Source organism: Marinimicrobium locisalis (assembly GCF_039822625.1).
Taxonomy (GTDB): domain Bacteria; phylum Pseudomonadota; class Gammaproteobacteria; order Pseudomonadales; family Cellvibrionaceae; genus Marinimicrobium; species Marinimicrobium locisalis.
Map to the genome: position 1 here is coordinate 1 of NZ_JBDLLG010000012.1, position 115,343 is coordinate 115,343.

Here is a 115,343-nt window from a genome sequence, read left to right on the forward strand (position 1 = left end):
ACTGACCGAGCGTACCCGTAGCCGTATCGCCCGGCACCTGAAACAGGCACAACTGCCCGCGCATAAGCCACTGGAGGCGTTCGATTATCGCCACCAGACCACCATCACCAAGCGCCAAGTCAACGCCCTGTTGGACTTCGGCTTTATCGACGAGCGCCAGAACTTGGTGTTCATCGGCCCCCCTGGGGTGGGCAAAACCCACTTGGCCATCGGCATTGCCTTGAAGGCGATCAACGCCGGCTACAAGGTGCTGTTCCGCACCGCGCTGGCGCTGGTGGAAGAGTTGGAACTGGCGGAGATGAAGGGCGAGCTCAAGAAGCGACTGAGCCAGCTGGCCAAATACGACGTGCTGGTGATCGACGAGCTCGGTTACCTGCCCATGACCCGCCAGGCGCGGTACAACCTGTTCCAGCTGATCAACAGCCTGTACGAGTACCGCTCGATCATCCTGACCACCAACAAGGACTTTACCAACTGGGGCGAGTTCTTCCACGACGATGCCGTGGCGGTGCCGATCATCGATCGGGTAATCCACCACTCACACATCTTTATGCTGGGAGGAGAGAGCTATCGACTGAAGCAGAAAACGACCAACTAGACGACGTACGGTGGGTCAAAATTAATGGCCAAACGTGGGTCAAAATAGATGGCCATTGACAATGCCATACAGAAAACCTGTCATATGATTCCTATCACCAATACTGGACACCCGATTTAGCGAGCTTTTTTTGGTAGGGATCATTATGCCTTGGCGCGGTGTCCAGAAGTATTAGCCCACTTCATGCTCCTGCTTAGCGGAGACGGCAAAAATAGCCGCCAATTTATGAGGCGCTTAAGTTCCGACTAACCCACTGCTGTCCAAGAATGCCGTAGCGACCTTTAGCTCGAAAAAATCCACATGCCAACGGCCAAAGAATTAGGTGCCGTTAAAGCGTGAACCCTGTCACACCGAGGATTGAGTTGCTCTTAGCCCCGGGTCATTTAGTGAGGCCCCGGGCTTGTTCCGCCGCCTTCTTTTACGCGATGGCGCAGCCGGTAATGAGCCCTAAGCTGCGCACAGTAGTAACACCAATATTGATGCTGAACTACCGCCTGCGAGCAGCCCTCAGCCAAAGCTTCAACCACCTGCGCCTCTCGGTCCAACTGGTCCTGCAACTTATTTAACCCCTCCAGAATGTCAGTCTCCCTCACACCCAGCCGCTTGAACCATAAGTCAAACGCGGTAATCGGGTAATTGGGAACTTGGCGGTACTGGCATACCCATAACCTTAAATCCGACTCCAAGGACATAAAACCTCCCTATTAGATGATAAATCTCCTTAAAAACACTGCATAAGCCCTATTAGGGCTAATAGTGCCCCAAACAAAGAGCGCTCGTCAACCCCGGATGGTATTAATCGCCCAGCAAATAAACGAGGTAAGGTATGTTGGATAGAAAACAGCTGGGCGAGCGCCTGAGAATTGCCCGACAGCGCATGAACATGAGCCAGTTAGAGCTCTCTCTGGCTCTGGAGGAGCAGGATATCAAGCTCAACCAAACCGCCATTGGCAAGATGGAGCGCGGAGAGCGAAATATGTACGTCCACCAGCTTGTAGCCTTCGCCGAGGTGCTGGACGTATCAGTGGGGTGGCTATTGGAGGGTGGTGACATTAGCATCCCCTAGCGTCTCATCACAGAACCCCATAGTTCCAGCTTGTTATTAGGCACAGGAAGACCTGCTTAGTTTTAACCCAGCATAAGCGGGGAACAGGAACCGGTTTTTGCGAACACTCGGTTCAAGTTCGGTATATCCCCGCACGAGCGGGGGAACAGATCCTCGGGGCCCTGGAAGCTGCAGGCTTGTCCGGTTTATCCCCGCACGAGCGGGGAACAGGCCACTAATGGGGTGAAAGTCAGGGGGTCCGGCGGTTTATCCCCGCACGAGCGGGGAACAGGGCGCAAGCAAGACCCGGAAGAGCGGATGATTCGGTTTATCCCCGCACGAGCGGGGAACAGGCACTTCGGGGGTTGACGTCCGCAATGCTAGACGGTTTATCCCCGCACGAGCGGGGAACAGTGGGTGAAATAAAGGCCAAGCTGTCTGGTTACCGGTTTATCCCCGCACGAGCGGGGAACAGGAATTGGGTAATAGATAACAGCCTCTATATAACGGTTTATCCCCGCACGAGCGGGGAACAGCGAACCCGCGTTGGTATCAGATTGCCTGGTACCGGTTTATCCCCGCACGAGCGGGGAACAGAGCCTGCTCCAGAGCGTCCGCTCGTTCCTGCCCGGTTTATCCCCGCACGAGCGGGGAACAGTCGATTACATCCAACTGCAACGGGTGGACATGCGGTTTATCCCCGCACGAGCGGGGAACAGGTCTTCTGAGACTGGACCTGGAACTCGTTGTCCGGTTTATCCCCGCACGAGCGGGGAACAGCGGCACTTGCCCACCGTGACGGTCTGCGAGGTCGGTTTATCCCCGCACGAGCGGGGAACAGGGAAGTTAAACCAAATCCTGTAGGCCAATGCGCGGTTTATCCCCGCACGAGCGGGGAACAGATTACGACTACCAGCCGGTACTGGATGAGATTCGGTTTATCCCCGCACGAGCGGGGAACAGTCGTCACGGTGCCGAACCCGGTCATCTGCTGGCGGTTTATCCCCGCACGAGCGGGGAACAGCTGAAATGTTTTAACTAAATTTTCACTCATACCGGTTTATCCCCGCACGAGCGGGGAACAGGGCCAGATTAGGGCCGTACATGCCACTGGACGCGGTTTATCCCCGCACGAGCGGGGAACAGCTGACCTGATATTTGTTGAGGATTTTGGCGGCCGGTTTATCCCCGCACGAGCGGGGAACAGTTGCTGAATTAGGGGTAGTGCGCGGTCAGTGGCGGTTTATCCCCGCACGAGCGGGGAACAGTCAAAGGTTGTAAATTGGCTCTCCCGCGTAGACGGTTTATCCCCGCACGAGCGGGGAACAGCCGAGACTCTTGATCTTACCAACAGTCCAACGCGGTTTATCCCCGCACGAGCGGGGAACAGTTGAAGATGAAAAAGCCCGTCTTGCTGATTACCGGTTTATCCCCGCACGAGCGGGGAACAGTCCATATCGAGCCAGCAGTACTGCTCATAGAACGGTTTATCCCCGCACGAGCGGGGAACAGACCGACTTGTCATTGGTGGCCAGCTGGGCCAGCGGTTTATCCCCGCACGAGCGGGGAACAGTTGGAGCATGGTGATTGCCCCCGCAAGTCGTGCGGTTTATCCCCGCACGAGCGGGGAACAGCTCTTTTAGCCTCGCCTGTGCCGTCTCTGCGGCGGTTTATCCCCGCACGAGCGGGGAACAGGTTCGAGCAAAGCCTGGGACCGTGATTTCATCGCGGTTTATCCCCGCACGAGCGGGGAACAGATACCTCAGACGGCCGTAAACGCATCTCTGAGCGGTTTATCCCCGCACGAGCGGGGAACAGCTAGGATGGCCAATAGCCCGAACCACATAGGGCGGTTTATCCCCGCACGAGCGGGGAACAGAAAACCACTGACTGAATGCGCATAAACCTGCACGGTTTATCCCCGCACGAGCGGGGAACAGTCATCCTTCGTCTCGATCATGTCCAGGCCGCGCGGTTTATCCCCGCACGAGCGGGGAACAGGCCGCAGGGATGCCCACAAGCACGCCGCTGCTCGGTTTATCCCCGCACGAGCGGGGAACAGACTTAACGTATATAGCTGATTTTAAAGCTCTTTTTCAAGCATTATAAATCCACCACTTGTATGACAAACTTTCGGGTTGTTAAAAAACGCCCTCAACGGCTTGAATTTGAGGGATCAGGAAGGAATCGAACCAGCCGAAGTCCGTCTTCGTCGATAGGCATTCGACGGTTGGTTCCGTAGGTTTGGAAGTCGTACCCGGATTCAGTGTTTGTGGCCCACGCCATGACCACGTTGCCCTCCTCCGCCAGCGCATTAACTTGCTCCCAGATCATTTCTCTGACTTTCCGGGATACGTTCCCAATGTAAACACCCGCTCGGACTTCCAGCAGCCAGACCGCCAAGCGGCCTCGCAGCCTGGGCGGAACCGCTTCTGTCACAACGGTGAGCATTGCCATCAGCCGCTCCTGTGCCCGGCGTCACCAATGGATTCCGGCTCGGGAATGGCCGGGGGTTGGGATTCTTCCGGCATGGAAGGCGGCTGGATTTCTCCGGCGGAAAGAACTTCTTCAATTAGCGGTATCAGCCGTCGTAGCAGTTTGGATTGCCTGAACGCATCGCGGCACGCAATGCGAACCTCTCGATCTGGGTGGCTGGGGTTGCTGGCGGCCACGCTGAACGCGGCAGGCACTACGGTTTCAAACTTCACCAAATCAGCAATGTCATACACAAAGGACTTTGGTTTCCCCGTATGGAGGAAGCCAATCGCTGGCGCATAGCCAGCCGCCAATATCGCGGCTTCCGTCACGCCATACAAACAGGAAGTCGCCGCCGAAAGGCATTTGTTGACAACATCCGAAGAATCCCAGTTCTCCGGGTTGTACCGCCTGCCACGCCATTCAATGCCATACCGTTTGGCTAGCAATTTGTATTCCTCCCGTACTCGGGCGCCTTCTATCCCTCGAAGCTGGTCGACCGAGCGACGCTCGGGCGGGGCCTCCTTGAACCGCACTTCAAACATCTTGCGCACGACTTTCAACCGAAGGTTGTCGTCCAGCGCCAGTTTAGCCTGGTACAACAACCGGTCTGACCTAGCCCCTCCGGGCTGACCCACTGCGTACAGCCGAACGGCCGACTCCCCCACCCAGATCAATAAGGTGCCGGTGGTTGCCGCCAGTTTAACAGCGGCGTGGGAGATCCGTGTTCCCGGCTCCAGCAGGATCGCTGTGCAGCTTCCCACCGGTATATGCTTGCGCTCGCCATTGACTTCATCCACAACAACGAACGCTCCGTCCCTGACGTCAATTTGTCCTCGAGAGACAAAAATCATGGCCAGCCGCTCTTTGATGGGGATTGGCTTTAGTTTGATAAATGACATAGTGCCTCCCTAACGGCAAGGACGGATCATCATCAAACCACACCCCATCGCTTTGGCTCGACCAATTCCCTGCCCCAACTGCTGCAAAAAACGCTCGGGATGGGTCACCGTCAATACCCCTTGGTAGTTTACGGAGGTAAACCGGATGGGTGTTGAGCGGCCGTTCCGAGCCCCACGCTTATAAATCTGGTGCTGCTGGTGTTCTGTTACTTCGGGTCGAGTCACAAACTCCACACCCAGACGCTCTTGCCGCTGGGGCTCCAGCAACCAATCACTCGCAGCCTGTTGCTGGAGCTCAGCGACATCAATCCCCGGCGTTTCTCGGGCTTGATGTTTGGCATGCATCAGCACATCAACTCTCTGTCCCCGCTTTCCGGGGGTTTCAGATTTGAGCATGCGGGTAGGATTGGCCCGCAAGGTAAAGGCCAACTGATCCCCCGGTTTCAGTTTGGGATGAAACGGCTTAGCGCACACCTGTATGCCTTCCAAACTAGCTTCGGGCTCAGTGTGAGACAACAGATAATAGGTGGGGCCTTCCCTCCCCTGCTCATAGCGAAATAAAAAATCCCGCTCCTCTTGCTCTGGGAATAACTGCCACAAAAGCTGGTGCTGCGCGTAGGCATCACCACCATGAGCCCTTCGGGCCAGCTCGGAGAGCACGAACCCTCTGGACGGTAACGCTCTGGTCAGAAACATTATTCGATCCTCTGCTGCCGGGTGCTATGAACCAACCGTTTATCGAACTGCCAACGCAGGCGCGAGGCGGGCTGGTCCCAACGCTCATTGGTTTCTTCCGCAGGTAAGCCAATATCCAGCCCCTGATCCCAATCATATTGAACCGTCTCGGCGTAAAGCACAGCTTCAGCTCTGCCGCTGGGCGCGACGGGGAAGCGGTAGGTATCCAGCGCCTGTTTCACACTACCCACCTCGGATATAACGGGATGCACCGGAACCGATAAGGGGCAGGATTTACGTCCCAAGTACAGGGGGAAGACCGGTTCCAGCAAGGCGTCTCTGAGTGCCTCAAGCGTATGACTTGTTCCATCCCGCAACGAGAGCGCTACCAGCCAGTGCCCATCAACCCGGTAGTCGCGGATGGATAGGATGGTATTCGCATCTCGAGCGCCGTTTTCCAGCTCCGCCTTTCGGTGTGGCCAAATTGCTTTCTTGTCGGTGCTGGGTACCTGCGCCGTATGGTAATCGCGAAGCAATCGGCCGTTCGATTCAGACTTAATCGTCATGCCCACACTGTCATTTAAACGTGCAATTTCCTCTTCTTGTTCCCGCGTCAACCCCAAAGCAGCACTGAGCAGGCCCACCACCGCGGAACGCGAGGGAGCAGGCCGAGTGGGACGCACACCGCCCACGGCGGTACTCCCCCAACTGGCCATGGCTCCGTACAAACGAAAAACCAAGCACTGCATGGCGCCTCCTAGACTTTAGTGGCCATTTCAATAACAGAAGGTAGGCTTCCCTCGCCCTTGGCGGCATTGAAGCTCATACGTTGATCGGCACAAGGACCGTAGACTGTATCAAAGTGGTCAACTTGGGTTTCCAATGCCTCCACCGCCGAGCGCAGGTAGTCATCTCCCTTGATGGGCGACAAAAAGGCAGCCGACAAGCTCCGTGGCTGCTTGTTTCCCTTTTCCACCATCATATAAGAGGCGTACGCATGGGACCCGAAGCTATTCTGTTTGCCTTTGGGAGAGACGGTCGCAATCGCCTCAAGTAGTGCACCGACCGCTTTATCGACTAGCGATTCATCACCACCGAGCTTCTCCAGCAGCGAGGCCCTTTCGATACACACGTAGCTATAGAATACGGCGGAGGCAAACCCTGTTTCGCCAATGTGAGCCGCGCCGCGATCATCGTGATCCGCGTTTAGGTCGTCAACGGCGGTGAAGTAATCATCTTCCACGGTAACCCCGTGGACACTGATCGCGTGCGCGACCTGGCAGGCCGCTTCGACGTTAAAGTTGGAAGAGTCCGCCAGCATTCGCCCGAAAAGCGCGATATCCACGGCCGTGCTTTTCTTTAGTAATGACTTGAGCTCATCGTCGCTGGGTTTACGATTTTCTTCCGCCAAAGTGCTTGCCAGTTCGTCCACTGCCTGCCACTCACCGGGGCTGATAAAGACCAGCTGTTGGGTGGTTACCTTTCCCTTCTCCACTTTCCCGAACACTCCCGCGATGGCGAAAGCCCACTCTTCAGCCTTTTTCTCACTAACGCCCTTTGCCAGCAGGGAGTTTTGGACGTGCTCACCGATATCCTTGGTCCGGGTTCCGAGGTGACCACGCAATGCCTCCTGGAAAACATCGGAAGTCCGCCAATGACGTTTAAGCGACTGCGAACTCACTCGAAGCCGCTCGACACCGCCCATCATGGCGGTTTTGGGGCGCCCGAGATCGTCGCGGTTCAGGTTGGCCGGCGGATACGCTGTGAGAGTGTGAATCTGAATAAAACGAGACATATTAAGTTCCTTATTTGAGGTAAATTACGAAGCTTTGGGTGCGACGGCGTAGTACTCCATCGCCCACTTCAGCACCTGCCGCTTTGCCGGTTCAATAGACGGCTGGGAAGACCGATGCTGCCAATACCAATTTTCAACTTCGCGGGCCAGAGCCTGAACAGAGACGGTGCCGTCCACTTGCTGAACCACTCGGCGCAGCCGTCGGGCGAACTCCTCAATGTCCCTTGATTTGATGAGTTGCTGAAACCTTAGGGTCGAAACTCTTGGGCGTTCGCTGCCCTCCCCCGCTTTTCGCGCCATGTTGGTAGCCAAGGACTCCTTCGAATCCTTTCGGACAGACGCGAGCACCCAGGTTATGAGCGCCGCCACCTCCATTCGGGAGGCGGACTGCTTCTCCTCAGGCATCATTTGCCACAGCGCTTGAAACGGCTCAGACAACATGACTTCATCCAGGTTGTGACAGCGCTTCAATATGGCTTTGTGGGCCGTAGGCAATGGCGGCCATTTGCTGGCCTGGCAGAATTCACTGTTAGTTAGACGGTGCCACCATCGGGCGTACAGGCCCAAACTGCCTTCAGCCTGGTTATTGTCGGTGCTCATACGTTAGCTGCCCCCTTTTCATTGAGTCCATGTTTATTTAGGTATTCTTTGCGGAGCTTGGTCCACTGAAGTGAACGACGTGCCTTCAATTTACGACCGATGTGATCGGTCTGGCTGGCATCGCTCAATACCAACGCATCGAACAATGACAGGGATTGAGACTTCAAGGCATGTAGCCACGCTTGGCAGGGCTCCGTTTCGAGTTTCTGCTCGCCGGCTTCGAGGTTCGCCCTCAAGTGTTTAATCATCTCGTAAAAGGCAGGTTCGGTAGCCGACCAGAACTGTTCATCAATAAAACCCAAGTCCCCGCTGCTGTCTCCATCCCCCAGCCAAGCCGTCTTGCAAGCACGCCTCAATGCGCTTCGGTAATCATTAGCCACGCTGACTTGGCTGCCGACTTCCTGGACGAAGAGCGGGACCCGAGCCGGAGCCATTGTCAAAAACGGCATTCGGGCCTCATGCCAGGAGCGAGCCTTCATGTTGTCCATATCGAAACCAAATACCCAAACGCTCAAGTGGTCTTCTAGCTCCAACTCCTCTTCCAGTAGTTCCTGATTAACGCCCATCCGAGCGACAACCTTCGCGGGTAAGTAGCCGTTATCCCGGTCCTCGAACAAAAATTGATGCCACTGGCGGTAGCCGATGCCACCGGGCTGCCCCTTGCTGGAAAAGTGCTCCTGCTCGGGCTTCTTCGGGTCGAACCGGTAAGGCGTCAGGGGGTGAGCCCAGGTACCACTATAGTTAATACCGTAATTCTTGGTTCGATAGCTGGCCACCGTGGCCGGTGCCGGCTCATCGAGAAGGTCGCAATGCCCCTCGCCACCCATTTCCAAGCGAATTCTCCGAGGCATGGCCCAATATTGTTGTAGAGGGTGGACACCTTCATCACTCATATACACTTCCGTGCCTTTTTCCTTGCTGGTGCGGGTGGGCGCCAACCAAGGGAAAATACTCTCATCAAACCGTTCTGGCTTCGGGAGACCTGAATTCACAGGCACAACGTTGAGCCATAGACGCCGAAACAGGCTTAACGATGGATCGCTGGAGACGACTAGGGTGGTCAGTGGACCACCGCCCCTTAGCCCGGTCCTGTGTCCCTGCCCCCCGCTGGGGGCGTTAATTTGCAGAGTAAAGAGCGCCATGGCGGCCATGGCTGGAGAGAGCACGTTGACTTGCCCTCTTTTAATGAAATGATCGGTATTGAGCTTGAGCGTGTTGCCCCCAGGGGCGTCAATGAGCAAACTGGAGACGTCCACTTGCGTGTCACCCTCCAGCGGATCGTAATCCTGCATAAAGCAAGGCCCGTCCGAGAACAACTCGAAGGCATGCTCAATCCGCCCAAGGGCCTCCGCCAGGCTATCGGGAGACGGGGGGCTTTCGTAGTACTCCAGCCACTCGGTTTCATCTACCGGAGCAAAGGCAGTCTGTAAAATGCCGATAAGAAACTGCCATGCCGCCCCGTAGAAGTCCTGACGAGGCATGACCAGGTCCCGAAGGTCCTCCCGCCCCAGCTCTTTCAGTGGCAAGAGCGCCGATTCGCCTGAGGCGAGCCGAAACCTTAGCCACTCATCTGTGCAAAGATTTAAGTTCACTGTCCCTCCTCCATAATTTTATTTTCGTCGCTATTAGCAGACCGAAGCTCTGCCCAGCCCTCGGAATCGGTATAAGGTGTGGCCTCAATACCCGCTATAAGCGCATATTTGGCTCTGGGGTAGCGCTGCACAAAAGCCTCGCGCTCTTCTTCCGGCAGCGTCTGGAGGCTTGCCAGGCGCTTCTGGCCGGAAAGTTTCACGGTGCTCAGCTCCACTGCATGGCGGCTAGCGCTGATCAGCGGGTTGTAAGCCCCACCCTCTCGCCGCACCAACACCACCTCTCTGGACTCGTCTCCCAGTCGCGTGCCAATATCCACGTCGTCCTCGCCCCAGGCTTGGTTGCTCTCGGTGGTGTACCCTTCCTCCAGTTTCAGACGATTAAACTGTCCCTGACTGTTGCTTGCCCGTTCGAGGCCGCTGTATTCCTGCTCCGCCGCTTCCAGCGCTTCGGGAATGGCGACCTCGTCTCCATACACCGTCTCAATCATCCGTCGGGATTCCTCGGGCAGGCGTATTTCCCCCTTTTCACGCAGGTACGCCATGGTTCGCCAAATACGCCCTGGGCGTTGGTATACATACTGGGTATTGGGCGAGTGACGCTTCAGCCAATCAGCTTCCGGAGTCGGATTCCACTCGGGGGCATGCACCCACAACCGAGGCGACTCGCGACCGTCCGGCTGCCCGGGCCGGGGGTTTCCATTGCCGTCCCGAGCATGCCGATGAAGCCGGCCGGCCCGCTGGATCAGGTCGTCAATCAGGCAAAGGTCACTGATCATGATATCGGCGTCGGCGTCCAGGCTTTCCTGAAACACTTGGGTGGCAATCAACACTCTCCCCGCCCGCTCATTCTCGCCGGACTGTTTCCCAAAGTGCCCCATTACCCAGGCTTCTCTCTCCTTGCGGTGCTGCAAAACGAAACGGCTATGGAAGAGTTGGCATTGCTCTGGATTGGCTAATTTTTCCCTAAGTTGGCGATACGCCGATATCGCTTCATCGACGGAATTTCGAATCCAGACGGCGCTCTGCCCTCGGCTCACCGCCTCGACCAATAGGTCCACACAATCAGATTCCATGTGGATAAAGTTGACCGCCACCCGTTTTTCCGTGCCTTCTCGGCACGCCAAACGCTCTTCACCCATCCCTTCCGCGCCGCAAACTCGGGTGGCCAGAGGGAAATCGTCCAGAGCGGTGCACTGTAATGGGGTTGGAGACTGGCCGAGCGCCTTCTGCCAGGCGCTAACGAGCCGCCGTCGACGTGCCAGTGGCAAAGTGGCGGTTAGCATAATCAGACTGCCCCCTTGGCTGGCATGGAGTACCATTAGGTGCTCAAGCAGGGCCAGCATGTACTCATCCGCCGCATGAACTTCGTCCAGTATCAGCACCTTACCGTATAGCCCCAACACTCGAAGCGACTGATGCCGTTTGGGCAAAATCGCCAATAACGCCTGATCCACGGTGCCCACGCCCACAGGGGCGAGGAGGGCTTTCTTGCGGCTATCCGCCAACCATTGATTGCAATGCACGGAGGCCGTCGCTTCGCCCCCACCATAAGCCTTGTCCGAACGCCCTTCCCCCAGCGAGGCTTCCCGGAACCGATCATTCATATCCCGGGCACCATGCGCCAAGACGATGCTCGGGGCCGCCTCACCGGGCCTAGCCAGCATGCGCTGATAGTGGTTCGCCACTCGTTCAAACATGGCGTTGGAAGTCGCCATCGTAGGCAGTCCCAAGTACAGACCCCGCCCCGCACCGGCGGCCAATAGCCGGTGGGCCAAGGTTAACGCGGCTTCGGTTTTTCCCGCACCGGTCAAGTCCTCTAGAATAAATAGCTGAGGGGAAACATCTACGGGGACTCGTTCGGCATAGGCCTGCAACGGCGACGGCTCGAAGGGAAACAGGGATTTAAACCCACCAAAAGGCCGGACCGTTACCGACTCAAAAACCTCGGTTTTCGCAATGCCCCGCTCGGCCGCCGGCAGGGCTACCTGTCGCCAATATTCATCCAAAGGGATTACATCATCACGGTAGGTGAAAATTTCGCTGTCGGAGCCCACCCAATCACAATAGGTTCCCAGCCCCGCCAACAGCCAACTCACCTGCTTTAATCGTTCCTCGAAATCGGCATCACCCCAACAGTGTTGGGGCAGTTCGAAGTCAAGCAACGCCTGACAGTCACCGATCCACTGCTGCGCGGCCTCAACATCTTCCTCTGTTAAGCGCCGCGATTCGCCACGCGGCACCGTTGGGGCCTGCTCCACCGGCTTCCCGTGGTGCCCCCAAAATACTCCCAGGTAGAACCCGACACGCCGCTTTTCGCGCAGGTTGGCGACCTTTATTGGGGACGCCCTTTGGTTTTTTTTCCAGACATCATAGCCAAGCTGATCGTGACGGCCGTTTTTTCCGTCATAACTAACGCCATCGGGAAGGCTCACCCTGGCCAGCCCCATGGGCTCGAACAGGCTCTGAAAGGAAGCGGTCATCTTTCCAAGGTCGTGTAGCAACAACCCGAATACAAATAAACTCTGCACTTCGCCGGGCTCTAGCTCCAGAAAACCGGCCAGATCAGAGGCCAGCCGAGGGTCGGCTTTTAGGGCACACTTGCCTACGGCCGCCACATCCATAAGGTGGTAAGGAAGAAGGTGGCAAGAGGCTGCCATTCCCTCCGGGCTCTGGGCCTTGCCTATATACCGGTAGTAAGCCGGGTCCATAACGTTCTCCATGCCGCTGACTTTGCGCCAGCCTAGCGCATTGAAAGCTCCAGGCAATACTGGACAAATAACAGGTCAAGCCACTGGACGCACAACGCGGAATTAGCACTTCACCCTTCGAACAGCCACTCTTTTATGTCATCTCGGTTGACGAGTACCAGTTGCTGTGCTTCCGGTGTTCCATCCCAAATTTTGGTATTGACCTGCATTTCCTGTATCAGGTATTGCACCATGCAGGCACGTGTACGCCTATATAAATGACCATCTGTCATTTGATAGTCATGCTCCAACACTTCCCGCTTACGCTCGGGTAAGCGCGGGTCCGGAGAGAAAATCAGGGTTACCTCTGTATTCCAGCCAATGTCCTGCTCGGCGGTATGCTCACTTTGCCCCAAGAGCTCCGGGCTCCCCCGAAACCGGCTCAGGACGAAGTCCCGATACTCGCTGCTCTTTTCACACCAGGCTCGCAGGTGCCAACGCAGGCCGGTGTTGACGAAAGTGTGAGGCGCAATCACTCTCCCCTGTCGGTCCGGATTGGAAAGGGATACGTAGTCCACGTCCAGCCGGCGCCTCTTTCGAATAGCCTCTACAAGCCCCCGCATGACGGAGGGGAGGACTTGGCGAGCGGGCAACTGGAGGGATTCATAGGGCAAAATCAGGGGGGCAGGGATGTTGTAGCCGGACTGAATCCAGGAAAGGTATTCAGTTACATCATCGGTGATGTAGCATCGTTCGAAGTGGGAAGACGGCCTCCATGCCTTGCGGGAGGCGTCATAGGCCAGGTTTCCCTTTGTCAGCTCGTTGTAGGCATTGATATCGGAGCTGGCCTGCTGCCTGGAGACCCCAAATTGCTCGATAATTTGGCGGGTATTTACTTGCCCTTCCCACCAAGCAATCAGCTCTGTATAGCGGTAACGGTGTTCGGGCTGGGTTTTATCCATAACAAGTCCGACCGACATTTATAACGTTCTTTCATCCTTGCACAACTCCAGCCTCCGGGCAACCCGCCGCTCCGCTACCAGGGCAAGTCGCTCCCATCCCAGTGCAGAAAACGCCCGGTGTCTTCCGGGCCCAGCCCTTCTATCACACTCCAGAGCCGCTCGGAGGTCAGTGCCGGGGTAAAAAGCTTGTCTTCGGGTAGTGACCGGGTGAAGGGTTGGGACAGTGGCGTAGCGGTGGTGCCGGGATGCAGCGCCACCAAGCATAACTTGCGGTGCGAGCGGGCCAGCTCGATAGAGGCGGTTTTAATCAGCATATTCAGTGCGGCTTTGGAGGCCCGGTAGCCGTACCATCCCCCCAGGCGATTATCACTGATGCCCGCGATTTTCGCACTGAGGACCACGGCTTTGGTGGGCTCGGAACGTGGCATAATCGGGATCAGGTGTTTGAGAATTAACGCCGGCAGGATGCTGTTGATCGCAAAGTAGTGGGTCAATTGTTCGCTGTTCAATTCCGCCAGTTTTTTCTCGGGCATACTCCCTTCGCGATGAAGCACCCCCACGGCACAAAACACAAACGTCAGCGGCTCGTCTCGTTGTTGAATACGCTGGGTCAGTGCCTGCAACGCCGACTCGCTGTAGTCGCATTGCACAGGCTCTACGCCCTCGGGCAACGCCATACTTTCGTGACGGCTGACCGCCAGAACGTGGTAGGCCGTGTGCACGTGGGCAATCATGGCTTGGGCGATGGCGCTATTCGCGCCAAAAACGACGGCCAGGGGTTTCATGGGGGCTCCTCATTCGAGTCGGTTATTTAACCGATACGACGGGGAGCCCTTTTGGGATCAGGCTTGGGGGACGCGGAACTCGGACCAATCGTGGAATACGCGCTCGACTCCAAACGCCTCCAGTTGTTCGGGGTTGGCGTGTGGCCGGTAGGCCCAGACGGTGGCACCGGCCTTGGTGGCGGCGGTAAGCCCGGGCACGCTGTCTTCCACAACGAGGCAGCGGGTAATGTCCGCTCCGATGTTTTCGGCCGCGCGGCGGTAGATGGCCGGGTCGGGTTTGGCGACGGCGAGTTTTTCGGAGTCGAACCGGCGCGCTTCGGGGAAGTATTGGTCGAGGCCGGTGACGCTGAGTTTTAGCTGGAGTTCGAAGGTACGGGAGTTGGTGACGAGGGCGTAGGGGTGGGTAAGCGCCGTTAGCACGGTTTCGATGCCGGGCATGGTTTTGAGTTCGGTTTTCATGAGTTGTTCTGAGAACTGGCGGTTGTCGTCTTTGAATTGGTCGAGGTCGGGGATGGGTTTTCCGAGCCGTTGTTCGACCATTTTGATGCAGTCGGGGAAGCTGTGGCCGGTGAAGGTTTCGGCGACTTGTTGTTCGGTGTAGTTCATGCCAAGATTTTGGATGGAGCGATGGAGGGCGCGGGTGGCCAGGATTTCGGAGTCGACCAGCACTCCATCACAGTCAAACAATACAGCTTCAAACAAAATGGTTTCCTCGGTTTGCTTTCAATAAAAAATACACTTGGCCCCACCTAATTGCGTTACGACCGGTCCGTCATGAGGCATTCCTTTTCAAGACACGCCGTAAACCCATCCCTGGGGGCTCGACGCGCGGAGTCCCGCCGCTTACGGTCTTGAAAAGGAATGCCTCATGCCGGCCCTCTGCACATTGTAGCGAGTTTGTGCTGCCGTGCTTTGCGCGGTGTAGGGTGTAGGGTTCCCAGACCGTGGAGCGCGGGATTCGCGATTCGAGCCTACGTGGACGACCCACAGGGATGTGGGAAGTGTCCGTAAGCGCCGGGAGCGCGTAGGACCGGGTTCACGGCGTGTCTGGGAACCCTACACCCCACACCGTACCTCCGCACTCTGCCCCGCGTTTAGCGGTTCTGGCGAATTACAACCAATCCTTGTGTTTGAAGTACCAGTACGGCGCTATGCCGGACAAGACCATGATCAGCAGGGCCCAGACGTAGCCGAATTGCCAGTCGAGTTCGGGCATGATGTCGAAGTTCATCCCGTAGATGCTGGCCACCACCGTCGGGGGCAGGAAGACCACGGCGGCGATGGAGAAGGTTTTGATGATTTGGCTCTGTTCGATGTTGATGAAGCCCTGGGTGGAGTCCATCAGGAAGTTGATTTTGTCGAACAGGAAGGCGGTGTGGGACATTAGGGTGTCCACGTCGCGTTTGATTTCACGGGAGGTTTCCTGCAGCTCGAAGTGTTCGCGCAGGTGGCGTTGCAGGAAGGAGATGGAACGCTGGGTGTCCATTAGGCAGAGGCGAATTTTGCCGTTGCTGTCTTCCAGTTTTGCAAGTTTGTCGATGGCGTCTTCAAGTTCGGCGTCGTCGTCTTCGAGCACGAGGTGGCTGACGTCTTCGAGTTTGCGGTGGATGTCTTCGAGTACGTCGGCGAGGTTTTCGACTTTTTGCTCGAACATGGTGATCATCAGGTCCTGGGGCGAGGTGGCCTGGACTTGGCCGCGCCGGGCGCGCATGCGCAGCAGGCGGAAGTCGGCCAGGTCGCCGTCGCGCAGGGTGATCAGCCGTTTCTCTTGCAGGATGAAGGCGACGGTGACGGTGCTGTGCCGGCCTTCTCCCGGGGACAGGAACAGGGAGTGAACGTGCAGGCCGGCGGCGTCTTGGAAGTAGCGGGCGGAGAATTCGATCTCTTCCACGTCGTCGGACTCGGGCAGTTCGGCCCGCAGGAAGGTGTTGAGCAGTTCGCGTTCTTCTTCGGTCGGTTCGTGGGCGTCGATCCAGACCGCGTCGTTCAGCGCGGTTTTGAGGCTGCTGTCATCCACCGGCTGGTCGCGCAGGGTGGCGCCCCGGATATTGAACATTCTCAACATGGATCGTTCTCCTCACGGTTGCGGTATCGGTTTTTTCAACCATAGCACAGAGGTTTGACACCTGAGTGTGGGCATTATACAACAGGCGCTTACCGGATGAATCTGATAAGGTAAGCGTTTTGCACGTTTAAAAGACTGTACCCGATGAATTTTGATGACGTCTCCGCCAATATCCAATCCAAGATGCAGCGCCTGGAGCAGCAGCTGGCCAACCTGCGGGCCGCGCGCCAGCGCGTGGAGGGGGATAATGCCGCGGTGGCGGTCATCGACCGGGATATCGAGATTCTTATGGAGACGCGCGCGAAGTTGCTTCGCTCGCGGGATCTGGTGCAGCAGGTGCATCACATCGGGCAGCAGACTCAGCAGCAGCATCGGCGCGATCGCTTCTACCAGAAGCTGAGTCTGGCCCTCATCGCCTTCAGTGGTGTGGCACTGCTGGCGTTGTTGGGCGTCTACCTTTTTGTAATTTAGCCCTTACTCTTTAGGCGCGGCTTCTTCCAACAACGGCTTGAGCTCACCCTTTTCGTACATTTCCATAACGATGTCGCAACCACCGACCAGCTCGCCCTTGACCCACAGCTGGGGGAAGGTCGGCCAGTTGCCGTACTGGGGCAGACCAGAGCGGATTTCCGGGTTGGCCAGTACGTCCACGTAGGCAAAGCGCTGGCCACAGGCCATGACCGCTTGCGAGGTGCGCTGGGAGAAACCGCACTGGGGGGCGTTGGGGGAGCCCTTCATGTACAGAATGACGGGGTTTTCTTCAATTTGCTGCTTAATGGTTGTCTGTACTTCGTCCATAGGACTGACTGACCTCTTCATTACGGTGTGAATTGCATGTCATTACGACGTGGGTTTCAGGGCGAAATAAATCAACAATCGGCACGGCTGGAAAAACCCAGCATGCGAGTCAAGTATTGCCATTCTAACGCAGGGCGTTTCGGGAAACCAGCCAGCCTGGCCCCACAAACTCGATCAGCGCTAAGCCGAACGCTGTCACCCCTGAGCCAGCCGCCTTTTGGTCAAGCGGGTCGGCGCGTGGCTGAGAGGGTTCTCCGGCCAGGGGTGTTTGGGGTAGCGGCCACGCATTTCCTTGCGTACCCCCTGGTAGGCGCCCTGCCAGAAGGAGGCCAGGTCGGTGGTAATGGCCAAAGGGCTGCCGTTGGGTGAAGCCAAGTGCAAACGCAACGGCACCCGGCCCTCGGCCAGGGCGAATCGCTCGCAACCGAAGAATTCCTGTAGCTTGCCACTGACTTCTGCCATGCCTCGCTCCGGGTATTCGACCGGGACCTCCCGTCCGCTGGGCAGGGTGGCCTTGCAGGGCAGCAGCCGATCCAGCGCTTGAACGGCCTCAAAGCCAAGGTAGAATTGCAGACCTTCAAGCCAGGGCAAGGTGTCGGGCCGCACCCGCTCCGAGAGGTAGGGGCCCAACCACCCGCCCAGACGAGCCCGCAATGTCCCCTCGCCGAGCTCGGGCAACTCGAGTAACCCGGACTCTTTCGCCAAACGCGCCCGCCGCAGCAGCTGCGTGGCGGCATCGGGCCAGGGGTAAGCAGCCTCTCCTCTGGCTTGGATATCCGCCACCAGGGCCGAGACCAGGGATTCACCCGAGACGAGCTCTCGGTCTTCCGCCGTCACCGAGCCACCCATTCGCCACAGCGTCCGCCATTCCCAGCCGCGCTTGGAAAGGCTCAGCTCCGAGGAGGGCTGACTCAAGGCCCGCTGCTGCTCCGGCCCGAGCGTCAGGCTCCAGCCCAGGCCCGCGTGGCCCTTGCCGTGGGCAAGAACCTCGGGAAATACCGCCCATTCGCTCTCAAGCGGCCCTTCCGGGGCAATACTGATCTCGCTATTGAGCCGATAACGCCCCGAGGGCTGTCGATGCCCGATGCGATCACGGTAAACTTGAGCCAAAACCGCTGAAGGCAGTGGGCCGCCCACCGCCTTTGACACTCCCAGCGCTTTACACCACCGGTTCGCCTGCTTTTGCCAGAGCCGATTGCGAGCCAGCGCCTGAGCCGCTCGACCGCGCCAGTCATCCAGCTCGAGCGTCTCAAAATGCAAGGCCAGGGCCATTAGCAGAGCGTCCTCGGGCAAGGAGTCGGCCTCTGTGGCCGCTTGCAGCAGGGCAGCGATGCGCGGGTGAGTCCCCAGCACCGTCACCTGCCGGCCCCGCTCGGTGATCAGCCCCGTCTTATCCAGATGCCCCCAAACCTCCAGTTGCCTGCGAGCGGCGGCTAGCGCCATGGGGTTGGGGGGCTCCAGCCAGGGCAAATCCCCCGCGGGCGACCCCCAATGAGCCAGCCGCAATGCCAGAGGCACCATATCCGTGGAGCGGATTTCCGGTTGATCCGCAGGTGCCAGCACCTCGCTCTCAGCCCACAAACGAATACAGTCCCCCGCCTGCACCCGCCCGGCCCGACCGCGCCGCTGCTCGGCGCTGGCGGCACTGATGCGACGGGTCTGCAACCGGCTAACCCCCGTGCCCTGTTCATAAACCGACCGGCGCGCCTGCCCCGAGTCAATCACCAGGGTGACATCGGCGATGGTCAGTGAGGTTTCGGCAATATTGGTCGCCAGAATCACCCGGGGCCCCGTCGCCGGGTCCAACGCCCTCGCCTGTTCCGCGTCCGGCACCCGGCTGTGCAACCGGACCACCTGACACAGCTCCCCCGCCAAGCGTTGGGCACAGGCTTCAATCGCCCGCCAACCAGGCAGAAACACCAAAACCGTGCGGCTTTTCCAGTCCGACACCGAGGCAAGCGCACTCGCCACCTGCTCCTCCAACGGCTCAGTCCGCTGCCGCACCGCCTGTTTCGGCACCCGATAACTAACCGACACCGGAAAACACCGGCCGGGGGCAAACAGGCGCTGTTCAACCTGAGCTTGCAAGGCCGGGTCAGGCGTCGCAGACATCAGCACCAGCGTGAGATCTTCCCGAAGAATCGCCGCCTCCTGCAACAACGCCCAAGCGGTATCCTGATCCAGCGCCCGCTCGTGAACCTCATCCAGCATCACCGTGGCGACCCCTTCCAGCTCGGGGTCGGAGAGCAGACGCTGCAGGAAAACACCGGGCGTCATCACCACCAGCCGCGTTTGCCCGGAAACCGTCCGATCAAACGGCACCTGATACCCAACCGTCTCACCAACGCCCTCGCCCAGCAACTCCGCCAGCCGACGGGCCACCCCACGCGCCGCCAGAATACGCGGCTGAACCACCCACACCTGCCGCCCTGCGGGCGCCGCCTCCAGCGCCCATAGGGGCGCCAACGTCGATTTACCGGCGCCGGGCTCGGCTTCAAGCAATAGAGGGTCTTGACCCAACGAAGCCAGGAAATCCGCGCGGTAGTCGGAAAGAGGAAGGTGCGGGAGTTCAGGGAATTTCAATGGCTTTAACCTTTGCCAAAACATTTTTTAAATAATGGGCACGGAATCACGTATGTTTATTATGGTGGGTGGCGCGCTTCGCGCTTACCACACCCTACGTACCCCAAAACTTGAGGGTGGCACTGAGGTCTCGGAGGCGGTGAAGCCTTCCGGGACCGTGGAGCGCGGGATTCGCGATTCGAGCCCCCAGGGGCCGCTCCATGGCATCCATGCCATCGCGGCATTAGTGAATCCCTTCACGTCACGGGTTTACGGCGTGTCCCGGAAGGCTTCACCGCCTCCGAGACCGGACTCCGCTCAAGCCCGGAGCTCTCCGACCGCTACCACTGATAATCCACATTAAGCCCCACACTGATTTGACGTCCGGGCGCAGGCTCAAAAGAACGGCCATTGCCCTGATTCACAATCACCGCCCCCACATACTGCTCATCCGTCACATTCTCCAACTTCACCCAACCCGAAACCAACCAGCTCCCATAAGCGCGCTCAGAATCCACACTCCAATCCCAAGTCACCGCCGAAGGCGCCCAGGTCTCATTATCATCCGCCGTCGCCACCTCACCGCGATAGCGCGCCACCACAGCCAACCCCAAGCGAGAGTCCAACCACGGCTCCCACCGAAGCTGCCCATACAAATTCGAATCCGCAATACCCGGCAACTGATTACCCGACCACTCACCGGCCGAATAGGTCGCATCCAAATAACTCGCGCTGTAACGAGCCCACCAACCCGGCGCCAACGCCAGCGAACCAAACGCCTCCAGGCCCCAACGCTCCGTCGCCGCCGCATTGCGATAAGTGGTACGACCGCCCTCCGACTGATCCACCACCAACTCATCCGAACTGTCGATCTGAAACACCGTCAGCTCCATCAGCGGTGAACCGGAGGGTCCAAAGCGAACGCCAATGTCACGCTGATCGGTCTCGGCCGGGGAAAGTCCGGTATTCAGGCCCGTCCCCTCGTTGCGATAGGCCATCTCCGTCAGGGTCGGCGTCTCATAACCGCGCCCCACACTGGCAAACAACTGCCACTGATTCCCCAGATCATACGTCGCTCCCAGAGCGGTCGACACAAAATCATCCTCCCGACCGCCGCTGTCATCGGGGTTGGCGGGCTGGCCGTTTTGGGCCGGCACGATGAAATGGTCGTCCACCGCAAAGGTGAGGTCACTGTAACGGGCACCCCCCGTTACCTCCCAGCGGTCATTCGGCTGCCAGGTAAGAATGGCGAACAGATCCCGACTGTCTACCTCGCCCAATTCGTTCCGGCGCAAGTCGCCGGTGACCCCATTATTGTTTACATAGCCACGGCGTCGGTCCTCCATTTGCTCCAGGCTCATCCCCACCGTGGCCTCCAGCGGGGCGTTCGCCAACGTCAGGTCCCGCGTATAGCTGGCCCGTAGGCCGACGAAATCCCGGGTCAGGTCAATCACCGCCCCGGAGCTGGTGATGTCCTCACCGCCGAAGGGCAGCCACTGATTCACTTCCCGCTGCCCGCGCCAAAGGGCGGTTTCCCAACGGTTTTCGGTTTGAGTCTGACGCAACGTGAGGGAGGCCTGGCGGTGCCGAATCCTCTTACGCGAATCAAAAGTAAAGGCGCGCTCGTTCCCGGCGTCCGGGTCTTCCCGCCAGCGCTCGGGACTCAGGCCCAGCGGATCTTGCAATAGCGGGTCGTCACTGATGTCCACCCGAACAATGGCCTCTATGCCACTCTCGGCGAGATGATACAAACGCGCCCCGGCATTGCGGCGTTCCGCTTCCGCGTGGGGGCGTTCGCCATCGCTCTCAAACCGAGAGGCCTGAACCCGCGCGCCCCAATTCCCCTCGCGCCACTCGCCTGCCAGAGCCTGGCGCCGGCGGTCGCCCTCCCCGGCGAGTAGCTTGGCGCTCAAGCGGTTATCCTCTGGGGCAGCCGTCTTAAACAGAATGACACCACCGGCGCCATTGCCGTAGAGCGAAGCCAAAGGCCCGCGCAGCACCCGTAACCGGGTGACTTCATCCACTGGCACGCTGGAGAGCTGGCCCTGGCCGTCGGGCGTGGCCAGCGGAACGCCATCCAGTTGCAAGTCAATGCCGCGCACTCCAAAGGCGGAGCGCGCCCCAAACCCCCGGAGCGTCACGCGGGTATCCTGGGCATAGTTGGAGCGGCTGCCGGCCTGCACCCCCGGCAAGCCCTGCAGGAGCTCGCCGCTATCGATGCGTAGCCCCGGCTGCTGTTGGCCCATGCTCAGCCCCGTGCCGCCCGGCATTGGCTCGGCTTGTTCCTCACGCTCGCCCGTGACGACCAGCGTCTCCAGGCCGTCGGCCCAGACCGGAGTCGTTACCGTCGCTGCCATAGCGAACACAATAGAGGCCGGTAGCCATTGCAAAACCGTCATTCAATACCACCTTTGAGATAAGAAAATCGTTTTCCGCCGTCGGCGCGGCGAGGGGCACCCATGATACCGGCTCTGGCGCGCCCGTGCAGTCGCCCGCCCCCACCAGTACGGGCTGTAAGCGCCAATGGATGCCATTTGCCAAGCCTGAAAAATCGCTATAGTATTGCTTCTTTGCCATTCCATGGGCTCGCTACCCTCCACCTGTAGCCGGCTGGAATGGCTCCGGAATTCCTGATTGATCCCCGCCTCAACGCATTGGCAGCCTGTTACTACAACGGGCATTTGGCGGTTTTTTGATTTTACTAAAGTACAACTGTGGAGTGTAAATGGACACATTGATGAACACATACGGCGCACGCACTCTGACCCTGGTCCGGGGCGAGGGCAGCCGTGTGTGGGATGATCAAGGCAACAGCTATATCGATGCCATCAGCGGCATAGCGGTCTGCGGGTTGGGCCACTCCCACCCGGCCGTCACCCGCGCCCTGGGCGAGCAGGCCGGCACACTGTTGCATGTCTCCAACCTCTACAACATCCCCCAGCAACGCCGCCTGGCGGATTTGCTGTGCGAGCAGGCCGGCATGGAGCGGGTATTTTTCTCCAACTCCGGGGCCGAAGCCAACGAAGCGGCGATCAAACTGGCCCGCAAATACGGCGCGGCCAAGGGCGTGAGCAAGCCCGCCATTATTGTGATGGAAAACAGCTTCCACGGCCGCACCATGGCTACCCTGAGCGCGACCGGCAATAAAAAGGCGCAAGAGGGCTTTGCCCCGTTACTAGACGGCTTTGTTCGCGTGCCCTATAACGACCCCGAGGCGTTGCGAGCCGCGGCGGCGGAACACAAGAACATTGTCGCCGTTCTGGTCGAACCCATTCAGGGGGAAGGCGGCGTACGGGTGCCGGCCCCCGGCTACCTGAACCAGTTGCGGGAAATCTGCGATCAGAATGACTGGCTGTTGATGCTGGACGAGATTCAGACCGGCAACGGCCGCACCGGCCGCTACTTTGCCTTTCAGCACAATGGCATTCAGCCCGATGTGCTAACCACCGCCAAGGGCCTGGGCAACGGCGTCCCGATTGGGGCCTGCCTGGCCCGGGGCGAGGCCGGTGATATTTTCCAACCCGGCAGCCACGGCTCCACCTTCGGTGGCAACCCGCTGGCCTGCAGCGCCGGCATCGCCGTGGTGGAAACACTGCTGAACGAAGGCTGGATCGAGCGGGCGGCACAACTGGGCAACTGGCTGGCACGCGAATTCCAGAGCCGCTTGGAGGGCGAAGCCAAAGTGGTGAATATTCGTGGGAAGGGGCTAATGATCGGCATCGAGCTGGACCGCCCCTGCGCGGAGCTGATCGCTCAGGCCCGCGAGCGCGAGCTGCTGATCAACGTGACTGCGGGCAACACTATTCGGTTGCTGCCGCCGTTTATCCTCAGCGATGCGGAAGCCGAAGAACTGGTGACCGGCGTAGTAGAACTGATTCGCGCCTTTTAATTCATCGGCCGTGCGCGCGGCCCACTGTTGAAACAACGAGTTGCCATTATGGCCAAACCAAGACACTTTCTGACACTGATGGACCTGGACCCCACGGAACTGAATGCCGTGCTCAACCGTGCCATTGAACTGAAAACCATCCAGGCCAAAGGCGAGTCCGAAGAGCTGTTCAAAAACAAAGTGCTGGGGATGATTTTCGAGAAATCCTCCACACGTACCCGCGTCTCGTTCGAGGCGGGCATGGCGCAAATGGGCGGTCACGCGCTGTTTCTGTCGCCGCGCGATACTCAGCTGGGTCGGGGTGAGCCGATTGAAGACTCCGCCCGCGTGCTCTCGCGCATGGTGGATGTCGTCATGATCCGTACCTTCGAGCACGAAAACGTCGAACGTTTCGCGCAATACTCCAAGGTTCCCATTATCAACGCCCTCACGGATGACTTTCATCCTTGTCAGCTGCTGGCGGACATGCAAACCTTTCTGGAACATCGCGGCCCGATCGCCGGGCGTACCGTCGCCTGGGTGGGCGATGGCAACAACATGTGCCAGTCCTACATTAATGCCGCCCAGCAATGGGACTTCGAACTGCGCATTGCCTGCCCCGAAGGCTTTGAGCCGCGCCAGGACCTGCTGGAGGGCGCGCGCGACCGTGTGACCGTCGTGCGCACACCGCAGGAGGCCGTGAAGGATAGCGATCTGGTGGTAACCGATACCTGGGCCTCCATGGGCCAGGAAGATGAAAAGAACACCCGCGAGCGGGCCTTTGACGGCTACCAAGTCAACACCGAGCTGATGAGCCACGCCCACAGCGATGCTCTGGTCATGCACTGCCTGCCCGCCTACCGCGGCAAGGAAATCAGCGCCGAGCTTCTGGACGATCCCGACTCGGTTATTTGGGAAGAGGCGGAAAACCGCCTGCATGCCCAAAAAGCATTGGTGGAGTTTTTGTTAAACCACTCACGGTAGCCTATGACCGCACTGCTGGACGTCAAAGAAATTCGCTGCGGCTACGACGGAGAAGCCGTTGTCGACCAACTGTCATTTGCACTGAATGAAGGCGATATTTGTTGCCTGCTCGGCCCCAGCGGATGCGGCAAGACCACGGTACTGCGCGCGATCGCCGGGTTTCTACAACCCGGCGGGGGCGACATTCACCTCGACGGCCAACTGCTGGCCTCGGGCACCCAATCTCTACCGCCGGAGAAGCGGCGCGTAGGCATGGTCTTTCAAGACTATGCACTGTTCCCCCACCTGAACGTGCGCGAGAACCTGAGTTTCGGTCTCAAGGGGCGCAGCGCCCGGGAAAAGTCCCGCATCTGTGACGAACTGCTGCAGCTGGTCAAACTGGAAGACCTCGGTCACCGTTTTCCCCATGAGCTGTCCGGCGGTCAACAGCAGCGCATTGCCCTGGCCCGCGCTCTGGCACCAGAACCTAAACTGTTGCTGATGGACGAGCCCTTCTCCAGCCTGGATGTGGAGCTGCGCCGGGCATTGGCCCTGGAGGTACGGGCAATTCTGAAAGAGCGCGGCATCACCGCGATTATGGTCACCCATGACCAATCCGAGGCCTTTGCCATGGCCGACAAAATCGGCGTACTGAATGCGGGCGAGATGCAACAATGGGACACGCCGTTTAACCTTTATCATGAACCGGCCACCCGTTTTGTCGCCAATTTTATCGGCCAGGGGGTTTTCCTCGCGGGCCACCTGCTCAACCGCAATACGGTGCGCACCGAACTGGGTGACATCGAAGGCAACCGCTGCTACGAATGGCTGGAAAACACGCCAGTGGATATACTGTTGCGCCCGGATGATGTCATCCACGATGACAGCAGTGATAAAAAAGCCGAAGTCATCGCCAAGGTGTTCGCTGGCACCGCGACGCTTTATACCTTGCAGCTTCCCACGGGCAGCCGCATCCAGTCGGCTTTTCCCAGCCATCACGACTACGCCATCGGCGATCACGTGGGCATTCGCCTGGAGGCCGACCATTTGATCGTGTTCCGGCGCGAAGAACAGGCCGTGGGCGGCAAACATTACGGGTTGGAAGCCGCGTCGGTGGAGTCTCAGCAGTAACCGGCAGGGCCGTGGTGGTAGGTGGCGCTTCGCTCCGAAGCGTCGGACCGACCAACCCTACCCAATATTCGCTCAAAACCCTCCGCCCCCTTATCAACACTGGCACTTAATTAAACCAATCCGTTCGTCACAGTGACAAACGGCTCGTCACAAACCCTCTCCGCCCGTCACAGACCACTCGAATTCAGTCCAAGCGCTGTGCCAACCTGTGTTCCATAACATTCGCCCACGTCGCCGGGCGAGCATCACCTAAACCTGCAACGGAAAACGGGACTTTAACTGCTATGAACCGGCCACAAGGGAAACGCTCCTCTGTCAGAGCCTTAAAGATCGCGCTGATTTGTACTCCCCTGGTACTGATTGTACTGGGAGCCTTTGGCTGTTCCGCCGCCTTTACCCGGTATGACTACGACCATATGTTCGACCGCAAAGGCTGGAACCGGCCGGAGGAGGTCATCGCCGCCCTTAACGTGCAACCTGGAGACTCGGTTGTGGACTTAGGCGCCGGAGATGGTTACTTCAGTTATTACCTGGCGGATGCCGTGGGGGAAAGCGGTCACGTCTATGCCGTCGATACCAACGAGAAAGCCATGAAGCGCCTCCAGGCCGAGGCGGAGGAAAGAGGCTACGATAATATTACCGCCATCGTTGCGGAGAAACACGACCCGCGCTTGCCCGAGGATGAAATTGACCTGGTTCATCTGTGCAACTCCTACCACCACCTGACAGAGCGAACCCGCTACTTCCGCAACTTGGCCTCCCATCTGCGGCCCGACGCGCAAGTCGCGATTCTCGACACCCGCAAGGGCACACCCTTTTTCATCATTCCTCACGGGATCTACCCGGACCAAATCCGCCAGGAGATGGAAGCGGCCGGTTATCGCTATACGGCCAGCCATGACTTTCTGCCGTTCAATAGCTTCGAAGTGTATCGGTGGTCATCCGCGACGACCGCCTCCGAATAAGAGTAGGACGACACCATGAACAAGGGACAGCTCATCGGATTGATCACCGCCGTGTCCCTAATACTGGGAAATACCATAGGCAGCGGAATTTTCACCACCAGCGGTTTTCTGGTTCGGGATATCGGCCACCCGCCGCTGATTCTGTCGCTTTGGGCGCTGGGAGGTGCCATCGTGCTTTGTGGCTCACTCGCTTACACTCGTCTCCACCGGTTGTGGCCCGAGTCGGGAGGAGAGTTCGTCTACATCCATAAAGGTTGGGGGCGCGCCCCGGCTTTTCTATCCGGCTGGACATCACTCACCCTAGGTTTCGGCGCCGGCATCGCCGCCGCGGCCATGGGGGCAAGCCACTACGCATTAACCTTACTGACGGACCTTGTCCCGAACGACTCGGTGCTCAACCAAGCGTTCGCACCTAATTTATTGGCGGTGTTGTTGATAGTGGGGGTTACACTCCCCCACTCTTTTTCCATTCGAGCCAGCACCCGCTCCCATCTGTTGATTACCGCCGTCAAGGTCATATTAATCGGCGGGTTGTTTACCGCCGCATTTGCGGTACTCGGTGGCGCGGACAAGAGCACGGCCGTCCAAGCCAGCTTCCTCACCGCGCCACCGGAACGCCCAGTCGACTTCGCGGCGGTGGGGCTGGGACTGGTCTTTATTCTATACGCCTATTCCGGCTGGAATGCGGTCAATTACATTGCCGAGGAGGTCCGCACGCCGGCCCGCACCATACGAAATGCCATGTTGATCAGCGTCGTGCTGATTACATTTTTCTATCTGACCGCCAATACGCTGTATTTCGCCGCCCTACCCTACGAGCAGCTGGTGGCCGAACCGATATTGCCCGTTGCCAAGAAAGCGATGGACGCGACACTCGGAACGTCCTTCACAACGGTGTTCACCCTGGCCCTTTGTCTCGCGCTGCTCACCTCCGTTAGCGCCATGGTCTGGGTCGGTCCCCGAGTTTATTCCAAAATGGCAGAATCCGGCCTGCTGCCCACCGCATTGATCAGTCGCACCGCCGGCGGTTCACCGGCACGGGCCATCTACCTTCAATCCCTGTGGGCCATCGCCCTGTGCCTGACCGGCACCTTCGAGCAGTTGATCGTATATAGCGGTCTGGCGCTGATGGTGTTCAGCAGCCTTGCCGTAGCCGCCGCTTTGCGTTTTCACCCCGAGGGCGGAGATAAGGTCGGCTGGTGGGGCGCGGTTTTGTATCTGCTGCTGGTTCTGCCGGCGGTTGGACTGGCGACGGTTCACCAACCGAAAACCGCCTTGCTTTCCCTGCTTACGGTACTGGCGGGCTACCCCATCTACTGGATGATGGATTCCCGCTGCCCAAGGCTTTTGCGTTTACGCCGAATTGATTCCCCTACAGACAGGTGACCCATGCGCTCTTTTAAATCCGACGTCATTAGCCGTTTTGTCGTCCACCATCCGGTTAAATCTATTCTACTGGCCTTGCTGCTTAGCCTGACGGCGATCGCCGGGGTGCGGAACCTGGAGGCCGACTTCACTTACCGCGCCTTTTTCAGCGAAGGTAACCCGCTGCGAGAGGAGGTAGAAGCATTCGAGCGCCAGTTCAGCAACGACGATACCGCCGTGCTCATGGTTCGCAGCCCTTCCGGCATTTTTGACCCCGAGAGCGCCCGCTTGGTGGTGGAGCTGACCGAAGCCATGTGGGCGCTACCCGAGGTCGTGCGGGTGGATTCGGTGAGCAACTACCGGTGGGTACACGCCGCGAATGATGAAATCGTCGTCGAACCCTTGATACCGGAGCAGGGCCAGTTGAGCCAAAAAATGCTGGATCAGCGCCGAGAGGTGGCCCTGAATCACGAAATCATTCCAGACTACCTTCTAAGCCAAGACGGCACCACCACCATGATCGTGGCCACGGTGCGTAACGCCCAGGATACCGCCGTGGACCCCGAGCCAGTCATCTCCGGGGTCCGGGACTTGATTGAGCAACACCAGAGCGGGGATCACGAATTTCATATTACCGGGCGACTCGCGATAATGCAGGGCATGAAGGAAAGCTCCCAGGCTGACGTTCAAGCCCGCCTGCCTCTTATACTGGCGGCAATTCTCTTTATTATCTTTGTGCGCTTTCGCAGCTTGGGCGCCATGCTATCGGTGCTACCACTGCTGTTTCTTTCCGTTGCGGCGACCATGGGCCTGGCGGGTTGGCTGGGCATAAAGATCAGCAACATTACCGCTTTGGTTCCGCAGTTTATCATCGCCATTTGCGTGGCGGACTCCATTCACATTATCACCCGCTGCTTTGAGCTTCGGCGCCAGGGGAAGGAGCGTCGAGCGGCCGCGCAACTGGCGCTGCAGGAGAACTTCACACCTACCGTACTCACCACTCTGACCACCACCGCTGCCTTCTTCAGTTTTACGACCTCGGATATCCGGGCCATTTCCGACTTGGGCATTCTGGTCGGCATTGGCACCATCATCGCTTGGTTGGTTACCTACTTCGTCGTGGGTGCCATTCTCAGCTGGCTGCCCCAGAAAAAAACCAACTCGGCGGCGGCCGCGGCCGAACCGCTCGAGGGGCCCGGGGCGGAAGGCACAGCCCCGGTTCAAAGTTCAGAGTTGCCCCGGTGGGTTATGCGCTACACAGAGTGGCTTCGGGATAAAGCGTTGGCGATCACTGTCGGCTTTGTGATCCTGATCGGCGCCAGTGTTTTTATCGCCTCCTTGAACCAGATCAATGCCAACCCATTCCAGTACTTCGCCTCCGGCTTCTGGCTGCGTGAGGCGAACGACTTCGCGCAGGAGCACCTAAAGGGAGCTCAGGGTATTGAGGTAGTCGTGGAAACCGGCGAGCCGGACGGCATCAAGCGTCCAGAATTCCTAAAGCAAACCGAAGCCTTCCAGCAGTGGATTGATCGGGACATTCCCAATGTGGTCCGTACTTACTCCATCGTCGACATCGTTAAGCAGTCCAACCGATCACTACACAATGACGACCCCGCTGAGTACCGAATTCCCGATAGCCCACAGGCGATATCGGAGCTGATGTTTCTTTATTCTCTTAACTTGCCCCAGGGGCTGGATCTATCCGACCGCGTCAGCCTGAAAAACGATTCGCTGCGCATCACCGTTAAGTGGACCAACTACAACTCGAGCCAGGCCACCCGTTTGGCCAAGGAAATAGAACAAAAGGGTCAAGCCATGGGGCTGGATGTACACACCACGGGAAAAATGCTCTTGTTCCAACGAATGAACGGCTATGTGGCCAGCTCCTTTCTGGTAACCCTGGGCCTGACGATATTGGTGGTCAGCCTGATACTCATGGCGACATTCCGTTCGGTTCAACTGGGGTTGATTTCCCTGGCCACGAACATCTTTCCCTTGTGCCTTGGCATGGCCGTGCTTCAGCTATCGGGCCACTCCATCGATATCGGTGCGGTCGTGGTACTGAGCGTGTGCCTGGGCGTGGCGATTGACGATACGATTCACTTTATAAACCACACCCGAATGCGACAAAACCAGGGCTGGCCGATGCTCGACATTGTTCGGGACACTTTTTCTCACGTCGTGCCGGCGATAAGCCTGACCAGCGTCATTCTCGTTCTGGCCTTTGGCTCCTTTATCACGGCCAGCTTTGTCCCCAACGCCAACTTTGGCCTCATGGCCATTGCGATTCTCAGTACGGCCTGGCTGGCCAACGTCTCATTACTGCCGGCCATTATGTACTTGCTGGAAAATCGAAAAGAAAAGCGTGTGTCGGCGGTTGGCCCGAAGGTGCTACACCCCGAGCAGTGACGCATTGCGGTACCCAGGCGCCGGGCCAGGAATTGGCCCGGCAACCGATTTGAACTCACTCAAGCCAGACGGAATTGTTAGCCATGCACACTATCCATACAAATCGTTTGCACAATACGCTCTTCGGCCAGCCCATCACCCAAGAAGTTTCATCTTTTTGTCAGGTGATGGATCACTGGGCACACACGAAGCCCGACCACCTCTCTATCCAGTTCCTCCGTCGCGGGCGGGAACAGGAGGCACTGACTTTCGAACAGCTGCAACAGCGCTCGCTGGGTATTGCCGCCCACCTACACCAGACTCTCTCGCCCGGCAGCCGGGCCATTCTGATGTTCGAGCAGGAGCCGGACTACCTGTGCGCTTTTCTCGGCTGTCTTTATGCCGGAGTGGTGGCGGTGACCGCTTTCCCGCCCCATGACAGCCGGCGAAATGAGCGCCTCAGGACCATTGTGAGCGACTGCGAAGCCGAAGCCGTACTGGCCAACCAAAAGACCTTTAACAAGCTGGCGGCGGACGATGTGGTCCGGGAGCGCCGACTGACGTTGATTGACATAGAGGACGTGCCAAAACAAAGCAACACTTGGCAGGCGCCGAATATTGAACTCGATACCCTTGCCTTTCTGCAGTATACCTCCGGCTCCACCGGGAACCCCAAGGGCGTCATGGTCAACCACCGCAGCTTGTTGAGCAATTTGGAGCTAATGCGCCAGAACATGGGGCATCATGCCGACAGCGTATTTGTATCGTGGCTGCCGCTCTATCACGACATGGGATTGATATTGGTGGCTCTTTCCTCCATGTTCAACGGCAACCCACTTTATCTGATGGCACCGGAGGATTTTGTCCGCCGTCCTTCGGTCTGGCTGGAAACCTTAAGCCGCTACCGGGCCACCGTGACCGGCGCACCAGATTTCGCTTTTCGCTTGTGTTGCGACAAAATTCCCAAGCCGGAAGACCATTGGGACCTATCCTCCATGGAGGTTCTCCTCAGCGGCTCCGAGCCCATCCGCTTTTCCACCGTGGATCGCTTTTTCCGACAGTTTCAGTGTACGGGGCTACCGCGCCGGGCCATGCGGTCCGGTTACGGCTTGGCTGAATCCACCGTCTATGTGTCCGGCGGCCCCATGCTCGAACGTAGTGTGAAGCGCTTCGACCGGCAGGGATTGGAGGCGGGTGAAGCCCGTCCAGGCTCGGCCGAGGGCCAGCCGCTGGTCACCTGCGGCTCCCTCGCCGATCCATTTTCTCCGGACGTTCAGATAGTACACCCGGAAACCGGCACTGCCTTACCTGAAGGGCAAGTAGGCGAAGTCTGGATTGCCAGCGACTCCAATGGCTCGGGATATTGGGGCCGCCCCAAGGCCAGCGCGGAAACGTTCAACGCTCCGCTGCCAGGACGGGACAAGCCTTATATGCGTACAGGAGACCTGGGGTTCATCCTGGAGCGAGAGCTCTACGTGTGTGGCCGAATCAAGGATCTAATTATTATTCGGGGCCGAAACCTCTACCCCGCCGACGTATGCTCGGCGGCGGAGCAGGCGCATCCGGCGCTGCGCTCGCGGCCTATTTCCGCGTTCAGTTGCGAAGCGGAGGATGAGGAACGATTGGTCATAGTGGCCGCCCTCAATACGGATGCCGATCAGGCAGCCGAACTGTGGGAACGGGTGCGGGAAAGTGTGCTGGCACACTGCGGCGCTCCGGTCTCGGGCCTGTTTATCGTCAACAACCAGAACCTGTACCGCACCACCAGCGGAAAAATCCAGCACACCCGAATTAAAGCCGATTGTGAGCATGGCCGTCTTCCGACGAAGTTCGCCTTCATGGAGCCGGCCTTACGGTCCCATTTCAACCGAAGTGAAGAGTCCGCCCCTCTTGATGAAGGGCAAGCTCCGATACGACCAGTGGATATCCACGGCAACATTCGCGCCTGCCTGAAAACACTGGTGTCCACGGACAACCTGGCCGGTGACCGAAACCTGTTTCAGCTTGGCCTGGATTCGTTAAAAATCGAGCAGCTGCTTGCCGCCATCGAAAATAGCACCGGCATTTGTCTACGGTTGTCCGAGTTCGATGAGGTGCCCACGGTGGACCAACTGACCCGGGAAGTGGAAATCCGCTTTCACAGGCAACTCGGTATTGACCCCCAGAGTACCGATCAAATGGTGGAGCTGACTCTATGACAATCGTGGAAACCAATCCGATCCAGGAAGCCATGACCCTGTTGGAAACCATGCGCAAAGCTGGCGTCTCCATCCGAGTGGACGGAGACAATCTCAAAGTCATCGCCCGACGGAATCATTTGGCCGACCGAGAGGTTCAGGCGCTTCGCCGCTACAAGCCAACCATTATCGACCTGCTGAATCGAGGCCCTTCCGAGGCTTTGATTGCGCCTGACCCGGAACATCGCTTCGAGCCTTTTCCGCTTACCGATATTCAACGGGCGTACTGGGTCGGGCATCAAAACGCCTTCGAGCTCGGCGACGTCGCCATTCATTATTACTCGGAAGTTCAGTGTTCGCCCCTGGATACGGTGGCGTTTGAACGGGCGGTAAATGCGGTAATTCAGCGACACGACATGCTGCGAGCCGTAGTGGACGAGGAAGGCAACCAACGCATTTTGGAGCAGGTTCCCCCCTACCGTGTCACGGTCGAGGATTGGCGCGAGCTCACTGCCGCCGACCGGACCAGTCGGCTGGAAGCGCTGCGCGATCGGTGGTCGCACTCCCGGCGAGACAGCAGCCGCTGGCCGGGGCTGGACTTTGTGATTGCCCGTCTGAATGACTACGAAGACCGCCTTCTGGCCAGCATCGACCTACTTCACGTCGATGGCGGTAGCCTGCTGATTCTGTTCGATGACCTCTACCGCTATTACCGGAACCCGGACCATACTCCCGCACCACTGACACTGTCATATCGGGACTACACCCTGGCGGAGCTGCGTCTTCAGGAGACGCCCGAGTACCGTCAGGACTTGGAGTACTGGCGGGAACAGGTTGGTCATTTGCCACCGGCACCGGATTTGCCCAGGGCTCGAAAAGTGGCGAGCGCTACCCGTTTTCAGCGCCGCGTATTTACGCTCAACAGCACCCAGTCCCAAAGGCTATACCAGCGAGCCGCCGAACTATCGATTACCCCCACCGTTCTAGTAATGACGGCCTTCGCCGAAACGCTTCGTCCCTGGTGCGGCTCGGAGGACTTCACCCTTAACGTCACCCTCTTTAACCGACTGCCGGTGCATGAACAGGTGAACCAAATCATCGGTGATTTCACCTCCATGATCCTGGTTCCGGTGCGCCACCGGGAGAACGACACGCTCATGCACAGAGCGCGGCAGCTCCAGCAGGCACTTTGGCGTGGCATCGAGCATCGGCGGGTCAGCGGCGTCAAGGTGCTGGCCGAATACAATCGCCAATCCGACTCGGGCTCAGGCACTATGCCCATTGTCTTCACCAGTCTGCTCGACCTTGCCGGGCAGGGGCTGCCGTGCCAGCGTCTGGCCCCCTTTGGCGAGGAACTGTTCACGCTCACTCAAACGCCTCAGGTCTCTCTGGATCACCAAGTCATGCCCGATGGGGCGGGTGGGCTGCATTTCAGCTGGGATTATGCCGAGGATCACTTCGCCCCGGGGGTGATCGACGACCTGTTCGATACCTTTCAAACGCGGGTGGCACAACTGACGGAGTCGGAGGCGCTGTGGCAGCGAAGCTTGATACATACCCTCCCCGACTGGCAAGAACGGCTAATTCGGGAAAGCAACGAAACGACGCTTCCATTTGACGAGTCCCTAACACTTCGCGCGCTATTCGAGCGCAGTGCCCAGCGGTGGCCGGAAGAGGTGGCGGTCGTCGCGGGGAAGAGCCGGTTTCGCTATCGGGACCTGGATCAGCAGCGCCGGATTATCGCAGAAGAACTGAGAACCCGCGGTATCAAAAGTGGCGGGATTGTCGCGCTCATGATGACCAAGGGGTGGGAGCAAATCGTAGCCTGCTTGGCCTGCCACTCGGCCGGGTGCGCCTACCTTCCTATTGATCCGGAGCAACCGGATGAGCGAATCCGCTATCAATTAGAAAATAGCGGCGCTGCCGCCATGTTAACTCAACCGGGCTTGCACCAACGCGCCCAGGGGTTGATTGCCGGACCCTGTCTGGCCATCAGCAACGAATTGTTAAAGGGCGCTCCGCTTGACCTGTTGCCCGACTTGGACGGCAGCGATCTGTCGCATCTCATTTACACCTCCGGCTCCACCGGCAAGCCCAAGGGCGTCATGATCGAACACCGGCAGGTGGTCAACCGGATATTGGATATAAACACCCGGTTCGATATTGGCCCTCGAGACCGAGTTCTGGCCCTGACGGCATTGCATCACGATTTGTCGGTATACGACATTTTCGGAACCCTCGCCGCTGGTGGGACAATCGTCATTCCCGAGGCCGACCGGCGGCTGGATCCCGAGCACTGGTCGACACTGATTCAGCAGCACCAAATTACGCTGTGGAACTCCGTTCCCGCTTTTCTGGACATGTGGCTAGATTATGCCGAGCAAGCCACACCAGCGTTCACCGAGCTGGCGTTACGTTTCTTTATCCTCGCCGGCGACTGGATTCCCGTCAATCAGCCCGGACGGGTGCGCAAACTGCTGCCGGAAGCTCGGTTCATTGCGTCGGGCGGCCCCACGGAAACCACTATTTGGGACATTTATCACCCCGTCACCCCGCTTTCGCCGAAAACAGACAGCATCCCCTATGGCAAACCACTGGCCAACAGCCAGTACCATATCCTGGACCGACTCGGTCGGCCCTGCCCGGTGTGGGTGCGTGGAGAGATGTACATCAGCGGTGCCGGTGTCACTCGCGGCTACATCAATAATCCGAAGATGACCCGGGAACGGTACGTCACCCTGGCGGACGGCACCCGAGCCTTCCGTAGTGGCGATCTTGGGCGCTATCTGCCCGACGGACAGATCGAATTCCTGGGCCGGAATGATTTCCAAGTCAAAATTCAGGGCATGCGCATCGAGCTGCCTGAAATCGAAGCCGTCGCCGAACAACTGCCCGCCGTCAGTCGCGCCTTGGCCCTAGTGGCCAAAACACCCCAGGGACCGTCACTTAAGCTTTGGTTACAAGCCGCATTGGCCGAGGAGGATTCGCCTGATCAGGCAAAGCTTGAAGCCGAGCACCGGGACTTCGCAGAATCCGGCGCTGCCGTTACCGACGCGGCCGAACGCTTGCAAGCCAAACTCACCTACCCGGCACTGCGTGCGCCGCAAGAGCGGCAATTAATGCCCTTGCCCGACGACTGGCACTCGGCGCTCAAGCCGTACCGAAGTCACCGTCACTTTGCCCGGTCGCCAATCCCACAGCGTCAGTTTGAACAGTGGTTGGCTCTATTTCGCGCCCGCTGGGCCGAGGATGAAGTCAAGAGCCTGTACGGCTCTGCGGGAGGGCTGTTTCCAGTGCAACTGTACCTGCACTTGAAACGCGACCGGGTGGAAGGAATGGCTCCCGGCCTCTATCGTTATTACCCTTTGGAGCACGCCCTGGAGAAGCTGGATGACTCCCAACCGGCTGCGGCCGAACACTATGCCCATAACCAACGGTTGGCCGACGCTGCCGCCCTGTCCCTTTATTTTGTGCTTCACCGCCCCACTATCGAGCCTCTTTACGGCAACCTGAGTGAGTCCATGGCCTACCGGGAAGTGGGGATGATCGAGCAGTTACTACGGCTGGAATCGCCAAAGCTGGAGGTCGGGACCTGCCCCATCGGTGCCTTGAAACAGCAGGCCGATATCCGCCGGCACTGGGACCCGGAGCAAACGTTGCTCGCCTCGGACTTGGTGGGACTGTTGCCTGAAAAGACCGCCGAGGAGGATAACGCACCGTCGAACGCCGAGCCCACCTCCGAATCCGAGCTGGTGACTTCCGTCAGGCAGCGTCTCGAAGCCACGTTACCGGCGTATATGGTGCCCGCGGAAATCGGGGTGCTGGCCCGCTTTCCCCTAACGGCGAACGGTAAGGTGGACCGGCGCGCGCTGCTCGAACAAAGTGCGCACACCCAGACCCATCAGCCAACCTACCGCCCACCCGACAATGAGCTGGAGCGGATACTAGCGGAAATTCTACAAACCCTGCTCGACGTCGAACAGGTCAGCACACGGGCCCGATTCTTCGACCTGGGCGCCAATTCGGCCCTGTTGGTGCGGGCCTATCACGAATTCAAAAAACGCACGGGCCTCGAATTCAAACTGATTACTCTTTTTCAGCACCCAACCGTGGCCAGTGTTGTCGCCCAACTGCAGTCCGGTGACACCACGGGAACGGAGAACTCTCCCGAGGCCGCGGCGCCGAATCGCGCCCAGGCCGAAAGACGCAAGCGAATCCTGAAAACCGCAAGGAAAGGTGACCCACAATGAATACCGATCACGCCATTGCCATTATCGGTCTGTCCGCCCGCGTGCCCGGCGCCAATAACCTGCCCGAATTCTGGGAGCTGGTGCGCGACGGCCAGCAGACCTTTCGCCCCCTCACGACCGAGGAGCTGGAAGCGGAGGGTATAGCCCCTCACTTTTACCAACAGTCCGATTACATCAAAGCCACCAGTCGGCTCGAAGACATTGAACACTTTGACGCGGGCTTTTTTGATATCCCCGCCCGGGAAGCGTTGGTGCTGGATCCACAGCACCGGCTGTTCCTCGAAGGCTGTTGGGAGGCATTGGAACGGGCCGGCTATGCCCGCTCCAATGCCGAGCGTTCCGTGGGAGTATTCGCCGGCGCCAGCATGAACGCCTACTGGATGCGCAACTTGTCGGCCCGTCCCGAATACGCCACGTCCGCCGAAGGTTTTCAAGGCCTGCTCGGCAACGAAAAGGACTACCTCGCTTCCCGGGTTGCCTACAAGTTAAACCTGCACGGCCCGGCGGTCACGGTCCAGACCGCCTGTTCCACCTCCCTCGCCGCCATCCATATGGCCTGCCAGAATCTGCTGCTGGGGGAGTGCGACATGGCCCTGGCCGGCGGCGTGTCGGTCAAGGTGCCGCAGAACGCTGGTTACTTGTATCAGGAAGGCCTGCCTTTTTCCCCCGATGGCCGCTGCCGTACCTTTGATGCCGAGAGCCAAGGCACGGTCTTTGGCAGCGGCATGGGCGTGGTGCTCCTAAAGCCGCTGGACCAGGCCCTGGCCGACCACGATCCGATCGAGGCGGTGATTCTCGGTTCGGCGTATAACAACGACGGCAACCGGAAAGTGGGTTTTACCGCGCCCAGTGAAGCGGGCCAAATGCGAGCCCTTAAACGGGCGCTGACGTTCAGCGAAGTGGCGCCGGAATCAATCGGCTACGTGGAAACCCACGGCACCGGCACACCGCTGGGCGACCCGATTGAAATCGAAGCCATTCAGAACGCCTACGGCCGCTCGGGTGAGTGCCCTTGCGCCTTGGGGTCAGTTAAGGCGAACATCGGCCATCTGGAAACCGCCGCCGGGGTAGTCTCGATGATTAAAACGGTTCTGTCGCTACAGCACCGACAGATTCCTCCCATGGCCGGTTTCCAGCGTCTTAACCCCCACATTGATTTCGAAGACAGCCGCTTCTACGTCAACGATGACCTGCGAGACTGGCCGAAGGGCGAGGCTCCCCGACGCGCCGGCGTCAGCTCCTTTGGCATGGGCGGCACCAATGTTCATATGCTGCTTGAAGAAGCACCGGTGGTGTCCGCCGAGCCATCCAATCCTCTATCCAGTGCTCTATCCGGCGCTCCATCCAACAGGGGCGTAACCCATGGGCTGTTGCCGCTCTCGGCGAAAACCGGGAAGTCCCTTGAGGCCATGACCTCGCAGTTGGCCGACTGGCTGGAACAGAATCCGGAAACACCCCTGGGAGAAGTGGCCGCGACGCTGCAGGAATACCGTGAACCTTTCCCCCTGCGGCGAGTGGTGCTCGCGGATACGATTGAACAAGCCATAACGCGGCTGCGCCAACCTGAGCAGCAATTAACCCTGAAGGCCGACAGCGCCCGAGAGGCCGTCTTTCTCTTTCCCGGCGCAGGCACTCAGTACGCCAACATGGGGCGCGACCTGTACCGCGAAGAACCGGTGTTTCGCGAAGCCTTGGACCGTTGCGCCGAACGGTTCAAGCCCATTATTGATGAAGATATTCGAGACTATCTGGATGTCAGTGACGACCAACTGGACGAGGCCATGGAGGCTTTGCAGCAAGCCCAGCGTATGTTCCCGGCCATTTTCAGCGTGCAGTACGCCCTGGCACACCTGCTCATCGAGTGGGGAATTAAACCCGTGGGCCTGCTCGGTCACAGCCACGGCGAGTACGTCACCGCCTGCCTCAGTGGCGTCATGACTCTGGAGACGGCCACGACGCTGGTGGGCAAGCGGGCACTCCTGATTGCCGAGACGCTCCCCGGCACCATGCTCGCGGTCCCGCTGCCCAAAACCGAGGTGGAAGCGACGGCTCGGGAGTACGCTCTGTCCATAGCCGCCGAAAACGGAGCGTCCAACACGGTTCTATCCGGCACTCCAGAGGCTATCGCCCAGGCCAAGACCGAACTGGAAAGCCGACTCGGTCAGCCTCTGCGCTCCTTGCATGTGCAGTCCGCTCTGCATTCCCACCTGATGGAACCCATTCGCGAACGCTTTCTGGCGGAAGTGGCGCGGCACGAATTGTCGCCCCCGGACCGGCCCTGGATTTCCTCCATCACCGGCGAGCGCCTACCGCCCGAGCGGGTCACCGAGCCGGAGTACTGGGCGGAGCACCTGTGTCGAACGGTGAAGTTTCAAAAGGCTTGCGACACGCTGCTGCAGACGTTTCCGGAAGCGGTTTTTCTCGATATGGGCCCCAACCGGGTAGTGGGTGAATTGTTGCGGGACAACCATCGCGAACAGGGCGCACGGGTTATCGCGTTCGGACGCGGCGTGCGCCAGAAGCTGACCGATACCGATTGCCTGCGCGAGGGACTGGCCAAGCTCTGGCTCCAGGGCCTGACACCGGACTGGTCCCGAATACGCAATGGGGCGAAGTTGCGCCCACTACCCCTGCCCACTTACGCCTTTGACCGGCGACGCTATTGGGTAGACCCGCCTCGGGGTCACCAGGGCGCACCCAATTTGGAGCAGGCCCTCACCGCATTGCGGTCGGCACCGGAGCAGAACGAACCAGCGGACGAAAACACCGGAGGCCGCCCTTCCCTGATGGTGCCCTACCAGGCCCCAAGCACCGATACCGAACAACAACTGGTGGCCATTTGGAACGACTTTTTTGGTATCGATCGAATTGGCGTTCTGGACGAGTTTATCGAGCTGGGCGGCACCTCCCTGCTGGCCACGGAAGTCAACACCGCGATAAAAGCGGCCACCGGTGTGGAGCTACGCCTGTCGCGTTTCCTGGAGCTGGGACACATTCAGGCGCTGGCACGGTATGTGGAGGAACAAAGGCAACAGCGGGAAGAACAGCTTCAACGGGAAGCACTGGCCGAACTCGAGGCCCTTGAAAAGCTTTGATTATTACCAAAAATGAGGACGGATTCACCATGAGCGACATCCAAGCACAAATCGAACAACTCAGCCCAGAGAAGCGAAAGGCTTTCGAGGCCCTGATGACACGCAAACGGACGGAGCAAACCGGCGTGCGGGAAACGCCGACCCTGCCCGTCATCGAACCGGACCCCGAACACCGGTTCGAGCCCTTCCCGCTAACGGACATTCAGCAGGCTCAATGGTTTGGCCGAAGTGGTCTGTTCAGTATCACTGTGGCGGGCCACGGCTATGTAGAATTTGACTGCAAGGGCAAGGACTTGGAACGCCTGGAAAAGGCGTTCCAAGTCCTTATCGAGCGGCACGATCAAATGCGCATGGTTGTGCTCCCAAACCTCAAGCAACAGGTCTTGAAGGAAGTTCCCCCCTATCGCTTTATTCGCCATGATCTGCGCGGCGAACCCGAGGAAACGGTGCAGCGAACGCTGGCATGGGTCCGGGATGGCATGTCCCACGAAATCCTCCCCACGGACCAGTGGCCCATCTTCAAAGTTTCCGCCACCCAGTGGGATGAAGATAACCTGAGAATTCATTTCAGCTTCGACCTTTTGGTGGGGGATGCCTGGTGCTTCCGTGTACTTATTGATGAATGGGCCCGTTTATACGACGACCCCGAAGGCGGACGACAGGCGCCCACTGAATTGACCTACCGGGATTATGTCCTCGGGCTCCAGCAGATTGAGCAATCCTACTGGTTAGAGCGGGACCTGGCCTACTGGCGTGAACAGCTGGAGGATCTGCCACCGGGACCGGAGCTGCCCATGATGGCCTCCCCCGAAGACATTCGAGAGGTCCGCGCCGAGCACTATTCCATTCGACTGGATCGGGAAGCATGGGGTCGATTGCGACAGCTCCTCAAGCAGCAAAAGCTGACGCCTTCGGGCTTTTTCGCCTGCGCCTTCTCCGAGATACTGACTCTCTGGAACTCTCGGCCATGCCATACGTTGAATATGACCGTCTTCAACCGACTCCCCCTCCATCCGGAGGTGAACGACATTATGGTGGGAGAGTTCAATTCTTTTCAGCTGTTAAAAATCGACAACAGTGGTGAACAGAGTTTTGCCGCGCGGGCCTCCGCGCTCCAGAGCCTGATGTGGGAGCACTTGGAACACCGCTATATCAGTGGCGTTCGTCTGATGCGGGAATTGGCGCGCATGACCGGCGCGGCGGCCGGGGAAGCGCTGATGCCGGTGGTATTCACCAGCACGCTGTCCCACCAGGAAGACGACCTGCCCACCCGCTCCCCCGGCACCTGGGTTTACGAAGTTTCCCAGACGCCTCAAGTGTGGATGGAGCACCACCTTTGGGAAGAGGACAACGCCCTGGCATTGCACATCGACGTGGTGGAGGGGATGTTTCCCCCCGGATTGATCCAAACGCTGGTCGATACCTATGAACAGCTCATCCTCCGGTTGCTCAATGAACCGCAAGCGTGGGAGAGAACCAATGCCAGCTACCTGCTGCCGGATAGCGTGCAGTCACAATGGGACCACTACAACAACACCGAGGCCCCCGTACCGGAAGGGTTGCTTCACGAGCCCATCTTTGCCCGTGTAAAACGCCACCCGGAAAAAACGGCGATTGTCTCCGCCCGCGGCAATCTCAGCTATTCAGAACTGGAACAACTCAGCAACAAACTGGGCAACTGGCTACAACGGCGCGGGGTCGGGCCCAACGAGCTGGTGGCCGTGGTGGCCCACAAGGGCTGGGAACAGGTCGCCGGCGCCCTGGGCGTGCTCAAGTCCGGCGGCGCCTACCTGCCCGTGGACAAGGACCAGCCCGCCGAACGCCTGGCGGACATTCTCGCCACTGGCGGGGTGCGTTATGTCATTACCAGCGAGGACCTGCTCGATACCCTGAGCTGGCCGGAGTCGGTCGAACGGGTCACCTTTGAGAGCCCAAGCCTGAAGGCGGCGGCTCCCACACCGCCGACCAAGCGCCAGGCACCGGAAGACACCGCCTACGTCATTTTCACCTCCGGCTCCACCGGCAAACCCAAAGGCGTCACCATTGACCACCGGGGCGCGCTGAATACCGTGGTGGACATCAACCGCCGGTTTGAAGTCAACGAGCGGGATGTGTTCCTCGCCATCTCATCATTGAGCTTTGATCTCTCGGTGTACGACCTGTTCGGCGGACTGGCGGCGGGCGCCACTCTGGTGTTTCCGGACAGTCAGCAACCGGACCCGAAGCATTGGTTGGCTCTGTGCCAACAACACGGCGTCACCGTCTGGAACTCGGTGCCGGCGCTGCTGGAGATGCTGGTGGATTACGCCGAGGAGCGGGCAGAGGAAATCCCCGAAAGCCTGCGCCTGGCCATGGTCAGTGGCGACTGGGTGCCGCTGTCGCTGAAGCCCCGATTGGAGCTGGTGAACCCCGAGATGCACGTTATCAGCCTCGGCGGCGCCACCGAAGCCTCCATCTGGTCCATCTACCACCCCATTGAGGACATTCCGCCGCAGTGGAGAAGCATTCCCTACGGCAAGCCGCTGGCCAACCAAACCATGCACGTGCTCGACCACCGTCTGTCCCCCTGCCCCTGCTGGGTTCAGGGTGAAGTTTACATCGGTGGCCTGGGCGTGGCCCAGGGTTACTGGGGAGATGATGCCAAGACTGCCGCCGCCTTTATTACCCACCCGGAAACCGGCGAGCGCCTCTACCGAACGGGGGATATGGGGCGCTTGCTGCCCGAGGGCTATATCGAGTTCCTGGGTCGGCGCGACACCCAGGTCAAAATCCGTGGCTTCCGGGTGGAACTGGGAGAAATTGAAAGTCGGCTCGGTCAGCTGGACAACGTCAAACGCTGCGCCGTCATCGCCGCGGGCGAGAGCAACCGAGACCGACAACTGATCGCTTTTGTCGTGCCCGAAGAGTCGGTTCCGGAAACGTCGCACACGGTGTTCACCGATGCCCTCCGACAGGCGTTGGCCCAGACCCTGCCCGATTACATGGTGCCGGAACGGCTTCTGCTGCTGGAGCAGTTGCCGCTGTCGGCCAACGGCAAGGTGGATCGAAAAAAACTGCCAGCGGTAGGTTCCACCACTAGCGCCCAGGCCTTCGTGGCGCCCACCAGCGATACCGAAAAACGCCTGGCCGCTATCTGGTGCGAGTTGCTCAATGTCGAGCGTGTGGGCATTCACGATGACTTCTTCCAATTGGGGGGCAACTCCCTGATCGCGAGCAATCTACTGTACCGGATCAACGATGTCTTCGAGGTCGAGCTGCCTCTGGCGGACTTGTTTGACGCCACCATCATCGCCGCGCTGGCAACACTGGTGGAAGAACAGGTGATTGAGCAGGTCGCTTCGGTGACCGACGAAGACATTGAATTGATGGAAGACTTGTAAACGGAGCGTTTTTCATGACCGATAGCGGACTTGCGGAAAAGCGGGTGGGCCTGACGCCCGCCCAAAAGGCACTACTGGAAAAGCGTTTGAAGGGCAAACCGACCACGGCGGAACGCCCCACCCGGCCCCAGGAGCTGATTGTGGATATCAATCAACAACTCAGCCCCTACCCTTTGCGGGCTTTCCAGCGCCGGGGACTGCAGGCGGCCCAGAGCAGCGGGCAGCTTCCCTGGTTTTTCCTGGAAAGCGAAACCGCCGAGCTGGACGGCGACCGTTTCGCCGACTGTATGGCGACATTGATTGAACGCCACGGCGCGTTGCGCACAACACTGATCAGTGCGGAACGCTCATCGAGCACACAGGAACCCCTCGCTCGCGCCGGTTCGGCGTTCTGGCGACCGGTCTGTTGGGACCTCAGGGAGCACTCCAAGGCCGAGACCGAGCACGCCCTAGCCGAAATTCGTGCCACCTTTCGTCAACCCCAACAGGGTCTGGAACAACCCGCTCTGAGCATGGAGCTGGTCCGGCTGGGGGAGCAACGCTGGCGCCTGTTTTTTGGGGTCAACCTCCTACTTCTGGACCTGCTCAGTATTGAATTTCTGGCGCTGCAATGCCGCCAGCTTTATGAGGGGCGGCGAGCGCTCCATGACATGGCCTCCTACTCGTTTCGCGACTATGTCATGACCGAGTTGGCCTTTCAGAACGACAGTCCAGCGTTTTCCAAAGCGAGAGACTACTGGGCGCAGCGGCTGCCCCGTTTGCCCGCGCCGCTAAACGCCGGGGACTTCCCCGGCGGCGAAACCGCCAGTGGTTTGCTACCGGGCGATTACCATTACCAGTTGGAGCGGCTTCCCGCCTCCCGGTGGAAAGCGCTGAAACAATGGGCGGCCAATCAAAAACTGACCGGCTCCATGGTGGTGTATGCACTCTATCGCTTGAGCCTGGCGGCGTTTAGTCAGCGTCGGGACTTTTCCTTGGAAGTCAGGCTGTTCAATCGCATCGGGTTCGACCAACGGGTCAACGATGTGCCCGGCCAGTACAGCGTGGGGCTGCTCAACTGGATCGACGCCGACTCGACGAGCGATCTGCTCGAATACTGCCGCCGCACGGAAGCCCAAACCTGGCGCGATTTGGATCACGGTTACTTTGATGTGGCCAGCCACCGCCAACTGGAAGGCCCGGTGGACCCACCCACGGTCGTGTTCACCAGCACCATCTCCCGCTACGAAGAATTTGTCGAAGAGGGCGCGGTCCCGCCCATGAAATGGTTCGGCACTTCGGTCGAGACGCTTGCTTGTACGCCCCAGCAAACGCTGGAGCTACTCATTGTGGAAAATGCCGGTGAGTTGGAGCTGCACTGGTTCTGCAACCATACCGTGATACCGCCTCGGATCAGCACCGGCATTATCGAACAGGTGCAGTCCTCGTTGCTGAGGTTCGCGAGCGACCCGGCGCAAATTTCGCTCACCAAGCTGGATGAACTGGAAATGGAACCGGAGGACGTTAGATGAGCGCCGCTTCTTTAACGGATAGAACCGAACGTATTTTTCTAACGGGCGCCACGGGTTATCTTGGCATTCATCTGCTGGCCGCCTTGCTGAACCAAAGCAATGCCCAGGTCAGGTGCCTGGTGCGTGCCTCGAACAAAGCGCAGGCTCTAAGTCGTTTGTATGAGGGCCTCGCGGCCCAGGGCCTGAACCCGCAGGGGATAGAACAGCGCCTCGAAGTTTCGGTGGGCGACCTAGCCGCCCCGGCGTTAGGGCTGACGCCGGGGGAATACGCCCGGCTGGGTGAAGAAGTCGACCTGATCATTCACAACGGCGCCCAAGTCAATTACGTACTGAACTACGCCCAATTGCGGCCCGCCAATGTGGACAGTACCCAGGCCCTACTGCGGGTGGCACAGCGCAAAGGCATTCCCCTTGCATACATTTCCACCCTCAGGCTGTTTGACAGCCGCACCGACGGCGTTCCCATTCGCGAAACCGACGCCGTCGACGAGCAGGCCACCCGCTATTCGGGTTATTCCCGGAGCAAATGGATGTCGGAAAAGCTCATTCACAATGCCGCTCGCCGGGGCCAACCCTGCTGTATCCTTCGTCCCGGGTTGATCTGCGCGGGCCGGGAATACCCCAACGCCAATCCGCACGACGCTGTTTCGCGTCTGATCAAGGGATGTCTGGAACTGGGAGCCACGCCGGACTCGGCGCTGCAGGTTAACCTGACGCCGGTGGACTATGTGGTCAACGGCATAGTCGCACTGCTGCGTCAACCGCAACCCTCAGGGGTCACCTACCACCTGGTCAACGACACCGCGACGGGTTTTAATCGCATCGCGGAGCTGCTCCAGGACCGAGGTTACGACCTGACCGCCCTACCCTACCTGACCTGGCGCCAGAAACTGGAACAGTGTGCCGCCCGAGGCAACAACGCACTGCTGCCATTGATGGCTTACTTCACTGATGACCTTCCCGAACAAAGTCAGAGGCGAGTCTTTGACAGCCGACGCACCCAGCAATGTTTGGCCAGAATGGGCGTGAGCGCGGAGCCCCTGGACGCTACGCTGCTGCGACACACCATCGACAGCTTGATTCGCCAGGAATCTATTCCCGAGCCTTCGCTTTCGTCATCAGACGAGCCCCCTCTTCAATCACCTGGAAAGGATACCGAGTTGCACTATGGAAATCCCTAAGTTGAAAGACGCCAGAGCTACTATCCGGGCCTTTTGTGAAACCCGGTTGGCGGACGGCATTCCTTACCGTGAACAGCATCAGCAACTGGAGCCGGGGCTGCTGGAGGCTCTATTCGAGGCGGGCCTCATGGGGCTGGAAGTCGCCTCGCCCCATTATTCCAGGCCCGAAAGCGCACTGTTCCCGGAGCCCCTGCCTTTCCAACACTTGATGTTGCTGATTGAGGAGAGCTCCCGCGTCGACCCCAGTGTGAGTGTGGTTCTGCACGTTCACAACGTATTGTTCAACCGACTGCTCGAGCGGTTCGGTAACGAAGAACAAAAATCCCTCTGGCTGCCCCTGCTGGCCCAGAAGATAGTGGGGGCGTTTGCGGTTACCGAACCGGATGCCGGCAGCGACTTATCGGCCCTGACCCTGACCGCCACCCGATCCGGCGATGGATTTGTGCTCAACGGCCGCAAGCGCTGGATTACCAGCGCGCGGGAAGCGGGCCTGTTTGCGGTGTTTGCCAAAATACCGCAGAACAGCGGCGCGGATACCCTCGGCTGTTTTCTAGTACAACGGGAGACCGCCGGCCTGTCGATCGCCGACAACACACCCAAACTCAGCATGCGGGGCAGTTCGACGTGTGAGTTGAGCTTCGAAGAGGTGTTTCTCCCGGCTTCCGCCTTGCTGGGCAACGAGCGCAGTGGCGCCGACATCGCTCAGTACGCCCTGTGCATGGGCCGGGCCGGCATCGCTGCCCAGATGCTGGGCATAGCTCAGGGCGCGTTGACGCTAGCCGTTCGCTACGCCGAAGAGCGCCCCGCGTTCGGCGAGCGAATCGCTCAGTTCCAGGGCGTCAGTTTTCCGTTGGCCCAAGCGTCCACCGAGATCAGCCTGCTTCGGGTTTATGTGTATCAACTGGCGAAAAAGGTGGATGCCGGGCAGTCCATCCTGAAGCTCATGGACGAAGCCAACAAGGCCAAGTTGTTTGCCTCCCAAGTGGCTGAGCGAACCGCCTCTCAGGCCGTGGAAACCCTGGGGGGCAATGGCGTGGCCGAAGCCTACGATGTCGAACGTTTTTATCGCAATGCCAAGGTGGGCAAAATTTACGAAGGGACCGTCAACATTCTGCTTCGAAGCATTGCCGCCGGTCTGACTCGGGAGCACTTGTCATGAAAGAAACTATTGAAACCAGCCCCATTGTGAACAAACCGAACCATCCCATATGCCCCGTAGAGAGCGCGGGGGCACTGGATACCTGGTACCGCCGACGCTTGCAGAACCCCGGCAAAATACTGAAGCCGTACCTCAAGCCCGGCATGCGGGCGCTGGATCTCGGTTGCGGGCCCGGCTATTTCTCCTTTCCCATGGCAGAGTTGGTCGGTCCCGAGGGGAAAGTGGTCGCCGCCGATATCCAGCAAGGCATGTTGGACTTGGTGCAAGCCGGCACCCCTTCCGCTTCCCAGGCCCCCATTGAAACCCATCTCTGTTCCGAGACCGGCCTGAATCTTAAGGGCGAATTCAATTTCATTCTGGCCTTTTACATGCTGCACGAGACGCCCGATCTGGATGCGACCCTGAAAGAAATCATGGCCCTCACCGCCCCGGGGGGCACCGTACTGGTAGCCGAGCCCGCTTTCCTGGGTTTGACGTTTCGTCATTTCAAGAGTACCCGAGCCCGGTTTGAGCGTTCAGGCTTCGATGTCAGGCCGTTGCGAGGCCTGTGGTTCGCCAAGGCCTTCCTGGCTCATAGAACGGAGGAGAGGTAGACGCGATGAGTCACGCCAACAACCCCTGGCTGGTGTACCAGGACCCACCGGACCGTTACCCCGTCACGCTTTTCTGCTTTCCCTATGCCGGAGGCAACGGTCACCTATTTGCGCAATGGCAACAACACCTGCCCTCATGCCACTTAATCGGCATTGAGCTGCCGGGCCGAGGGCGTCGGTTTGCCGAGCCCTGCCTGCATCGGCTGGATCAAGTTGTCGAGCACTGTTTCGAAGCTATTAAACGCCACCTGGTAAAACCCTTCGCCTTTTACGGCCACAGCAATGGTGCCCTGCTCGCCTATGAGTTGGCCCACACCATCCATCGCCGACTGGGGCTGGTACCGGAGCCGATCATGATCGCGGCCAAGCGGGCGCCTCAACTCGGGCCCGAGCGCGCGCTGCACCAGCTACCGGACGCGGAATTCATAGAGGTGCTAAGAACCTACCAGGGTACCCCTCAGGCGCTGCTGGATAAGCAGGAGCTGATGGAGTTGTACCTGCCCATCCTTCGCGCGGACTTCGCTCTAAGCGAAACCTATCGCTACGCTCCCCGCCCGCCGTTACCGACCGACGCGCTGTTAATCGCGGGAGAGGATGATGCCATTGCTCCACCCGAAAGCGTCTTCGCTTGGCAGTCACTGTTCAGCGGACACGTCCACCGGGAGCGAGTGACCGGAAACCATTTTTTCTTGAACCAACATACAGAACAGCTGAGCCACCTAATCCGCCACCACATCCAAACAACCGAATACGCCTATCTGTGACCTATGGAGTTCCGCTATGAAAATGACATTCCCCAACCGGCTTCGCAACCGAGCCTGGCACCTGCTGTGGTTTGCGTTCATTGCCCTGCCACTCATCGCCGAACCGCTGGATGGTAAACAACTGATGGAGGAGCGAAAAGCCAGCAACGCGGGCTGGGGCTCGAGCGAAGTCGACATCAAGATGACCCTGGTGTCCCAATCCGGCGAAAGCACTGAACGCCGGCTGGTGACCCGAGCCCTGGAAGTGGTGGGGGAAGGGGACAAAAGCCTGACGATATTTCGGGAGCCCCGGGATGTCAGCGGCGTGGCTCTACTGAACCACTCCCACATATCCGGCGCGGACGACCAGTGGCTATACTTACCCAGCGTTCGCCGGGTAAAGCGTATATCTTCCAGCAACAAGTCCGGCGCGTTTATGGGCAGTGAATTCTCCTTTGAGGATATGGCCTCTTTCGAGGTGGAAAAATACGACTACACGGGAGCGGAACAACGCACCGAAGCGGGCGAGGACTATTTCGTTGTACGCTCCGTGCCGGCCTATGAGAACTCAGGCTACCAGCGTCTGGAAACCTGGCTTGATCCGGAGCACATGCAACCGGTGAAGGTGGTGTTCTACCGCCATGGCGAAACCCCTTATAAAACCCTTTCCATCAGCGACTTTCGTACTTACGACAACGACATCGTTCGAGGGCATCGGTACGACATGGAAAACCACCAGACAGGAAAGTCCACCAATCTTGTATTTTCTGACTTTGATTTCGACGTAAACTTGACCGACGCCGACTTCAGGACAAACGTACTGCGACGGATTCGTTAAGAGAATTACCCATGAAGAGAATACTGCATGGAATCGCGCTTCTAAGCGTGACTGCCCACGCCGATGTGCAATTCAGCGGCAACGTGACCGGCGAGTACCGTTACTTCCCCGAACGCGCGCTGTACGAAGGCCAGCTCAGCGACCAGTTCGCCCTCACCCTTGAGCCGGAATGGTACTGGCGCTTGGAGCAAGGCGGCGGAATCACCTTTCGTCCCTTTTATCACCTTGACAGTGGGGACGAGAAGCGAACCCACGGCGATATTCGGGAGTTGATGTGGCTGCACTATGGCCGGGATTGGGAACTGAAAGTGGGCATTGGCGAAGTGTTCTGGGGCGTGACCGAAAGCCAGCATTTGGTCGACGTCATCAACCAGACCGACGCCGTTCAGGCTCAGGATTTCGAGGAAAAACTGGGCCAACCCATGGTGCAATACTCCCGCCTGGGCAACTGGGGTACGTTCAGCGCTTTTGTACTGCCCTACTTTCGGGAGCGAACCTTCCCTGGAGTCGAGGGGCGACTTCGCCCCCCGCTTCCGGTCGATGCCGACCAGGCGCGCTATCAGTCAGACCGCGAGGAACAGCACGTAGACTACGCGCTGCGCTGGTCGGGCCATATCGGGTTTTGGGACATGGGGCTTTACTACTTCGATGGAACCGACCGGGACCCGACCTTGCTGCCGGCCGGCCCTCCGACCTCGCCCACCTCGCTCATTCCCTATTACACCCAAATGCGCCAAACCGGCCTGGACCTACAGGCCACCTGGGGAGGGGTGCTGTACAAGCTGGAAGCACTGTACCGCGATGGTGAGGAAGACCATCGGGCGATGACCGGCGGCGTCGAATACACTTCCGTCGGCGTCCTTGGCAAGGCCTGGGATCTTGGCCTGCTCCTTGAGTATCAGTACGACAGCCGGGGCCGAATACCGATGGTCGTGGGCCAAAATGATGCATTCGTGGGCGTACGCTGGGTGCGCAACGATCCAGCCGGCACCGAAATCCTACTTGGCACCACCCGGGATTTAGACGAAGGCGGGGAGTATGCGGGCCGACTGGAGGCATCCTCTCGACTGAACAATCACTTCAAGTGGCGAGTGGAAAGTTACTGGTTCGTGTCCGATTATGCGGGCAGCCCTCTGAATAGCATAAGAAATGATGACTTCATCCAGCTCAGTCTGGAATACCACTTCTGACTGTCCCCCCTCGCAAGCCACCAGCCTTAACCATCAATAGAGTGCCCAGAGAAGTAGGCTGGCACTCTGTTTGCTTATTTTTGAGATAACAACCGGGTTTTCCACGGCGTATATTCGCGCCAAACGCTTACGACGGTTGCCTCGTATGCTCGCGGCGGCACCGATTCCTTCAGGGCCACATTCTTTCCTGGCAAACTCACTGACATGGGGCTACTGTTGGAATTGACAAAACAACCACCGGCGTTCACACCTAAAAGCGACCACTGACGTCGCGTATTTCATGATGTGAGCCAAATGCAATAATTCGAGCGTAAAATAAGGTAAAATAGATAAACAGAAGAATCCCGTGCCTTGTCTTCACGTTTGACGCGCATTCGGCAAAGCGTGGGGGGTTGAATACCGAAATCCGGTGGTTGCTTGGAAACTGGCACGTTAAAGGGAGGTAGTAGACCGTGGAGCTGATCGACACACTCAAACAGCAGTGGCGGGCGCCTTTGCTAATAGGCGTGTGCTGGCGCACGAGAGTAAGATATTACAAACTTTTCACTTTACTCTCACTGCTCACCATCGTGTTCATGCATGTGCAGCTTGACACGCCACTGAGTCTGGCGGAATTTTCGGTACATATTCTATTGCTGTTGCTGTCGGTCGTACTGACCCTGGCGGCGGTGGAAGCCTCCGGCTTTGCGCTCTACCGCCGCCGTGATTGGCCTCTTAACGTCACGCCCCGCGTTATCTGGTTGATTCTGTTTCCGCTTGTCACCAGCATCAGCTTTATCGGTGCCGGGCTTGAGATGGCCGCATTTGAACTGGTTCAAGTCATTGCCGAAAAGCACGAACAGCACGGCTATCATCCCCATCACTTTCTGAATCACGCCTCGTTTGTTCTGGTCATTATTCTGATCATACATGGCGCTATGATCCATCAAAGCACCTGCTATCAGGAGCAGAGCCAGAAACCGGCAATATCCCAAGAAGAAAGTTCTGCCACCGCCTCCCCCATCGGCGCCTCCCCAAAGCGCCTACAGACGGTCGACAATCCATCAAACCACAATGAAACGCTGGTTTTAAAGCACGACGGAAAGCACTCCTGGATTCTTATGTCCGCGATATCCCATATTCATGTGGATGAAAACTATTGCCACGTTTGGCTTTATGACCACACCGAGGGGGCGCGGCGAATCACCGTGCGCAGCACCTTGAGCGACATTACCGACCGCCTGCCGGAAAAAACCTTCCTCAGGACACACCGCTCCTACGTGGTTAACCTCCAGCGTGTGGCGCAAATTAAAGCCCAGGGAAGCAGTCACTATGCCGTGACCGACAACGGTTTCTCCGTGCCTATAAGCAAGCGTCGAGTGCAAAGCATTAACAACCGTTTAAATGAAAACCGCTATGAATCGGATAATAGCAGCACTCCTGTCGTGAAGCAGTTGCGCACCCTGTAGAAGTATCCGCAATGGGTAGAACCGGAGGGTAAGGAGGAAGCCAGCGCCTGAGGCAGAACAAGCGCCAAACACTCGCCCAGATCTCCTCTCTTCTGGAAACCGGCAAAGCGTACGGCATCAAAGTCCAAATAACGTCCCACCGAGGGATAAGCCGCTTTGAAAAAACTCTCTTTGGCGGAGAAGATTAACGTCAGCGCTTTGTTGAAAGGCCACTGACGATAATCGAGTCGTTCCAACTCATCCGGTTTAGCGATGCTCGACGCAATGCGCGGCGCCACGTCCGATTCAATCAGAGGTTCTCGGTCTATTCCTACCCCGATTACGCCTTCCCTCTTGAACCCTACACAGGCGAGAGCCGAGGAGGAATCATGACTGATGGAGCCCACCACCCCCGGTGGCCACTGCGGCGCCCGGTGGGGGCCGATTCCCACACTCCACCGCTCAAGCCCGAGCGCCTCCAATGCCAGCTGACACGCATACCGCCCCGCAAGAAACTCCGCCCGACGGGAACGCACGGACTGTTGAACCGATGGCGGGCACACTATCCCCCACTGCGAGTACAAGGTGTCACTGAAGTAGTGGATGTCGAACTGGCATTCGTACACAAGCCAGTCCCCACCCGGGAACAGGGATACTGGCCTGACCGCCGTAATAAAGTTACCCACCTCGCTCCATCCTGTCATTCAACCATAAGGCCCAAAGGGCACCTCTAAAGGCTCCACTCCGCCCTCATCACCGTCACCGCTGTCCCCAAAAGGGTCACACGATCCCCTTTCACTTCACAACCCACATCCCCACCGCGCTTTGAGATTTGACGGGCACTGAGATTATTTTTGTTCAACCGCTTCGCCCAGTAAGGCGCGAGCTGACAATGGGCCGAACCGGTGACCGGGTCTTCCGGGATGCCATACTTGGGTGCAAAGAACCGGCTGACAAAGTCGTGATCGTCACCGGGCGCAGTGACCATAACGCCGCGACGATCCAGCTTGCTGAGCTCAGCCATATCCGGTGCAAGGGCGCGCACCTGCGCTTCGCAATCCACAACCACCAAGTAGTCAACGTTAGCCTCGACGGCTTGAGGAACGAGCCCGAGGCCTCGAGTCAATGCCTCGGGGGCGTCAACCAGCTGGGTCGGCTGCGCCGGAAAATCCATGGCCAAGCTAGCACCGCGCCGTTCGACAAATAAGTCCCCACTGCGGCTATTGAAGCGGATAACGGGCTTGTCGTAGCCCAAATGCTCGAACAGCACATGAGCAGTGGCAAGGGTCGCATGACCACAGAGGTCGACTTCTTTGGTGGGCGTGAGCCAGCGCAGCTGGAAACCGTCTCCGTCCGGCACAAAAAACGCCGTTTCGGAGAGGTTATTTTCCATAGCGATAGCCTGGAGCAATTCCTCATCCAACCACCGCTCCAACGGTACGACTGCGGCGGAGTTGCCCTCAAAAGGCTGAGTGGCGAAAGCGTCGATTTGGTACTGGGTTAAAGCCATGGGGTAGCTCTTGGTATTCGGTCCAGCGCCCGACCTTACCAAAGCGGGCACTGGCAAGCTTGGTTATGGCGGATGCGTTTCACTTATCCGCCCTACTCGTTAAACGACCTTGATGCTTTCCTCTTCAATCTTGGCTTTCCAGATTTTCGGGCCGCTCTGGTGAACGGACTCGCCTTTGCTGTCGACCGCAACGGTGACCGGCATATCCTTCACTTCAAATTCGTAGATCGCCTCCATACCCAGCTCCGGAAAGCCCAGCACCTTGGACGACTTGATTGCCTGAGACACCAGATAGGCGGCACCGCCCACGGCCATCAGGTACACCGATTCGTTATCACGAATCGCCTCGATGGCAACCGGACCGCGTTCGGCCTTGCCGATCATACCCAGTAGACCGGTTTCTTCCAGCATGGTGCGTGTGAACTTGTCCATCCGAGTGGCCGTGGTGGGACCGGCGGGCCCCACCACTTCATCGCGCACCGGGTCCACCGGGCCCACGTAATAGATAAAGCGGCCAGTCAGGTCCACCGGCAGCTCTTCGCCCTTGGCGATCAAATCCACCATTTTCTTGTGGGCGGCGTCACGGCCGGTGAGCATTTTGCCGGACAGCAATAGCGTGTCCCCCGGCTGCCAGGACTTCACGTCCTCCTGGGTCACGGTATCCAGATTTACCCGGCGCACGCTGTCGCTGACTTCCCAGGCGATTTCCGGCCAGTCGTCCAGGTTCGGCGGAGTCTGTAGCGCCGGCCCCTCGCCGGTCAGGGTGAAGTGGGCGTGACGGGTCGCGGCGCAGTTGGGGATGATGGCCACGGCTTTGTTGGCGGCGTGGGTCGGGTAGTCTTTGACTTTCACATCCAAAACGGTGGTCAAACCACCCAACCCCTGAGCGCCAATGCCCAGTTGGTTGACCTTTTCGTACAGCTCCAATCGCAGCTCCTCGGAACGGTTGTCGGCGCCCTTATCTTGCAACTCTTGAATATCTACCGGGTCGAGCAGCGCTTCCTTGGCCAAGAGCATCGCCTTTTCGGCGGTGCCGCCAATGCCGATACCCAGCATGCCCGGCGGGCACCAGCCGGCGCCCATTTTGGGCACCATATCCAAGACCCAGTCCACCACGGAGTCGGATGGATTGAGCATGGCAAACTTGGTTTTTGCCTCGCTGCCGCCACCCTTGGCCGCCACATGAACATCGACCGTGTTGCCGGGAACAATGTTGTAATGGATTACTGCGGGGGTATTGTCACCGGTATTTTTCCGGGCCCCGTCGGGGTCGTCCAGAATGGAGGCCCGCAACACATTGTCCGGGTGGTTATAGGCCCGGCGCACGCCTTCGTTGACCATATCGGTCAGGCTCATCTGCGCCTCCCACTGAACGTCCATACCGACGGTCACAAAAACGGTGACGATGCCGGTATCCTGACAGATGGGGCGATGACCGGTGGCACACATACGGGAGTTAATCAGAATTTGCGCCATGGCATCCTTGGCCGCGGGATTGGCTTCCCGCTCGTAGGCGCGGTGTACGGCTTGGATAAAATCGACGGGGTGGTAGTAGGAGATAAACTGAAGCGCGTCGGCCACGCTGTCGATCAGGTCGTTCTGGCGAATCACGGTGGTCATGGATCTCTCTCTACAGCTGTAAACGGTGGCCCGGATTTTACCTCAATTACCGAGTGTTTGCTGAACAGCGGACGGGCCGGGCCTCGGCAAGGATTGCATTCTGATGCCAGTGGGCTAAACTCAAGGATATGGTCTTTTGGAGTTTAAGCGATCATGTTCAGTACCCGGCAGCCGCAGGGGTGCACCGGTGGTAACGCCGGGGCCCTTCGGCCGCAACAAGTTACTCTAGACTCTCCCACTACCGATCCTCACGACCGGCCAGAATCCCTTCCCCCCAAACCTTCTAGCAATCAGCGCGAGAAAGCCCCGCAACCCTGCGGTTGCTCCCCTAGTGAAGACCTATTGCGCACAGGAGCGCTATTTCCATGGCTATTGCACTTGAACCCTGTCCGTTTTGCCACAGCAACCATTTGCACTTTGCCCACAGTGGGCTTGATTACTGCGTGGTATGCCAAAGCTGTAAGTCCAAAGGCCCCCACCAGGGGGAGCTGGAGAGCGCCATTGGGCAATGGAACCAAGCCTCCCGTGCCGCGTTCATGCATGAGGAGAATCAGGAAGGTGCCTCTCAGCCCCAGACCCGCTACTGCTCGGCACGGGGCTGACTAAGAGGGCCGTTACGGAGTGGAGCCGCTGGAGAGCTGCTCTTTAATGGCAAGAATATCCCGGTTGATACTGCGCCGGTAAGAGTCGATGGCCGTAATGGCCTCTTCGTTGGTCTTCACCCGGTCCGCCAGACCGCTCAACTGACCCAAGCGGCCTTCGAGCTGGTCCACCTCCTCGGCCAGATTCTGCAAGCGAGCGCCCTGCTCTTCCATGGCCCCGGCCACCTGCTGCAGCTCCTTTACCGTCTCGTTCACCTCACTAAGCTGGCCCTGCGTCTCGTCAAGCGCCGAACGCAAGCTTCCCGCCGCCTGCTCGGCGTTTGAGGCGGTCTTCTTCACGGAAGACAGTTCACCACGAAGGCTTTTTACCGCTTCGGTGTTGGCCGCAATGTTCTTGCGATTGGTATCGTGGGAGACGCCCCACAACTTGCGTATCTCAGAGTCAGCCCACTCCAGCTTTTCCTGAATTTCATTCACATACTCGCTGGACTCGTTGGAGGTGACGGCGATGCGCCGCTCCAGGGTCTGCAGTCGCTCATTCGCTTGAGTCAGGTTTTGTTCTGCTTCCGTCCATTTCCAGCCCAGAAATCCGCTGCCCGCCACTCCGATCAGCGCCAGCACCAGAGCGGCAAAGGCCAGCCCCTGGCCGCCGCCACCGCTGGCCGGGCGGGGCGGACGCCCGGAAGGGGGTGGCGCGCCCGGGCCACCGCGGCGCGCGCCCTGCGGCGCGTGGCCCCCCGAGGGGCCCTGCTGGGGTTTCTGGCGAGCGGTCACTTCGTCTTTTTCGGGCTTAATGCTGCCGGAGATTGTCGGCTCTTTGCGTTCCATAGAGGCACCTGATTTGACTCAACTTCGTGTGCGTTTATAGCAGGTCTGGCGCCGAAAAAGAAGGGATCGGGTCTGATCCTGGACAATACGCACCCTTAAAAAAACCCCGCGCCGGCGTACCGGGGCGGGGTTCTCTCGTCGGGAAAACTTACTTGTTGAAGTTTTCGTTGACGAAGTCCCAGTTCACCAGTTTCCAGAACGCATCCAGATACTTGGGACGAGAGTTGCGGTAGTCGATGTAGTAAGCGTGCTCCCATACATCCACGGTCAGCAGCGTGGTGACGCTCTCATCGGTCAGCGGGGTTTCCGCATTGCTGGTGTTGACGATGGCAACGGAGCCATCGGACTTCTTCACCAACCACGTCCAACCAGAGCCGAAGTTGTTTGCGGCGTTGTTGGAAAACTCTTCTTTGAACTTATCGAAAGAACCAAACGCCGAGTTGATGGCATCGGCCACCGGACCGGTCGCTTCACCGCCGCCATTGGGGCTCAGGCAGTGCCAGTAAAAGGTGTGGTTCCAAACCTGGGCAGAGTTGTTGAACAATGGGCCCTTGGGCGCGCTCTTGATGATCTCTTCCAGGCTCTTGTCAGCCTCCGGCTTACCTTCGACAGCCGCATTCAGCTTGTCGACATACGTCTGATGGTGTTTGCCGTAGTGGTATTCCAGGGTTTCCTGGGAAATGTGGGGTTCCAGAGCATCTTTTGCGTAAGGCAGCTGGGGTAATTCAAAAGCCATAGTCGTTCTCCTGAACACGGTTGAAAAATGAAAGGCGGCAGAGTGAACCCACTGATTTGCCGCTTAACCTACTCTGTGAGCATGGCAACGCTCACAGGTTCAATGAATCGCCAGTGAACCTGGCTGTATTGGTATGAGAATGGTATGTCTGAAAAATGACAGTATACCATTGAAACGCAAAAGGGCGGGCCAAGGCCCGCCCTCTCGGGGCTGTGGAGCGGCTTACATCATGCCGCCCATTCCACCCATGCCGCCCATGCCGCCCATATCGGGGGCGCCACCGCCGGACTTCTCATCTTCCGGCTCGTCGGCAATCATCGCTTCGGTGGTAATCATCAGACCCGCTACCGAGCCCGCTGCTTGCAGTGCGGTACGGGTGACTTTCGCCGGGTCCAGGATACCCATTTCCAGCATGTCACCGAACTCGCCGTCCGCCGCGTTGTAGCCGAAGCTGCCTTCGCCATTGCGAACACGCTCGGCAACCACTGAAGGCTCACCGCCAGAGTTGTACACGATTTGGCGCAGTGGCGCTTCCATGGCGCGACGGGCAATCGAGATGCCGGCGTTCTGCTCTTCGTTGTCGCCCTTAAGGCCGGCAATGGCGGCCACAACGCGTACCAGAGCGGTACCACCGCCGGCAACCACGCCTTCCTCAACCGCAGCGCGAGTGGCGTGCAGCGCATCTTCTACGCGGGCTTTCTTCTCTTTCATCTCGATTTCGGAACCGGCGCCCACCTTGATCACGGCAACCCCGCCAGCCAGCTTGGCTACGCGCTCTTGCAGTTTTTCACGATCGTAATCGGAGCTGGTGTCTTCCATCTGAGTGCGAATCTGACCGACCCGCGCTTCAATGTCGGCGTTGTTGCCAGCGCCGTCAACAATCACGGTATTCTCTTTGGACATGGTCACGCGCTTGGCGCGGCCCAGGTGTTCCAGAGTGACGTTTTCCAGATCCAGACCGACTTCTTCGGAAATAACGGTGCCGCCCGTCAGGATGGCGATATCCTGCAGCATGGCCTTGCGACGGTCGCCGAAGCCCGGCGCCTTACAGGCCGCCACTTTTACGATACCGCGCATGTTGTTAACCACCAGGGTGGCCAACGCTTCGCCTTCGACGTCTTCAGCCACAATCACCAGCGGCTTGTTGGCCTTGGCGACGGCTTCCAAAGTCGGCAACAGTTCGCGGATGTTGGAAATTTTCTTGTCCACCAACAGAATGTAAGGATCGTCCTGTTCGACGCTCATGTTGTCCTGGTTGGTGATGAAGTAGGGAGAGAGGTAGCCGCGGTCAAACTGCATGCCTTCGACCACATCCAGCTCGTTTTCCAGGCTGGACCCCTCTTCCACGGTGATCACGCCTTCTTTACCGACCTTTTCCATAGCCCGAGCAATCAGCTCGCCCACGTCAGAGTCGGAGTTGGCGGAAATGGTGCCAACCTGAGAGATGGCTTTGCTGTCTTCGCAGGGAGTGGACAGCTTGCGGATTTCTTCCACCGCAGCGATCACCGCTTTGTCGATGCCGCGCTTGAGTTCCATGGGGCTCATACCGGCGGCAACGGATTTCAGGCCTTCGGTCACAATGGACTGAGCCAGTACGGTCGCAGTAGTAGTACCGTCACCGGCGTCGTCGGAAGCGCGGGAGGCAACTTCCTTCACCATCTGGGCGCCCATGTTTTCAAACTTGTCTTTCAGGGTGATTTCTTTGGCCACGGACACGCCGTCTTTGGTGACGGTGGGAGCGCCAAAGGACTTTTCGATCACCACGTTGCGACCACGGGGGCCCAGGGTCGCCTTGACGGCGTCTGCCAGTACGTTGACTCCTTTGAGCATGCGCTGCCGAGCGCTGTCGCCAAACTTGATTTCTTTAGCCATGGTACTTTCCTTTCAATATTTCGTGTTCAGAATTTACGGTTGAAACCTGCGTGTGTCGGGCAATTTACGCCAGCACCGCCTTGATGTCGCTCTCGCTCAGGATCACCAGCTCTTCGCCGTCGATCTCGATGGTGTCGCTACCGGCATACTTGCCGAAGACCACAACGTCACCCACTTTCACGTCGATCGGGCGAGTTTCGCCATTGTCCAGAACGCGGCCGTTGCCCACGGCGATCACTTCACCCTGGTTGGGCTTCTCTTTGGCGGAACCGGGCAGAACGATACCACCGGCGGTTTTCTCTTCTTCTTCCTTGCGGCGAATCACTACGCGATCGTGTAAAGGACGAATTTTCATGGACTTTTATCTCCAACTAGCGTGTTAAACACTGAAATTAGCCGGGTTGCCCCGGAGTGATGTTAGCGTGCGACCGGAGCCGCTATCTCCCACTGGCTGAGCGCCGGCGGGGCGAAAAATCGACGTGACTGGTAAGTGGGGATGCCCGGGGAGGATTTCAACGGGCGGAAAGGGATTTTTTTGCTCCAATGGGCGACGCTCTAGCTACCACTCGTAGCTCAGGCCCACCACCAGGCGAATGTCCTCGCGCTCCGTGCCAGGCTGGGGGTCGTTGTCCACCTCGTACTGCAGTTTGGTCTCGGCATAGATCTGAGACACCAACACAGAGTTGAGCCCGGTGGAACTAACCAGTTGCCAGTCCTCTCCGTGGTCAAAGGAGCGGATAAATTCATTGTTGTGGAAAAACGAGACCCCGAGCGGCAGCTTGTAGCGGAAGTCGGTGCCCAGCCGCCAGGCCACACGCTCCTCCGTGCGAACAAAATCCGGAGCGGGATTGTCGGGCACGCTATAAGTATCGGCCACCAGAACCAGGCCGGCCGTCATGGATAAAGCGGTTTGGTTGTTCTCCCAAAACTGATAACCGGTACCGGTCCCCACATTATAGTAACGATCCAGGGATCGGAGCTCGTCCCGGCCGAAGCGAGCATCGGTGTGCAGGAACCACCGCTCCCGGAAGAACCAGTCCAACACGTAACGCCCGGCCCAGCGCGCTCTGGGCTGAGAGTTGCCGCTGGAGAAGCTGGCGTACTCAAAGGTGCCGGTATGACGCCAGTCCACCTTACGATACTCGATGCCGGTGTTGAACTTCCAGTCGTTGCGGGTATCGTTGCCGCGGGCATAACTGCCCGATATGTTGACCCTGCCCGCCAAGGTCGTGGCCTCGCCGGTACGGTACTTCTGAAAGGGAATCATCATGGCCAAAGAAACCAGGGGCACTCGCCGGGGCACAACATCGTCCCCACAGGAGTACACCAGGTGTTCGGCCTCCATGCCCTGCACCAGGCAGGGCTCACCCACACCATTGATTTTCAGTGGCTTGGTGGTTTGCAGGTTGTAAATGTCGCCTTTGGAGATCGTCAGGCGTCCCAGGGATTCGGAGTGCCAAACCACGGAATCCTCGCTGGCGGAAATGAACTCACCCGAAAGACGATCACCGTTTTGCAGCTCCAGCGAGCCGGCGAAGGCTTGGGCGGAAGCCACGAGCAGTAGCAGAAGCCACCACCGACATTGTTGAGTCACTGAAATCAATGGCATTCGAAGCGGGTATTTTCTCTCGAAGGAGGCGCATTTTACCACAACTAGACCGCCCAACTACCTCGACCGCGCCCGGCTTTGGTGCATTAACCAAAATATTAGCACTATGGCGGGCACCCCGAGTAGGCCAGCGTAAATAAAGAACACAAAGAAACCAACCTGTTCCACCACAATGCCGCTAAAGCCCCCGATGACCTTGCCCGGCAAGGTCATCAGCGAGCTGAACAGGGCGTACTGGGTGGCGGTGTAGCGGCTGCTGACCAGGCTGGACATCCAGGCGATCAGGGCGGCCATGGCCAGGCCACCACAGAAGTTCTCACCGCTGATGGTGATGACCAGCATCCACAACTCCGGGCCCACTAGAGCCGTCGCCGAATACAACAAATTGGTGGCGGCCGCCAGAATAGCCCCCGCCGCCAGAATACGGAGCAACCCAAAGCGTGGCACCAGAATACCGCCGACCAAGCCGCCCACGACGGTCATCAAGGTGCCGTAGAGGCTGGTGATGGTGCCGATCTCCGCTCGCGTGAAACCGATATCCAGGTAAAACGGCATCGCCATGGAGGCCATGCTGATGTCGGTAATCCGGAAGGCCCCCACGATCAGCAACAGTAAAATGGCCTGGGATCCATACCGCTGGAGAAAGTCCACAAAGGGGCAAACCACTGCGCCGATGAGCCAAGCCACGGACTGGCGAATAGGGCGCGGAAGGTGGGCGTTGCGCGCCAAGTATTCCTGAGCCCGCTGCTCCAGAGCCGCCGCCTCCGAATGCCTCTCCACCTCCGGCTCGCTGGATAGCAGCACGGTAACCATGCCAATGCCCATCAGCATCGCCATCACGATATAGGTGCCCGGCCATGTCACGAAGGACACCATATACAGCGCCCCGGCACTGGCCATCAGTACGGCCAGTCGATAGCTAAACACATAGGTCGCCGACATGGCCGCCTGGCGCTCGACAGAGACCGCCTCAATCCGCCAGGCGTCGATGGACACGTCCTGGGTGGCCGAACTGAATGCCACCAAGAGGGCCAACAGCGCCATTTGCATCAGGTTTTCCGAGGGATCCGTCAAGGCCATGCCCACCAGCCCGCCGGCAATACCCAGCTGGGCCAACAGCATCCAGCTGCGCCGGCGCCCCAACCAAGCGCCGAGCAACGGAAGCGTTACTCGATCCACCACCGGCGCCCAGAAAAACTTAACGGAATAGGTGATACCGACCCAACTGAAGAACCCAATACTGGCTTTGGCCACACCCGCTTCGTTCAACCAGGCGGAGAGCGTCGAGAACACCAGCATGTAGGGAATGCCGGCGGAAAAGCCCAGAAAGGCCATGGAGACGACGCGCGGATGGAGGTATACGCTCAGGGCCTCCCGCCAGGAGCGACGGGGCGTGTCGGTACTCGGGTCAGACATGCGGTCACTCAGTCGGGAGAATGGGCCGGGGCACTTTAATCGCGGAAATTGGTAAACTGCAACGGCATGTCAATGGTATCGGCGCCGCGCAGCATAGCCATGACCGATTGCAGATCATCGCGCTTTTTGCCGGTGACCCGCAACTGGTCTCCCTGAATCTGAGCCTGGACCTTGAGCTTGGACTCCTTGATCATTTTCACCATCTTCTTGCACAGTTCGGTTTCCAAACCGGTGCGGACGATGACGTCCTGCTTGACCTGCTTGCCGGCGGTGGTGGGCTCCTGAACATCGAGGCAACCGATGTCCACGTTGCTCTTCACCAAGGTACCCTGGAAAATATCCAGCATTTGCTGCAACTGGAAATCGGCCTCCGCGGTCATCGTTACAACATAGTCCTTGCGCTCGAACTGCGCCTCCACACCCTTGAAGTCGTAGCGGTTGTCGATCACCCGGTTGGACTGGTCCACGGCATTGGTCAGTGTGTGTTTATCCACCTCGGAAACCACGTCAAAAGACGGCATAGCAAATCCTCTAAAACAGTTGATATCAGGCCAGGAGTGTAATCAACGCCAGCACGCAAACCCACAGCCACAATGAGCGAGAAAACAGGGGCCGGCTGGCGCGGATCATATCCAGGTCTACCTTAGCCGGCGCGGAAGAAGCCTCCTGGCTACCCAGTGCCCCTAGTATTTGATCATAAAGCAACGCTGAGGAGGTGTGCTGCCGGTCAAGCAGCTCCCGTTGGCAGCGGCTAAAGCAGCGCTCGAAATCCCCCGCCATGGCCCAGGTCAGCCCCATTAGGCGCACCACCGGCCACTCCACCAACCAGGCCCAACGGTGTGCCGCCCGAGAAGGGTTCGCCTGACGGTAGAGAGCACTGAGCCGATAGAGCAGCGCCCCCGCCGGCCCCAGAATGACGAACCAGAAAACCACCGCGAACATCCGCTCAAAACCGCGGTAGGCGATCGCCTTGAGCGCCTGGCGGTGCAGCTCGGACCAATCCTCGGGGTCCCCCTCCTCCACAGCGGTGCTTTGGAGCTCTTGCAAGTCCTGCAGTTCCGCCAAGTGCCGGGCCGCGCTCACAGAGTCGCTCCGCTCGCACGCATTGAGATAAGCATCAACCTCTGCGGAAAAATCACCGCGCCCCAGGCTGTACAAAAGCACCGGAACAGCGATCAAAAAACCGAGTATGGCAGAGACCTGCGAGACCACCCAGGCGTTCAGCGCCCAAAGCACCAGGGTGGGCACCACCACTGCCAGCAACAGGTGGGCCTTGGGCTGTTGGCTGACGCGCTGACGGTCCAGCCACCCCAGGTAACGGTAAAAGGCGCCGTCCTTTTGCAACGGCGCGCCGGAGCCCCACCATTGCACCAGGGCCAGAACCAGCAAAATACTGAGAAAGGTCATAAATGTTGTGCCAACTGTGCGCGAAAGTAATCCCAGTCAAAGGCCGGGCCGGGGTCGGTCTTCCGGCCCGGCGCGATGTCCGAGTGCCCGGTAATCCGCTCCGGCGTCAGTGCCGGGTAGCGGGATAATAACAGACCGGCCACCTCGGCCAAACGCCGGTACTGGGCGTCGGTATAGGGTATATGATCACTGCCCTCCAGCTCGATGCCGATGCTGAAGTCATTGCACTCCTCCCGCCCCTGGAAGGCCGACCTTCCGGCATGCCAGGCCCGGCGTTCGAAGGGGACAAACTGGATAGCGTTGCCCTCTCGATCAATCAACAGGTGCGCGGAAACTTTCAGATCCCGAATTTGCTGAAAATAGGGGTGTCGCTCCACCGGCAGTTGATTGCAGAAAAACGCTTCAATATAACCGGAACCAAACTCACCTGGGGGCAGGCTTATATTGTGCACCACGAGTAGGCTGACGGTAGCGTCCGCCGGCCGATCATTGCAGTTGGGAGATGGACAGTGCCGGGCCGAAGCCAGCCAGCCGTCCTGAATGGATTCGTTCACAGGCCCTCCGGTCATTTCTGGAGGGATGATACAGGGCCTTGAACGTGAGCGCGAGGGAGAGAAACGCGGGCCAGGGCGCGCCGCTAACGCGCCCGGGCACTGCGAAGGTTGCCGATCACCGCCTCCAGCGCACGATCGAATAGCATACCGTCATCGAGGATTCGCAAACGGCCGGACTTCAAGGCCAGGGCCAGGCCCTCGCGGGTTTCTTCGGCCACTTTCATACCGGAGCGGTTGACGAAAATGTACTTGCCGGTGGGCTTGATCATCGCCGCCAACCGACAGCGGTAGGCCTGGCCCTCGCCATCTTGCATTTCGAACCAACTGCCCTGGGTTAGGTTTGCCACCAACGCCAAGTGGGGGTCCGAGGGTGAGAGCGATTCGCTCGGCTGGGGCTGCCCCTGGCGGGAAGTCTCGGCAGCCACCTCAGAGCTGGGCTCGGATGCCACCGCCGGCTTTTCCACCACCTGGAAGCCGGGGGCACCGTCTTCCTGTTTACCGCTCTTGGCGGTCGGCTTTTCCTCCCGGGGCGAAGCGGCCACTGGCGCCTCGGTCTCTTCAGTGGCGGGCGCCGTGGTATCGGCTGCTGGGGGTTTAACGTCCTCAGCAGCGGCTTTTATTTCGGCAGCGGGCGTTTCGGGAGCCCCCTTCGCTTCGGTAGGAGCCGACTTGGCGGGCTCCGTGGTGGACGTGCCCCGCAGGCGAGCCAAGTGGAGCCGCTCCAACTGCTTAAACAGCTGGGTCATGTCATAGGGGTTGTAAGCAATGGACTCGAGCCCTGCGCGCAGGCGCGGAAGGAGCTTGGGCACCAGCTTGAGCAGTTTCTGCCGATTGTCACGATCCATCGGTGCCGTGGCACTCCACACCAGGCGCTTTGCGGTTTCCAGCGCCTGCGCCCAATCCTCGCTTTCGGTGCCCTGCTTGAGGCAAATAATGAACAGCACTTTGGCCCAGGCGTCAGTCAACAGCTGTTGTGCCGCCGGTTCCAGCGTCCTGCCGCGAGTCAGTTGCCAGAGCGCGGCATCCACCTCGGCTCGGGCGCGCTCGGCTCGGGCCTTGCCATCTTCGGCATCCAGGGTGCGCTGCTCAAGGATCTTGGCGCGACGGCGCTCTTTCTCCTGATAGGTGCGAAACTCAAGCAGCATTTGATCAAAAATACCCACATCGCTCTCGAAATCGGAGAGGAGGGTTTGAACAATCTGCTCCATTTTTTGGTAAAGGGTATCTTTGCGCCGACCTTCTTCGCCGGTGTCCTGCCAGCCCAGGGCGGCCATCGCCAGCTCGTTCAGCAGCCGGCGGGCCGGGTGTCCGCCTTTGCTAAAGAAGGTTTTATCAGAAATCGCCACTTTGACCAGGGGAATCTGCAGGCGGCCGAGCATGGCCTTCATCGGCGAGGCCAGGTTGCGGTCATCGAGAATAAACTCGAACATCATGCTGACCAAGTTGATGACATCCTCATCCACTTGATTCAGGCTCTGACGGCGATTGTCTTGTACCAAGCCTTGCAGCAACTGTTGCACGTTCACGGGGTCGCTGTTCGGTTCCGTGGCACCCGAATCACGCTGTTGCGCCTGCGACAACATCTGAACCAGGTCCTGGGTGCCCAGTTCCTCGCCGCTGCGGCTGGCGCTACTCGCGCTACGAGCGCCCGCTTCCGAGCGGTTGGAGAGCAGATCTCGCAGTGTATGCAGCACTTGGTTGGCTTCGTCGTCGCGGTGTGCCTGCTCTTCGCTGGCTCGCTGCGCCCTGCCCGCACCGGACGGTCGCGCTTTGCCCAGCGGAGCGCCGGACTTAAGCGACGGCAAAATGTTGGCGTCAACCAACTGCTGGTTCAGGGTCTGATACAGCTTGCCGAGCTCTGAAACCACCCATTTATCGAACAGCTTGAACAGCACCAACTTGGCTTTGACGTCGATTTGCAGCGCATCGGCGGAGTCGGAAAAAGCACTGCAAATGGCGTCCGCCCCCACCGGGTTGTTCTTTTGGTAGACCTTGACCGGGACCAACTGATCCATGCGCAAGGTCAGGTGTTGCAAAGGCTCGGCAAATTGTTCGTTGGCCTTGTTCACCATGCTTTCGGTCGCGACCAGTTGCTCGAGCTCATCGTTTTGCACGAGGGTAAGCTCGTCGAGGGAGACCTCATCCTGTTCGTGGCGCTGTCGAGGCACCGCGTTGGGGTTCAGCAGGTCCGCAAAGCCCTGGTCCAGGCGTTGAAAAAAGCGCTGTTCCATGCCGCGGCGCTGCAAGCGCACTTCGCGCATGGAGTCAAAATACAGGTTCTGCTCCTGGTTGCTGGTCGCCTGATCGGCCAGTTCAAACAGCGAGTCATCCGCCTTGTCGAACAGCTCGCGCAGCAAGGCTTGCAGTTGCTGGCGAGCCTTGTCCCGCACGCCGTGCATGGCCGCCGGCAAACGCGCCAGCGAGGGCCCGGACGCGGTCTGACGGCGCTGGGGGTTGAGCGGGACGACATTTTCACGCTGAGGGTGCACTGGGTCGGTCATGTCGATTTACCTGCCGGATATGCCACTGTCGAGACTATTTACAATTTCTGAATTAAGTATACCCAGGATCACGACACATCCCAGGGACAAATGGTAATATCGAGACCCCTATCACATAAATGACTAACTGCTTCTATTTCTTAGAAAAGATTGATTGGGCGCCCCCCAAAATGGGGGGTTGTCGCTATAAAAACCGGTGACCGTTTTATGACACAGGACCAACTGCCCGGCCAGCAGGCCGGGCGCGGCATGATGATGGCCGCCTGGGTGATCGGCCTTGCCCTACTGACCTGGGCGTTTGGCCTGTGGGAGGACCATAAGGAGAACCCGAATCGCGATCCGCTCAGCCGCAGCGTGAACGGCATCAAGGAGGTGGTTCTGGAGCGCAATAACGCGGGCCACTACGTGGCCAGTGGTCGAATCAACGGCGAAGAAGCGGTATTTTTACTCGATACCGGCGCCACCGATGTGGTGGTCAGCCAGGACCTGGCCGAGCGCGCCGGCCTGAGGGCCGGGGCGCGGCAGCTGGCGCAGACGGCGAACGGACGGGTGGAGGTTCGCGCCACACGCCTGGACCGCCTGAAGCTCGGCTCCATCGAGTTGCGTGATGTCCCCGCAAGCATCAACCCCGCCATGGGAGGCCCCAAAGTCCTCCTGGGCATGAGTGCCCTCGGGCAGGTAGAATTCAGCCAGCAAGGCGGCCAACTCACACTGCGTTATTACGGTAGCAACGGACAATGACAAACCTCTCCTCTGAACTGCAAGCGGATATTGACGCCAGGGTCCGTGCCGCCCTGGCCGAGGACATCGGCTCGGGCGATATTACCGCTCAATTGATTCCCTCCGACCGGGGCGCCCACGCCCGGGTGATTACGCGGGAGGCTGGCTGTTTCTGCGGTCGCCCCTGGGTCGAAGCCGTATTTTCAGCCCTGGACCCGACCACTCGTATCCACTGGAAAGTCAGCGATGGCGATACGCTACGGGCCGACCAGACCCTGTTTGAAATCACCGGCAATGCCCGCGTGCTATTGACCGGGGAGCGCACGGCGCTGAACTTTGTGCAGACACTCTCCGGTACCGCAACAGTAAGCGCCCACTACGCCCGCGCCGTGGCCGACACGCCCGTCACGCTTTTGGACACCCGCAAAACCCTGCCGGGCCTGCGGCTCGCCCAGAAGTACGCGGTACGGTGCGGTGGCTGTGCCAATCACCGGGTCGGGCTGTACGATGCGTTTCTGATCAAGGAAAACCATATCACCGCTTGCGGCGGTATCCCGCAGGCCGTGGCCAAGGCCCGGGAGATCGCCCCGGAACGACCGGTGGAGGTCGAGGTGGAAACCCTGGCCCAACTGGAGCAGGCGCTGGCGGCACAAGCCGACATTGTGATGCTGGACAATTTCGCGGAGCAAGAACTGCGCGAAGCGGTACGGATTAACGCCGGCCGGGCAAAGCTGGAGGCCTCCGGCAACGTCACCGATGAGACCCTGCCAGCGCTGGCCGCCACTGGAGTAGACTATATTTCCATTGGGGCCCTGACCAAACACTGCCGGGCGCTAGATCTTTCCATGCGGCTTTCTATCGAAGACTAGAACAATGCTGGGCTGGGCTGGGCAGAGCTACGACGCCGATGAGGGGGCTCGTTCAAGCGCTCCGGCAACTTCCGCAGGGCATAAACATCAAATCGACTGCTTTTCCCCTCCACTCGATGGCTGGGCGGGCGCCCCGCCAGGTCAGGCGCCTTACGGGGACGCTTGACCACCACGCGATATCGCGCCGCGTCCAGGGCCGGGCCCAGTAAGTCATCGGCGTCGGCATCCGCACCCACCAACCGGTGGAAGGCCCGCATTTCCTTTTTAACGTCGGCGGATTTCTGTCGCTCGGGAAACATCGGGTCCAGATACACCACATCGGGCTGTTGGTCGGCGGCCACGGAACTGAGTACGGGGCACCCTTCGGCGGCCTGAAGCGACAAACGCTCTAGAATCGTTAGCAGCTCCGCGTCTGCGGTGTGAGCCGCGCCTGCTTTGGCGCGAGCGAGTCCGTCCTGCAAAAGGCGATAAACCAGCGCCGAGCGCTCGAGCATGTGCACGGAACACCCCAGGGTGGCGAGCACAAAGGCATCCCGCCCCAGCCCCGCGGTGACATCCAGCACCGACGGGTAAACATGCGCTTTCAGACCGACGGCCTTGCCGATCATCTGGCCTTTACCGCCCCCGAAGCGGCGCCGGTGATCGACCGCGCCCCCCAGAAAGTCCACAAAAACCGGGCCAGGCACTTTCCGTCCGGTGTGATACAGCGCCAGGTGTGGCGTGTCGTATACCAAAGCGAAGGCGGGCGACTCCAGAGCCTCCGGCTTGGCATTCATCAGCAGCGGCACTTCAAGCTCATGGGCGGCCCGAGCCGCTTCAGCCTGGCGCTCGGCGACCCGACAGATCACCACCAGGGGCGGTTTTTCGGAAGATTCAGTCATGGGGTACTCTACAACGTAGGCGGGGCAGTCTCGCGCGCGTCCCTGCGCGCCCGGCTAACGAACCGGCTTATTGCTGCATGGGCAGCAGTTCAAGCTCTACCCGACGGTTAGCCTGACGACCTTGATCGGTGCTGTTGCTGGCAACCGGGTAGCGCGAGCCGTAGCCTTGGGCCTGAATACGGCCGGACGCCACGTCGCGGCGAATCAGGTACTGGCGAACGCTTTCCGCCCGCTGCTCGCTCAAGCGCTGGTTCAACTCGTCGCTGCCGGTAGAGTCGGTGTGGCCGCTGACTTTAATGGCGGTTTTGTCGAACTCTTTCAACACCTTGGACACCGAATCCAGCACGCTGTAGAACTCAGAGCGGATCTCGTAACGACCAGTGGCAAAGGTAATGTTACCGGGCATTATCAGGTACAAACGATCGCCTTCGCGACGAACCTGAACGCCGGAGCCTTGGAGTTCATCCCGAAGCTTGGCTTCCTGACGGTCCATGTAGTTGCCAACCCCGCCGCCAATGGCGGCACCGGCGGCGGCACCCGTCAGCGCACCTTTCTTCCGGTCGCTCTTACTGGCGGAAGCCGCACCGATAACGGCGCCCGCTACCGCACCAATACCGGCGCCCTTAGCGGTATTGCTGGTTTTCTTTTCCCCGGTGTAGGGGTCTGTCGTGGTGCACGCTGCGATGGCCAAAACGGCACACATTGCCAGTAAACGTTTCATCATTGATCCTCAATCCTCTAATAATAATTCCAAAAAATGAAAACCGAACCACCTTGTCACTGGCCGGGAATCGCACTGGCAATTCCCGGTTCCAACTGCCATCATTGGCGACAGTAACGGTTTCGACACTATAGGTAGGGCCATGGTTCACAGCAACAGCTTAGCTCACACTTCGGGCATTTTGACGACTCTATTCTCGGCCATGCTGCTCAACGCCTGCGCCGGCTACTCTGTGAGTGTCAATGATAACCCGGTTTATAACCCCCCTACACTGTTTACGGATTTCCGCTTGGTGGACGGGGCCCTTCATGACTGCGTCCAGCAAACGATTGAAGACCAGACGATTACCCAGGCCAGCCAGCTAACTCAACTCAACTGCAGCAGTGCGGGCATTGAAACTCTTGAGGGACTATCCGCCTTTCCGGCTCTTCGGGCGCTCAGCCTAAAAGACAACGCCATCACCGAGCTAAGGCCTCTTAAGCCTCTATCCCGCTTGGAAATCTTACTACTGGAAGACAATGATATTCGTTCGGCCGAGCCACTACTGGCGTTGCTTCGCCTAAAAGAGCTGGATCTAAGTGGCAATACCAACCTAGCCTGCGGCGATGCCCAGCAGTTAAAAGACCATAGTGAGGGGGAAATCACCTTACCCGAGCACTGCCGTTAAGGGGGCGCTGAAACACCTTAACGGGAACGTTGTTTCACCGGCTGACTAATCGAACATCAAACCTACGCTATTGCGCAACTGATGCATGACACGCATGCGTACCGGTTCGTCATTGATGGCGCCCACCATTTTCTTAAATCGGACCATGACAATGGTGCCAACAGGGGGGCGCGGCTGGTTTTCAACCAATACTCGGGCCCCGCCATCGGAGATATCTTGGGTAAAACCGACAATGGTCCCGAAGCTGGGATGCGTCATTTCCACTCGTATACTGGTGGAGGTGCGCTCGTGTTGGCGACGATCGATCACAGTGCGCTCCTTTTCTGTTATTCCGGCCCGGTCACTACCCCGGGCGACTACTCCTAAGCATAAGCAACCCCCAACAAAAACGCCAGCGAAACCCTCTCGCTGGCGTTTTCGGGTCGTTACTCCCTGATGTTAAATCAGGTTTTTACGCAACACCGACAGCATGTCCCGCGCCTTGCGAGCGGATAAGCGCTCCCCGTAGGCGGTTCTCAGCCGCGCCCGAAGCGCGCCATCGGCGTCTTCACTGAGAATCAGCAAATACCCGGGCGCTTTGGGCAGACGCTCCTCGGCGGCCTCTGCCTGCTCGGGAGTGGCCGTCATGCCCTGAGGAAGCGCTTCGCGTAACTGCGCCAAGCTGTACTGAGTCTCAGGGGGTTGCGGGTCGGCTTCGGCGCCAAACAGGCGCGCCAACCAGCCCGGCGCTTTATCCGGCGGCTGACGATAACCCAGGTAGAAGAGACCATCTTCCGGGGCGCTATCGTAAATCGTGAACCCTTCCTGCTTCGCGGAGTGGCTCAGAGTAGCCAAGGCACGCGCACGATTAAGTTCAAGCTCCAGGACCGGCTCGCCATCAACGTTAACAATACGTGCCTTAACGTCGCCCCCAATATTTTGGGCGATCAGGGAGGTCCCACCGGCGGCGCCCATGTCTTCGGTCGCGAGCGTAGCGGCCAGCTCGTCGAGCAGAAAGCTTTCCCGCTCATCGCTGGCGGATTCATCCGGCCAACTGGTGAGCTGGGCCTGGGTGGCGCTATCGCGGTCCAGGCTCATATGCAGGATGTGAATTTCACTGGTATCGGGCTGGACCCCGCGATCTATCCGGATTCGGTAGCGGTCGATTCGGCCGGGGTCGTCTTTGAAAGACAACCAGCTGGTTTCCAGCAGGCCCAGCTCGGTGTTGGTTGAGGCCACTTCGAGGTTATTGTCGGCGAGAAAGGCGCGAATGCGAGGCCACAGCTCGGCCGGCTCCACGTTTACCAGGATCCAGCGCTCGCCATCCAGGCTCTGAATCTTAACTTGCTCCTGCAAAGCGTTGACAGAGAGCGGGTCGGGTCGAGGGGCTTCAAAATTTTCGGTGTCCTGAGCGTAAGCCAAATCCTCACGGGTGAGCGCCGGAATCTCGTAGCGTTGGCCCAACGCCTCACGATTCAATTCCTCCGGGACTTTTAGCGGCTCCAGGCTGGCGGCTTTGAGATAGTCGTCTTCCCGGTTGCGAAAATAGCCGTCTTCCCCAAACAACACACCACAGCCGGAGAGCGTGAAGCTAAACCCGACCAACAACCAATACACAATGCGCATAAAATTCGAAACTCTCCAGTGAGTTGTGCGTATATCTGTTATTTGCTTTTCACGCCTTTGAACGCACTCCGAAATCAAATCAGGCCGGCGTTGCTCAACGCCTCGCTTACCTGTTCGTGAAAACGTTCGGACAGCGGCGTCATCGGCAACCGAATGCCGGATTGCACCCGCCCCATTTGCTTCAGCGCCCACTTCACGGGTATGGGATTGGCTTCCACGAACATGGCGTTGTGCAAAGGCATCAATTGTTCGTTGAGCGCTCGGGCCTGTTCGGCCCGACCCTCAATAGCCAGGGCACAGAGCTCGGCGATTGCCTTGGGTACGACATTCGCCGTCACGGAAATATCCCCCTTCCCCCCCAAAAGCATTAATTCCACCGCCGTGGCATCGTCGCCGGAGATCACAATAAAGTCATCAGGTGCCTGCTCGACCAGGGTTTTGGCCCGAACCATATCCCCTGTGGCCTCTTTCACTCCCTTTATATTGGGAATACTCGCCAACCGCAAAACGGTTTCGGGCAACATGTCCACGCCGGTGCGCCCCGGAACGTTATACAGGTACTGGGGAATGTCGACCCGCTCGGCAATGGTCTTATGGAACAGGTACAGGCCTTCCTGAGTGGGCTTGTTGTAATAGGGCGTCACCAGAAGGCAGGCATCCGCGCCCGCGCGTTCAGCCCCTTCGGTCAGCTCCAGCGCCTCACTCAGAGAGTTGGCCCCGGTTCCGGCGATCACGGGAATGCGTCCATTCACCTGGTCTACCACGGCTTTGATGACATCGAGGTGCTCTCCGATATCCAGGGTGGCCGACTCGCCGGTCGTCCCTACCGCGACTATGGCATTGGTGCCCTGCTCCAGGTGCCAATCCACAAGCTTACGCAGAGCGGGCCAATCCAGAGAGTTGTCGGGGGTCATGGGTGTGACCAGGGCGACCATGCTGCCTTGTATCATGAGCGGGGGCTCCAATTGGCTAAGTTTTGTGTGCTTGTGACTGCGACGCCTGCCGTGGGTTCGCACGGCGAGCCTGTAAAAGCCGGCTATGACGGGGAACGCAAAGGCGCAATGGTACTGAGCGGCGCGGCAGCAGGCAAGCTTACCGCGCCATTAGTGCCACGGGGCGGGTTATTTTTTAAAATCCAGCATCCGTTGCAGGGGGATCATGGCCTTGCGGGCCAGCTCCGGGTCAACAAAAATCTCGTTATCGTCCTGCTCAAACACGCTGGCCAGGTTTTCAAGGACGTTCATGGCCATCCAGGGGCAGTTGGCGCAGCTGCGGCAGGTAGCGCCGCTGCCCGCCGTGGGGGCGACATGGAAGGTTTTGTCTGGGCACAGCTGCTGCATTTTGTAGAAGATGCCCTGATCGGTCGCGACGATGAACGCTTGATTCGGGAGCTCCTGGGCGGCCTTGATCAGCTGGGAGGTCGAGCCCACCACATCCGCCATGGCGACCACCGGTTCGGGAGACTCGGGGTGCACCAGCACCGCCGCCTCCGGGTAGAGCGCTTTGAGGTCTTCCAGGCCGCGGGCCTTAAACTCTTCGTGCACGATACAAGCGCCATCCCAGAGCAGCACGTCGGCGCCGGTCTCCCGGCGAACGTAGTCGCCCAGGTGCTTGTCCGGGGCCCAGAGGATTTTCTCGCCTTTCTGGTCCAGGTAGTCGACCACGTCTTTGGCGATACTGGAGGTCACTACCCAGTCGGCGCGAGCCTTCACGGCGGCGGAGGTGTTGGCATAGACCACGACGGTGCGATCCGGGTGTTGGTCGCAGAATTCGGCGAACTGCTCGGGCGGGCAGCCCAAGTCCAGGGAGCAGGTGGCTTCCAGGGTGGGCATGAGTACGCGCTTTTCGGGGGTGAGGATTTTGGCGGTTTCGCCCATGAATTTCACGCCGGCGACGATCAGGGTGTCGGCTGGGTGTTCTTTACCGAAGCGGGCCATTTCGAGGGAGTCGGCAACGCAGCCACCGGTTTCTTCGGCGAGGGCCTGGATCATGGGGTCGGTATAGTAATGTGCCACGAGCACGGCGTTGTGTTCGTGTAATAGTTTTTTAATACGCTCGCGGTATTCTGCTTCTTGTTCTGGGGTGTACCGAGGCGCTTCCCAGGCACGATCGAGATGCTCCCGAACCAGCTCTTCCGGGCTTTTCCGGGCGGTTTCGGTCACAATCAGATTTTCCGCTGTCATAGGGTCACCTCACAAAACACCTGCTTCAGGCTGGCAGGCAATAGTACCACAGGGCCAGATAGGGCCCCAATGCTCTAAACATTGGACAGTATTCTGCGCCTAATGCTTCCCTGCTCCTTCGGATTCACTTGATGTTGGCTCCTGCTGTGCCGGTATCGAGTCCGGTCCGGGGTAAGCGAGTGGCATCTGGTCCGGTCCGCAGTCGGGTGCACTGTTCCCAGACACGCCGTAAACCCATCCCTGGGGGCTCGAATCGCGAGTCCCTCGCTCCACGGTCTGGGAACAGTGCACCCGACTGCGGCCCTCAGTGCCAATAGCGTCCACGGATGAGGATTCCTGCTGAAGGTTGATCCTCGCACTGAGGCCCGGGGTGGGGTAGACCGGTTGTAGACTCTCTGAGGCATGGATGCCGATGAGAAGCCCCCAAGGATGGGTTCACGGCGGGTCTACAACCGGTCTACCCCACCTCGGGCCGGACGTGATGCCAATGTAAATCTACAGCGAGTTACCGCATCACGGCATTTTTGGTGGGTGCGCTTCGCTTACCACACCCTACGGGGTATTCAGGCTGGGAAATGGTGGGTCGTGCTGGATTCGAACCAGCGACCAATTGGTTAAAAGCCAACTGCTCTACCAACTGAGCTAACGACCCAAAACGGTAGGTGCGGCGCGGGAAAGCGCCAAACGTGCTTTAAAGATGGTGGGTCGTGCTGGATTCGAACCAGCGACCAATTGGTTAAAAGCCAACTGCTCTACCAACTGAGCTAACGACCCAAAACGGTAGGTGCGGCGCGGGAAAGCGCCAAACGTGCTTTAAAGATGGTGGGTCGTGCTGGATTCGAACCAGCGACCAATTGGTTAAAAGCCAACTGCTCTACCAACTGAGCTAACGACCCAAAGAGGCGCGTATGATAAAGATTCAGACAAAAAAAACAAGCGCTTTTTGGCAGAAAAAGGCAAAAAAACGCCAAACAAACCAACAGCTTAAGCCCTACTCCGAGCGGTAGCGGGTCGGATCGGGCACGCCCGCCTCCTCAAAACCCGCGCGGCGCAGGCGGCAGCTGTCGCAGCGGCCACAGGCCTCGCCGGCCTCATTCGCCTGGTAGCAAGAGACCGTCAGCCTATAATCCACCCCAAGCGCCTGGCCCCTGCGGATAATTTCGCCCTTGGACCAACGCATCAATGGCGCCCGGATACTCAGCTTCTCGCCCTCTACCCCGGAGCGGGTCGCCAAGTTGGCCATCGTCTCGTAAGCCGACACGTACTCCGGCCGGCAATCCGGGTAGCCCGAGTAATCCACCGCATTAACCCCAATGAAAATGTCGTTGGCCCCAAGCACCTCGGCCCACCCCAGGGCGATGGAGAGAAAAATCGTATTGCGAGCGGGCACATAGGTTACCGGAATCCCCTCGGACTCCGACTCAGGCACGTCGATAGCCGTATCCGTCAGCGCCGAGCCACCAATGCTTTGCAGGTCCAGCGTCACCACCTTGTGCTCCGTGCTACCCAATGCCCTAGCGGTGCGCTCGGCCGCATGCAGCTCGGCGCGGTGGCGCTGGCCGTAGTCGAAGCTGATGGTGTAACAGTCGAATCCTTCGCTTTTCGCGATGGCCAGTACCGTGGTGGAGTCCAGACCGCCGGAGACCAGAACAACGGCTTTGGGCTGAGGCATGGGGAAATTCCTCTCTAGTAGCCCGGCGCGTCGCCCCAGAGCAGCTTGTGAAGCTGGAGCTGGAAGCGCACCGGGAGATTGTCTTCAACGATCCAGTCCGCCAGCTGGCGGGGCTCAAGCTGGTCAAAACTGGGGGAGAACCACACATCATCCACCCGCTCGGCCAGCCGGTACTCGTCCAGCTTGAACACGGCCCAGTCGTAATCCTGGCGGCTGCAGAGAACGAACTTTACCTGGTCGTGGGGCTGAAGCAGCGGGATATTCTCCCAGCGGTTCTTGGCCACCTCGCCCGAATCCGGCGTTTTCAGGTCCATCACCCGACTGACCCGGGTATCCACCTCATCCAGAGGCATGGCACCACTGGTTTCCAGGGACACCGAATAGCCCGTATCACAAAGACGAGTCAGCAGGGGCAAGCAGTTGGGCTGGGCCAGCGGCTCTCCTCCGGTTACGCAGACGTACTGCGGCCGGTACTGAGCCACTTGCTTGAGAATGGAGTCCAGAGCCATTCGCTCGCCGCCGTGGAAGGCGTACTCCGAGTCGCAGTAGTGGCAACGAAGCGGGCAGCCGGTCAGGCGCACGAATACCGTGGGCCGACCGAGGGTTCGGGCCTCGCCCTGCAGGGAGTGGAAAATTTCGGTTATACGAAGGCTGTCGTCGGTCATTTACGTCGGAATCAGTGCGGGCGGCTTGAAAGAGACGGCAGTTTAACCAAACCCCGCGCCGGATGCGAGCCTTCGCCATTTGCCGACCCATGGTGAGGCTGGTATTCTTATCGATTCGCCCGATTTTCCTGTCCCGAGACTTATGAAACCCTCCAAGACCAAACGCGACATACGCGCCGAGCTCGATCGGCAGATGGCGGACTATCTCCGCTCTGGTGGGAAGGTGCGCGAAGTGCCCCGCGGGCTGAGCGGGCGCATTGACCCCAAGGGGCCTCTCACGCCGCTCTTTACGCCCCGCAACAGCGAAAATCCGCTGGCCGGCCGGACTCCGTTGACCGAGGTGGTCGCCGCGGTAGAGTCCCGAAAACATCCGATTCCCGCTCCCAAGAAACCCAAGAAAAAGCGCCCTCGGAAAAAAATGATTCTGGACGATTTCGGGCAACCGGTACGCTGGGAATGGGTGGAAGACTAATCCAGCCTTGAAATGACACTTGGCGCGTCCACCTCTCCCATTAATGCACTCTTTGTTTATGGCTCGGTGGAGGTGTAATGATGGACAACCATTCTCAAGGCTCCCGACAGAGCAATCAACGCTCAGGTGACGGCAAGTCTCAGGAGCCTTTTACCAACCCCAACCCTAAGGAGCCCCAGCCCCCGCGCACTTGGCCACGCTTTCTCAATATCCTCCTACTGGGCCTTTTGCTCTTCTATCTGATCCAGGTATTTTCCCAATCGGGAGTCGAGAAGCTGACCTACACGGAATTCAAGAATCGGGTCACCAACGGCGAGGTCCAGGAAGTGACGGTGCAAGGCCACCAAGTAACCGGGGAGCTTAAAACCGGGGAACAGGGGAGCGGGACAACCCCTTTTCGCAGCCACATTCCCGAGTTCGCCGACAGCAATCTGTTGACGCTTTTGGAGGATAACCAGGTTACCATCAATGCCGAGCAGAGCGGTCAGGACTGGTGGTCGCGCCTGTTAATCAGCTTTTTACCCTGGTTGATACTTCTAATAATTATCGTCTATTTTGCCCAGCGCATGCAGAAACAAATGGGCGACCAACAGGGCGGGATGTTCGGTTTCGGTCGATCCAAGGCCAGGCGCTTCCGCCAGGACCAACCCACCAATACCTTTAGTGACGTCGCCGGCTCAGACAACGCCAAAAAGGATCTGCACGAGATCGTCAGCTACCTGCGCGACCCGAGCTACTACCAGCGCCTGGGGGCCAAATTGCCGCGCGGCGTCCTGATGGTCGGCCCACCCGGCACGGGCAAAACTCTGATGGCGCGTGCCGTGGCCGGCGAGGCGGATGTCCCCTTTTTTTCCATTTCCGGCTCCGAGTTTATCGAAATGTTTGTCGGGGTGGGCGCCTCCCGGGTACGGGACATGTTCAACGAGGCGCGCCGGGAAACGCCATCCATTATCTTTATCGACGAGTTGGATGCCATCGGCCGCTCCAGAGGCACTGGCGTGGGAGGCGGCCACGACGAACGCGAGCAGACCCTGAATCAGATCCTGTCGGAAATGGACGGCTTTTCACCCCACGAAACAGTGGTGGTCATCGCCGCCACCAATCGTCCCGATGTACTCGACCCGGCCCTGCTGCGCCCCGGACGCTTCGACCGAAAAGTCACTCTTGACCGCCCCCACAAGGAAGCGCGCGAAAAAATTCTGCAAATACACGTTCGTGACGTGGAGCTGAATACCAACGTCGACCTGAACACAGTGGCCCGACATACCGTGGGCTTCTCCGGCGCGGATCTGGAAAACCTGGTTAACGAAGCCGCCCTTTTTGCCGGCCGTGAAAGAGCCGAGAGTGTGGAGATGAAACACTTTGATCAGGCGCGCGACAAGGTGCTTATGGGCTCTGAGCGGGAGCAGCATATAGGGGAAGAAGAACGGCGGATCATTGCCTACCACGAGTCCGGCCACGCACTGACCGCCCTACTCTTTCCGAAGAGCGACCCCCTGGAAAAAGTCACCATTATTCCTCGCGGCCAAGCTCTGGGACTCACCGAACAGGTTCCCGATGAAAACCGACTGAACATGGGTGCCAGTTATCTGCATGATCGCCTTGCGGTGATGCTCGGTGGCCGCGCGGCTGAAAATCTGATCTTTGGTGAGTACAGCAGTGGCGCGGAGAGCGATATCGAACAAGCGACACGTCTGGCCCGGCGCATGGTAACTCGCTGGGGCATGAGTGATGCCATCGGCCCCATCTCCTGCGGCTCCACTCAGGAAGAAGTGTTTCTGGGTCGGGAAATCTCCCGCGAACGAGACTTCAGCGAGAGGACCCTGGAACGGGTTGACGCTGAAGTCTACAACCTCCTTACCGATATCGAGGCAGAAGTCAGCAAGCGATTGGCACGGCAACGCAACCGGTTGGAAACACTGGCAGAGGCTCTGTTGGAAGAGGAGACCATTGAGGCCGAGCGCATCAATGAGCTCCTGGGCGAAGACTTCCCCAGCGCTCAAACCAGATAGAGTGACCAACCCTTGCAGGCCTGTCATTTAACGGGGAGGCATTTCTTCGACCGAGCATTTCCCGTCGGGACCGTTGGTTTTGAACCCAAACCTTCTGTACCCGCAACGGTGATTATTGAAGGTAACCCAGTACACGACGAAGGGGTTCTGCAACGACATTTCCTAGGCCCGACGCTGGGAGCGTCGGGCAGGTGGAGTTTAAAGGCGGTGGATACTATACTAACTCGTATCGATCCATAATATCCCGCACCAGACCACTGCGGACGATATCTTCACGATCGAATTTGTGGATGTAGACGTTCGGCAATTCTCTCAACCGATCCACCGCGTCGGCGAGGCCGTTGGGGCCGCGAACGTCGCTCTGGTCGATATCCCCATTGATCACCACGCGGCAGCCTTCCCCGATGCGGGTCAGGAACATTTTCATTTGGGCCGGCGTGGTGTTTTGGGCCTCGTCCAGAATCACAAACGTTCGGTTGCTGAAGGTTTTCCCACGCATAAACGCCAGCGGCGCCGCCACAATGCGACCGTGCCTCAAGCAGTAGTCCACGGTGCCCGAGCCCAAACGTTCGGCGAGAATTTCCCGGAAAGCGTCGATATAGACAGAGAACTTTTCATCCAGGGCGCCGGGCAAAAAGCCCAGTTGCTCACCTGCCTCCACCGCCGGACGCGTGAGAATAATGCGCTCAATCCGCCCGGACTCCAGAGCTTCGGCCGCCAAGGCGCCTGCACAGTAACTCTTACCGGTACCGGCAGGGCCGATGCCAAAGGTCAAGTGGTAGCGTTGGATAGCGTCGATGTACTCTTGCTGAGCGGTGGTGTAGGCGGTAAGGGGTTTGTTGGCGCGGGGTGGTGCGTAGGCGGTTTGAAGTTGTCGGGAAGCATTGATTTCAACAATGTTCCCGTCCGGTGGCGCTCGGTGTCGACCATGCTCTTCCTGGAGGATGCGGTCCCGCTCCTCAATGTAGCTCCGCTGGTGACGTTTGCGCTTCGCGTGAGATCGTTTCGCCATGGATAAATCCCCATCAGGTTCCAGGTGAACAGGGTATGCACGGGGTTGGCAGACGAACTGCGGTGGCCAGCTCCCGGCCCTGCGTAACTCAAAGGGTAACGCGATTTCGGGGCTGACAGAGGCGCCCCGACACAACAGTGTTGTTGGCTGGCTCCTCCTCTTCGTTGGTGGGTGATGCAGCGCTGATTAATCAGCACTCCCTAAAAATACTAGGGGGTTTTCGGGAGGGGGTCAATGCTTTTTGTGAAAGCCATTCACCGGGGAGGGAAAAGCTTCGGGAGCCGAATGGCTCCCGAAACGTCGATTTTACATGGCGGAGACCATGGAGATCATGACCCCGGCCGCCACGGCGGAGCCGATAACCCCCGCCACATTCGGGCCCATGGCGTGCATCAGCAGGTAGTTCTGCGGGTTGGCTTCCAGCCCCACTTTGTTGGATACCCGCGCGGCCATCGGCACGGCCGACACACCGGCGGAGCCGATAAGCGGGTTGATTTTGTGACGAACGAACAGGTTCATGAACTTCGCCATCAACACCCCCATGGCGGTGCCGATGCAGAACGCCACCACGCCCAACAACAAGATCCCCAACGTTTTCGCATCCAAGAAAGCAGAGGCCGCAAGCTTAGAGCCCACCGCCAAGCCGAGAAAGATGGTGGTGATGTTGATCAGGGCATTCTGGGCGGTATCGCTCAAGCGCTCCACCACACCGCACTCGCGCATGAGATTACCGAAGCAGAACATGCCCAACAGTGGTGCGGCGGAGGGCAGCAACAGGGCCACCAAGACCAGCAATACGACCGGGAAGACGATCTTCTCACGACGGGACACCGGCCGAAGCTGTTCCATTTTCATGGTTCGCTCGGCCTGGCTGGTCAGCGCCCGCATGATCGGGGGCTGGATCAAAGGTACCAGGGCCATATAGGAATAGGCCGCCACCGCAATCGCACCGAGCAAGTCCGGCGCCAGAATGCTGGAAACGTAGATCGCCGTGGGCCCGTCGGCCCCGCCGATAATACCAATGGCCGCCGCGTCGGCGATGGAGAAGTCCATCAGGCCAGCGGCAGATAACCCGACCGCCCCCATAATGGTCGCGAAAATACCGAACTGGGCGGCCGCCCCCAAGAACAGGGTTTTGGGGTTGGCCAGAAGTGGGCCGAAGTCGGTCATCGCGCCGACTCCCATGAAAATCACCAGAGGGGCCACACCAGAGCCAATGGCGACCTGGTAGAAAGTATAGATCATGCCATTGGTGTAGCCATGATCCAGCGCCACCTTGTGCGCGGCGGCCAGCTCTGTGGCGGAGGCACTCTTATAAAGTTTCAGCAGCTCTTCGGCGGAGGTATTGGCGGCCACGCCAAAGACGTCCGCCAGGTCAGCCAAGACGGCCGCCCCGCCCACATCGATCGCCTGTTGAGCGGCCGACATGGCCAGGCCCGCGCCGGGGATATTGGCCATTATGCAGCCGAAACCAATGGGGACCAGCAATAGCGGCTCAAAGCCTTTGCGAATGGCCAGAAACAGCAACAACAGGCCCACCAGAATCATGGCAAAAGTGCCCCACTCCATCTGGTTAATGCCCGATTCCTGCCACAATCGAATGAAATTATGCATAGATCGCTCTCAATCTCGTTTCAGGCGGTTCGGACTAGGCCAGATCCAGCAGGGGGTCACCGGCGGTGACGGCATCACCCGCTTGAACATGAACCTTGGTCACGGTACCGGCGCGCGGTGCACTGACTTCGGACTCCATTTTCATGGCTTCCAGAATCAACAGTGTCTCGCCCTCTTCGACCGCCTCTCCAGGCTTCACCACCAACTTGACGATATTGCCCCCCAGAGGCGCCGGAACCGGCTCGCCGTCGCCGGCAGGAGCCCCACCGGAAGGCGCAGCCGAACCACCGCCAACGGGCGCTACCCCGGTGACATCGCCGCCGTCATTGACGGTGACCGTGAATTTCTCGCCCTCCACGTCGACGGTGTAGACCTCCTCGCCGCTCTCGGTGGTGACCGCCGCGCTTTCTTTGCCGGTCGGAGCCGGTTCGAACGCGTCGGGATTGCCGCGGTTTTGGAGAAATTTGAGGCCCACTTGAGGAAACAGTGCGTAGGTCAATACATCATCGATGCGCCCTTCGCCCTCTGTTAGCTTTATGTCCTTCTCCCGAGCTGACTCTTCCAGCTCTTTTGTCAGTCTTTCCAGTTCCGGCTTCAACAGCTCCGCCGGGCGACAGGTGATGGGTTCACCGCCGGCGAGCACACGCTCCTGGAGTTCCTTATTCACCTCCGCCGGAGTCGCACCGTACTCCCCCTTGAGCACGCCTTCGGTCTCTCGGGTGATGGTCTTGTAGCGCTCGCCGGTCAGCACATTCATAACCGCCTGGGTACCCACGATCTGTGAGGTCGGCGTGACCAGAGGAATAAAGCCCAGGTCTTCACGGACCCGTGGTATTTCTTCGAGTACGGCATCAAACTTGTCTTCGGCGTTCTGCTCGCGCAGTTGGTTTTCCATGTTGGTCAACATGCCGCCCGGCACCTGCGCAATCAGAATCCGCGAATCGACGCCTTTCAGAGAACCTTCGAACCGACCGTACTTCAGACGCACTTTGCGGAAGTAGGAGGCGATTTCTTCCAGCAGCTCCAGGTTCAACCCCGTATCGCGATCGGTTCCCTCAAGGGTGGCCACCAGCGTTTCGGTGGGACTGTGGCCATAGGTCATGGACATGGAGGAGATAGCGGTGTCGACGTTGTCGATGCCCGCCTCCACGCACTTGAGGTTGGTCGCATGCGCCAGCCCCGTGGTGGCGTGGCTCTGCATGTGGATGGGAATATCGCAGCTTTCCTTGAGCCGCGTGACCAGTTCATACCCCACGTAGGGCTTGAGCAGGCCGGCCATGTCTTTGATGGCGATGGAATCCGCGCCCATGTCTTCAATGCGCTTGGCCAAATCGACCCAGAGGTCAATGTTGTGGACCGGGCTGATGGTGTAGGAAATGGTGCCTTGAGCGTGCTTACCCTGCTTTTTCACCGCTTTCATGGCGGTTTCGATGTTGCGCATGTCGTTCATGGCATCGAATACACGGAAAACATCCACGCCGTTGGTGGCGGCGCGCTCGACAAACTTGTCCACCACATCGTCGGCGTAATGGCGATACCCGAGGATATTCTGGCCGCGCAGGAGCATCTGCATCGGCGTCTTGGGCATGGCGGCTTTCAGTTCACGAATCCGTTCCCAGGGGTCTTCCCCCAAATAACGGATGCAGGCGTCAAAGGTCGCGCCACCCCAGGTTTCCAGAGACCAGAAACCCACTTGATCCAGTTTCTCGGCAATGGGCAACATGTCGTCGAGGCGCATCCGGGTGGCGAACAGGGACTGATGGGCATCCCTCAGTACCAGCTCCGTGATACCCAACGGCTTTTTAGCATCGCTCATGGCGTTGTACCTTTCTCACAGTTAACGGTCGCGCGGCGGGCCAGCCTTACTTAGCGGCGGCGGGCGCGATGTTGCTCGATGGCGGCCTTGATAATGGCCAGCTTTTTTTGATCCACCTGAGTGGTGGGCGAGCCGGCAGCGGGCGCGGAAGACGGCCTGCCTTTGCGCTCCAGCGGCGGCTCGGACTCAGGGAACCAGCGGTTCAGCGCACCACTCATTAAAACGGTGGCGATGACCAGCAGCGTAAGAAATACCAGAACGGACCCCATGCCAAAGAGCATCAAGTCCGTGCCTTGTTGTATCAGTGTGTCACTCATTTATCGGGCACCCTGTCTACTAACGGATTACAGTTGTAAAATCCGGGGTTGGCCTTGCCAGACGACGCCACCGGGGCGCGCCAATGTAGCCTGAAACCCCAATTGTGGCAACTGCGTCACAGTTTTCGCGCCGGACGGCGAATAGACCAAGGCCCTGGTGGGCGCGAAAACGGCCGGCCATTTTCTCTTATCTTTCAGAAACTTACAACTTACACCCCATTATTGGTCACGAAATCCGCTGCAGCGCGGGGCACTTGGCGTTAAAATGGCGAACTTTTTGGGGCGGGGAGCCTAAGTACTCATGCGGCTGTATTTAGCCCCGATGGAAGGGGTGGTTGACTATCAGGTTCGGGATCTGCTCAGTGCATTGGGCGGGCTGGACGGCTGTGTCACCGAGTTTATTCGCATTACCGACAGCTCGCTTCCCCGGCGGGTGTTTCGCCGCTACGCGCCGGAATTGGATAACCGCTGCCTGACACCGAGCGGCACGCCGGTGAAGGTTCAGTTGCTCGGCGGCCAGCCCGATTGGGTCGCTCTCAACGCTCAGCGCGCTGTGCGGGCCGGCGCGCTCGCCATCGACCTCAACTTCGGCTGCCCCGCCAAGACTGTGAACAAAAGCGATGGCGGTGCCTGCCTGCTGCGCCAGCCCGAGCGTGTCCATAGCATCGTCGCGGCCGTGCGCGCCGCTGTGCCAGCGCCGATTCCGGTCAGCGCCAAAATCCGACTGGGCTTTGAGGACGCCAGCCGCTACCTGGACAATGCCGTGGCAGTAGCCGAGGCTGGCGCCAGCGAATTGACCGTCCACGCCCGGACCAAGGTGGACGGATACAAGCCACCGGCTTACTGGGAGTACATCGCTTGGATACGGGAGGCTGTTTCAATTCCGGTGATCGCCAACGGGGAAATCTGGTCACCGGCAGACTTTGAGCGCTGCCGCGCAATCACCGGGTGCGAGGGCTTTATGCTCGGGCGGGGCCTACTGGCCCGTCCCGACCTGGCGCGCGCCATTCGGGCCAATGTGAGCGGGGAAGCCTACACCCCCATGGCCTGGTCGCAGGTGTGCCAGTTATTGCACCGTTACTATCGGATGAGCCAACCCAATTATCCCGCCAAACACAGTGGCAACCGCATCAAGCAATGGCTGATGTACCTTCAGCGCGAATACCCGCAGGCCGCCACGTTTTTCGAGCAAATCAAGCGAGAGCGAGAACCAGCCCGACTGGACGCCGCCTTCGAGGCCGCTGCCTGAACCCTCAATCGATCTGGTTGCGCTCCTCCAACCGAGGTTCGGCCACGCTGATAAACTCGCCCCGCTCATTCAACTCGATGGCCTGGGTCGACCCATAATCCCCCAGCTGGCGCAGTGAGTGCCCCTTCTCCCGGAGCGCCTCGCGCAGAGGCTCTATCAGGGGTTTCTCCACAAAGAGCTCATCCGGTCGCCACTGATGGTGAATCCGGGGCATGCGCATCGCATCCTCAAGCCCCATTCCCAAATCGATATGGTTGACCAGGGTCTGAAGCACTTGGGTAATTATGGTCGGGCCACCCGCCGCGCCCAGTGTTAGCACCGGCTTGCCGTCCCGGGTGAGCACCGTTGGGCTCATACTTGAGAGCGGGCGCTTGCCCGGCGCAATGCTGTTCGCCTCAGCACCGATCAAGCCGTAGGCGTTGGGCTCACCCGGCTGGGCGGAAAAATCGTCCATTTGGTTGTTCAGGACCACCCCGGTGCCGGGCACAACCACCTTGGAGCCGAAGTTGGTGTTCACTGTCGAGGTGATGGCCACCCAGTTACCCTCCTGGTCAGCGGTGGCAATGTGGGTGGTGTGCTTGCCAAACAACTCTTCTTGCGCCTTGGGCGGCGTACTGTGGTCAGGCACACTGGAGGTCTCTTTCAGAGACACTCGCGCACGCAGGGTGTTTGCGTATGCGTCGCTGATCAGGCCCTTGGGCACTTCCGCGAACGCCGGATCCCCCAACCAGTAAGCCCGATCGGCAAAGGCCAGCTTCATCACTTCGGCCAGCAGGTGGTAGCGATCCGCTTCCGACAGCTCCGAGAGGTCATACCCCTCGAGAATATTAAGCATCTGGGCCACATGAACCCCGCCGGAGCTCGGCGGTGGGAAGCCATAGACCTTATAGCCCCGATATTCGCTAACCACCGGACGGCGGCGAATTAATTTATAGGCGTCGAAGTCCTCGCGCGTAATCAGGCCGTCATTTTTCTCCATCCATTGGCCCACCGCCCGGGCAAACCCACCGCCATAAAAATAGGAGGTGCCTTTTTGGGCAATGCTCCGATAGGTATCGGCCAAGTCCGGCTGTTTCAGGCGGTGGCCAATGGGCCAGGGCTGGCCTTCGGGGTCGAGAAAAATAGCTGCCGTGCCGGGGTAGGCTCTCAAGTCTTCCGCGTGGCGCTTCAGGCGCCGAGCGAAAATACCGTCGATGGCAAAGCCGTTCTCCGCGAGGTCGGCGGCCGCCCGAAGGTGCTGAGCCAGGCTGCCCTTGCCGCCTTTTTCCATCATATAGTCAAAGGCCGCCACCGAACCGGGAATGCCGACCGCCAAGGGACCGCGCTTGCTCAGCTCCGGGTGATATTCACCATCGCGCACGTACATATCCCGATGGGCCCCGGCCGGCGCCATTTCCCGGCCGTCAATGGCCTCCACCCGACCATCCGCCCAGTGAACAACGGCAAAAAGCCCCCCTCCAATTCCGGAGTTGTGCCCATCCACCACTCCCAGCGTTAGTGCGGCGGCAACGGCGGCATCAATGGCGTTGCCGCCCTGGGCATAGGCCTTCATGGCCGCTTCCGTGGCCCGCGGCTGTACGGTGGCAACGGCTCCGTCACCGCTCTCGGTTACCTGGGCGTACTCGCCTCCCCGGACGAACGCCGCGGTGAGGCAAAGTGCGCTGAAGACCAAAAAAGCCGGAAAACGTGTGCGAGTCTTCAAAAGCATAAGGTGTTCCTGTGGTCGAGCCCTATCACCGGAAATAACGCTTTAGTCCTCCTCGTACAGTACCTGAAGAGCACCGGAAACATAGATCAGAGGCGCATTCCAGTTGATCGTTACTTCATTGGATGCGTAGCTGCACCAGTGGTCCAGATAGGACTTCGCCGGCTTGTCCGACGGATAAGCGACGGGGCAGTCCCCCGCATCCTGCTGGCCACTGTGCGGCCCGCCGGCCAGAAACCCTGGCACAGGGGCCTCTATGCCGTCGGCCGCCGAGGGGCGGTGGTGGATGTGCATCGGCGTCTTGGCGCCGTAGCCGGTCACGTAGGAGTAACCCGTGGGGTTGCGCCCCAGCACATAATCCATTAACGACTGAGCGGCGGCCAGGTAGTTCTCGTTGTCCGTCAGTCGGTAGGCGGCTATCAGCATCATGGCGCTATTCATGGCAACGCCATTACTCCCCCACACGAAATCCTCCGCGCGCATGGGGACGCCGGCCGCGGAGCGCCGCCACTCATGGTACAGCTCATCACCCAGCGACTTTACCCGCTCGGCCACCAGCGCTTGTGCCGCCTCGGGCAGACTGGCCCGGTGCTCCGCCAGGGAAAGCCAAGCCAAACCGCTGGAATCGGCCCAATTCGGAACACGGTTCTCTACCGGGGTCGGCGCAATGGCCTCCCAGTACTTGGGCTCGCCCGTGGTCAGGTACAGTTCCGCCGCGGCCCAGGCAAATTCGTCGTGAAACTCCTCATCTCCGTACTCCCCGGTGTGAATATCTTCGGGGTTGCGGTAGATCACCTCGGGGTTGGCTTTCGCCCACTCCCAGGCAGCCACGGCGGCGGTGCGAGCGATATCGGAAAAATCGGGGTAGGCGGTGTCGTAGTCGGCGTAGACCCGGCTGGCCACGGCCATAACCGCCGCAAAGTTAAGGGCCGCGGCCGTACCCTTCTTGACGAAGTATCGCTGAGCGGTGGCCTGGTCCGGCATCACTTTGTCGGAGAAGCGTTTGGTCGTCAGTTTGTGGTAAACACCACCGTCGTTGGGGTCCTGCATGGTGAGCATCCAGCTCAGGTTCCACATGACCTCGTTCAGCAGGTCGGGGACGGCATCCCCGCTCTCCGGAATATTGAGCTCGCGTCCCTGATAGTAACGCGGGAAGTGCTCGTAGGCGGCCAGCAGCGTGTAGGTACTAATGCCGGAATTCACAATGTATTTGTTGTAGTCGCCCGCATCGTACCACCCACGGGGCGAGGCGAGAGTCGTGCCTTCCGGTCGCTCGGCGCTCGCCGCGGAGCGATGAATTTCCACCTGTTCATCCGGGTGGCCCAAGGCGCGGGCATAAACACCCGCTCTTTCTTCTTCCAGGGCCATGCTGGCACGGTTGAAATAATAGGCTTTAACCGCCGCATCGTTAAGCGACGCATATACCGACCCATCAATGAGGAAAGCTCGAGACTCCTCCAGACCCGGCACTCGCAGCCGGTAATGGCCAGGCTGCGTCAGCTCGGAAAAATCGGCTCGCCGTACGCTTTCCCCCGAGTGCGGCCAACGCTCGGCCGCGCTCAAAGCCCCGCTGTACGCCGTGCGCCCGCTGCCTTGCTCAACGACTTCAAAGGTGTCGCCAAAGCCGGCGGGCACGGTGGCCTCTTTCACCGCTTGCGGCGGATACCCCAGTTGATTGACTTGAATAGATGCTTCCACCACTTCGGAAGCTTCCCGGGGCGGTTCGGACTGACAGGCCGCAAGCCCGGCGAGCAAGACGCACAGAACAAGGGCGGAGCAACGAGCGTTGAACATAAATGACCTCTGAATTCTTTTTTGGTTATGGTATTGACCGTGGGCTGAGCGGCCTGAGTTATCGCAAGGCCGACTCTGTGCCGGGAAAGAATAGCGCAAGCCCAGACTCTCGTCAGGCGACTTTACCTAACCCTATAGGTTTAACACTTTTTTAACGAAGGGAATGGTCAGCTTGCGCTGCTCCGCCAAGGAGGCGTGATCAAGCCGCTGCAGGTAACAAAAAAGCTCGTTCATATCTCTGGGCACACGCTGCAAAATATAGTGTGCCACTTCTTCGTTGAGCTCCAACCCGCGCGCACGGGCACGGTGGCGCAGGGCCAGTTGTTTTTCTTCGTCACTGAGCGGGTGTACTTGGCAGGTCATCCCCCACTGCAGCCGCGAGCGCAGATCCGGCAGTTCAATGGGCAGTTCGCGCGGGCCCTGAACGGCGGCGACCAACAGCCTGCCACCGTTATCGCGCAGGCGATTGAACAGGTGGAAGAGCGCTTCTTCCCAGTCCGGCTTGCCCGCGACCGCCTCGAGACCATCCAGGCAAAGGTAGTCCAGTTGGTCGAGCCCATCGAGCAGCGCCTCGGGGGCAAAGCCTACCACCTCCCTCAGGGGTAGGTATTGAATGGCCTGGCCGGCATCCTGGGCGCGGTGGCCCGCGGCCTGAAGCAGGTGGGTAAGCCCTACGCCGGAGCGGCCCCACAGGTAAATGAACCACTCACCACGGCCTTCGGCCTGGGCTTTAAGCAACTCCAGGCTTGCAGCGTTTGCGGATCCCTCCGGCGCGTAGAAGTTATCGAAAGTGGCGTCATCATTCAGGCTAACGCCGAGGGACAATTGCTGAGGGTTGGCCATGCCGTGGGCGACTCCTTGGTGGAACTTACTGCCAAGTGTAACTCAGAGGGTTCGCCAGAGTCCCCTCGGGCTCGAACCGATTGCCAGACAAACTGATTCGGCCGCTCTGCATCGCGGGCACCAACTGCCCATCACGCTCAAGCATCCCCAACAGTTGCGAGCGGTCCCCTTCGACCATCAACCTGAGGGTCAACACGCCGGGGCGCAAGGTAATCAGTCCCGCACGACGCACCATGGCGAGGTCTTCGAGGTACCGCTCCACCGCCTTGTACTCCCCGAAACCGTCCACGCCACCGACCTGCATCACCACCGTCCCGGGGCCTTCCTCCCGAGGTACGATGGCGTACAGACTGGCGAAGTGGTTGGCGGTTTCATCAATCGCCTGGGACAGAACGCCCTCGACCGAATCGGCTCGCACATAAAACGTGGGGTTGCCGAGGTTGTGGTACAGCTGCCAATCCGAACGCCACTGCCCGCCGGTGGTTTCACTGTACCGCCCCACCAAAATCGCCTCCGCGTCATAGCGTTGCGAGGCTTTGCGAATGGCCTCCTCGTCCAGTTCCCAGAGCTGGCGCGCCTGCAGTGCCAAGCGGTCTTCCAGGTCATTTAGCGGCACCACCAGGGGCAGCCCCCGCACGCGGGCTCTGGCGCGCAGCTGCTCGCGCCGTTCGCTATCGGAAACACGGCTAAGGTCGCCGCCCTCCCGAGTCACCATCCAAACCAGAACACCCGGCCGGTTCGCCGGCCAAAGCGACAAGTTGGCCGAGCGCAGCAACCGCTCCACCTCGACCGAGGAAAATCTCATCACCAGGCGGCTCGCGGGGCGCGCCTCACCACCCACCTCCACGGTCTCCCGGGTGGAGCCGTAGTTGAACTCGGTAATAAACCCTTCCGCCCGTGTCAGCGCCTCCTGCACCTGCGGGTGCTCTCGGGCCTGGGTATCGCCGGTCACTCTAACCACCAGGTCGGCCAGCCCCTCGCGCGCGGCGCGCTGGCGCTCCGCCTCCGACTGGGAGGTCACCAACACCTCTGCCGTATACAGGTCCACCACCTGATCGGCGCGGACGACGGTGGCCATGGCCAACCCCACCAGAATCACGCCCAGGGACCGGACACATGCCGTTGCTGTTGCCAATGCTCGCCTCAAGGTATCGCCTCTGTCGTTGTACGCGGTTTCGCACCCGGTCGCCCGTGGTGGCGGCTAAAGGGCCGCATTGTAGCAGGCTGTGGAATTGGCGAAAGGTTCCCCGGCACGCGCAAACCGGGACTCGCTCGCATTTCGACCATAAACTGATAGAATACGCGGCCATCGAATTCACTCAATCCCGTCCAGCGCGGCAGCCCGCTGCCGTCATTCCGAGAGCACAGCCCATTCATGACTGAAAAACACCCGAAACCGTCACTGAGTTATAAAGATGCCGGCGTCGATATCGACGCGGGGGAAGCCCTGGTCGAGCGCATTAAAGGCGTGGCCAAACGGACCCGCCGCCCCGAAGTCCTCGGTGGGCTCGGCGGCTTCGGCGCTCTGTGCGAGCTACCGAAGGGCTACCGCGAGCCGGTGCTGGTTTCCGGCACCGATGGGGTGGGCACCAAGCTACGCCTGGCCATGAACCTCAAGCGCCACGACACCATCGGTATTGATCTGGTGGCCATGTGTGTGAACGACTTGGTGGTGGCGGGCGCCGAGCCGCTGTTTTTCCTGGATTACTACGCCACCGGCAAACTCAATGTGGATGTCGCGGCGGACGTGGTGACCGGTATCGGCGCCGGCTGCGAGCAGGCCGGCTGCGCACTGGTCGGGGGCGAAACCGCCGAAATGCCCGGCATGTACGAGGGCGACGATTACGACCTGGCCGGCTTTTGCGTCGGCGTCGTGGAGAAATCGGACATCATCGACGGCAAGAAAGTCGCCGCCGGAGACAGCCTGATCGCCCTGGCTTCCAGTGGGCCCCACTCGAACGGCTACTCCCTGATCCGCAAGGTGATTGAGGTCAGCGGCGCCGACCTGAGCCAGGACTGCGATGGTCAGCCCCTGAGCGATGCTCTGATGGCACCTACCCGAATTTACGTCAAACCGCTGCTGGAGCTGATTCGCAGCTCGGAAGTCCACGCGCTCTCTCATATTACCGGTGGCGGGCTGCTAGAAAATATTCCACGCGTACTGCCCGAGGATTGCAAGGCGGTGATCGACACCCAGCGGTGGGAAATGCCCGCCGTGTTCCGCTGGCTGCAACAGGCCGGAAACGTGGCCTCTCGCGAGATGTATCGCACCTTTAACTGCGGTGTGGGCATGGTGCTCGCCGTACCCGCCGCGCGTGAAGCCGAAGCGTTGGAACTGTTGCGCCAGGCCGGCGAACAGGCTTTCACGATTGGCAATATTGCCCCGAGGGAAGGAGATGAGGAACAGGTCGAACTACAGGGGGTGAGTGCTTGAGTCAGACCCATCCTCTGCGTGTTGTCGTTCTGATCAGTGGCAGCGGCTCCAACCTCCAGGCGCTGATCGATGGACAAAAACAGGGCGAGCTCCCTGTCGAGATCGTCGCGGTCATCAGCAACCGGGCCGCTGTGCGCGGATTGCAGCGGGCCGAACAGGCCGGCATACCCGCTCTGATCCTGGACCATACCCAATACGAGTCTCGGGAAGCCTTCGACGAAGCCCTGCAAGCTCAGATCGACGAATATCGCCCGGAGCTGGTGGTACTGGCGGGTTTTATGCGTATTCTCACCCCCGGTTTCACCCGTCACTACGAGGGCCGGATGTTCAACATCCACCCCTCCCTGCTCCCCAAGTACCAGGGGCTGCACACCCACCAACGGGTGCTGGATGCTGGCGAGAGCGAACACGGCGTGACCGTGCATTTCGTAACCCCCGAGCTCGACGGCGGCCCCCCCGTGATTCAAGCGCGAGTGCCCGTGCTTGAAGGCGATACGGCCGAGACCCTGGCCGCCCGTGTGCAACAGCAGGAACACAGCATTTACCCCCTGGCGGTTAAATGGTTTGCCCAGGGGCGCCTGCAAATGAAATCGGGAAAAGCGTTACTGGATAACGAACCTTTAGGGCCTCAAGGGTATCTAATGGGTACCACTCAGCCCTGATTTGTACGCCAAGGAGCCATTTTATGCCCCTGAAACCCCTCTTAACCGTTGCCGCTCTAGCCCTGAGCGCCGCGTTTGCCCCCGCCCTTGAGGCGGAGATGCCTAAAAGTTTCAAAAATGAGTACTCCACGCGCATTTTTGGCATCAAAGTCACCGTAACCCACGAATTATCCGACCTGAAGAATGAAGGGCAACAGTTGCGGTTCGAGGCTGACTCGTGGATTGGCAACATTGAAGAAATTTCCCAATTCCACTGGAATGAAGGCGTGGTGCAGCCACAAAAATACTTCTATAAGCGCCGGGGCCTGGGTCGGGACCGGGATGCGGAGCTGACATTCGACTGGGAGGCTGAGCGGGTGACTAATGACGTTCAGGGGAAAAGCTGGGATATGGATATCCACAAAAACGTGCAGGACAAGCTGAGCTACCAAGTTCAGCTCCAGAAAGACATGATCGCCGGCAAGGACAACCTGGTCTACCCCATCGCCGACGGGGGAGAGATGAAAGTGTATCGATTTGAAATTGTCTCCGAAGAGCGGTTGAATACACCGATGGGGCCGGTCGACACCGTCAAGGTCAAACGCAGCCGGGACGACGATGACCGGGCCACCTTCGCTTGGCTGGCTCCCAAATGGGATTATCTGCTGGTGCGTCTGGAACAACGCGAGGATGGCGACTCGCACACCATCAATATCGATAAGGCGCGAATCAACGGCAAGACCATTGAGGCGTTTTGAGAGCCGATTTCGGGTGACCCTGGGGCCAAAAGGTTGTAATTCCGTGCCACTGCCCCCACCCACCTAAAACGACTTTACATTCACCCAAAAACCAATAGGTTATTTTATGAGCATTTCCAACAACAGCGTCGTCAGCTTTCATTACACCCTGACCGACAGCGACGGCAAGCAGCTGGACCAGTCAACCGACGAGCGTGGTCCGCTGACCTACCTGCACGGCGCTGGCAACATCATCCCCGGCCTTGAAAAGCAGCTCGAAGGCAAAGCGGTGGGTGATAAGCTGACCGCCCAAGTACCGGCGGCCGAAGCTTATGGTGAGCGCAGTGACAACCTGATCCAGGAACTGCCCGCCAATATGTTTACCGGCGTGGAAAAAGTGGAAGAGGGCATGGAATTTCAAGCCCAGACCGAGCAAGGCACTCAGATCGTGCGCGTGGCCAAGGTGGACGGCGATACCGTCACTATCGACGCCAACCATCCGCTTGCGGGCGTGGACCTGAACTTCGATGTAGAGGTCACCGAGGTGCGTGACGCCACCGAAGAAGAAGTATCCCACGGCCACGTCCACGGTCCCGATGGTGAAGAGCACTAAGCGAAACCCCGCTCAGGCATCTTCCGGTGCCGATTCAAAAAAGCCCCGGTTCGTACACCGAACCGGGGCTTTTTTTATGGGCGCCGCCTTTAGCCATGCAGCGAGTAGCGTGGCGACGATGTCAAAGGGCGGTTAAACCACTTTGATGTGCCAGGGCTCAAAGCGAACCCCATACTGGTTGTCCTTCGTGTAGCGGATTTGCACGTACCCGAGATCCTGCATTCGCTTAAATTCGTCGGTTTCGGCGAATTTGTCCGTGAAATTGGAATAACCCCAGCCCACACGGCCCACATCAAAATCCCCCACACCGTGGTAGCTATGCCCGGGGGGAGCCAGGGAACGAGAGGCCTTGGAAAGATTGTAATGCGATTCCAGGCATTTCGAGACAAACAGATGCATCTGTTTGACGTTCCCCCGAATACCGGAGGTGAGGATCACCGTATCGCCAATATCCTTGCGCAGCTTTTCATAGTAGGCCGAGGAGTCGCCCCGCAACAGGAAGTGCCCCGAATAGGGAATTTTAACCGCTTCTTGCTCGGGAATCTTGGCGGTCAGATCCTTAGTCACCTTCTCGCCATAAAAGCCGTATTTCTGCGCTTCGGTAAAGAAGAGCTTTTCGATCATGTCGAGCTCGACCGCGCTGAACTCGCCAATCTCGGAGTAGCGCTTGCCGTATTTGAACAGTTCATCAAACGCCAAGAGGTTGTAGTTGCCATGGCCCACCAGTCGCTCGGCGCGCTGGAACCGCAGATGCAGTGAATGCAGGGTCGCCCGCTCGGCTTCCGGCAGGAAAATATCATCGATAAAGTCGCCATTAAAGTTGCGCACTTTCTCCAGTTGCAACTCTCGCGGGCTCTCTAATGCGAGCTCTCCCCTCTGGGCTTCCACCGGTGAATGTGCCGGAGCACCCGAAGTAGGTTCTACCGGCGGAAGATTCAGAGCGATGTCGGAGGGCGTGGCCATGGAGGGTTGTGCGGCCAATTCCTCGGCCAACTCGTCAAGACTGGGCAACTCTGTCGCTTGAGCGATTTTCGCTCGCAGCACAGAGTCGCGCCCCGGTTCGGGACGAAGCTGGGCGGCCACCTCGGCCTTCTCCCGTTCGCCGATCGCAAAGGGGTCGTCGTCCATCACGTAATAGCCACTGTCCGACCACACGTCCCGGGATTTGGCGCCGTTTTGAGCCATTTGCCAAAGGTAGGCGTTGCCCGCGGTGAAGCCCACACCGGACACAAGGCCGACGAGTAAGTCTCTGCGTTTCACCGTTCCTCTCTTCTCTGCTCACTAAAATTCAGTCTGACGCACCGCCCATACCCGGCGGAGAGTGTGAATCCTCTGCTGTGCCTGTTTCGAACGCTGGCGAAAAACACTCAAAGAGCCGCGAACGACTCGTAAAAGCACGTTGCCAGCTCAAAGGCTGGCTTCCTAACTATAGCGGATTGGGGCACGTTTTTCAGTGTCTGCTTATATCAATTATTCTGGTTATCACCGATATCTATAAAAACCCGTTTCCACTTCACAAAATGGCGGCCGTTTCAGAGAAAACTTTAGACGCAGCCGATCGCTCCCGTCGCGATCGAGTAGATGATTTTTTCATATTGAAGGGAGGCCGCTAAAAAGCCTGCCTATAAAAACGAGACTTCCGGCGACTTTTAAACTCAGAGAGTATTACCCTCTCACCTGTATATTCTATTCGAGAATCAGCTAGCGCTACGGAGGGTTGAGCCGCTCTAGCCCCGCCTTTGCCGCTGCTATACTTCTCATTGAGGCCGTCATTTTGTCAGCCGCAGCCCCAAGCGGGGGTTTTTTAGAATGCCTGCAGCGGGGCATCACAGGCACCATGGGCACGGCGCCCTCACATCGTTCGGCGTCGTTGCCATGCGCCCACGCATCGGGTCCATCTTTTAACCAAAGGTGAATTGCATGAGACGTCATTTCTACTTGAGCGACGACTTGGACGACCTGGAACAGTTAGAAAAGGATCTGGAGCGCCAAAACATTGAACGGCCCCAAATCCACATCCTCAGCAACAATGACGCGGGCCTGGAAACCCACCACCTCAACCAGGTGGAATCCCTCCTACGCAAGGATGTGGTGCACTCCGGGATGATGGGGTTCCTCGTGGGGCTCGTGGTGGCCGCCATCCCCCTCGTGGTGGCCTACCTGATTGGCATCAGTGAAACTTATCTTTGGGTACCCGTTATTTTCTTCTCTGTCATCCTTCTGGGCTTCTGCACCTGGGAGGGGGGGCTGGTAGGCATCCAGCGCCCCAACCGCCACTATGAGAAGTTTGAGCGGGCCCTAAACTCGGGCCGGCACCTGCTGATAGTGGACGTCAAACCCAGCGAAGAGCAGCGCCTGCATGAGATCATTACCGAGCACCCTCGCTGTGAAGATGTCGGCCTGGGTGAGCCGGTGCCCAACTGGGTAATAGGCATGCAGAAACAGTGGGGAAAGTTCATTCGCTGGGCCCCCTAACCGGCCCCTTCGATGGGCCGGTTCCCGGTGCGGGCTCGCGCCCAGACCGCTTGGCCATGGCGTTCGACAGCGGGGGCTTCCCATACGGCACCGTTCCCCTGCGAATGTCGGCGTCCAATCAAGCGACGGCGCCCATCCGATAAAAGGCACCGACGGAGCAGACCGTTATGATACTGGTCCTCGTTCTCGTGTTGCTGGTAGCGGGCACGCTTTTGTTCCATTTCATCAGCCCGTGGTGGTTCACGGCGATTGCCTCCAACTGGGGGGATATCGACACCACCATTACCATCACCTTTTGGGTCACTGGCTTTGTATTCGTGGCGGTAAACCTGTTTCTCGCCTACGCCATCTTCCGCCACCGAAACCGCGGCGGACACAACGGCCGGGCGGGGCAAAAAGCCCATTACCAGCCGGAAAACAAACCGCTAGAGCTCTGGTTAACAGTCATCACTAGCGTGGGCATCGCCGCCATGCTCGCCCCCGGGCTTTTCGTCTGGGCCAAGGTGGTGGACGCGCCCGAGGATTCTCTACGCTTTGAGGTCCTCGGCCAACAGTGGCACTGGATGTACCGTTTCCCAGGTGAAGACAACACCTTCGGCGCTACCCATCCCCGCTATTTCAGTCAATCCAACCCCTTTGGCCTGGACCCGAACGACCCCCACGGCGGAGACGATCGCCTGGTTATGACCAATGAGCTACACCTGCCCGTTGACCACTCAGTCAAGGCGGTGCTTCGCTCCCGAGATGTGCTGCACAATTTCGCGGTGCCCCAGTTTCGAGTCAAAATGGATATGGTGCCCGGAATGGTCAGCTCGATGTGGTTCGAGCCCACCCGGGAGGGCCGGTTTGATGTGTTGTGCATGGAGCTTTGCGGCATGGCTCACCACACCATGCGCGGTCAAGTGGTCATCGAGCCCGAGGACGACTACCAAACCTGGCTGAGCAGCCACCCCACCTTCACCCAAACTCAGGCGCCCAGCCGCGCCGACACTGAACGGGGCGAGCAGCTCTACGCCCCTTGCGCCAGTTGCCACGGCCCCAATGGCGCTGGCCAACAGAATATGAACGCCCCGCGCTTGAGCCATCTGGAGCCCTGGTACCTGGAGCGCCAATTGCACTTTTACAGAGAAGGCGTTCGGGGCGCTCACCAGGACGATACCTACGGACAGCAAATGGCCGGCATGGTCTCCACCCTGACCGATGACCAGGCCGTGGCCGACGTGTCCGCCTATATTAGCGCCCTGGAGAGTGAAGCCCCCTCCCCCACTGTTGAAGGCAATGCCGAGCGCGGCGCCCGCCTTTATCGCAGCTGCAGCAATTGCCACGGCGACCAGGGCCAGGGCAACTACGCGACCAATGCACCAGCGCTCGCGGGCCAACATGACTGGTACCTGCGCCGACAACTTCAACACTTTAAGCGGGGCGTTCGGGGCAGCCATGAAGGTGATTATTACGGCCCTCAAATGATTCTGATGGCAAACACTCTGCATGATGAACGGGCCATTGATGACTTGGTGGCCTACATAAATCGTCTGTGACATCCATCCGCTGAGGACCCGGCATGAAATACACCGCCATCGCCGATCAACCTGTGGAAAGCCATGAACCCTCCGGGTTCATCAGCAAATACGTCTGGAGCCAGGATCACAAAGTCATTGCCATTCAATACGGTGCCACGGCGATTTTTGTCGGACTGGTCGCTGTGGTGCTCTCGGGGCTGATGCGATTGCAGTTGGGTTTTCCAGATACCTTTGACTTTATCAACCCAAACACCTACCTCCAGTTTGTCACCATGCACGGGATGATCATGGTGATTTATTTGCTAACCGCCATTTTGCTCGGCGGCTTTGGCAACTACCTGGTTCCGCTGATGATCGGTGCACGGGACATGGCTTTTCCCTACTTGAACATGCTCAGCTACTGGACGTACCTGTTGGCCGTTCTGGTTTTGCTCGCGAGCTTCTTTGTGCCCGAGGGGCCCACCGGCGCCGGGTGGACGCTCTACCCGCCGCAAACCATTCTGGAAGGCACACCGGGACATGACTGGGGCATTATCTTCATGTTGGTGTCGCTGGCCATCTTTATCGTTGCCTTCACCATGGGAGGGCTGAACTACGTTACCACCATTCTTCAGGCGCGAGCGCCGGGCATGACCCTGATGCGAATGCCACTGACCCTCTGGGGGATTTTTATCGCGACCATTATGGGGCTGCTCGCCTTTCCCGCGTTGCTGGTCAGCGCGATTATGATGTTGATGGACAAAGTAGTGGGCACCAGTTTTTTTATGCCGGCGCTAATGTCCCTGGGGGAGTCCGTCGACTACAGCGACGGCAGCCCTCTGCTATTCCAGCACTTATTTTGGTTCTTCGGTCACCCGGAAGTGTATATCGTTGCCCTACCCGCCTTCGGGATTGTGTCAGACATTTTGGCCACCCACGCCCGAAAAAACATTTTTGGCTACCGGATGATGGTGTGGGCAATTGTGATCATTGGGCTACTCAGTTTCGTGGTCTGGGCACATCATATGTACGTCAGCGGCATGAACCCCACCTTTGGCTTTTTCTTTGCTACGACAACGTTGATTATTGCCGTGCCCACTGCCATAAAAGTCTACAACTGGTTGCTGACCCTCTGGCGAGGGGATATTCATCTGACGGTGCCCATGCTCTTCGCCATTGGCTTTATTTTCACTTTTACCCATGGCGGTCTCAGCGGCCTGTTCCTCGGCAACGTGGTGGTGGACCTGCCCCTATCGGACACCTATTTCGTGGTCGCACACTTTCACATGGTGATGGGTGTCTCGCCCGTACTGGTGCTGTTCGCCGCCGTCTACCACTGGTACCCGCTGATCACGGGGCGCCAACTGCACCGGGGGCTCGGGCGGCTCCATTTCTGGGTGACCTTCCTCGGTACCTATGCGATTTTCCTGCCCATGCACTACCTCGGCTTTCTGGGCGTGCCCCGGCGCTATTACGCCATGGGGGAGACAGACTTTATTCCAGAGTCCGCCCAGTCCTTAAACGCGAGCATTACGGTCTCCGCACTGATCGTGGGCCTGGCACAACTCATCTTTCTAGCGAACCTGATCTGGAGCCTCAAACAGGGCAGGCGCTCTGAACCCAACCCCTGGAAGGCCAACACTCTGGAGTGGCAAACACCGGACCTGCCGCCGCGCCACGGCAACTGGGGGGAGCAGCTGCCCAGGGTCTATCGCTGGGCGTACGCCTACAGCGTGCCCGGCTGCAAAGACGATTACATACCCCAAAACCTTCCTCCGGAGCGGGTGGAAAAACTCGAGCCGGCGGAAGCCAGTAAGGAGAAGCCCGAATGAAACTCTGGCAGGCACTAACCGAAAAATCCTGGTTGGAGGAAGGCATTCCACCGGCGCCAACGGCATCGCTCGCCCAACGTCGTTTTCTCAGCCAACGAACCGCGTTGGGGTTGTTTCTGGCCATCGCGACCATTCTGTTCTCGTTGTTCGCCGTTACCTATTTGACCCACTCTCAGTACCCCGGCTTTCTCGCGTTGACCGGAGAGGCCTGGCGCCCCCTGGGGGATCTTTCGCAACTGTGGATTAATACCGCGCTTCTGGTGACCAGTAGCCTGTTGATGCAGTGGTCGCTCAACAATGCCCGTGCCGGCAAACCCGCCCTGAGCGCGGGTACCCTGCTTGGGGCCGCGCTTTTCGCGCTGCAGTTCCTCGTGGCCCAGCTGTGGTTCTGGCAACAGCTCAACGGCATGGGCTACGGCGTTACCAGTAATCCCTCCAGCAGCTACTTTTTTCTGTTTACCGGCGTACACGGACTTCACCTACTGGGGGGGGTGATCGTGCTGTACAGTCCGCTGTCTCACATGTGGCGGGCGAGCGGCGCTGTACCCATTATTAACAGCCTGCGCCTGTGTACGCTGTACTGGCACTATCTACTGAGTATCTGGCTGCTTCTGTTTTTACTTCTGACGCGCTCGCCGGAGACCTATCGGGTTCTGGCGGCGCTATGCGGCGTGGAGGCCTGAGACCATGAGTGCCACCAAACCCGAAGCGGGCGAAGGCCGCTGGCGCAGCCTGGTTGTCGATTGGTCGGCGGATAAGCAGACGTTTGATATGCCCTGGGGAAAGCTGATGATGTGGATTTTCCTCGTGGGGGACACCTTCATTTTCAGCCTGTTTTTGGTCGGCTATATGTCCGCCCGCATGGCCGCCGCCGAACCCTGGCCACCGACGAGCGAACTCTTCGCCATGGAGCTGTTTGGGGTCCACCTGCCGCTGCTGCTGATCGCCATTATGACGTTCATTCTGATTACCAGCAGTGGCACCATGGCCATGGCGGTCAACTGGGCCTACCGGCATCAGCGCCAGAAAACCTTCCTGTTTATGCTTGCCACCGCATTGCTGGGCGCCAGCTTTGTCGGCCTACAGGCCTTCGAGTGGAGCAAACTGATTATCGAGGAGGGCGTCAGGCCCTGGGGCAATCCCTATGGCGCCGCACAGTTCGGGGCAACCTTTTTTATGATTACCGGCTTCCATGGCCTACATGTCAGCGCCGGCGTGATCTATTTACTGGTAGTGGCTTTTAAAGTCCGACGGGGAGACTACGAGCGGAAAGGCTATGAAGGCGTGGAAATAGCCGGACTGTACTGGCACTTTGTCGACTTGGTGTGGGTTTTTATTTTTGCCTTTTTCTATCTTTGGTGAGGTGACCCCATGAGCTCCGAACAAACCGCGAACCAGCAGCACCCCATCGGTCTATACTTGAAGGTATGGTTGCTGCTTTTCGTGCTCAGTTTCTTTTCGTACTTGGTGGACTACTTTCAGTTGCAAGGCCTGTGGCGCTGGTCACTCATCGTGCTGTTCATGGTGGCAAAGGCGAGCTTAATTATTGCCGTCTTCATGCATTTCGCCTGGGAGCGCTTCGCGCTTAAGTTCGTCGTGCTCACACCGCTTTTCGCCCTGGCAGTGCTGGTGGGTATCTTGGCCATTGAGTCCGACTATATCCATGAGCTTCGGCTGGATTCGCTCAGCTTTAGCTGGGCCGAGTGGAGCCCCTGACCGGTGCGATTTTGGATTCCGGCGCTCGTCGCGGCGGTGCTGCTGGCTTGCGGTGGTGTCAGTTATTATCTCTGGGCACACTACGAGCCGCCTCCGGATATTCACGGCGCTTACCTGCAGCCGGCGCGAAAACTGGGAAACTTTTCCCTGCTAAACCACCGGCAATCCCGTTTTGACCGGGAAGACCTCAAGGGCCGCTGGCACCTGGTCACCTACGGTTATACCCACTGCCCCGATATTTGCCCGATGACACTGTCCACCCTCTCCCAATGGGTGCAACGCCTCGAACAGAACGATGTTTACCCGGACCTGCAAGTGCTTTTCTACAGTGTGGACGGGGAGCGGGACACCCCCGAGGTGCTCGAACAATACGTCCCCTACTTTCATTCGGATTTTATTGGGTTAACCCCGGGGAAGCACGGTGGCCACAAAAGCTTTGAGCAGGGGCTGGGCATTGTCTCCCGTGAACCCAGCCAGGGGCCGTGGCTTAACCACGGGGTGATGATTATGCTGCTCAACCCCCGCGCGCAGCTGCAGGCGGTGTTCAGGCCGGAACGCAATGAACGGGGACTGTTCCACTTCAGAGGGGAGACATTGTTTCGGGACTACCAAGCCGTCAGGCGCTACTACGAGCGCCACGGATCAAACGGCTAAAGGCACGGCGCAATACCGACGGCCTCGCGGCAGGCGTTAAGTTTTGGGGAGGGTTACGCCGCGCTGCCCCTGGTACTTGCCTCCGCGGTCCTTATAGGAGGTATCGCACATCTCGTCCGACTCAAAAAACAGCATCTGGGCCACACCTTCGTGGGCGTAGATCTTGGCGGGCAACGGGGTGGTGTTGGAAAATTCCAGAGTGACATGCCCTTCCCACTCGGGCTCGAGCGGGGTCACATTCACGATAATACCGCACCGGGCGTAGGTGGACTTGCCCAGGCAAACCGTTAGCACCTTGCGTGGAATACGGAAGTACTCCACGGTACGAGCCAGGGCAAAGGAATTGGGCGGGATGATACAAACATCGCTTTTGACGTCCACGAAGCTGTTTTCGTCGAAGTTTTTCGGATCGACCACGGATGAGTAGACGTTGGTGAATATCTTGAACTCATCCGCGCACCGCACATCGTAGCCGTAGCTGGAGGTCCCGTAGGAGATCAAGCGCTCGCCCTGGGCGTCGTAACGCACCTGCTCCGGCTCGAAAGGCTCAATCATGCCTTCCTGCTCCACCATCCGGCGCATCCACTTGTCAGACTTGATACTCATGAACTCTCCACAATCGGGCTGTCGAAAAAACGGACCGAATAATAGCGTTTTTTGGGGGGAAATCCCACCTCAATCATCGGCCACGGCAATCACCGGCCCGCGGGCTTTGCCAAAGGTCCGCCAAAGGCTCGCCCCCAACTGCCGGGCAATGGCCCGATAGCTTGCGGTGATGGCCGAGTCCGGCTCGGCGACGACCGTCGGGCTGCCACCGTCGGTGGTTTCCCGAATGGAGAGGTCCAGCGGCAGAGAGCCGAGGAGCGTTGTCTCATAATCTTGGGCAATGCGCTCGCCACCGCCGGCGCCGAAGATGTGCTCTTCGTGGCCGCAGTTGGAGCAGATATGCACGGCCATGTTCTCCACCACCCCCAGCACCGGCACTTTGACCTTGCGGAACATTTCGATGCCTTTCTGGGCGTCCAGCAGGGCGATATCCTGGGGAGTGGTAACGATCACCGCACCGGTCACCGGGACTTTCTGGGACAGGGTCAACTGAATGTCCCCGGTGCCAGGGGGCATGTCCACGATGAGGTAGTCGACGTTGTCCCAGTGGGTTTGGGTGAGCAGTTGCTGCAGTGCGCCGCTGACCATAGGCCCGCGCCAGACCATGGGGGTCTGTTCGGTGACCAAGTAGCCCATGGAGATGGATTGGATTCCGTGGGCTTCGATGGGCCGCATCATTTGTTTGCCGTCGATGTCGAGAATTTCGGGCCGGCGCTCGCCGATGCCGAGCATTTGAGGTTGGCTGGGGCCGTAGATGTCGGCGTCCAGTATGCCCACGCGGGCGCCTTCGGCGGCCAGGGCCAGGGCGAGGTTGACGGCGGTGGTGGATTTGCCCACGCCGCCCTTGCCGGAGGCGATGGCGATGATATTTTTCACCCCTGGAATGCTGCCACTGGTGTTGGCGCCGCCGCAGGCGGGTATGTCCCAGTCGATGTTGACGGCGACGGATTCGACGCCCTTAACGGCCGATGCGGCGTCGTTGACGGCCTGGGCCAGGGTTTCGGCAATTCCGTCAGCGGGGTACCCCAGGGTGAGGGTGATGTCGGCTTCGGCCCCCTTCATCTGAATGTCGGGTTCGACGGCCAGTTCGTTCAAGGTAAGCCCAGTTGTGGGTTCTTTGACGGATTTTAGGGCATTTTTGAGGGTAGTTTCGGTTTTTTCGAACATAATCTCTAGGGCTTCCATTGTCTTTGGAGGAGTGCTTATGGTCCGGTCTCGGAGGGGGAACCCTTCACCAAAGACCCGCCGTGAACCCATCCATGGGGGCTTCTCATCGGCATCCATGCCTCAGAGAGTCTTTGGTGAAGGGTTCCCCCTCCGAGACCTCAGCGCCAGCGAATTGCCTAATGGCGGACCAACGGTCATGGCCTATAGGATTTACTCGTTACGCCTTACGCAAATCTTGGGCGGATATCGCCCCAAGCGTTTACCGGGCATATAGGTTCTGATTGGCACTGAGGCTCAGGCGTGGAAATACCGGTTGGAGACTCTCTGAGGCATGGATGCCGATGAGAAGCCTACAGGGATGTATTCACGGCGGGTCTCCAACCGGTATTTCCGCGCCTGAGCCGGACAACACTCACCCCACACTGGTGGATAAAATCAGAAAGACTGCCCACATTATTGCATCGAAACCGTAAAAACCAAGTGCTGTGGTCAACTTTAGCCCCTAAACCCCTGAAGAGTCGGGCGAAATTTGCTATAGTGCGCCTCCTTTTTTAACCAGCCGCGACTTCACAGACACCATGAGCCAAGCCGTCCGCAACATCCTTGTGACCAGCGCCCTGCCATACGCCAATGGCGACCTCCACCTCGGGCACCTGATGGAACAAATCCAGACCGACATCTGGGTACGGTTCCAAAAACTGCGCGGCCACCAATGCCTCTACGTCTGCGCCGACGACGCCCACGGCACCGCCATCACGCTGAAAGCCGAAGAACTGGGCCTCTCGCCGGAAAAGCATATCGAGAACATGCACGCGGCCCACAAAGCCGTGTCCGAAGGCTTCCTGATCCGGCATGACAACTACTACAGCACCCACTCGAGTGAAAACCGCGAGCTGGCGGAGCTGATTTACCAGCGCCTGGACGCCAACGGCCACATCGCCCGGCGGGAGATTACCCAAGCCTTCGACCCGGAAAAGCAGCTGTTCCTGGCCGACCGCTATATCAAGGGTACCTGCCCCAAGTGCAAAACCCCGGACCAGTACGGGGACAACTGCGAGGCCTGCGGCGCCACTTACTCGCCCATGGACCTGATCGACCCGGTGTCCGCCCTCTCCGGCGCGACACCGGTGCCCAAGGCCTCCGAGCACTTTTTCTTTAAATTGCCGGCATTCGCCGACTTCTTGAAAGAGTGGACCCGCGCCGGGCACCTGCAGGAAGAAGTGGCCAACAAAGTCTCCGAGTGGCTCGATTCAGACCTGCACGAGTGGGATATTTCCCGGGATGCGCCCTACTTTGGGTTTGAAATCCCCGGCCAGCCGGGCAAGTACTTCTATGTCTGGCTGGACGCGCCCATCGGCTATATCGCCAGCCTGAAGAACCTGTTGGACGCTCAAGGCAAAGATTGGCTTGATTTCTGGAAGGCCGACTCCCAAGCCGAGGTGTACCACTTTATCGGCAAGGACATCGTCAACTTCCACGCTCTGTTTTGGCCGGCCATGCTGCACTCGGCCGAGCTGCGCACGCCCACGAAGATCTGTGTACACGGTTTTGTGACCGTCAATGGCAAGAAGATGTCTAAATCCCGGGGGACGTTTATCAACGGCCAGACGTATCTGGATCATCTGAACCCGGAGTATTTGCGCTATTACTTCGCCGCCAAGCTCACCAGCGCGGTGGACGACCTGGACCTGAACCTGGATGACTTTATCCAGCGGGTGAACAGCGACCTGGTGGGGAAGGTCGTCAACATTGCCAGCCGCACCGCCAAGTTTGTGCAGAAGGCCGGCGGCACGCTGGCCACCGAGGTGGCCGAGCCGGCGTTGTGGCAGCGCTTTACCGAAGGCGAAGCCCGCATTGCCGAGTACTACGAGCACCGCGAATTCAACAAAGCCATGCGCGAAATCATGGCTCTGGCGGATGCGGCCAACGAGTACATTGCCGCCAAAGAACCCTGGAAACTGGCCAAAGAGGAAGGCACCGAAGCCGAAGTACTGGCCATCTGCACCCAGGGGCTGAACTGCTTCCGCGCTCTGGTCACCTGGCTTAAGCCAGTGCTGCCCCAGTTGGCGGAAAAGGCAGAGACCTTCCTGGAGGAAACGCTGGACTGGAGCCAACCGCTGCACTTTCGCGGCGGCGAGCGCATCAACAAGTTCAAACCCCTGCTGACCCGAGTAGAGAGGGAGCACGTAGACGCCATGATTGAAGCCAGCAAAGAATCCGCTCCGGCGCCCAAGGCCTCCGGCTCCGGCCCCCTGGCCGATGAACCCATCGCCGAGGAAATCGAGTTTGGCGACTTCGCCAAGGTGGATTTGCGCGTGGTCAAAATCGCCAAGGCCGAGCATGTGGAGGGCGCCGATAAGCTGCTGCGTCTGACTCTGGATCTGGGCGGTGAAACCCGCAACGTCTTCGCCGGCATCAAGAGCGCCTATGCGCCGGAAGAGCTCGAAGGCAAGCTGACGATTATGGTCGCCAACCTCAAACCCCGTAAAATGAAGTTCGGAGTGAGCGAGGGCATGGTGCTGGCGGCCGGCCCGGGCGGGAAGGACATTCACATTCTGGAACCCCACAGCGGCGCCAAGCCCGGGCAGCGGGTGATGTAGGGCAAGCTTTCACCGGCATAAGCATATGCTCAATCGGCCTAATCAAGCCGGGGTTTTAGATTGAACGGCTAGGCCGGGTTAACGATAATGGCGCCTTCGCGGGCGCGAACCCAGGTAAGAAGCAGGCATGACCGAATTCGCCATCATATTGTTGAGCGCCATTTTGGTGAACAACTTCGTACTGGTTCAGTTTTTGGGCCTATGCCCCTTTATGGGCGTGTCCAACAAGCTTGAGACCGCCATCGGCATGGCCGGCGCCACCACTTTTGTGCTGACGTTGGCGTCGGTGTGCAGCTACCTGATCAATACCTGGATTCTCGAGCCGCTGAACATCGACTTTATGCGCACCATCTCGTTCATTCTGGTGATCGCGGTGGTGGTGCAGTTTTCTAAAATGTTTATCGAGAAAACCAGCCCCCTGCTCTACCGGGTGCTGGGGATCTTTTTGCCCCTGATCACCACCAACTGCGCGGTGCTCGGGGTCGCGTTGCAGAACACCACCAAGGACCACGGCTTTTTTGAGTCCACCGTGTTTGGCTTCGGCGCCGCGCTGGGCTTCTCGCTGGTGCTGATTCTGTTCTCCGCCATGCGCGAGCGACTCGCCGTGGCCGACGTGCCCACACCGTTCAAAGGGGCCGCCATCGGCATGATTACCGCCGGGCTGATGTCTCTGGCGTTTATGGGCTTCGGCGGCTTGGTCTAAGCCGCCGCTAATCGACGGACGTCGTATCACACTATGTTGGATCTGATCGTACAAAACCCCATCGCGTCGGCGCTCATTGCGCTGGGCGGTCTGGCTCTGGTCTTCGGCGCCGTGCTCGGCTTCGCCGCCGTACGCTTTCGCCTGGAAGAAGACCCGGTTATTCAGCAAATTGACGACTTGCTGCCCCAAACCCAGTGCGGCCAGTGTGGCTATCCGGGCTGCCGGCCCTATGCCCAGGCCATTGCCAACGGCGATGCGATCAACAAGTGTCCGCCCGGCGGTCAGGCAACCATTAACTCTCTGGCTGACTTGCTCGATGTGGAAGCCCCCACGCTGGATGCCGAGCACGGAGAAGAGTCCGACGTTAAAAAAGTGGCTTATATTCGCGAGGACGAATGCATCGGCTGCACCAAATGCATCCAAGCCTGCCCGGTCGATGCCATTATCGGTGCGGCGAAGCAAATGCACACCGTTATTGTCGACGAGTGCACCGGTTGCGACCTTTGCGTTGAACCCTGCCCGGTCGACTGCATTGACATGGTGCCCGTGGAAACCGGGCTGAACGAGTGGAAGTGGGACAAACCCGCCCCGATTGAGGAGCGGCCCCTGAATATTATTGCCAGTGACCGAGGCACAACAGGCGAAGCGGCTTGATGGGTAGTTTAATCAAAGTGTGGGACATCCCGGGCGGCGTTCATCCGCCCGAAAACAAGGCACAATCCCTGCAGTTGCCACTGGGAAAGGCGCCTCTGCCACCGAACTTGACGTTGCCCCTGAACCAGCACATCGGCAAACCGGCCAAGCCGGTCGTTGCCGTGGGTGAGCGCGTACTCGGCGGCCAGTTGGTGGCCGAAGCCGAAGGCGTTTTCAGTGCCCGGGTGCACGCCCCCAGCTCCGGTACCATCAGCGCCATTGAGGACCGGCTGATTCCCCACCCCTCCGGGTATACCGCTCCCTGTGTGGTTATCGACCTGGATGGCAAAGACGAGTGGGTGCCACTGGAGCGCTGCGAGGACCTAAGCTCGCTTAGCAAAAGCGACATTCTGGACAAAATTCGCGCGGCGGGCATTGCCGGGCTGGGCGGCGCGGGCTTCCCCACCTCAGTGAAGCTGAACCCGCGTGCCGATCACAAAATTCACACCCTCATTCTGAACGGCACCGAGTGTGAGCCTTACATCACGGCCGACGACATTCTGATGCAAACCAAGGCCGAGGAAATCATTGCCGGCAGCCAGTTGCTCGCCAAGCTGCTCGACTTCCCGGAGAAGGTGCTAATCGGCGTTGAGGACAACAAGCCCGAGGCAATTGCGGCGCTGGAAAAAGCCGCCGAGGGCAAAGAGATTCGGGTGGTTTCTTTTCCCACCAAATACCCTTCCGGGGGCGAAAAACAGCTGATCCAGATTCTGACCGGCGAGGAAGTGCCCAGCGGCCAAATTCCCGCCAGCATCGGCGTGGTGTGCCAAAACGTGGGCACCACCGTGGCCGCCTACCGGGCGGTTCGCCACGGTGAACCCCTGGTCTCGCGAATTACGACGCTGGTGGGCGAAGCGCTGGAAACCCAGCGCAACGTGGAAGTTCTATTGGGCACCCCGATCGAATTTCTTCTGGAAGAGCACGGCTTTAACGCCAAAAAAGCCTCCCGACTGGTGATGGGTGGCCCCATGATGGGCTTTGCCCTGCCAGAGCCCAGCGTGCCGGTGATCAAAACCACCAACTGCATTCTGGCGCCGACCAAGAAAGAGCTACCGCCACCCCAGCCAGCCCAGGCCTGTATTCGCTGCGGCCTGTGCGCGGAGGCCTGCCCGGCCAGCCTGTTGCCACAGCAGCTGTTCTGGTACGCCCAGTCCGAGGACTTCGAGAAACTCGAGGCCCATAATTTGTTTGACTGTATTGAGTGCGGCGCCTGCTCTTACGTTTGCCCCAGCCACATTCCGCTGGTGCAGTACTATCGCGCCTCCAAAGGTGCCATTCGGCTGCAGCAGCAGGAGAAGGAAAAGTCCGACCGGGCGCGCCGACGCTTTGAGTTCCGCCAGGAGCGGATCGCCAAAGAGGAGGCGGAAAAGGCCGCCAAGCGCGAAGCCCGGAAAAAGGCCGCCGAGGAGGCCAAGCGTAAGCTGGCGGAGCAGGAAAAGGGCGGCGCCCCACACAAGCCGGCGGACCCGGTGGCCGACGCCTTGGCCAAAGCTCAGGCCAAGCAGAAGTCACCCGAGGCGCAGCGGGCGAAACTCGAACGCAGTCTCGAGGCGGCCAAAAGTTCGCTGGAGCGCGCGCGCCAGCCGCTTGAGCCCAGTGAACCCGGGGCCGAGGTAACGGATGAGCAAAGGGAAAAACAAAAAGCCCGTATCAAGCAAGCCGAACTCAAGGTTCAGGAAGCGGAGAATAAACTCCAGCAACTAACCCAGGATGCCCAGGCACCAGAGTCAAAGCCCGAGCCCGAAACCAAAGCCAAGCCCGAATCCAAGGCAAAGGGCGAGGATCCGGTGGCTGCCGCCATCGCCAAGGCCCAGGCCAAGGTCAACATGAGCCCGGAAGACAAGCTGCGTTCCAGCCTGGAGTCCCTGTACAAACGTCTGTCCAAGGCGGAGGAAAAAGCCGCGGCGGCGCGGGAAGCCGGCGATGACAAGGCCGATGCCCTGCAACAGGGAGTGGAAAAGCTTAAGCAGAAAATTGCCGATACCCAGAATGAGCTGGAGGCTTTAACACCCTCGACCGTGGCCGAACCCAGCTCGGCCTCCCGTCATACAGAGGATGTTGCCACCCAGGCCATTGAGCGGGCCAAGGCAAAGGCGGCCGCCATGGAAACCATGAGCGCCGAAGACAAGCTCCGGGCACAGATTGAATCGGTAAAGGCCCGGCTGGAAAAATCCAGGGAGCGGCTCGCGAAGGCCGAAGCCGAAGAAAACGAAAACGTGGACGCCTTCCGCGCGGGCGTTACCAAGCTCGAAGACAAACTGCACCAGTTGACCGAGGATCGCTAAACCCATGCTGAGGGTCACCTCCCCCCACACACACAGTGCCCGCAGTACCGGGCAACTCATGCGCTTGGTGGTGTTTGCCACACTGCCCGGCCTGGTGGCCATGACGCTGGCTTTTGGCTGGGGGTCCATTTTCAACGTTGCTCTGGCCAGCGTCTCGGCCATGGCGTTTGAAGCGGCCATCATGCGCTTGCGCGGTCGGCCGGCACTGTTTTACCTGCGCGACTGTAGCGCCCTGGTTACCGGGGTACTATTGGGCCTGGCCCTGCCCCCCTACTGCCCCTGGTGGCTAGTGGTTACCGGCAGCGGTGTAGCCATTATCCTCGCCAAGCAGCTCTACGGCGGTATGGGGTACAACCCGTTTAATCCGGCCATGGTGGGTTACGTGGTGCTGCTAATCTCTTTCCCGGTGGAAATGACTCAGTGGGCGGCGCCCGCTTCAGTGCTGCCGGAGGGCCAATCACTGGTGGGGCTGGGCGAAGGTTTGCAACAAATTTTTGCCGGCGTGCCGGTGGACGGCTATACCGCCGCCACCCCGCTCGATGTGCTTAAGCAGAACAGCGGCCAGACGCTGGCCGGCTTGTATCAAAACGACCCCACCCTAAAGGCCGGGATGCTGGCCGGGGCCGGCTGGGAGTGGGTCAATATCGGCTTTCTGCTCGGCGGGCTCTTTCTGCTCTATCAACGGGTCTTTACTTGGCACGCGCCGGTGGCCATGCTCGCCACGCTGGCGCTCATGTCTACCCTGTTTTACAGCGGTGGCTCGGACAGCCTGGGCTCGCCGATCTTTCATTTGCTCTCCGGCGCTACGCTGTTCGGGGCGTTTTTCATTGTCACCGACCCGGTCAGCTCCGCGGTCAGCACCCGGGGCCGGTTGGTTTACGGCGCCCTGATCGGCCTATTATTGTTCGTTATGCGGGGCTGGAGTAATTATCCGGACGCAGTCGCCTTTGCGGTGCTGCTGGCCAACTTCGCGGCGCCCTTTATTGACTACTACACACTACCGCGCACCTACGGGCACCAGAAGGCACGGCGCGCCACCGAAAAGGAGGAGCACTGATGTTCGGTCGATCCATTGGCAAAAACAGTCTTCTACTCGGTGCCTTCGCACTGGTGACCGCCGGGGTACTGGCGGGCACCTACCAGCTCACGCGGGACCAGATTGCCGAATCCGAACGGGCAGCGGCCGCCGCCGCTTTGCTGGAAATAGTGCCCGAGCGCGAGCATGATAACGACTTGCTCGCCGATACGCTCATGGTGCCGGATACCGCCCTGGACCAACTGGGGTTGGACCGACCGGAGGCCATTCATTTGGCCCGGCAAAACGGCGAAGTCACCGCCGCGATTATTCCGGCGGTGGCACCGGATGGTTACAGCGGTGACATTCGCTTGATTGTGGGTGTGAACCGAGACGGATCCATTGCGGGCGTGCGGGTTCTCACCCACAATGAAACCCCGGGCCTGGGAGACAAGGTCGACTTAAAGAAAAGCGACTGGGTGCTCGGCTTTAATGGCCACTCGCTCGGCAACCCGGCACGGGAGGAGTGGAAAGTTAAGAAGGATGGCGGCTATTTCGATCAGTTCACGGGCGCCACCATTACTCCCCGGGCCGTCGTAAGGCAGGTACGCAAAGTACTGGCGTTCGTCGAAGACCACCAGGAGCAACTCTTTTCCCAAGAGCGCTCCGATAAACGTAACGACGAGGCGCTCTCCGACCCGTCCACCGACAAAACCAACGAGGCAGCAACGCCATGAGTGATGCAGTCGACTACGGAGCCATCGGCAAAAACGGCCTCTGGACCAATAACCCGGCCCTGGTACAGCTGCTAGGGCTCTGTCCGCTGCTGGCGGTCACCGGGACCGTGGTCAACGCCATGGGACTGGGACTGGCCACTTTGCTGGTGGTGACCAGTTCCAATATTATTGTCTCGCTGATTCGCAAAGGCGTCAGCGACGCCGTGCGCTTGCCGGCGTTTGTGATGATCATTGCCGCCCTGACTACTTGCATCGAGCTTCTGATGCGGGCCTTCACCTACGAGCTCTACACCATTCTGGGGATCTTTATCCCCCTGATTGTGACCAACTGCGCCATTCTCGGCCGGGCCGACGCCTTTGCCAGCAAGAACGCCGTTCTGCCTTCCGCCGCCGACGGTCTGACAATGGGGCTGGGCTTTATGTTGGTGCTGCTCAGCGTGGGAGCGATTCGGGAGCTGCTCGGCAACGGCACTCTATTCGATGGCATGCACCTGTTATTCGGTGAAGGTGCCCGTAATTGGGTCTGGAGTCCCTTCCCGGACTATCCGGGCTTCCTGGTGGCAGTGCTGCCCCCCGGAGCGTTTATCGTGACAGGCTTTTTGATTGCCTTGAAAAACAGCGTGGACAACCAGATCAAGCAGCGCCAGGCTTCCCGACAGGCCGCTCCAGTCAAAGGCAGCAAGCGGGTACGCACTACCGGCAATATTAGCTAAACACCAGAAACATCGGCTACACCAGGGTGCCTTCGGCAAAGGGAGCTAATATCCGTTAAACTAAGGAGTGTTTATTCACTCTCTCACCGAGGCACCTATCTATGTTCTTCGATACCGAGAAAATCAACGAACTTATCAGCCTGTACGTCATTCCCTGGGCCATCAATATTGTTATCGCGCTGCTGATTTTTATCATCGGCCGTATTGTGATCGCCATCCTTATCGGTATTTTGGGTAAAGTGCTGGGCCGCACCAAGCTCGACAGCATTCTTATTGAGTTTACCCAGACCATCGCCAAGGTGCTGCTGCTGATTTTCGTCATTGTGGCGGTATTGGACCAGCTCGGTGTCAACACCACTTCCCTGATTGCCGTACTCGGTGCGGCGGGCCTGGCCATCGGCCTGGCGCTGCAGGGCTCGCTGCAAAACTTCGCCGCCGGCTTTCTCCTGTTGGTATTGCGCCCCTTCAAAGCGGGCGACTACGTCGAAGCCGCCGGCACCGCCGGGATGGTGGAGAAAATCAGCATTTTTTCGACCATTATGCGCACTCCGGATAATAAAGAAGTCACCATTCCCAACGGGTCGATTTACAGCAACAATATTATTAACTACTCGGCGCGCGAGACCCGCCGAGTGGACATGGTCTTTAGTATCAGCTATGACGATGATATCAAGAAGGCCAAGGACGTGATGATGACTGCGATCACAGCTGACGAGCGTGTACTGGAAGAGCCGGCGCCAAACGTCGCGGTATCGGCCTTGGCCGACAGCAGCGTCGACTTCATCGTTCGCCCCTGGGTAAAAACCGACGACTATTGGCCGCTGTACTGGGACATGAACGAAAAGATTAAATTGGACTTGGAAGCCAACGGCATGACCATCCCCTTCCCCCAGCGGGACCTTCATGTCTACAACGACAGCGAAAAAGGGAAAGGAAAAGCATAGAAGCCGGGAGTGGGTTCACAAAAAAGGGTGCCTCTGGGCACCCTTTTTTGTGGCGGCGGCTCGTTCAACGGCGAGCTAAAATGAGCTTTCCGCCTTAATCAAAATCTGGGTCGAGTCCAAGCCCTCCCGATCAGCCAGCGGCGCCGCCAAATCCACGTGCATTACATTGCCAACCTTGGTTTTACTGGAGCTGAAACGCAAGCCAATCCCTACGTTTGCCAAATGCGGATTGCTTTCACTGTCAATTTGATTGCCCCAGCTACGGCCCACATCAAAAAAGGCCACTGCGCCCATGCGAACAATATTGAACAGGTGCACATCGGAGAAATACCGACGCTCGATATTCAGAATGTAGCGTCGGTCCCCGCGCTGATAGTCAATGGGATAACCTCGCAAACCACTGGCGCCGCCCACCGTTAGTTGCTCATACTGCTGAAGGTTCTCGCCAATGTCATAGCGCAACTTTAAGTACCAACGATTCTGGTCGTCCCTAAACCAGTTGTAGTTGACTTCCAACCCCAGCACACCACTATCCACCGGGTTGGGGGCTTGGTAATGACGTCCATCAAACTCCCCGTGCAGCTGTAGAATGTGGTGGTCACCCACGCCGATCACGTTGCTGTAAGAGCCCCGGTAGCGAATCAGATCGCGCTCGTTATTCAGGCTCTCGCCCCCATAACCGACGCGCATGCGGTAATTAACACCCATGGCGACGTCTTCGGTGCGCTGAATCTGGTTGAGGTTCTTATAAGTGGCAAACCGGTTTTCAATGACTTCCATCCCCAACCACGCGTAGTTGCCCTGGCGGTCATCAGGTGCGCCCAGCTCGGTCAATTCCGTGGGGCTGAAAATATCACTTTCCCGGGTCAGCCCCACGCGCCAGCGCCGCGTAAACCGTTCGTCGGCGCGGGCGGCCAAGCCAAAGTAGACTTCCCGGTCCCGATTGCGGTGACGGAATTCATTGATGTCTTCGCCGCCTTCGCGGATCACTCGTACCTCGGAGATGTTCTCGGTGACCACGCCGGTCGCCCAAGGCGTTTCCAACGAATAAAAGGGGCGCTCAAGGCTGAAGGCGGTATCTTCCCCATCACTTTTCTGAGCGTAGTAGAGCCGAGTCGCCCAGCGCGTGCGAAACAGGTGGTTGGTCTTGTACTCGTAGCTTACCAGGCTGCGCTCAACGTCTTTCGCATAGCTTACCGAAATGGCATCCCCTGTTCCCAGAAAGTTGCCATCTTTGAGTCCAAAGCCCGACTCGGTTTCCCCCCCTTCGCGAGTGAAGGTCACCTCCGGCTCGGTAACCCAGGCATCCCGAGTAACCACCAACAGGTCAATATAATCCGGGCAGGTCATGTCCGGGACGATGTAGGCACTGGTCAGGTAGTTCCGACCACGCAGTATCCGTTCAGACTCTGCCACCAAGCGTTCGCGCAGGGGCTCCCCTTCATTGAACAACAACTGGGTCGCCAGCACCGGTTCACGCGTGTTGATGTGAAGGTGGTTGAAGCCACGGTACAGCCAGTTGTCTTCTTCGGGGTTGGATTCATTAAAAATGGCCCGGCTTTCAAACCGGATGTGGCGAATGGTTTTGCCCTGGTGGTCTTCCAGTGCGTCGAAAACCAGCTCGCTCTCCCGCTGCTCGGCGAGGTCGCGGTAGTGATAGCGGAACTGCAGGCAGGCCTGGCCGTCCTCGCCGGTGACGGCTTCGGTTTCCACGGGGGTTCCGTGACTCAGGGGTGAAGCCAGCAGCGCGGCGAGCCACATTCCGGCCACTCGCGCATTTATGATCATTGAGGCTCCGAGCCCTTGTCGGTGACAGCATGGCATTTAACGTTCTTAACTCTTATTGCGTTTATTATCGCGCTTAATGCGTTTTTCACGCTTATCGCTTTCGCCCACCGGGGCCCGTCTTCGGGTGCCCATTGTTGTACCACTCCATCTTATACCGGAAAATCAGGCGGCGTCACCCCGCCAGAAGAGATTCTACCCTAGGACCACCGTTTAGTGGTGAGGTTGCGAGGAATTGTCATTAGAGTGATCATCGG

The 115,343-nt window shown here is 58.9% G+C and carries 97 protein-coding genes, 3 tRNA genes and 1 CRISPR repeat array (1 of these 101 running past the window's edge); of the genes, 47 read left to right on the top strand and 53 right to left on the bottom strand.

Annotated features, from left to right (window positions below; all coding sequences use genetic code 11):
- Positions 1-598, top strand: a 598-nt coding sequence (istB, locus tag AAE514_RS08865; protein ID WP_347331173.1) for an IS21-like element helper ATPase IstB, incomplete at its 5' end; no start/stop codon positions are given.
- Positions 599-981: 383 nt separating this feature from the next.
- On the opposite strand, the gene AAE514_RS08870 is transcribed toward istB, so the two are convergent.
- Positions 982-1,290 carry a hypothetical protein gene (locus tag AAE514_RS08870; protein ID WP_347331174.1) on the bottom strand — a complete coding sequence of 103 codons (309 nt, stop codon included), beginning with the start codon at positions 1,288-1,290 and terminating at the stop codon, positions 982-984.
- 134 nt (positions 1,291-1,424) lie between these two features.
- Between AAE514_RS08870 and AAE514_RS08875 the strand changes: the two genes are divergently transcribed.
- The gene (locus tag AAE514_RS08875; RefSeq protein WP_347331175.1) at positions 1,425-1,664 is read left to right on the top strand and encodes a helix-turn-helix domain-containing protein; all 240 of its coding nucleotides are present in this window, start codon (positions 1,425-1,427) and stop codon (positions 1,662-1,664) included.
- A gap of 119 nt (positions 1,665-1,783) precedes the next feature.
- A CRISPR array of direct repeats spans positions 1,784-3,705; the repeat unit is 29 nt; unit sequence CGGTTTATCCCCGCACGAGCGGGGAACAG.
- Between the two features lie 92 nt (positions 3,706-3,797).
- On the opposite strand, the gene cas2e is transcribed toward AAE514_RS08875, so the two are convergent.
- From cas2e to corA, 12 genes are all read right to left on the bottom strand, one after another.
- Positions 3,798-4,100, bottom strand: a complete 303-nt coding sequence (gene cas2e, locus AAE514_RS08880) for a type I-E CRISPR-associated endoribonuclease Cas2e (RefSeq protein ID WP_347331176.1) — start codon at positions 4,098-4,100, stop codon at positions 3,798-3,800.
- Positions 4,100-5,020 (bottom strand): type I-E CRISPR-associated endonuclease Cas1e, encoded by a 921-nt coding sequence (gene cas1e / locus AAE514_RS08885; RefSeq protein WP_347331177.1) that lies wholly within the window; start codon positions 5,018-5,020, stop codon positions 4,100-4,102. Before cas1e ends, cas2e begins: the two co-directional genes overlap by 1 nt.
- 9 nt (positions 5,021-5,029) lie before the next feature.
- Positions 5,030-5,716 carry a type I-E CRISPR-associated protein Cas6/Cse3/CasE gene (gene cas6e, locus AAE514_RS08890; protein ID WP_347331178.1) on the bottom strand — a complete coding sequence of 229 codons (687 nt, stop codon included), beginning with the start codon at positions 5,714-5,716 and terminating at the stop codon, positions 5,030-5,032.
- Positions 5,716-6,444, bottom strand: coding sequence for a type I-E CRISPR-associated protein Cas5/CasD (gene cas5e, locus AAE514_RS08895; RefSeq protein ID WP_347331179.1), 729 nt, complete (start codon positions 6,442-6,444; stop codon positions 5,716-5,718). The genes cas6e and cas5e overlap by 1 nt, the downstream gene beginning before the upstream one ends.
- An 8-nt stretch (positions 6,445-6,452) precedes the next feature.
- Positions 6,453-7,490 (bottom strand): type I-E CRISPR-associated protein Cas7/Cse4/CasC, encoded by a 1,038-nt coding sequence (cas7e, locus tag AAE514_RS08900; RefSeq protein ID WP_347331180.1) that lies wholly within the window; start codon positions 7,488-7,490, stop codon positions 6,453-6,455.
- Between the two features lie 24 nt (positions 7,491-7,514).
- The gene (gene casB, locus AAE514_RS08905) at positions 7,515-8,090 is read right to left on the bottom strand and encodes a type I-E CRISPR-associated protein Cse2/CasB (protein WP_347331181.1); all 576 of its coding nucleotides are present in this window, start codon (positions 8,088-8,090) and stop codon (positions 7,515-7,517) included.
- Complete coding sequence (gene casA, locus AAE514_RS08910; protein ID WP_347331182.1) at positions 8,087-9,682, bottom strand: type I-E CRISPR-associated protein Cse1/CasA; 1,596 nt, start codon at positions 9,680-9,682, stop codon at positions 8,087-8,089. The genes casB and casA overlap by 4 nt, the downstream gene beginning before the upstream one ends.
- On the bottom strand, positions 9,679-12,390 hold the full coding sequence (gene cas3, locus AAE514_RS08915) for a CRISPR-associated helicase Cas3' (RefSeq protein ID WP_347331183.1): 2,712 nt from the start codon (positions 12,388-12,390) through the stop codon (positions 9,679-9,681). The genes casA and cas3 overlap by 4 nt, the downstream gene beginning before the upstream one ends.
- 110 nt (positions 12,391-12,500) lie before the next feature.
- Positions 12,501-13,331 carry a BrxR family helix-turn-helix transcriptional regulator gene (locus AAE514_RS08920; protein ID WP_347331184.1) on the bottom strand — a complete coding sequence of 277 codons (831 nt, stop codon included), beginning with the start codon at positions 13,329-13,331 and terminating at the stop codon, positions 12,501-12,503.
- A gap of 74 nt (positions 13,332-13,405) precedes the next feature.
- Positions 13,406-14,116, bottom strand: a complete 711-nt coding sequence (locus AAE514_RS08925) for an SDR family NAD(P)-dependent oxidoreductase (RefSeq protein ID WP_347331185.1) — start codon at positions 14,114-14,116, stop codon at positions 13,406-13,408.
- 57 nt (positions 14,117-14,173) lie between these two features.
- Positions 14,174-14,818: an HAD family hydrolase gene (locus tag AAE514_RS08930; protein ID WP_347331186.1), complete on the bottom strand. Its 645-nt coding sequence runs from the start codon at positions 14,816-14,818 to the stop codon at positions 14,174-14,176.
- A gap of 409 nt (positions 14,819-15,227) precedes the next feature.
- Positions 15,228-16,181: a magnesium/cobalt transporter CorA gene (corA, locus tag AAE514_RS08935; protein ID WP_347331187.1), complete on the bottom strand. Its 954-nt coding sequence runs from the start codon at positions 16,179-16,181 to the stop codon at positions 15,228-15,230.
- Positions 16,182-16,325: 144 nt separating this feature from the next.
- Between corA and AAE514_RS08940 the strand changes: the two genes are divergently transcribed.
- Positions 16,326-16,652 carry a hypothetical protein gene (locus AAE514_RS08940; protein ID WP_347331188.1) on the top strand — a complete coding sequence of 109 codons (327 nt, stop codon included), beginning with the start codon at positions 16,326-16,328 and terminating at the stop codon, positions 16,650-16,652.
- A 3-nt stretch (positions 16,653-16,655) separates the two neighbouring features.
- Here AAE514_RS08940 and grxD read toward each other — a convergent pair whose 3' ends face one another.
- The 3 genes from grxD to AAE514_RS08955 form a co-directional block, all read right to left on the bottom strand.
- Positions 16,656-16,979 (bottom strand): Grx4 family monothiol glutaredoxin, encoded by a 324-nt coding sequence (grxD, locus tag AAE514_RS08945; protein ID WP_347331189.1) that lies wholly within the window; start codon positions 16,977-16,979, stop codon positions 16,656-16,658.
- Positions 16,980-17,174: 195 nt separating this feature from the next.
- The gene (gene hrpB, locus AAE514_RS08950) at positions 17,175-19,562 is read right to left on the bottom strand and encodes an ATP-dependent helicase HrpB (protein WP_347331190.1); all 2,388 of its coding nucleotides are present in this window, start codon (positions 19,560-19,562) and stop codon (positions 17,175-17,177) included.
- Between the two features lie 320 nt (positions 19,563-19,882).
- A complete protein-coding gene (locus tag AAE514_RS08955; RefSeq protein ID WP_347331191.1) occupies positions 19,883-21,940 on the bottom strand; it encodes a TonB-dependent receptor family protein in 2,058 nt (685 codons plus the stop codon).
- A 326-nt stretch (positions 21,941-22,266) separates the two neighbouring features.
- On the opposite strand from AAE514_RS08955, the gene AAE514_RS08960 reads away from it, so the two are divergent.
- The 18 genes from AAE514_RS08960 to AAE514_RS09045 all read left to right on the top strand — a co-directional run bounded on the left by AAE514_RS08960 (position 22,267) and on the right by AAE514_RS09045 (position 51,786).
- Entirely contained in the window at positions 22,267-23,430 is a 1,164-nt protein-coding gene (locus AAE514_RS08960; protein ID WP_347331192.1) for an acetylornithine transaminase, read from the top strand.
- 48 nt (positions 23,431-23,478) lie between these two features.
- A complete protein-coding gene (gene argF / locus AAE514_RS08965) occupies positions 23,479-24,393 on the top strand; it encodes an ornithine carbamoyltransferase (RefSeq protein WP_347331193.1) in 915 nt (304 codons plus the stop codon).
- Between the two features lie 3 nt (positions 24,394-24,396).
- Complete coding sequence (locus tag AAE514_RS08970) at positions 24,397-25,503, top strand: ABC transporter ATP-binding protein (RefSeq protein WP_347331194.1); 1,107 nt, start codon at positions 24,397-24,399, stop codon at positions 25,501-25,503.
- Between the two features lie 284 nt (positions 25,504-25,787).
- On the top strand, positions 25,788-26,468 hold the full coding sequence (locus AAE514_RS08975) for a class I SAM-dependent methyltransferase (RefSeq protein WP_347331195.1): 681 nt from the start codon (positions 25,788-25,790) through the stop codon (positions 26,466-26,468).
- A gap of 15 nt (positions 26,469-26,483) precedes the next feature.
- Entirely contained in the window at positions 26,484-27,854 is a 1,371-nt protein-coding gene (locus tag AAE514_RS08980) for an APC family permease (RefSeq protein ID WP_347331196.1), read from the top strand.
- A gap of 3 nt (positions 27,855-27,857) precedes the next feature.
- The gene (locus tag AAE514_RS08985) at positions 27,858-30,242 is read left to right on the top strand and encodes an efflux RND transporter permease subunit (RefSeq protein WP_347331197.1); all 2,385 of its coding nucleotides are present in this window, start codon (positions 27,858-27,860) and stop codon (positions 30,240-30,242) included.
- 83 nt (positions 30,243-30,325) lie between these two features.
- Positions 30,326-32,419, top strand: a complete 2,094-nt coding sequence (locus AAE514_RS08990; RefSeq protein WP_347331198.1) for an AMP-binding protein — start codon at positions 30,326-30,328, stop codon at positions 32,417-32,419.
- Positions 32,416-36,648: a non-ribosomal peptide synthetase gene (locus AAE514_RS08995; protein WP_347331199.1), complete on the top strand. Its 4,233-nt coding sequence runs from the start codon at positions 32,416-32,418 to the stop codon at positions 36,646-36,648. The genes AAE514_RS08990 and AAE514_RS08995 overlap by 4 nt, the downstream gene beginning before the upstream one ends.
- A complete protein-coding gene (locus AAE514_RS09000) occupies positions 36,645-39,743 on the top strand; it encodes a type I polyketide synthase (protein WP_347331200.1) in 3,099 nt (1,032 codons plus the stop codon). The genes AAE514_RS08995 and AAE514_RS09000 overlap by 4 nt, the downstream gene beginning before the upstream one ends.
- A gap of 29 nt (positions 39,744-39,772) precedes the next feature.
- Positions 39,773-43,123: a non-ribosomal peptide synthetase gene (locus tag AAE514_RS09005; RefSeq protein WP_347331201.1), complete on the top strand. Its 3,351-nt coding sequence runs from the start codon at positions 39,773-39,775 to the stop codon at positions 43,121-43,123.
- A gap of 14 nt (positions 43,124-43,137) precedes the next feature.
- Positions 43,138-44,634 carry a condensation domain-containing protein gene (locus AAE514_RS09010; protein ID WP_347331202.1) on the top strand — a complete coding sequence of 499 codons (1,497 nt, stop codon included), beginning with the start codon at positions 43,138-43,140 and terminating at the stop codon, positions 44,632-44,634.
- A complete protein-coding gene (locus AAE514_RS09015; RefSeq protein WP_347331203.1) occupies positions 44,631-45,815 on the top strand; it encodes an SDR family oxidoreductase in 1,185 nt (394 codons plus the stop codon). Before AAE514_RS09010 ends, AAE514_RS09015 begins: the two co-directional genes overlap by 4 nt.
- Positions 45,802-46,974: an acyl-CoA dehydrogenase family protein gene (locus AAE514_RS09020; RefSeq protein ID WP_347331204.1), complete on the top strand. Its 1,173-nt coding sequence runs from the start codon at positions 45,802-45,804 to the stop codon at positions 46,972-46,974. Before AAE514_RS09015 ends, AAE514_RS09020 begins: the two co-directional genes overlap by 14 nt.
- Positions 46,971-47,567: a class I SAM-dependent methyltransferase gene (locus AAE514_RS09025; protein WP_347331205.1), complete on the top strand. Its 597-nt coding sequence runs from the start codon at positions 46,971-46,973 to the stop codon at positions 47,565-47,567. Before AAE514_RS09020 ends, AAE514_RS09025 begins: the two co-directional genes overlap by 4 nt.
- A gap of 5 nt (positions 47,568-47,572) precedes the next feature.
- Positions 47,573-48,331 carry a thioesterase II family protein gene (locus AAE514_RS09030; RefSeq protein ID WP_347331206.1) on the top strand — a complete coding sequence of 253 codons (759 nt, stop codon included), beginning with the start codon at positions 47,573-47,575 and terminating at the stop codon, positions 48,329-48,331.
- Positions 48,332-48,347: 16 nt separating this feature from the next.
- Positions 48,348-49,148: an outer membrane lipoprotein-sorting protein gene (locus tag AAE514_RS09035; protein ID WP_347331207.1), complete on the top strand. Its 801-nt coding sequence runs from the start codon at positions 48,348-48,350 to the stop codon at positions 49,146-49,148.
- An 11-nt stretch (positions 49,149-49,159) separates the two neighbouring features.
- On the top strand, positions 49,160-50,338 hold the full coding sequence (locus AAE514_RS09040) for a hypothetical protein (protein WP_347331208.1): 1,179 nt from the start codon (positions 49,160-49,162) through the stop codon (positions 50,336-50,338).
- 452 nt (positions 50,339-50,790) lie between these two features.
- Positions 50,791-51,786: a LytR/AlgR family response regulator transcription factor gene (locus AAE514_RS09045; RefSeq protein ID WP_347331209.1), complete on the top strand. Its 996-nt coding sequence runs from the start codon at positions 50,791-50,793 to the stop codon at positions 51,784-51,786.
- On the opposite strand, the gene AAE514_RS09050 is transcribed toward AAE514_RS09045, so the two are convergent.
- The 3 genes from AAE514_RS09050 to AAE514_RS09060 form a co-directional block, all read right to left on the bottom strand.
- The gene (locus tag AAE514_RS09050; protein WP_347331210.1) at positions 51,732-52,451 is read right to left on the bottom strand and encodes a 4'-phosphopantetheinyl transferase family protein; all 720 of its coding nucleotides are present in this window, start codon (positions 52,449-52,451) and stop codon (positions 51,732-51,734) included. The genes AAE514_RS09045 and AAE514_RS09050 overlap by 55 nt on opposite strands.
- A 44-nt stretch (positions 52,452-52,495) precedes the next feature.
- Complete coding sequence (locus AAE514_RS09055) at positions 52,496-53,275, bottom strand: PhzF family phenazine biosynthesis protein (protein WP_347331211.1); 780 nt, start codon at positions 53,273-53,275, stop codon at positions 52,496-52,498.
- A 99-nt stretch (positions 53,276-53,374) separates the two neighbouring features.
- A complete protein-coding gene (locus AAE514_RS09060) occupies positions 53,375-54,895 on the bottom strand; it encodes a fumarate hydratase (protein WP_347331212.1) in 1,521 nt (506 codons plus the stop codon).
- 365 nt (positions 54,896-55,260) lie between these two features.
- Between AAE514_RS09060 and AAE514_RS09065 the strand changes: the two genes are divergently transcribed.
- Complete coding sequence (locus AAE514_RS09065; protein ID WP_347331213.1) at positions 55,261-55,497, top strand: Lar family restriction alleviation protein; 237 nt, start codon at positions 55,261-55,263, stop codon at positions 55,495-55,497.
- Between the two features lie 12 nt (positions 55,498-55,509).
- Here the strand turns inward: AAE514_RS09065 and AAE514_RS09070 are convergent, their stop codons facing one another.
- The 10 genes from AAE514_RS09070 to AAE514_RS09115 all read right to left on the bottom strand — a co-directional run bounded on the left by AAE514_RS09070 (position 55,510) and on the right by AAE514_RS09115 (position 66,420).
- On the bottom strand, positions 55,510-56,325 hold the full coding sequence (locus AAE514_RS09070; RefSeq protein WP_347331214.1) for a hypothetical protein: 816 nt from the start codon (positions 56,323-56,325) through the stop codon (positions 55,510-55,512).
- A gap of 148 nt (positions 56,326-56,473) precedes the next feature.
- On the bottom strand, positions 56,474-57,061 hold the full coding sequence (locus AAE514_RS09075; protein WP_347331215.1) for a superoxide dismutase: 588 nt from the start codon (positions 57,059-57,061) through the stop codon (positions 56,474-56,476).
- Positions 57,062-57,283: 222 nt separating this feature from the next.
- Positions 57,284-58,933, bottom strand: coding sequence for a chaperonin GroEL (gene groL / locus AAE514_RS09080; RefSeq protein WP_347331216.1), 1,650 nt, complete (start codon positions 58,931-58,933; stop codon positions 57,284-57,286).
- A 64-nt stretch (positions 58,934-58,997) separates the two neighbouring features.
- Positions 58,998-59,288, bottom strand: a complete 291-nt coding sequence (groES, locus tag AAE514_RS09085) for a co-chaperone GroES (RefSeq protein ID WP_341937764.1) — start codon at positions 59,286-59,288, stop codon at positions 58,998-59,000.
- Between the two features lie 204 nt (positions 59,289-59,492).
- Complete coding sequence (locus tag AAE514_RS09090; RefSeq protein WP_347331217.1) at positions 59,493-60,542, bottom strand: DUF481 domain-containing protein; 1,050 nt, start codon at positions 60,540-60,542, stop codon at positions 59,493-59,495.
- Positions 60,543-60,599: 57 nt separating this feature from the next.
- Positions 60,600-61,958, bottom strand: coding sequence for an AmpG family muropeptide MFS transporter (locus tag AAE514_RS09095; protein WP_347331218.1), 1,359 nt, complete (start codon positions 61,956-61,958; stop codon positions 60,600-60,602).
- A 35-nt stretch (positions 61,959-61,993) separates the two neighbouring features.
- A complete protein-coding gene (locus tag AAE514_RS09100) occupies positions 61,994-62,479 on the bottom strand; it encodes a YajQ family cyclic di-GMP-binding protein (RefSeq protein ID WP_347331219.1) in 486 nt (161 codons plus the stop codon).
- 25 nt (positions 62,480-62,504) lie between these two features.
- Positions 62,505-63,365 carry a regulatory signaling modulator protein AmpE gene (ampE, locus tag AAE514_RS09105; RefSeq protein WP_347331220.1) on the bottom strand — a complete coding sequence of 287 codons (861 nt, stop codon included), beginning with the start codon at positions 63,363-63,365 and terminating at the stop codon, positions 62,505-62,507.
- Positions 63,362-63,919: a 1,6-anhydro-N-acetylmuramyl-L-alanine amidase AmpD gene (ampD, locus tag AAE514_RS09110; protein ID WP_430623892.1), complete on the bottom strand. Its 558-nt coding sequence runs from the start codon at positions 63,917-63,919 to the stop codon at positions 63,362-63,364. Before ampD ends, ampE begins: the two co-directional genes overlap by 4 nt.
- 83 nt (positions 63,920-64,002) lie before the next feature.
- Positions 64,003-66,420 carry a DUF1631 domain-containing protein gene (locus AAE514_RS09115; RefSeq protein ID WP_347331222.1) on the bottom strand — a complete coding sequence of 806 codons (2,418 nt, stop codon included), beginning with the start codon at positions 66,418-66,420 and terminating at the stop codon, positions 64,003-64,005.
- A gap of 207 nt (positions 66,421-66,627) precedes the next feature.
- On the opposite strand from AAE514_RS09115, the gene AAE514_RS09120 reads away from it, so the two are divergent.
- Positions 66,628-67,161, top strand: coding sequence for a retropepsin-like aspartic protease family protein (locus AAE514_RS09120; protein ID WP_347331223.1), 534 nt, complete (start codon positions 66,628-66,630; stop codon positions 67,159-67,161).
- Complete coding sequence (gene nadC, locus AAE514_RS09125; protein WP_347331224.1) at positions 67,158-68,009, top strand: carboxylating nicotinate-nucleotide diphosphorylase; 852 nt, start codon at positions 67,158-67,160, stop codon at positions 68,007-68,009. The genes AAE514_RS09120 and nadC overlap by 4 nt, the downstream gene beginning before the upstream one ends.
- Here the strand turns inward: nadC and AAE514_RS09130 are convergent.
- Positions 68,006-68,890 carry a class I SAM-dependent methyltransferase gene (locus AAE514_RS09130; RefSeq protein WP_347331225.1) on the bottom strand — a complete coding sequence of 295 codons (885 nt, stop codon included), beginning with the start codon at positions 68,888-68,890 and terminating at the stop codon, positions 68,006-68,008. The two genes, nadC and AAE514_RS09130, sit on opposite strands and share 4 nt — an antisense overlap.
- Positions 68,891-68,957: 67 nt before the next feature.
- Positions 68,958-69,611, bottom strand: a complete 654-nt coding sequence (locus AAE514_RS09135) for a YiaD family glycine zipper/OmpA-like lipoprotein (RefSeq protein ID WP_347331291.1) — start codon at positions 69,609-69,611, stop codon at positions 68,958-68,960.
- A 142-nt stretch (positions 69,612-69,753) separates the two neighbouring features.
- On the opposite strand from AAE514_RS09135, the gene AAE514_RS09140 reads away from it, so the two are divergent.
- Positions 69,754-70,278 carry a leucine-rich repeat domain-containing protein gene (locus tag AAE514_RS09140; protein ID WP_347331226.1) on the top strand — a complete coding sequence of 175 codons (525 nt, stop codon included), beginning with the start codon at positions 69,754-69,756 and terminating at the stop codon, positions 70,276-70,278.
- A gap of 45 nt (positions 70,279-70,323) precedes the next feature.
- Here the strand turns inward: AAE514_RS09140 and AAE514_RS09145 are convergent, their stop codons facing one another.
- The 9 genes from AAE514_RS09145 to queE form a co-directional block, all read right to left on the bottom strand.
- Entirely contained in the window at positions 70,324-70,587 is a 264-nt protein-coding gene (locus AAE514_RS09145) for a PilZ domain-containing protein (RefSeq protein WP_347331227.1), read from the bottom strand.
- Between the two features lie 129 nt (positions 70,588-70,716).
- Positions 70,717-71,883, bottom strand: coding sequence for an NlpB/DapX family lipoprotein (locus AAE514_RS09150; RefSeq protein WP_347331228.1), 1,167 nt, complete (start codon positions 71,881-71,883; stop codon positions 70,717-70,719).
- 74 nt (positions 71,884-71,957) lie between these two features.
- Complete coding sequence (gene dapA / locus AAE514_RS09155) at positions 71,958-72,833, bottom strand: 4-hydroxy-tetrahydrodipicolinate synthase (protein WP_347331229.1); 876 nt, start codon at positions 72,831-72,833, stop codon at positions 71,958-71,960.
- Between the two features lie 171 nt (positions 72,834-73,004).
- Positions 73,005-74,066: a quinolinate synthase NadA gene (gene nadA, locus AAE514_RS09160; protein ID WP_347331230.1), complete on the bottom strand. Its 1,062-nt coding sequence runs from the start codon at positions 74,064-74,066 to the stop codon at positions 73,005-73,007.
- A gap of 576 nt (positions 74,067-74,642) precedes the next feature.
- A tRNA-Lys gene (locus AAE514_RS09165) sits at positions 74,643-74,718 on the bottom strand.
- A gap of 46 nt (positions 74,719-74,764) precedes the next feature.
- A tRNA-Lys gene (locus tag AAE514_RS09170) sits at positions 74,765-74,840 on the bottom strand.
- A gap of 46 nt (positions 74,841-74,886) precedes the next feature.
- Positions 74,887-74,962 (bottom strand) — tRNA-Lys (locus AAE514_RS09175).
- Between the two features lie 95 nt (positions 74,963-75,057).
- Positions 75,058-75,738, bottom strand: coding sequence for a 7-cyano-7-deazaguanine synthase QueC (queC, locus tag AAE514_RS09180; protein ID WP_347331231.1), 681 nt, complete (start codon positions 75,736-75,738; stop codon positions 75,058-75,060).
- 14 nt (positions 75,739-75,752) lie between these two features.
- Entirely contained in the window at positions 75,753-76,403 is a 651-nt protein-coding gene (gene queE / locus AAE514_RS09185; RefSeq protein WP_347331232.1) for a 7-carboxy-7-deazaguanine synthase QueE, read from the bottom strand.
- Positions 76,404-76,545: 142 nt separating this feature from the next.
- Between queE and AAE514_RS09190 the strand changes: the two genes are divergently transcribed.
- Entirely contained in the window at positions 76,546-76,875 is a 330-nt protein-coding gene (locus AAE514_RS09190) for a hypothetical protein (RefSeq protein WP_347331233.1), read from the top strand.
- A gap of 77 nt (positions 76,876-76,952) precedes the next feature.
- Entirely contained in the window at positions 76,953-78,887 is a 1,935-nt protein-coding gene (gene ftsH, locus AAE514_RS09195) for an ATP-dependent zinc metalloprotease FtsH (RefSeq protein WP_347331234.1), read from the top strand.
- Between the two features lie 214 nt (positions 78,888-79,101).
- Here ftsH and AAE514_RS09200 read toward each other — a convergent pair whose 3' ends face one another.
- From AAE514_RS09200 to AAE514_RS09215, 4 genes are all read right to left on the bottom strand, one after another.
- Complete coding sequence (locus tag AAE514_RS09200; protein ID WP_347331235.1) at positions 79,102-79,899, bottom strand: PhoH family protein; 798 nt, start codon at positions 79,897-79,899, stop codon at positions 79,102-79,104.
- A 306-nt stretch (positions 79,900-80,205) separates the two neighbouring features.
- Entirely contained in the window at positions 80,206-81,513 is a 1,308-nt protein-coding gene (locus AAE514_RS09205) for a sodium ion-translocating decarboxylase subunit beta (protein ID WP_347331236.1), read from the bottom strand.
- A 34-nt stretch (positions 81,514-81,547) separates the two neighbouring features.
- A complete protein-coding gene (oadA, locus tag AAE514_RS09210; protein ID WP_347331237.1) occupies positions 81,548-83,329 on the bottom strand; it encodes a sodium-extruding oxaloacetate decarboxylase subunit alpha in 1,782 nt (593 codons plus the stop codon).
- A 50-nt stretch (positions 83,330-83,379) separates the two neighbouring features.
- A complete protein-coding gene (locus tag AAE514_RS09215; protein WP_347331238.1) occupies positions 83,380-83,646 on the bottom strand; it encodes an OadG family protein in 267 nt (88 codons plus the stop codon).
- 301 nt (positions 83,647-83,947) lie between these two features.
- Between AAE514_RS09215 and AAE514_RS09220 the strand changes: the two genes are divergently transcribed.
- Positions 83,948-84,895 carry a tRNA dihydrouridine synthase gene (locus AAE514_RS09220; RefSeq protein ID WP_347331239.1) on the top strand — a complete coding sequence of 316 codons (948 nt, stop codon included), beginning with the start codon at positions 83,948-83,950 and terminating at the stop codon, positions 84,893-84,895.
- Positions 84,896-84,899: 4 nt separating this feature from the next.
- Here AAE514_RS09220 and ggt read toward each other — a convergent pair whose 3' ends face one another.
- The 4 genes from ggt to AAE514_RS09240 all read right to left on the bottom strand — a co-directional run bounded on the left by ggt (position 84,900) and on the right by AAE514_RS09240 (position 90,372).
- On the bottom strand, positions 84,900-86,603 hold the full coding sequence (ggt, locus tag AAE514_RS09225; RefSeq protein ID WP_347331240.1) for a gamma-glutamyltransferase: 1,704 nt from the start codon (positions 86,601-86,603) through the stop codon (positions 84,900-84,902).
- Between the two features lie 42 nt (positions 86,604-86,645).
- Positions 86,646-88,394: a glycoside hydrolase family 9 protein gene (locus AAE514_RS09230; RefSeq protein WP_347331241.1), complete on the bottom strand. Its 1,749-nt coding sequence runs from the start codon at positions 88,392-88,394 to the stop codon at positions 86,646-86,648.
- A 132-nt stretch (positions 88,395-88,526) separates the two neighbouring features.
- Positions 88,527-89,237 (bottom strand): DnaA regulatory inactivator Hda, encoded by a 711-nt coding sequence (hda, locus tag AAE514_RS09235; RefSeq protein WP_347331242.1) that lies wholly within the window; start codon positions 89,235-89,237, stop codon positions 88,527-88,529.
- A gap of 25 nt (positions 89,238-89,262) precedes the next feature.
- Entirely contained in the window at positions 89,263-90,372 is a 1,110-nt protein-coding gene (locus AAE514_RS09240; protein ID WP_347331243.1) for a DUF2066 domain-containing protein, read from the bottom strand.
- 240 nt (positions 90,373-90,612) lie between these two features.
- On the opposite strand from AAE514_RS09240, the gene purM reads away from it, so the two are divergent.
- From purM to AAE514_RS09260, 4 genes are all read left to right on the top strand, one after another.
- Positions 90,613-91,671: a phosphoribosylformylglycinamidine cyclo-ligase gene (gene purM, locus AAE514_RS09245; protein WP_347331244.1), complete on the top strand. Its 1,059-nt coding sequence runs from the start codon at positions 90,613-90,615 to the stop codon at positions 91,669-91,671.
- Positions 91,668-92,333: a phosphoribosylglycinamide formyltransferase gene (purN, locus tag AAE514_RS09250; RefSeq protein WP_347331245.1), complete on the top strand. Its 666-nt coding sequence runs from the start codon at positions 91,668-91,670 to the stop codon at positions 92,331-92,333. Before purM ends, purN begins: the two co-directional genes overlap by 4 nt.
- A gap of 23 nt (positions 92,334-92,356) precedes the next feature.
- Positions 92,357-93,070 (top strand): DUF3108 domain-containing protein, encoded by a 714-nt coding sequence (locus tag AAE514_RS09255; RefSeq protein WP_347331246.1) that lies wholly within the window; start codon positions 92,357-92,359, stop codon positions 93,068-93,070.
- A 106-nt stretch (positions 93,071-93,176) separates the two neighbouring features.
- Positions 93,177-93,662, top strand: a complete 486-nt coding sequence (locus AAE514_RS09260) for an FKBP-type peptidyl-prolyl cis-trans isomerase (protein ID WP_347331247.1) — start codon at positions 93,177-93,179, stop codon at positions 93,660-93,662.
- Between the two features lie 132 nt (positions 93,663-93,794).
- Here the strand turns inward: AAE514_RS09260 and AAE514_RS09265 are convergent, their stop codons facing one another.
- Entirely contained in the window at positions 93,795-94,922 is a 1,128-nt protein-coding gene (locus AAE514_RS09265; protein ID WP_347331248.1) for a M15 family metallopeptidase, read from the bottom strand.
- A 660-nt stretch (positions 94,923-95,582) separates the two neighbouring features.
- Here AAE514_RS09265 and AAE514_RS09270 point away from each other — a divergent pair.
- The 7 genes from AAE514_RS09270 (at position 95,583) to AAE514_RS09300 (ending at position 101,838) form a co-directional block, all read left to right on the top strand.
- Positions 95,583-96,137: an NAD/FAD-utilizing enzyme gene (locus AAE514_RS09270; RefSeq protein ID WP_347331249.1), complete on the top strand. Its 555-nt coding sequence runs from the start codon at positions 95,583-95,585 to the stop codon at positions 96,135-96,137.
- A 167-nt stretch (positions 96,138-96,304) separates the two neighbouring features.
- Complete coding sequence (locus tag AAE514_RS09275) at positions 96,305-97,675, top strand: c-type cytochrome (RefSeq protein WP_347331250.1); 1,371 nt, start codon at positions 96,305-96,307, stop codon at positions 97,673-97,675.
- Positions 97,676-97,698: 23 nt separating this feature from the next.
- Positions 97,699-99,468: a cbb3-type cytochrome c oxidase subunit I gene (locus tag AAE514_RS09280; RefSeq protein WP_347331251.1), complete on the top strand. Its 1,770-nt coding sequence runs from the start codon at positions 97,699-97,701 to the stop codon at positions 99,466-99,468.
- Positions 99,465-100,151 (top strand): cytochrome c oxidase subunit 3, encoded by a 687-nt coding sequence (locus tag AAE514_RS09285; RefSeq protein ID WP_347331252.1) that lies wholly within the window; start codon positions 99,465-99,467, stop codon positions 100,149-100,151. Before AAE514_RS09280 ends, AAE514_RS09285 begins: the two co-directional genes overlap by 4 nt.
- Positions 100,152-100,155: 4 nt before the next feature.
- A complete protein-coding gene (locus tag AAE514_RS09290; protein ID WP_347331253.1) occupies positions 100,156-100,830 on the top strand; it encodes a heme-copper oxidase subunit III family protein in 675 nt (224 codons plus the stop codon).
- Positions 100,831-100,839: 9 nt separating this feature from the next.
- Positions 100,840-101,184: a cytochrome C oxidase subunit IV family protein gene (locus tag AAE514_RS09295; RefSeq protein WP_347331254.1), complete on the top strand. Its 345-nt coding sequence runs from the start codon at positions 100,840-100,842 to the stop codon at positions 101,182-101,184.
- Between the two features lie 3 nt (positions 101,185-101,187).
- Positions 101,188-101,838: an SCO family protein gene (locus AAE514_RS09300; protein ID WP_347331255.1), complete on the top strand. Its 651-nt coding sequence runs from the start codon at positions 101,188-101,190 to the stop codon at positions 101,836-101,838.
- A 36-nt stretch (positions 101,839-101,874) separates the two neighbouring features.
- On the opposite strand, the gene dcd is transcribed toward AAE514_RS09300, so the two are convergent.
- Both dcd and apbC read right to left on the bottom strand, forming a co-directional pair.
- A complete protein-coding gene (gene dcd, locus AAE514_RS09305) occupies positions 101,875-102,444 on the bottom strand; it encodes a dCTP deaminase (protein WP_347331256.1) in 570 nt (189 codons plus the stop codon).
- A 69-nt stretch (positions 102,445-102,513) separates the two neighbouring features.
- The gene (apbC, locus tag AAE514_RS09310) at positions 102,514-103,611 is read right to left on the bottom strand and encodes an iron-sulfur cluster carrier protein ApbC (protein WP_347331257.1); all 1,098 of its coding nucleotides are present in this window, start codon (positions 103,609-103,611) and stop codon (positions 102,514-102,516) included.
- A 578-nt stretch (positions 103,612-104,189) separates the two neighbouring features.
- On the opposite strand from apbC, the gene metG reads away from it, so the two are divergent.
- The 8 genes from metG to AAE514_RS09350 all read left to right on the top strand — a co-directional run bounded on the left by metG (position 104,190) and on the right by AAE514_RS09350 (position 113,301).
- A complete protein-coding gene (metG, locus tag AAE514_RS09315; RefSeq protein ID WP_347331258.1) occupies positions 104,190-106,211 on the top strand; it encodes a methionine--tRNA ligase in 2,022 nt (673 codons plus the stop codon).
- Positions 106,212-106,338: 127 nt separating this feature from the next.
- Positions 106,339-106,914: an electron transport complex subunit RsxA gene (rsxA, locus tag AAE514_RS09320; RefSeq protein ID WP_347331259.1), complete on the top strand. Its 576-nt coding sequence runs from the start codon at positions 106,339-106,341 to the stop codon at positions 106,912-106,914.
- A 33-nt stretch (positions 106,915-106,947) separates the two neighbouring features.
- Positions 106,948-107,568: an electron transport complex subunit RsxB gene (gene rsxB, locus AAE514_RS09325; protein ID WP_347331260.1), complete on the top strand. Its 621-nt coding sequence runs from the start codon at positions 106,948-106,950 to the stop codon at positions 107,566-107,568.
- Positions 107,568-109,892, top strand: a complete 2,325-nt coding sequence (gene rsxC, locus AAE514_RS09330; protein WP_347331261.1) for an electron transport complex subunit RsxC — start codon at positions 107,568-107,570, stop codon at positions 109,890-109,892. Before rsxB ends, rsxC begins: the two co-directional genes overlap by 1 nt.
- Positions 109,893-109,896: 4 nt before the next feature.
- Complete coding sequence (rsxD, locus tag AAE514_RS09335; RefSeq protein ID WP_347331262.1) at positions 109,897-110,949, top strand: electron transport complex subunit RsxD; 1,053 nt, start codon at positions 109,897-109,899, stop codon at positions 110,947-110,949.
- Positions 110,949-111,644: an electron transport complex subunit RsxG gene (gene rsxG / locus AAE514_RS09340; RefSeq protein ID WP_347331263.1), complete on the top strand. Its 696-nt coding sequence runs from the start codon at positions 110,949-110,951 to the stop codon at positions 111,642-111,644. Before rsxD ends, rsxG begins: the two co-directional genes overlap by 1 nt.
- Complete coding sequence (locus AAE514_RS09345) at positions 111,641-112,357, top strand: electron transport complex subunit E (protein ID WP_347331264.1); 717 nt, start codon at positions 111,641-111,643, stop codon at positions 112,355-112,357. Before rsxG ends, AAE514_RS09345 begins: the two co-directional genes overlap by 4 nt.
- A 101-nt stretch (positions 112,358-112,458) precedes the next feature.
- Entirely contained in the window at positions 112,459-113,301 is an 843-nt protein-coding gene (locus AAE514_RS09350) for a mechanosensitive ion channel family protein (protein WP_347331265.1), read from the top strand.
- Positions 113,302-113,376: 75 nt separating this feature from the next.
- Here AAE514_RS09350 and AAE514_RS09355 read toward each other — a convergent pair whose 3' ends face one another.
- Together AAE514_RS09355 and AAE514_RS09360 are read right to left on the bottom strand one after the other, a co-directional pair.
- Complete coding sequence (locus AAE514_RS09355) at positions 113,377-115,089, bottom strand: BamA/TamA family outer membrane protein (protein WP_347331266.1); 1,713 nt, start codon at positions 115,087-115,089, stop codon at positions 113,377-113,379.
- Between the two features lie 210 nt (positions 115,090-115,299).
- Positions 115,300-115,343, bottom strand: partial view of a sulfite exporter TauE/SafE family protein gene (locus AAE514_RS09360; protein WP_347331267.1) — the 3' portion only. It continues 703 nt past the right edge of the window; only the last 44 of its 747 coding nucleotides appear in the window; its start codon lies off the right edge, out of view; its stop codon occupies positions 115,300-115,302.

Coding starts and splice junctions, on each gene's coding strand:
- AAE514_RS09150 (WP_347331228.1), bottom strand. CDS start 71,883: ATGCGCATTGTGTATTGGTTGTTGGTCGGGTTTAGCTTCACGCTCTCC.
- AAE514_RS08870 (WP_347331174.1), bottom strand. CDS start 1,290: ATGTCCTTGGAGTCGGATTTAAGGTTATGGGTATGCCAGTACCGCCAA.
- metG (WP_347331258.1), top strand. CDS start 104,190: ATGAGCCAAGCCGTCCGCAACATCCTTGTGACCAGCGCCCTGCCATAC.
- cas7e (WP_347331180.1), bottom strand. CDS start 7,490: ATGTCTCGTTTTATTCAGATTCACACTCTCACAGCGTATCCGCCGGCC.
- grxD (WP_347331189.1), bottom strand. CDS start 16,979: ATGGACGAAGTACAGACAACCATTAAGCAGCAAATTGAAGAAAACCCC.
- argF (WP_347331193.1), top strand. CDS start 23,479: ATGGCCAAACCAAGACACTTTCTGACACTGATGGACCTGGACCCCACG.
- hda (WP_347331242.1), bottom strand. CDS start 89,237: ATGGCCAACCCTCAGCAATTGTCCCTCGGCGTTAGCCTGAATGATGAC.
- rsxB (WP_347331260.1), top strand. CDS start 106,948: ATGTTGGATCTGATCGTACAAAACCCCATCGCGTCGGCGCTCATTGCG.
- AAE514_RS09120 (WP_347331223.1), top strand. CDS start 66,628: ATGACACAGGACCAACTGCCCGGCCAGCAGGCCGGGCGCGGCATGATG.
- AAE514_RS08975 (WP_347331195.1), top strand. CDS start 25,788: ATGAACCGGCCACAAGGGAAACGCTCCTCTGTCAGAGCCTTAAAGATC.
- AAE514_RS09260 (WP_347331247.1), top strand. CDS start 93,177: ATGAGCATTTCCAACAACAGCGTCGTCAGCTTTCATTACACCCTGACC.
- AAE514_RS09010 (WP_347331202.1), top strand. CDS start 43,138: ATGACCGATAGCGGACTTGCGGAAAAGCGGGTGGGCCTGACGCCCGCC.
- AAE514_RS09090 (WP_347331217.1), bottom strand. CDS start 60,542: ATGCCATTGATTTCAGTGACTCAACAATGTCGGTGGTGGCTTCTGCTA.
- AAE514_RS09345 (WP_347331264.1), top strand. CDS start 111,641: ATGAGTGATGCAGTCGACTACGGAGCCATCGGCAAAAACGGCCTCTGG.
- AAE514_RS08875 (WP_347331175.1), top strand. CDS start 1,425: ATGTTGGATAGAAAACAGCTGGGCGAGCGCCTGAGAATTGCCCGACAG.
- AAE514_RS09020 (WP_347331204.1), top strand. CDS start 45,802: ATGGAAATCCCTAAGTTGAAAGACGCCAGAGCTACTATCCGGGCCTTT.
- AAE514_RS09220 (WP_347331239.1), top strand. CDS start 83,948: ATGCGGCTGTATTTAGCCCCGATGGAAGGGGTGGTTGACTATCAGGTT.
- AAE514_RS09270 (WP_347331249.1), top strand. CDS start 95,583: ATGAGACGTCATTTCTACTTGAGCGACGACTTGGACGACCTGGAACAG.
- rsxC (WP_347331261.1), top strand. CDS start 107,568: ATGGGTAGTTTAATCAAAGTGTGGGACATCCCGGGCGGCGTTCATCCG.
- queE (WP_347331232.1), bottom strand. CDS start 76,403: ATGACCGACGACAGCCTTCGTATAACCGAAATTTTCCACTCCCTGCAG.
- cas6e (WP_347331178.1), bottom strand. CDS start 5,716: ATGTTTCTGACCAGAGCGTTACCGTCCAGAGGGTTCGTGCTCTCCGAG.
- AAE514_RS08955 (WP_347331191.1), bottom strand. CDS start 21,940: ATGACGGTTTTGCAATGGCTACCGGCCTCTATTGTGTTCGCTATGGCA.
- AAE514_RS09035 (WP_347331207.1), top strand. CDS start 48,348: ATGAAAATGACATTCCCCAACCGGCTTCGCAACCGAGCCTGGCACCTG.
- cas5e (WP_347331179.1), bottom strand. CDS start 6,444: ATGCAGTGCTTGGTTTTTCGTTTGTACGGAGCCATGGCCAGTTGGGGG.
- AAE514_RS08970 (WP_347331194.1), top strand. CDS start 24,397: ATGACCGCACTGCTGGACGTCAAAGAAATTCGCTGCGGCTACGACGGA.
- AAE514_RS09290 (WP_347331253.1), top strand. CDS start 100,156: ATGAGTGCCACCAAACCCGAAGCGGGCGAAGGCCGCTGGCGCAGCCTG.
- AAE514_RS09275 (WP_347331250.1), top strand. CDS start 96,305: ATGATACTGGTCCTCGTTCTCGTGTTGCTGGTAGCGGGCACGCTTTTG.
- AAE514_RS09200 (WP_347331235.1), bottom strand. CDS start 79,899: ATGGCGAAACGATCTCACGCGAAGCGCAAACGTCACCAGCGGAGCTAC.
- cas1e (WP_347331177.1), bottom strand. CDS start 5,020: ATGTCATTTATCAAACTAAAGCCAATCCCCATCAAAGAGCGGCTGGCC.
- rsxG (WP_347331263.1), top strand. CDS start 110,949: ATGTTCGGTCGATCCATTGGCAAAAACAGTCTTCTACTCGGTGCCTTC.
- AAE514_RS09135 (WP_347331291.1), bottom strand. CDS start 69,611: ATGAAACGTTTACTGGCAATGTGTGCCGTTTTGGCCATCGCAGCGTGC.
- AAE514_RS08940 (WP_347331188.1), top strand. CDS start 16,326: ATGAATTTTGATGACGTCTCCGCCAATATCCAATCCAAGATGCAGCGC.
- AAE514_RS09355 (WP_347331266.1), bottom strand. CDS start 115,089: ATGATCATAAATGCGCGAGTGGCCGGAATGTGGCTCGCCGCGCTGCTG.
- AAE514_RS09350 (WP_347331265.1), top strand. CDS start 112,459: ATGTTCTTCGATACCGAGAAAATCAACGAACTTATCAGCCTGTACGTC.
- nadA (WP_347331230.1), bottom strand. CDS start 74,066: ATGACAGCGGAAAATCTGATTGTGACCGAAACCGCCCGGAAAAGCCCG.
- AAE514_RS08925 (WP_347331185.1), bottom strand. CDS start 14,116: ATGAAACCCCTGGCCGTCGTTTTTGGCGCGAATAGCGCCATCGCCCAA.
- cas3 (WP_347331183.1), bottom strand. CDS start 12,390: ATGGACCCGGCTTACTACCGGTATATAGGCAAGGCCCAGAGCCCGGAG.
- AAE514_RS09100 (WP_347331219.1), bottom strand. CDS start 62,479: ATGCCGTCTTTTGACGTGGTTTCCGAGGTGGATAAACACACACTGACC.
- oadA (WP_347331237.1), bottom strand. CDS start 83,329: ATGAGCGATGCTAAAAAGCCGTTGGGTATCACGGAGCTGGTACTGAGG.
- AAE514_RS09130 (WP_347331225.1), bottom strand. CDS start 68,890: ATGACTGAATCTTCCGAAAAACCGCCCCTGGTGGTGATCTGTCGGGTC.
- ggt (WP_347331240.1), bottom strand. CDS start 86,603: ATGCTTTTGAAGACTCGCACACGTTTTCCGGCTTTTTTGGTCTTCAGC.
- AAE514_RS09055 (WP_347331211.1), bottom strand. CDS start 53,275: ATGGCTTTAACCCAGTACCAAATCGACGCTTTCGCCACTCAGCCTTTT.
- AAE514_RS08960 (WP_347331192.1), top strand. CDS start 22,267: ATGGACACATTGATGAACACATACGGCGCACGCACTCTGACCCTGGTC.
- rsxD (WP_347331262.1), top strand. CDS start 109,897: ATGCTGAGGGTCACCTCCCCCCACACACACAGTGCCCGCAGTACCGGG.
- groL (WP_347331216.1), bottom strand. CDS start 58,933: ATGGCTAAAGAAATCAAGTTTGGCGACAGCGCTCGGCAGCGCATGCTC.
- AAE514_RS09025 (WP_347331205.1), top strand. CDS start 46,971: ATGAAAGAAACTATTGAAACCAGCCCCATTGTGAACAAACCGAACCAT.
- AAE514_RS09060 (WP_347331212.1), bottom strand. CDS start 54,895: ATGACCACCGTGATTCGCCAGAACGACCTGATCGACAGCGTGGCCGAC.
- AAE514_RS09075 (WP_347331215.1), bottom strand. CDS start 57,061: ATGGCTTTTGAATTACCCCAGCTGCCTTACGCAAAAGATGCTCTGGAA.
- dapA (WP_347331229.1), bottom strand. CDS start 72,833: ATGATACAAGGCAGCATGGTCGCCCTGGTCACACCCATGACCCCCGAC.
- cas2e (WP_347331176.1), bottom strand. CDS start 4,100: ATGGCAATGCTCACCGTTGTGACAGAAGCGGTTCCGCCCAGGCTGCGA.
- AAE514_RS09065 (WP_347331213.1), top strand. CDS start 55,261: ATGGCTATTGCACTTGAACCCTGTCCGTTTTGCCACAGCAACCATTTG.
- AAE514_RS08980 (WP_347331196.1), top strand. CDS start 26,484: ATGAACAAGGGACAGCTCATCGGATTGATCACCGCCGTGTCCCTAATA.
- AAE514_RS09280 (WP_347331251.1), top strand. CDS start 97,699: ATGAAATACACCGCCATCGCCGATCAACCTGTGGAAAGCCATGAACCC.
- AAE514_RS09095 (WP_347331218.1), bottom strand. CDS start 61,958: ATGTCTGACCCGAGTACCGACACGCCCCGTCGCTCCTGGCGGGAGGCC.
- AAE514_RS09070 (WP_347331214.1), bottom strand. CDS start 56,325: ATGGAACGCAAAGAGCCGACAATCTCCGGCAGCATTAAGCCCGAAAAA.
- AAE514_RS09015 (WP_347331203.1), top strand. CDS start 44,631: ATGAGCGCCGCTTCTTTAACGGATAGAACCGAACGTATTTTTCTAACG.
- groES (WP_341937764.1), bottom strand. CDS start 59,288: ATGAAAATTCGTCCTTTACACGATCGCGTAGTGATTCGCCGCAAGGAA.
- AAE514_RS09115 (WP_347331222.1), bottom strand. CDS start 66,420: ATGACCGACCCAGTGCACCCTCAGCGTGAAAATGTCGTCCCGCTCAAC.
- ftsH (WP_347331234.1), top strand. CDS start 76,953: ATGATGGACAACCATTCTCAAGGCTCCCGACAGAGCAATCAACGCTCA.
- AAE514_RS08985 (WP_347331197.1), top strand. CDS start 27,858: ATGCGCTCTTTTAAATCCGACGTCATTAGCCGTTTTGTCGTCCACCAT.
- AAE514_RS09000 (WP_347331200.1), top strand. CDS start 36,645: ATGAATACCGATCACGCCATTGCCATTATCGGTCTGTCCGCCCGCGTG.
- AAE514_RS08995 (WP_347331199.1), top strand. CDS start 32,416: ATGACAATCGTGGAAACCAATCCGATCCAGGAAGCCATGACCCTGTTG.
- AAE514_RS09190 (WP_347331233.1), top strand. CDS start 76,546: ATGAAACCCTCCAAGACCAAACGCGACATACGCGCCGAGCTCGATCGG.
- AAE514_RS09030 (WP_347331206.1), top strand. CDS start 47,573: ATGAGTCACGCCAACAACCCCTGGCTGGTGTACCAGGACCCACCGGAC.
- apbC (WP_347331257.1), bottom strand. CDS start 103,611: ATGTTCGAAAAAACCGAAACTACCCTCAAAAATGCCCTAAAATCCGTC.
- dcd (WP_347331256.1), bottom strand. CDS start 102,444: ATGAGTATCAAGTCTGACAAGTGGATGCGCCGGATGGTGGAGCAGGAA.
- queC (WP_347331231.1), bottom strand. CDS start 75,738: ATGCCTCAGCCCAAAGCCGTTGTTCTGGTCTCCGGCGGTCTGGACTCC.
- nadC (WP_347331224.1), top strand. CDS start 67,158: ATGACAAACCTCTCCTCTGAACTGCAAGCGGATATTGACGCCAGGGTC.
- corA (WP_347331187.1), bottom strand. CDS start 16,181: ATGTTGAGAATGTTCAATATCCGGGGCGCCACCCTGCGCGACCAGCCG.
- ampE (WP_347331220.1), bottom strand. CDS start 63,365: ATGACCTTTCTCAGTATTTTGCTGGTTCTGGCCCTGGTGCAATGGTGG.
- AAE514_RS09215 (WP_347331238.1), bottom strand. CDS start 83,646: ATGAGTGACACACTGATACAACAAGGCACGGACTTGATGCTCTTTGGC.
- AAE514_RS09230 (WP_347331241.1), bottom strand. CDS start 88,394: ATGTTCAACGCTCGTTGCTCCGCCCTTGTTCTGTGCGTCTTGCTCGCC.
- AAE514_RS09005 (WP_347331201.1), top strand. CDS start 39,773: ATGAGCGACATCCAAGCACAAATCGAACAACTCAGCCCAGAGAAGCGA.
- AAE514_RS09040 (WP_347331208.1), top strand. CDS start 49,160: ATGAAGAGAATACTGCATGGAATCGCGCTTCTAAGCGTGACTGCCCAC.
- AAE514_RS08920 (WP_347331184.1), bottom strand. CDS start 13,331: ATGGATAAAACCCAGCCCGAACACCGTTACCGCTATACAGAGCTGATT.
- AAE514_RS09285 (WP_347331252.1), top strand. CDS start 99,465: ATGAAACTCTGGCAGGCACTAACCGAAAAATCCTGGTTGGAGGAAGGC.
- AAE514_RS09140 (WP_347331226.1), top strand. CDS start 69,754: ATGGTTCACAGCAACAGCTTAGCTCACACTTCGGGCATTTTGACGACT.
- casB (WP_347331181.1), bottom strand. CDS start 8,090: ATGAGCACCGACAATAACCAGGCTGAAGGCAGTTTGGGCCTGTACGCC.
- purM (WP_347331244.1), top strand. CDS start 90,613: ATGACTGAAAAACACCCGAAACCGTCACTGAGTTATAAAGATGCCGGC.
- AAE514_RS09205 (WP_347331236.1), bottom strand. CDS start 81,513: ATGCATAATTTCATTCGATTGTGGCAGGAATCGGGCATTAACCAGATG.
- AAE514_RS08990 (WP_347331198.1), top strand. CDS start 30,326: ATGCACACTATCCATACAAATCGTTTGCACAATACGCTCTTCGGCCAG.
- AAE514_RS09295 (WP_347331254.1), top strand. CDS start 100,840: ATGAGCTCCGAACAAACCGCGAACCAGCAGCACCCCATCGGTCTATAC.
- rsxA (WP_347331259.1), top strand. CDS start 106,339: ATGACCGAATTCGCCATCATATTGTTGAGCGCCATTTTGGTGAACAAC.
- AAE514_RS09255 (WP_347331246.1), top strand. CDS start 92,357: ATGCCCCTGAAACCCCTCTTAACCGTTGCCGCTCTAGCCCTGAGCGCC.